Annotated in this window: 87 protein-coding genes and 1 pseudogene (1 of these 88 running past the window's edge); 43 read left to right on the plus strand and 45 right to left on the minus strand. The window is 69.1% G+C overall.

The annotated features are described in order from the left end of the window. Positions 1 to 600: 600 nt before the first annotated feature. Both ACZK39_RS08630 and ACZK39_RS08635 read right to left on the minus strand, forming a co-directional pair. Positions 601 to 1,953 (minus strand): dihydrolipoyl dehydrogenase family protein, encoded by a 1,353-nt coding sequence (locus tag ACZK39_RS08630; protein WP_385899790.1) that lies wholly within the window; start codon positions 1,951 to 1,953, stop codon positions 601 to 603. After that, positions 1,953 to 2,264 (minus strand): thioredoxin family protein, encoded by a 312-nt coding sequence (locus ACZK39_RS08635; RefSeq protein ID WP_385899792.1) that lies wholly within the window; start codon positions 2,262 to 2,264, stop codon positions 1,953 to 1,955. The genes ACZK39_RS08630 and ACZK39_RS08635 overlap by 1 nt, the downstream gene beginning before the upstream one ends. A gap of 55 nt (positions 2,265 to 2,319) precedes the next feature. Here ACZK39_RS08635 and ACZK39_RS08640 point away from each other — a divergent pair, with 55 nt between their 5' ends. The 4 genes from ACZK39_RS08640 to ACZK39_RS08655 all read left to right on the plus strand — a co-directional run bounded on the left by ACZK39_RS08640 (position 2,320) and on the right by ACZK39_RS08655 (position 6,246). Beyond that, positions 2,320 to 2,721, plus strand: a complete 402-nt coding sequence (locus ACZK39_RS08640) for a heavy metal-responsive transcriptional regulator (RefSeq protein ID WP_459055405.1) — start codon at positions 2,320 to 2,322, stop codon at positions 2,719 to 2,721. A gap of 614 nt (positions 2,722 to 3,335) precedes the next feature. Further along, positions 3,336 to 4,187: a dimethylargininase gene (gene ddaH, locus ACZK39_RS08645; RefSeq protein ID WP_459055406.1), complete on the plus strand. Its 852-nt coding sequence runs from the start codon at positions 3,336 to 3,338 to the stop codon at positions 4,185 to 4,187. Next, positions 4,184 to 5,425 (plus strand): ornithine--oxo-acid transaminase, encoded by a 1,242-nt coding sequence (gene rocD / locus ACZK39_RS08650; RefSeq protein ID WP_459055407.1) that lies wholly within the window; start codon positions 4,184 to 4,186, stop codon positions 5,423 to 5,425. Before ddaH ends, rocD begins: the two co-directional genes overlap by 4 nt. 164 nt (positions 5,426 to 5,589) lie before the next feature. After that, on the plus strand, positions 5,590 to 6,246 hold the full coding sequence (locus ACZK39_RS08655; protein WP_459055408.1) for an LON peptidase substrate-binding domain-containing protein: 657 nt from the start codon (positions 5,590 to 5,592) through the stop codon (positions 6,244 to 6,246). A 61-nt stretch (positions 6,247 to 6,307) separates the two neighbouring features. On the opposite strand, the gene ACZK39_RS08660 is transcribed toward ACZK39_RS08655, so the two are convergent. Beyond that, on the minus strand, positions 6,308 to 7,141 hold the full coding sequence (locus ACZK39_RS08660) for an alpha/beta fold hydrolase (RefSeq protein ID WP_459055409.1): 834 nt from the start codon (positions 7,139 to 7,141) through the stop codon (positions 6,308 to 6,310). A 274-nt stretch (positions 7,142 to 7,415) separates the two neighbouring features. On the opposite strand from ACZK39_RS08660, the gene chvE reads away from it, so the two are divergent. Beyond that, on the plus strand, positions 7,416 to 8,567 hold the full coding sequence (gene chvE, locus ACZK39_RS08665; RefSeq protein ID WP_459055410.1) for a multiple monosaccharide ABC transporter substrate-binding protein: 1,152 nt from the start codon (positions 7,416 to 7,418) through the stop codon (positions 8,565 to 8,567). A 95-nt stretch (positions 8,568 to 8,662) separates the two neighbouring features. On the opposite strand, the gene ACZK39_RS08670 is transcribed toward chvE, so the two are convergent. Continuing rightward, positions 8,663 to 9,013, minus strand: a complete 351-nt coding sequence (locus ACZK39_RS08670) for a cupin domain-containing protein (RefSeq protein WP_459055411.1) — start codon at positions 9,011 to 9,013, stop codon at positions 8,663 to 8,665. A gap of 128 nt (positions 9,014 to 9,141) precedes the next feature. On the opposite strand from ACZK39_RS08670, the gene ACZK39_RS08675 reads away from it, so the two are divergent. Continuing rightward, positions 9,142 to 10,437 carry a glycosyltransferase 87 family protein gene (locus ACZK39_RS08675; RefSeq protein ID WP_459055413.1) on the plus strand — a complete coding sequence of 432 codons (1,296 nt, stop codon included), beginning with the start codon at positions 9,142 to 9,144 and terminating at the stop codon, positions 10,435 to 10,437. Here ACZK39_RS08675 and ACZK39_RS08680 read toward each other — a convergent pair. Then, a complete protein-coding gene (locus ACZK39_RS08680; protein WP_459055414.1) occupies positions 10,421 to 11,680 on the minus strand; it encodes a glycosyltransferase in 1,260 nt (419 codons plus the stop codon). The two genes, ACZK39_RS08675 and ACZK39_RS08680, sit on opposite strands and share 17 nt — an antisense overlap. Positions 11,681 to 11,726: 46 nt before the next feature. Between ACZK39_RS08680 and ACZK39_RS08685 the strand changes: the two genes are divergently transcribed. From ACZK39_RS08685 to ACZK39_RS08700, 4 genes are all read left to right on the plus strand, one after another. Then, positions 11,727 to 12,749, plus strand: a complete 1,023-nt coding sequence (locus ACZK39_RS08685; RefSeq protein ID WP_459055415.1) for a GNAT family N-acetyltransferase — start codon at positions 11,727 to 11,729, stop codon at positions 12,747 to 12,749. Positions 12,750 to 13,013: 264 nt separating this feature from the next. Further along, positions 13,014 to 13,367 carry an ArsR/SmtB family transcription factor gene (locus ACZK39_RS08690; RefSeq protein WP_459055416.1) on the plus strand — a complete coding sequence of 118 codons (354 nt, stop codon included), beginning with the start codon at positions 13,014 to 13,016 and terminating at the stop codon, positions 13,365 to 13,367. Positions 13,368 to 13,369: 2 nt separating this feature from the next. Then, the gene (locus ACZK39_RS08695) at positions 13,370 to 13,858 is read left to right on the plus strand and encodes an SRPBCC family protein (RefSeq protein ID WP_459055417.1); all 489 of its coding nucleotides are present in this window, start codon (positions 13,370 to 13,372) and stop codon (positions 13,856 to 13,858) included. 82 nt (positions 13,859 to 13,940) lie between these two features. Continuing rightward, complete coding sequence (locus ACZK39_RS08700) at positions 13,941 to 16,268, plus strand: ATP-binding cassette domain-containing protein (RefSeq protein ID WP_459056604.1); 2,328 nt, start codon at positions 13,941 to 13,943, stop codon at positions 16,266 to 16,268. Between the two features lie 960 nt (positions 16,269 to 17,228). Here the strand turns inward: ACZK39_RS08700 and ACZK39_RS08705 are convergent. The 12 genes from ACZK39_RS08705 to ACZK39_RS08760 form a co-directional block, all read right to left on the minus strand. Further along, positions 17,229 to 18,254, minus strand: a complete 1,026-nt coding sequence (locus ACZK39_RS08705; RefSeq protein WP_459055418.1) for a Gfo/Idh/MocA family protein — start codon at positions 18,252 to 18,254, stop codon at positions 17,229 to 17,231. Between the two features lie 42 nt (positions 18,255 to 18,296). Next, a complete protein-coding gene (locus ACZK39_RS08710) occupies positions 18,297 to 19,190 on the minus strand; it encodes an oxygenase MpaB family protein (protein WP_459055419.1) in 894 nt (297 codons plus the stop codon). A 79-nt stretch (positions 19,191 to 19,269) separates the two neighbouring features. Continuing rightward, positions 19,270 to 19,596: a plasmid stabilization protein gene (locus ACZK39_RS08715; protein WP_459055420.1), complete on the minus strand. Its 327-nt coding sequence runs from the start codon at positions 19,594 to 19,596 to the stop codon at positions 19,270 to 19,272. Between the two features lie 59 nt (positions 19,597 to 19,655). Beyond that, positions 19,656 to 19,856, minus strand: a complete 201-nt coding sequence (locus tag ACZK39_RS08720) for a hypothetical protein (protein WP_459055421.1) — start codon at positions 19,854 to 19,856, stop codon at positions 19,656 to 19,658. An 87-nt stretch (positions 19,857 to 19,943) separates the two neighbouring features. Next, positions 19,944 to 20,390 (minus strand): 50S ribosomal protein L9, encoded by a 447-nt coding sequence (rplI, locus tag ACZK39_RS08725; protein WP_182798916.1) that lies wholly within the window; start codon positions 20,388 to 20,390, stop codon positions 19,944 to 19,946. A 17-nt stretch (positions 20,391 to 20,407) separates the two neighbouring features. Further along, positions 20,408 to 20,647, minus strand: coding sequence for a 30S ribosomal protein S18 (gene rpsR, locus ACZK39_RS08730; protein ID WP_182781363.1), 240 nt, complete (start codon positions 20,645 to 20,647; stop codon positions 20,408 to 20,410). A gap of 98 nt (positions 20,648 to 20,745) precedes the next feature. Further along, positions 20,746 to 21,288: a single-stranded DNA-binding protein gene (locus ACZK39_RS08735; protein WP_463613084.1), complete on the minus strand. Its 543-nt coding sequence runs from the start codon at positions 21,286 to 21,288 to the stop codon at positions 20,746 to 20,748. A 157-nt stretch (positions 21,289 to 21,445) separates the two neighbouring features. Continuing rightward, positions 21,446 to 21,733: a 30S ribosomal protein S6 gene (gene rpsF, locus ACZK39_RS08740; protein ID WP_182781361.1), complete on the minus strand. Its 288-nt coding sequence runs from the start codon at positions 21,731 to 21,733 to the stop codon at positions 21,446 to 21,448. A gap of 266 nt (positions 21,734 to 21,999) precedes the next feature. Continuing rightward, positions 22,000 to 22,749, minus strand: a complete 750-nt coding sequence (locus tag ACZK39_RS08745) for an SGNH/GDSL hydrolase family protein (protein ID WP_182781360.1) — start codon at positions 22,747 to 22,749, stop codon at positions 22,000 to 22,002. 1 nt (position 22,750) lies between these two features. Continuing rightward, positions 22,751 to 23,128: a rhodanese-like domain-containing protein gene (locus tag ACZK39_RS08750; RefSeq protein ID WP_182781359.1), complete on the minus strand. Its 378-nt coding sequence runs from the start codon at positions 23,126 to 23,128 to the stop codon at positions 22,751 to 22,753. A 45-nt stretch (positions 23,129 to 23,173) separates the two neighbouring features. Then, complete coding sequence (locus ACZK39_RS08755) at positions 23,174 to 23,506, minus strand: hypothetical protein (RefSeq protein ID WP_459055423.1); 333 nt, start codon at positions 23,504 to 23,506, stop codon at positions 23,174 to 23,176. Then, entirely contained in the window at positions 23,503 to 25,293 is a 1,791-nt protein-coding gene (locus ACZK39_RS08760) for an AMP-dependent synthetase/ligase (RefSeq protein WP_463613085.1), read from the minus strand. Before ACZK39_RS08760 ends, ACZK39_RS08755 begins: the two co-directional genes overlap by 4 nt. Before the next feature lie 56 nt (positions 25,294 to 25,349). Here ACZK39_RS08760 and ACZK39_RS08765 point away from each other — a divergent pair, with 56 nt between their 5' ends. Then, positions 25,350 to 26,138, plus strand: coding sequence for a deoxyribonuclease IV (locus tag ACZK39_RS08765; protein ID WP_463613086.1), 789 nt, complete (start codon positions 25,350 to 25,352; stop codon positions 26,136 to 26,138). A 43-nt stretch (positions 26,139 to 26,181) separates the two neighbouring features. Here the strand turns inward: ACZK39_RS08765 and ACZK39_RS08770 are convergent, their stop codons facing one another. Next, the gene (locus ACZK39_RS08770; protein ID WP_463613087.1) at positions 26,182 to 27,351 is read right to left on the minus strand and encodes an ATP-binding protein; all 1,170 of its coding nucleotides are present in this window, start codon (positions 27,349 to 27,351) and stop codon (positions 26,182 to 26,184) included. Between the two features lie 167 nt (positions 27,352 to 27,518). Between ACZK39_RS08770 and ACZK39_RS08775 the strand changes: the two genes are divergently transcribed. Genes ACZK39_RS08775 through mnhG form a run of 6 tightly spaced genes read left to right on the plus strand, consistent with a single transcriptional unit; the run spans position 27,519 to position 33,794 of the window. Continuing rightward, positions 27,519 to 30,539, plus strand: a complete 3,021-nt coding sequence (locus ACZK39_RS08775; protein ID WP_459055430.1) for a Na+/H+ antiporter subunit A — start codon at positions 27,519 to 27,521, stop codon at positions 30,537 to 30,539. Further along, positions 30,536 to 30,964, plus strand: a complete 429-nt coding sequence (locus tag ACZK39_RS08780; RefSeq protein WP_182798924.1) for a Na(+)/H(+) antiporter subunit C — start codon at positions 30,536 to 30,538, stop codon at positions 30,962 to 30,964. Before ACZK39_RS08775 ends, ACZK39_RS08780 begins: the two co-directional genes overlap by 4 nt. After that, complete coding sequence (locus tag ACZK39_RS08785; RefSeq protein ID WP_463613088.1) at positions 30,961 to 32,514, plus strand: Na+/H+ antiporter subunit D; 1,554 nt, start codon at positions 30,961 to 30,963, stop codon at positions 32,512 to 32,514. The genes ACZK39_RS08780 and ACZK39_RS08785 overlap by 4 nt, the downstream gene beginning before the upstream one ends. Continuing rightward, the gene (locus ACZK39_RS08790) at positions 32,511 to 33,101 is read left to right on the plus strand and encodes a Na+/H+ antiporter subunit E (RefSeq protein ID WP_463613089.1); all 591 of its coding nucleotides are present in this window, start codon (positions 32,511 to 32,513) and stop codon (positions 33,099 to 33,101) included. Before ACZK39_RS08785 ends, ACZK39_RS08790 begins: the two co-directional genes overlap by 4 nt. 1 nt (position 33,102) lies before the next feature. Further along, positions 33,103 to 33,423, plus strand: a complete 321-nt coding sequence (locus ACZK39_RS08795) for a monovalent cation/H+ antiporter complex subunit F (RefSeq protein ID WP_182798926.1) — start codon at positions 33,103 to 33,105, stop codon at positions 33,421 to 33,423. After that, positions 33,420 to 33,794, plus strand: a complete 375-nt coding sequence (mnhG, locus tag ACZK39_RS08800; RefSeq protein WP_182798927.1) for a monovalent cation/H(+) antiporter subunit G — start codon at positions 33,420 to 33,422, stop codon at positions 33,792 to 33,794. Before ACZK39_RS08795 ends, mnhG begins: the two co-directional genes overlap by 4 nt. Positions 33,795 to 33,804: 10 nt before the next feature. On the opposite strand, the gene ACZK39_RS08805 is transcribed toward mnhG, so the two are convergent. Beyond that, a complete protein-coding gene (locus ACZK39_RS08805) occupies positions 33,805 to 34,872 on the minus strand; it encodes an LLM class flavin-dependent oxidoreductase (RefSeq protein ID WP_463613090.1) in 1,068 nt (355 codons plus the stop codon). Between the two features lie 166 nt (positions 34,873 to 35,038). Between ACZK39_RS08805 and ACZK39_RS08810 the strand changes: the two genes are divergently transcribed. From ACZK39_RS08810 to ACZK39_RS08855, 10 genes are all read left to right on the plus strand, one after another. Then, positions 35,039 to 38,146 (plus strand): S8 family serine peptidase, encoded by a 3,108-nt coding sequence (locus ACZK39_RS08810; protein ID WP_463613091.1) that lies wholly within the window; start codon positions 35,039 to 35,041, stop codon positions 38,144 to 38,146. A gap of 511 nt (positions 38,147 to 38,657) precedes the next feature. Further along, on the plus strand, positions 38,658 to 40,715 hold the full coding sequence (pta, locus tag ACZK39_RS08815) for a phosphate acetyltransferase (protein ID WP_463613092.1): 2,058 nt from the start codon (positions 38,658 to 38,660) through the stop codon (positions 40,713 to 40,715). A gap of 18 nt (positions 40,716 to 40,733) precedes the next feature. After that, positions 40,734 to 41,924 (plus strand): acetate kinase, encoded by a 1,191-nt coding sequence (locus ACZK39_RS08820; RefSeq protein WP_182781346.1) that lies wholly within the window; start codon positions 40,734 to 40,736, stop codon positions 41,922 to 41,924. Between the two features lie 149 nt (positions 41,925 to 42,073). Then, positions 42,074 to 42,850 (plus strand): SDR family NAD(P)-dependent oxidoreductase, encoded by a 777-nt coding sequence (locus ACZK39_RS08825; RefSeq protein ID WP_182798931.1) that lies wholly within the window; start codon positions 42,074 to 42,076, stop codon positions 42,848 to 42,850. A gap of 1 nt (position 42,851) precedes the next feature. Continuing rightward, positions 42,852 to 43,655, plus strand: a complete 804-nt coding sequence (locus ACZK39_RS08830; RefSeq protein ID WP_370585666.1) for a lysophospholipid acyltransferase family protein — start codon at positions 42,852 to 42,854, stop codon at positions 43,653 to 43,655. Beyond that, entirely contained in the window at positions 43,652 to 45,358 is a 1,707-nt protein-coding gene (locus ACZK39_RS08835) for an FAD-binding oxidoreductase (RefSeq protein ID WP_463613093.1), read from the plus strand. Before ACZK39_RS08830 ends, ACZK39_RS08835 begins: the two co-directional genes overlap by 4 nt. Before the next feature lie 316 nt (positions 45,359 to 45,674). After that, positions 45,675 to 49,274 carry an nSTAND1 domain-containing NTPase gene (locus tag ACZK39_RS08840; RefSeq protein WP_463613094.1) on the plus strand — a complete coding sequence of 1,200 codons (3,600 nt, stop codon included), beginning with the start codon at positions 45,675 to 45,677 and terminating at the stop codon, positions 49,272 to 49,274. 21 nt (positions 49,275 to 49,295) lie between these two features. Then, positions 49,296 to 50,066, plus strand: a complete 771-nt coding sequence (yaaA, locus tag ACZK39_RS08845) for a peroxide stress protein YaaA (RefSeq protein ID WP_182781342.1) — start codon at positions 49,296 to 49,298, stop codon at positions 50,064 to 50,066. Between the two features lie 170 nt (positions 50,067 to 50,236). Continuing rightward, complete coding sequence (locus tag ACZK39_RS08850; RefSeq protein WP_459055444.1) at positions 50,237 to 51,856, plus strand: sodium-dependent transporter; 1,620 nt, start codon at positions 50,237 to 50,239, stop codon at positions 51,854 to 51,856. After that, positions 51,853 to 51,975 carry a methionine/alanine import family NSS transporter small subunit gene (locus ACZK39_RS08855; protein ID WP_182781340.1) on the plus strand — a complete coding sequence of 41 codons (123 nt, stop codon included), beginning with the start codon at positions 51,853 to 51,855 and terminating at the stop codon, positions 51,973 to 51,975. Before ACZK39_RS08850 ends, ACZK39_RS08855 begins: the two co-directional genes overlap by 4 nt. Before the next feature lie 105 nt (positions 51,976 to 52,080). Here ACZK39_RS08855 and ACZK39_RS08860 read toward each other — a convergent pair whose 3' ends face one another. The 7 genes from ACZK39_RS08860 to ACZK39_RS08890 form a co-directional block, all read right to left on the minus strand. Further along, the gene (locus tag ACZK39_RS08860; RefSeq protein WP_182798933.1) at positions 52,081 to 52,707 is read right to left on the minus strand and encodes a chromosomal replication initiator protein DnaA; all 627 of its coding nucleotides are present in this window, start codon (positions 52,705 to 52,707) and stop codon (positions 52,081 to 52,083) included. A 1,067-nt stretch (positions 52,708 to 53,774) separates the two neighbouring features. Then, positions 53,775 to 55,262, minus strand: coding sequence for a glycoside hydrolase family 43 protein (locus ACZK39_RS08865; RefSeq protein WP_463613095.1), 1,488 nt, complete (start codon positions 55,260 to 55,262; stop codon positions 53,775 to 53,777). Further along, positions 55,259 to 57,670 carry a beta-glucosidase gene (locus ACZK39_RS08870; protein WP_463613096.1) on the minus strand — a complete coding sequence of 804 codons (2,412 nt, stop codon included), beginning with the start codon at positions 57,668 to 57,670 and terminating at the stop codon, positions 55,259 to 55,261. The genes ACZK39_RS08865 and ACZK39_RS08870 overlap by 4 nt, the downstream gene beginning before the upstream one ends. Before the next feature lie 76 nt (positions 57,671 to 57,746). After that, entirely contained in the window at positions 57,747 to 58,622 is an 876-nt protein-coding gene (locus ACZK39_RS08875; RefSeq protein ID WP_459055449.1) for an ATP-binding cassette domain-containing protein, read from the minus strand. Next, positions 58,619 to 60,415 carry a dipeptide/oligopeptide/nickel ABC transporter permease/ATP-binding protein gene (locus ACZK39_RS08880; RefSeq protein ID WP_459055450.1) on the minus strand — a complete coding sequence of 599 codons (1,797 nt, stop codon included), beginning with the start codon at positions 60,413 to 60,415 and terminating at the stop codon, positions 58,619 to 58,621. The genes ACZK39_RS08875 and ACZK39_RS08880 overlap by 4 nt, the downstream gene beginning before the upstream one ends. Further along, complete coding sequence (locus tag ACZK39_RS08885) at positions 60,412 to 61,353, minus strand: ABC transporter permease (protein WP_459055452.1); 942 nt, start codon at positions 61,351 to 61,353, stop codon at positions 60,412 to 60,414. The genes ACZK39_RS08880 and ACZK39_RS08885 overlap by 4 nt, the downstream gene beginning before the upstream one ends. A gap of 14 nt (positions 61,354 to 61,367) precedes the next feature. Continuing rightward, positions 61,368 to 62,924, minus strand: coding sequence for an ABC transporter substrate-binding protein (locus ACZK39_RS08890; RefSeq protein WP_459055454.1), 1,557 nt, complete (start codon positions 62,922 to 62,924; stop codon positions 61,368 to 61,370). Between the two features lie 139 nt (positions 62,925 to 63,063). Here ACZK39_RS08890 and ACZK39_RS08895 point away from each other — a divergent pair, with 139 nt between their 5' ends. Beyond that, the gene (locus tag ACZK39_RS08895) at positions 63,064 to 63,723 is read left to right on the plus strand and encodes a TetR/AcrR family transcriptional regulator (RefSeq protein WP_459055456.1); all 660 of its coding nucleotides are present in this window, start codon (positions 63,064 to 63,066) and stop codon (positions 63,721 to 63,723) included. Positions 63,724 to 63,902: 179 nt separating this feature from the next. Here ACZK39_RS08895 and ppdK read toward each other — a convergent pair whose 3' ends face one another. From ppdK to ptsP, 4 genes are all read right to left on the minus strand, one after another. After that, entirely contained in the window at positions 63,903 to 66,551 is a 2,649-nt protein-coding gene (ppdK, locus tag ACZK39_RS08900) for a pyruvate, phosphate dikinase (protein WP_182781338.1), read from the minus strand. A gap of 118 nt (positions 66,552 to 66,669) precedes the next feature. Further along, positions 66,670 to 67,557, minus strand: coding sequence for a pyruvate, water dikinase regulatory protein (locus ACZK39_RS08905; RefSeq protein ID WP_182781337.1), 888 nt, complete (start codon positions 67,555 to 67,557; stop codon positions 66,670 to 66,672). Positions 67,558 to 67,753: 196 nt separating this feature from the next. Continuing rightward, positions 67,754 to 69,517, minus strand: a complete 1,764-nt coding sequence (locus ACZK39_RS08910; RefSeq protein ID WP_182798935.1) for a PTS transporter subunit EIIC — start codon at positions 69,515 to 69,517, stop codon at positions 67,754 to 67,756. 13 nt (positions 69,518 to 69,530) lie between these two features. Further along, the gene (gene ptsP, locus ACZK39_RS08915) at positions 69,531 to 72,131 is read right to left on the minus strand and encodes a phosphoenolpyruvate--protein phosphotransferase (protein WP_463613097.1); all 2,601 of its coding nucleotides are present in this window, start codon (positions 72,129 to 72,131) and stop codon (positions 69,531 to 69,533) included. A 230-nt stretch (positions 72,132 to 72,361) separates the two neighbouring features. Here ptsP and ACZK39_RS08920 point away from each other — a divergent pair, with 230 nt between their 5' ends. Next, on the plus strand, positions 72,362 to 72,760 hold the full coding sequence (locus ACZK39_RS08920; protein ID WP_182781334.1) for an SRPBCC family protein: 399 nt from the start codon (positions 72,362 to 72,364) through the stop codon (positions 72,758 to 72,760). Positions 72,761 to 73,031: 271 nt separating this feature from the next. Next, entirely contained in the window at positions 73,032 to 75,551 is a 2,520-nt protein-coding gene (locus ACZK39_RS08925; protein WP_463613222.1) for a sodium-translocating pyrophosphatase, read from the plus strand. A gap of 336 nt (positions 75,552 to 75,887) precedes the next feature. Here the strand turns inward: ACZK39_RS08925 and fumC are convergent. Together fumC and ACZK39_RS08935 are read right to left on the minus strand one after the other, a co-directional pair. Then, a pseudogene (gene fumC / locus ACZK39_RS08930) lies at positions 75,888 to 76,118 on the minus strand (class II fumarate hydratase); the annotation flags it as partial. A gap of 338 nt (positions 76,119 to 76,456) precedes the next feature. Next, entirely contained in the window at positions 76,457 to 76,828 is a 372-nt protein-coding gene (locus ACZK39_RS08935) for an FKBP-type peptidyl-prolyl cis-trans isomerase (protein ID WP_182798987.1), read from the minus strand. 212 nt (positions 76,829 to 77,040) lie between these two features. On the opposite strand from ACZK39_RS08935, the gene ACZK39_RS08940 reads away from it, so the two are divergent. From ACZK39_RS08940 to ACZK39_RS08950, 3 genes are read left to right on the plus strand one after another with little or no spacing between them, the layout of a single operon-like run. After that, a complete protein-coding gene (locus ACZK39_RS08940) occupies positions 77,041 to 77,658 on the plus strand; it encodes a DUF4282 domain-containing protein (protein WP_182781331.1) in 618 nt (205 codons plus the stop codon). A 37-nt stretch (positions 77,659 to 77,695) separates the two neighbouring features. Continuing rightward, positions 77,696 to 78,823: a lipid II:glycine glycyltransferase FemX gene (locus ACZK39_RS08945; protein ID WP_463613098.1), complete on the plus strand. Its 1,128-nt coding sequence runs from the start codon at positions 77,696 to 77,698 to the stop codon at positions 78,821 to 78,823. 2 nt (positions 78,824 to 78,825) lie between these two features. Beyond that, positions 78,826 to 79,851 (plus strand): alanine racemase, encoded by a 1,026-nt coding sequence (locus tag ACZK39_RS08950; protein WP_463613099.1) that lies wholly within the window; start codon positions 78,826 to 78,828, stop codon positions 79,849 to 79,851. Positions 79,852 to 79,858: 7 nt separating this feature from the next. Here ACZK39_RS08950 and ACZK39_RS08955 read toward each other — a convergent pair whose 3' ends face one another. From ACZK39_RS08955 to ACZK39_RS08975, 5 genes are all read right to left on the minus strand, one after another. Continuing rightward, positions 79,859 to 81,202 carry a glycosyltransferase 87 family protein gene (locus ACZK39_RS08955; protein ID WP_459055468.1) on the minus strand — a complete coding sequence of 448 codons (1,344 nt, stop codon included), beginning with the start codon at positions 81,200 to 81,202 and terminating at the stop codon, positions 79,859 to 79,861. A 53-nt stretch (positions 81,203 to 81,255) separates the two neighbouring features. Next, positions 81,256 to 83,520 carry a transglycosylase domain-containing protein gene (locus tag ACZK39_RS08960; RefSeq protein ID WP_459055470.1) on the minus strand — a complete coding sequence of 755 codons (2,265 nt, stop codon included), beginning with the start codon at positions 83,518 to 83,520 and terminating at the stop codon, positions 81,256 to 81,258. Positions 83,521 to 83,612: 92 nt separating this feature from the next. Continuing rightward, positions 83,613 to 84,020, minus strand: coding sequence for a hypothetical protein (locus tag ACZK39_RS08965; protein ID WP_182781326.1), 408 nt, complete (start codon positions 84,018 to 84,020; stop codon positions 83,613 to 83,615). Continuing rightward, a complete protein-coding gene (locus tag ACZK39_RS08970) occupies positions 84,017 to 84,472 on the minus strand; it encodes a hypothetical protein (protein WP_182781325.1) in 456 nt (151 codons plus the stop codon). Before ACZK39_RS08970 ends, ACZK39_RS08965 begins: the two co-directional genes overlap by 4 nt. A 712-nt stretch (positions 84,473 to 85,184) precedes the next feature. Further along, on the minus strand, positions 85,185 to 86,057 hold the full coding sequence (locus ACZK39_RS08975) for a mechanosensitive ion channel family protein (RefSeq protein ID WP_182781324.1): 873 nt from the start codon (positions 86,055 to 86,057) through the stop codon (positions 85,185 to 85,187). 9 nt (positions 86,058 to 86,066) lie between these two features. Here ACZK39_RS08975 and ACZK39_RS08980 point away from each other — a divergent pair, with 9 nt between their 5' ends. The 3 genes from ACZK39_RS08980 to murJ are packed head-to-tail and all read left to right on the plus strand — an operon-like array spanning position 86,067 to position 93,274. Next, the gene (locus ACZK39_RS08980; protein WP_182781323.1) at positions 86,067 to 87,590 is read left to right on the plus strand and encodes a CCA tRNA nucleotidyltransferase; all 1,524 of its coding nucleotides are present in this window, start codon (positions 86,067 to 86,069) and stop codon (positions 87,588 to 87,590) included. A 43-nt stretch (positions 87,591 to 87,633) separates the two neighbouring features. Continuing rightward, positions 87,634 to 89,529 (plus strand): DUF6049 family protein, encoded by a 1,896-nt coding sequence (locus ACZK39_RS08985; RefSeq protein WP_255422003.1) that lies wholly within the window; start codon positions 87,634 to 87,636, stop codon positions 89,527 to 89,529. Then, positions 89,513 to 93,274 (plus strand): murein biosynthesis integral membrane protein MurJ, encoded by a 3,762-nt coding sequence (murJ, locus tag ACZK39_RS08990; protein WP_459055473.1) that lies wholly within the window; start codon positions 89,513 to 89,515, stop codon positions 93,272 to 93,274. Before ACZK39_RS08985 ends, murJ begins: the two co-directional genes overlap by 17 nt. On the opposite strand, the gene ACZK39_RS08995 is transcribed toward murJ, so the two are convergent. From ACZK39_RS08995 to ACZK39_RS09015, 5 genes are all read right to left on the minus strand, one after another. After that, entirely contained in the window at positions 93,261 to 95,498 is a 2,238-nt protein-coding gene (locus ACZK39_RS08995) for an ATP-dependent DNA ligase (protein ID WP_182781320.1), read from the minus strand. The two genes, murJ and ACZK39_RS08995, sit on opposite strands and share 14 nt — an antisense overlap. A gap of 734 nt (positions 95,499 to 96,232) precedes the next feature. After that, positions 96,233 to 97,750 (minus strand): glycerol kinase GlpK, encoded by a 1,518-nt coding sequence (gene glpK / locus ACZK39_RS09000; protein WP_463613100.1) that lies wholly within the window; start codon positions 97,748 to 97,750, stop codon positions 96,233 to 96,235. Positions 97,751 to 97,772: 22 nt separating this feature from the next. Then, positions 97,773 to 98,546 (minus strand): MIP/aquaporin family protein, encoded by a 774-nt coding sequence (locus tag ACZK39_RS09005; RefSeq protein ID WP_459055477.1) that lies wholly within the window; start codon positions 98,544 to 98,546, stop codon positions 97,773 to 97,775. 214 nt (positions 98,547 to 98,760) lie between these two features. Further along, positions 98,761 to 101,124 carry a hypothetical protein gene (locus ACZK39_RS09010; RefSeq protein ID WP_463613101.1) on the minus strand — a complete coding sequence of 788 codons (2,364 nt, stop codon included), beginning with the start codon at positions 101,122 to 101,124 and terminating at the stop codon, positions 98,761 to 98,763. Further along, positions 101,121 to 103,778, minus strand: coding sequence for an MMPL family transporter (locus tag ACZK39_RS09015; RefSeq protein WP_463613102.1), 2,658 nt, complete (start codon positions 103,776 to 103,778; stop codon positions 101,121 to 101,123). Before ACZK39_RS09015 ends, ACZK39_RS09010 begins: the two co-directional genes overlap by 4 nt. A gap of 110 nt (positions 103,779 to 103,888) precedes the next feature. Here ACZK39_RS09015 and ACZK39_RS09020 point away from each other — a divergent pair, with 110 nt between their 5' ends. From ACZK39_RS09020 to ACZK39_RS09035, 4 genes are all read left to right on the plus strand, one after another. Further along, entirely contained in the window at positions 103,889 to 104,479 is a 591-nt protein-coding gene (locus ACZK39_RS09020; protein ID WP_182781315.1) for a TetR/AcrR family transcriptional regulator, read from the plus strand. Beyond that, a complete protein-coding gene (locus ACZK39_RS09025; protein WP_459055483.1) occupies positions 104,476 to 105,099 on the plus strand; it encodes an MBL fold metallo-hydrolase in 624 nt (207 codons plus the stop codon). The genes ACZK39_RS09020 and ACZK39_RS09025 overlap by 4 nt, the downstream gene beginning before the upstream one ends. A gap of 64 nt (positions 105,100 to 105,163) precedes the next feature. Continuing rightward, complete coding sequence (gene galE / locus ACZK39_RS09030; protein WP_182798947.1) at positions 105,164 to 106,153, plus strand: UDP-glucose 4-epimerase GalE; 990 nt, start codon at positions 105,164 to 105,166, stop codon at positions 106,151 to 106,153. A gap of 47 nt (positions 106,154 to 106,200) precedes the next feature. Continuing rightward, entirely contained in the window at positions 106,201 to 106,326 is a 126-nt protein-coding gene (locus tag ACZK39_RS09035; protein WP_255443458.1) for a hypothetical protein, read from the plus strand. Between the two features lie 95 nt (positions 106,327 to 106,421). Here the strand turns inward: ACZK39_RS09035 and ACZK39_RS09040 are convergent, their stop codons facing one another. Further along, entirely contained in the window at positions 106,422 to 108,890 is a 2,469-nt protein-coding gene (locus ACZK39_RS09040; RefSeq protein ID WP_463613103.1) for an FAD-dependent oxidoreductase, read from the minus strand. Between the two features lie 207 nt (positions 108,891 to 109,097). On the opposite strand from ACZK39_RS09040, the gene ACZK39_RS09045 reads away from it, so the two are divergent. Further along, positions 109,098 to 110,303, plus strand: a complete 1,206-nt coding sequence (locus ACZK39_RS09045; RefSeq protein WP_459055486.1) for a sensor histidine kinase — start codon at positions 109,098 to 109,100, stop codon at positions 110,301 to 110,303. 1 nt (position 110,304) lies between these two features. After that, positions 110,305 to 110,958, plus strand: a complete 654-nt coding sequence (locus ACZK39_RS09050) for a response regulator (RefSeq protein ID WP_463613104.1) — start codon at positions 110,305 to 110,307, stop codon at positions 110,956 to 110,958. Positions 110,959 to 110,974: 16 nt separating this feature from the next. On the opposite strand, the gene ACZK39_RS09055 is transcribed toward ACZK39_RS09050, so the two are convergent. Both ACZK39_RS09055 and ACZK39_RS09060 read right to left on the minus strand, forming a co-directional pair. Next, the gene (locus ACZK39_RS09055; RefSeq protein ID WP_459055487.1) at positions 110,975 to 112,303 is read right to left on the minus strand and encodes an MFS transporter; all 1,329 of its coding nucleotides are present in this window, start codon (positions 112,301 to 112,303) and stop codon (positions 110,975 to 110,977) included. Positions 112,304 to 112,312: 9 nt separating this feature from the next. Next, positions 112,313 to 113,503, minus strand: a complete 1,191-nt coding sequence (locus ACZK39_RS09060) for a TerC family protein (protein ID WP_459055488.1) — start codon at positions 113,501 to 113,503, stop codon at positions 112,313 to 112,315. Positions 113,504 to 113,712: 209 nt separating this feature from the next. On the opposite strand from ACZK39_RS09060, the gene ACZK39_RS09065 reads away from it, so the two are divergent. Beyond that, a protein-coding gene (locus ACZK39_RS09065) for a penicillin-binding transpeptidase domain-containing protein (RefSeq protein ID WP_459055489.1) crosses the window boundary here: on the plus strand, positions 113,713 to 115,343 show its 5' portion. Its footprint extends 277 nt past the window's final position; 1,631 of the gene's 1,908 nt are visible here — the first part of the coding sequence; the start codon lies at positions 113,713 to 113,715; its stop codon lies beyond the right edge, outside the window.

Genomic DNA, 115,343 nt, shown 5'->3' on the forward strand with positions numbered 1-115,343 from the left:
CACCGAGCTCTGCGACCACCTCACCAACACCGCAACCCGCTACCCCGGCACCAACCAGACACTGAAATACGAAACGAAAACGCGGTCCTGACACCACAACAACCATGGCGCCATGTCAGGAGTCCTGAGACCCCGGCCGGTACGCCACGACAACGGGGATCCGCGGGCGGGGCAATCATCATCCCGGCCATCGCACCAGCCACGACGCCATCGTCAAACAACGTGACACTGGACCCATCCGCACATCGGCATGAGCGTGAACCGCACGGCCATCGTTGACATCCCTCCAGGACCCAACGTTGACGAACGGGGCGCCGCCACCGCAGCAGGAAGACCCACTCCCTACTTTTGACGACCCTCCCCCGGGCGTCCCGATCTACAAACTACCGAGCGCAGAAGTGCACAGAGTGAAGCGCAGCTCGACACCCCAGTCCGCCACCTCCGGAACTTGTGAACGTCCGAGCGGTCCGCGGCAATACAGGATGTTCAACGGGAGGATCGAGACGCCGGCCGTGTGTCGCTTCCGACCCAACCGGTTCTCTCCTGTGGTTGGGCTGCCTGGGTCCGAACTTCTCCGCGACCACCCAGGCCTCCTCTAGGTCAGAGGATCGAGCCGACATCTGATCCTACGGTGGGGTAGGCGGCGGTCATCGATTTCAGTTGATGGGTTGTCAGTTCGAGCTTCATGGCGAGGCCGAAGAAGTTGACCAGTTCGCCGTACTCCGGGCCGAGCAGGTGTGCGCCGACGATCCGATCCGTGGATCGGTCGATAAGGATCTTGGTGGCCGCGGTGGTCTCACCGATGCGGTAGTTGGAGTACCAGCCGCGGGTGTCGCGGTAGCGGACGTCGACGTCGATGCCCTGGTCTCGGGCTTGTTGTTCGAGCATTCCAACTCGAGTGAGTTCGGGGATCGTGAACACCGCTGTTGGGATACCCGTGTAGTCGGGGACGGTCTTGGTGGCCTTGAGCATGTTGGAGGCCGCGACCTTGGCTTCGATCACTGCGACTGGGGTCAGTGGCATGCCGGGGGTGTTGGCGGCGTCGCCGGCGGCGTAGACCGCGGGGTTGCTGGTGCTTTGCAGGTGAGCGGCTACCCGCACTCCTCGTTCGTCCCACTCGACTCCGGCGGCGTCGAGGTCGAGGCCGGACAGTTCGGGGATCCGGCCCGCACCGTGCACGATGAGGTCGAACTCCACGTCCTCGGGTCGGCCGGATCGTGCCAAGCTGACCTGGTAACCGCCACCGGACTTCTCGATTGAGGTGATCGTGGTGGAGCGCCACAGCTCGATCCCGGCCTCGGCGCCGCGGTTGCTGAGGAGCTCGACGAGGTCGGGGTCGAACGCCTTGAGCGGCCGCGGCCCGCGGTCGAGGATGACCGGGGTGCTGCCCGCCCGCGCCGCGATGTGAGCGAACTCGAACGAGATGAAGCCACCACCGACGAACAAGATCCTCCGTGGCAGCGCTGGAAGGTCCATGAAGGCGGTGCTGTCGACCAGATGCTCGTGACCGGGAAAGTCCAGCGGCCGTGGACGGGCGCCCGCGGCGATCAGGAAGTGAGCTGCGTCGTAGGACCTGCCGTCAATCGCGATGGTGTGCGCGTTCGTGAACCGCGCCTGCCCGTGGAGCGTGTCCACACCGTTGCCCGAAAGGCTGTCCTCCATGTTTCGCGGGACCGGGTCGGTGAAGCCGTGCTTGTGCTTGATCAGATCGGCCCAGTTCATCGACAAGCCGGCGTCGTCGATTCCCTTGCCCCGCATCAGTCGGGCGCTGTCGATGATCTCGGCCCCGCGACGCAGGATCTTCTTCGGGTCGCACCCTCGAAGCGCACAGGTGCCGCCGTAGGGAAGCGCGTCGACGATCGCGACCCTCCAGCCCGCGGAAGCGCACTTGTTCGCCGCCGCGACGCCGGCCATGCCGGCACCGATCACGATCAAGTCATAGCTGCGCGTCATCAGGACAGCACCTCGGCCACGCCGAGCGCAGCCCGGAGTTCCTGCATCGTGGGCGCCCCCGCCAGCCCATCGGGCGTGCGGTAGAGCCGACAGGACAACCCGACCCCGTCGCCGGGTTTGGCGAAGATGTCGACGCCCTCGACCAGGATGCTCGGCGAGCCGTGGAACCCCAGCCGCTCCGCCTCCTCGAGCGTTTCGACGCGGAGTCGCGTCACCACGACATCGGGGCGTTCGTTGGCGATCGCTGCAAGTCGCTGGTCGGCGACCTTCCAGTTGGGGCAGTCATCGAAGTACAACAGAGAGACGTTCATGGTGCGACGCTAGACCTTGTACCGTGGTAGAAGGTCAAGGGTTAAGGGGGGCGAGATGTTGATCGGTGAGCTTGCCGACATTGCCGGGGTGACGAGCCAGACCGTGCGGTTCTATGAGCGCAGGGGCCTGTTGCCGGACGCCGAACGAGGCGCCAACGGGTACCGCGTCTACGACGAGGCCATGCTCGCCCGGTTGCGCTTCATCAACGTGGCCCAGGCCGCCGGGCTGACACTGTCCGAGATTCGCAGCATCATCGCCCTTCGCGACGACGGGCACATGCCCTGCGCGCACGTGGTTACGCTCATCGACACCAAGCTCGCTGACGTCCGTGCACGGATCAAACAACTTGCCGCGCTGCAAACCGAGCTCGAAGCACTCCGCGACCACAGTGAGCTGCTCGATCCCGCCGACTGCGAAGACGACGACATCTGCCACATACTCTCCTCAGCGAAGTAAGCCCTCGACGGGGACAAAGCACAGACGAGGCTCTCCAGCGAAGCCCAACGCTCGCTACGGCCGGTCCAGACATCCGCCATTCGGCATCAAGCACGTGCGTGCGGTCACGACCGTTGACCTCGACGTCCCCACATGGGCATGTCCGTGATGCCACGCACGCCATTCGGCATGAGCGTGAACCGCACGGCCATCGTTGACATCCCTCAAGGACCCAACGCGGACGAACCGGGCGCCGCCACCGCAGCAGGGAGACCCACTCCCTATTTCTTGACGAGCCTCCCCCGGGCGTCCCGATCTACAACTACCGAGCGCAGAAGTGCACAGAGTGAAGCGCAGCTCGACATCAGCCCAGCGGGACAGCACACGTCTCACCGGCCAAGGGACTAGCCTGCAGTTCTGGTGCCGACTACGACACCAGACCTACCCATGAGGCGCCTGCGATTCCGCAAGCCAGCGACTCACCGGATTGATCGGCCCGATCCTGAGGGGCGCCCGTTCGGTGAATAATGGAGCAAGGCGTGCTCGTGTCGCCTCTTCCTCGCGGGTCGGCCGCGGGTCGAAGTGCCGCCGGGCCCAAGGACAGCGTCCGCCGTCCGCACGTGGTGGGGAGCGAGATGCCTGCTGAAGACCGGATCCAACATCGTCGCCGCTATCTGATGTGCCGGCCGGACTACTTCACGGTCAGCTACGAGATCAATCCCTGGATGAACCGCACGCGGGCCACCGACACGGCCAAGGCGGTGCGGCAGTGGCAGGAACTCCACGACACCTACCTCCGGCTGGGGCACGAGGTCGACCTCATCGTCCCCATCCCCGGCCTGGACGATATGGTCTACACGGCCAACGGCGGGCTCGTCATCGACGGCGTGGCCCTGGGGGCCAGGTTCGCCGTCGGCGAGCGTCGAGGTGAGGAGCGCCCCTTCCGGGAGTGGTTCGCGGCCCACGGATTCGACGTCGTCGAACCCGTCGCGACGCAGGAGGGCGAGGGGGATCTCCTGTTGGTGGGCGAGACGATCCTCGCCGGCTACGGCTTCCGCTCCGAATTGGACAGCCACGCCGAGGTCGCCGACCTGTTCGGCCGCGAGGTCGTCTCGCTGCGGCTGGTCAACCCGACCTACTACCACCTCGACACCGCCATCTGCGTCCTCGACCCCGTGCAGGGCCCCGGCGGCGTCGAGCGGGCCAACATCGCCTACCTGCCGTCGGCCTTCGACGAGCGCGGCCAGGGCGAACTCCTCGAGCGGTTCCCCGACGCGATCCGCGTGCCCGCCGCCGATCCGGCGAGCCTCGAGCTGAACGCGGTCAGCGACGGCCTCAACGTCGTCCTCTCGCCCCCCGTCACCAGCCTCGACGCCCAGCTGCGCGAGCGCGGTTACCACCCGATCCACGTCGACGTGTCCGAACTGCACCTCGGCGGGGGCGGGATCAAGTGCTGCACCCTGGAGCTGCGAGGAGGCAGACCATGAGCACCAAGACCAATCCCGACACCGCGACTGCCGGCTTCATCCAGGCAGAGGGCGAGCATCTGGCGCGCAACTACGACCCGCTTCCGGTGGTCGTGGCGACCGCGGAGGACGTGTGGGTGACCGACGTCGAAGGCAGGCGCTACCTCGACCTTCTCTCTGCCTACTCGGCGCTGAACTTCGGGCACCGGCACCCCGAGCTGGTCGAGGCGGCCGTCGATCAGATCGGCAGGCTCACCCTGACCGGCCGGGCGTTCCACAACGACCGGCTCGGGGCCTTCGCCACCGCCCTCGCCGAGCTGTGCGGCAAGGACCTCGTCCTGCCGATGAACACCGGCGCGGAGGCCGTCGAGACCGGCATCAAGACCGCCCGCGCCTGGGCGTACCGGGTCAAGGGGGTGCCCGCCGACGCCGCGCGGATCGTCGTGGCGGCCGGCAACTTCCACGGCCGCACCACCACCATCGTCGGGTTCAGCGACGACCCGGTCGCCAGGGACGGGTTCGGGCCGCCCACCCCCGGTTTCGACATCGTGCCGTACGGGGACGCCGCGGCGATCGAGGCGGCCATCAACGACAACACCGCGGCCGTGCTCATCGAGCCCATCCAGGGCGAGGCCGGCGTCATCATCCCGCCCGAGGGCTACCTGCGGGCCGTCCGCGAGCTGTGCACGCGGCACAACGTGCTGTTCATCGCAGACGAGATCCAGTCCGGCCTGGGCCGGGTGGGGACTACGTTCGCTTCCGACCGCGAGGGTGTCGTCCCAGACCTCTACCTTCTGGGCAAGGCTCTGGGCGGGGGCATCCTGCCCGTGTCGGCGGTGGTCGGCGACCGCGACGTCCTCGGCGTGTTCCGTCCCGGCGAGCACGGCTCGACGTTCGGCGGAAACCCGCTCGCCGCGGCGGTAGGGCTGCGCGTGGTCGAAATGCTCCGCACCGGCGAGTTCCAGGAACGCGCGACGACTCTGGGGCATCACCTCAAGGGTCTGCTCGACGAGCTGCTGGGCCACGGCCTGACCGAGGTCCGCGTGGCCGGTCTCTGGGCAGGCGTCGACGTCGAATCCTCGCGCGGCACCGGCCGCGAGATCGCGCAGAGGCTGCTGGCTCGCGGCGTGCTGGTCAAGGACACCCACGGCCAGACCATCCGCATCGCACCGCCACTGACTATTCAGGCGTCCGACCTGGACTGGGCCGTCGAACAGCTGAGGCTCGTCCTGCAGGAGAATCCCCCTCCGAAGCCGTGACCAGCCCGGGACGGGCTGCAACTTGCTATCCAGAGGGCGGCTTGTGTGGATATGCACACAAACCGCCGCATAGATAGCAAGTTGCAGCACCATCGCCAGCAGGAGTCCGCGGAACAGAGACTCGGGGCTCGCTTGGGAGGCCCGCGTCCGGCAGGATCGGTGTCATGACCGGCGCTACGCGTGAGCTTTCGATGTTTCCGCTGGGCTCTGTGCTGTTCCCGGGCATGCCGTTGCAGCTGCGGGTCTTCGAGCCGCGCTACGTGGCCATGCTGGCAACGGTGCTCCGGGAGACTGAGCATGAGTTCGGGGTGGTGCTGATCGAGCGAGGCTCAGAGGTGGGGGGTGGCGACGCGCGCTTCGGGGTGGGCACGGTGGCGCGCGTCGTCTCGGTGGAGCCCAGCGAGGGCTCGATCCTGCTGTTGGCCACCGGTGCCGCCCGGTTCGAGGTGGTGTGCTGGCTTCAGGACGATCCGTACCCGCGGGCCCTGGTGCGCGAGCTCACCGCTGTGGAGTTCGACGAATCCACCCCCGCTGCGCTCGGTGCAGCCGAGGCCCTGGTGCGCGCCACCCTCTCCAGGGCGAGCGAGTTCGTCGAGCTCCCCTGGCCGGCTGATGTCGAACTGTCGCACAAGCCGTCGGAGCGCATCTGGCAGGTTGCGGGCATCGCACCCCTGAACCAGATGGACCAGTACGCGCTGCTTCGCTCGAGAACCGCCTCCGAGCTGTTGGCCCGACTGGTTGAGGACACGCAGGGGGCCGACGCCCTCTTCAGCGCCGGGTGGGGCTCCGGCCTGCCCGATGCCGGCGGCCTCTCCGAGTGAGCGCTACCCCGCCGCGTCGCTTCCACGATGGCGACCGGACCGACGACGGCACAGCGATTCCTCATCTGATCCGGTCGAGGATCTCCGCTCCCACCACCTCTGGCCTCTTCTCAGGGAGCCAGTGACCTGCGTCCAACTCGACGAACCGGTAGTCACCGGTGCAGTACCTGACCGTGCCCTCGGCGGCCACGCGGCCGAGGTAGGGGTCGCGGTTGCCCCACAGGTACGTGGTCGGCACCGTCACCGGGGTGTCCAGCTTCACACCGTCGGCGCCGGCCGGCGCGAACAGCCCTCGGTACGGGCCGAGCATCCCGCGCACCGCCTCGGTGTCGACCATCTGGGCGGCATAGGAGGCCGACAGGTCCGCAGGGACGCCGAGGCGCCGGAGGCCCTCCTTCCGCGCCAGCCGCGACAACTGCATCTCCGGCAGCACGGGCATCTGCATCGCCAGCATGTACCAGCTCTTCAACCCCTGGGATGAGCGCAACACGGCCTGGCGGATCGCCGCCGGATGAGGCGTGGACAGCACGGTCAGGCTCCTCACGCGCTCCGGCGTCGTCATGGCGGCGGCCCAGGCCACGCCACCACCCCAGTCGTGACCCACCAGGTGCGCCGAGTCGAGGCCCGCCTGGTCCAGCATCGCGAACACGTCTCCGACGAGGCGCTCGATCCGGTAGGCGCTACGCCCGGTGGGCCTGGCTTTCGAGGTGTAGCCGCGCAGTGACGGGGCCAAGGTGTGGATCCCTGCCCCGTGCAGCAGCGGCGCCACCGCGTCCCAAGCCGCGGGCGTCTGTGGGAATCCGTGCAGCAGGACGACGGTGTGGTCGGCGTCGGCCCGTCGCGGCCCGGAGTCGCGGACCTCGAACGTCAGGCGGTCGTTGGTGAAGCTCTCCATGGGCCCAAGTCTCCCTCCGCGCGGACACGCTGGGGTCGTTCAGTGCCTGAAATGCGGATGTGGCGTAGTCACAAAATTGTTATCAAACTGCAACTAAAGGTTGTTGCTCTTACCTTGACAGCCACGAGACCGGGCAGCAGTATTTAGTACTGGAGAGAGACAAAGTTGTCGGTCACGGACTCACGACCATCGGGCTGCTCATGCGCATCTCCCGCTTCACAGAAACACGGGTCTGGCACTACCAGGAATCCGTCGACGTTCTCAGGAGGAACGAATGAAGATGACCACACTCATGACCGCAGCCGCGGGCATGGTGCTAGCCCTCGCCCTCACCGCGTGCGGTGGCGGCGGCGCAGGAACAGCAACCACCCCCGCCCCCTCGGGCGACGCCAGCGCGTCCACCAGCGCACCTGCGGGCGAGGCCGGCGGTTCCGTCGGCGTGTCGATGCCCACCCAGACCACCGAGCGTTGGATCGCCGACGGCGAAGCCGTCAAGTCCCAGCTCGAAGAGGCCGGCTTCGAGGTGGACCTCCAGTTCGCCAACGACGACATCCCCACCCAGTCCCAGCAGATCGACCAGATGATCACCCAGGGCGTCAAGGTCCTCATCATCGCCGCCATCGACGGCACCGCACTCGCGCCGCAGCTCGAGACCGCGGCAGCGGCGGGCATCAAGATCATCTCCTACGACCGCCTGATCCGCGACAGCGAGAACGTGGACTTCTACGTCTCCTTCGACAACTTCAAGGTCGGCGTCGCGCAGGGCCAGTCCCTCATCGACGGCCTCGCAGCCCGCGGCGAGGGCCCCTTCAACATCGAGCTGTTCGCCGGCTCGCTGGACGACAACAACGCCCACTTCTTCTTCAACGGCGCCATGAGCGTCATCCAGCCCAAGATCGACGACGGCACCTTCACCGTCGTGTCCGGCCAGACCGCCATCGAGCAGGCCGCGACCCTCGGTTGGCAGCAGGAGACCGCGCAGAAGCGCATGGAGGACCTCCTCACCGCCAACTACCAGGACAAGAAGGTCGACGGCGTGCTGTCCGCCAACGACGGCCTTGCCCGCGGCATCATCACCGCCCTGCAGAACAACGGCTACTCGGGCACCGTCGCCGACACCTTCCCCATCATCACCGGCCAGGACGCCGAGATCGCCTCCACGAAACTGATCCAGGACGGCATCCAGTACTCGACCATCTTCAAGGACACCCGGCTGCTCGCCGAGCAGGCCGTGACCGCCGCGCAGGACCTCCTGGCCGGCGAAGAGCCTGAGGCGAACAACACGACCGACTACGACAACGGCGTGAAGGTCGTCCCGTCCTACCTCCTCGATGTGGTCACGGTCACGCAAGAGAACCTCACCGAGGCTCTCGTCGACACCGGTTACTGGACCCAAGAGGAGATCGACGCGGGCGTCATCTCCTGATCCATGCCCCCAACGGTGGCCCGGCTCCCCACGGAGCCGGGCCACTTTCACGCTTCGCCTCTGCCTGGAGAAGCAGACCCTCAGGACGGCGACTGTCAGGTTCGCTCACCAGCGACGTCGACCATGACCAGGCTCATCCGACACGGCTCGAGCGCCACCAGGGCGTGCCGCTCGTTGGGCGCCAGGTACACCACGTCCGCAGGCGCGAGGGTGACCTCGTCGTCGCCGACCGTGAAACTCATCCGCCCCTCGAGCAACTGCACCACGACCGCACGCGGGGACGTGTGCTCGGTCAGCATCTCCCCCTCGTCGAAGGTGAACTCCACCACGCGCAGCAGCGGGTTGTTGTGGATCACCCGCGAGGTGGTGGACTCCTTGACGACGGGCACCTCAGCCGCCACCCCTGTGTAGTGGGCGGACTGGGACACCGGCTTGGGCTCCTTCATGGCTCCTCCTTCTCCGGCCGACGGCCGGTGAGCCCAGCTCAGCACACGGGCGAGGCCATGGCGCGCAAACCGCCGAGCGCCCCCGAGTGGATTCTCACGCGGGGTGCGCGGGACCATACGATGGCCGGGTGACCACTCGCCCGACGACGCGCCCAGCCGCCGCATGGCTCGGAGCCCTGATGATCGTCGCGGCGGTGGCGATCTCCGCCTACGCAGTCGTCTACGGCAGGGCGGGCGAGGTGCCCTTCCTCCCGGAGACCTTCAAGCTCACGCCGCCGTACCGGATCGATCTCGACGTCTACCGCCTCGGCGCCGAGACCCTGCTGCGCGGCGGGGACCTGTACGGCACCCTCCCCGACACCGAGATCGGCGCGAACCTGCCGTTCACCTACCCCCCGATCGCCGCCCTGCTGTTCGTCCCGCTCGCGCTGCTCACGGTGCGCGACGCCAACCTGCTCTTCTCGTTCGGCACCCTCGGGTTGCTCGTCCTGGTGCTGACCCTCGTGCTGCGTAAGTTCACCGGGCTGCGCGGTCGTCAGCTGGTCCTGGGGGGTCTGGCCGCGGGAGCCATCGGCTTCTGGCTCGGCCCGGTGCGCGAGTCCGTGGAGTTCGGCCAGGTCAACGTCGCACTCATGGCGCTGATCGTGGTCGACGTGGTCGTCGGGCGCGGTAAGCGGTGGCAGGGCGTGCTGACCGGCCTCGCGATGGCCATCAAGCTGACCCCGGCGGTGTTCCTGGCCTACTTCCTCGTCAAACGGGAGTGGCGCGCGCTCATCACGGCCGCCCTCTCCGCCCTGCTGTTCACCGGGCTGGGGTTCCTCGTGGCGTGGGAGCATTCCATCACCTACTGGACGGGCACCATCACCGATCCCGACCGGATCGGTGGCCTGGCCTACGTCTCGAACCAGTCGATCAACGGCGTACTGCTCCGGCTGGGGCTCACGGGCGGCGCGGCCACACTCACCTGGTTCCTGCTGTCGGCGGTGCTGGGACTGTCACTTCTGGCCTTGATGGCCCAGCTCTTCCGCCGCGGACACGGGTTCGCCGCGGCCCTGACCATGGGCTTCTACGCACTCCTGGCGTCGCCGGTGTCGTGGTCGCACCACTGGGTGTGGGCCGGACCAGCGATCGTGATGCTGCTGCTCTGGGCGCGGCGGTCCGGGAGCCCGGGCGCCCTGGCCCTGGCCGGGAGCGGGCTGCTGATCTTCATCACCCGCCTGATCTGGGACCTTCCCGACGAGGACGCTCTCCAGGGGCTGAACTGGACCTGGCAACAGCATCTCCAGGGCAACGCGCAGGCCCTCTGGGGGCTGGCGCTCCTCGCCTTCCTCGCGTTCGGCGCCCCCGCCCGGGCCGAGGCCCTGAGCGTGGAGACCGAACCCGAGCAACCGTCCACACCCGGGAGCGTCACGGAGAGTCGATGAGGCCCACCCGTTCCATCGCCTCGATCGTCCTGCCCACCCCGTCCTCCTCCCGCACCGTGGCCCCCACCTCGCGGGCGCGGTCGCGGTAGCGCGGCGCCTCTGGACCGTCGACCAGGTCGCTGATCAGCCGCGCGAGCCGCTGCGGACCCAGGCTGCGGAACGGGACGGGCGCGGGACCCACGCCCAGCGAGGCGAGGCGCGCGCCGTGGTAGGGCTGGTCCACGCCGAAGGGGACCGCCACCGACGGGCGGCACGAACGCAGACCCGTGTGAGCGCTGCCCGCGCCGCCGTGGTGGATCACCCCCGCCGTCCGCGGGAACAACTGCTCGAACGACACGTCGGAGACGGTGAACACCTCGCCCGGACCCGCGCCGACGTGGCCGGGGTCGGGCGCGATCGTCACGATCCGGCGCCCCGCACGACGCCCTGCCTCGGCCAGGAACGCCAACCCTCCCTCACCCGTCGACGGCGCCAGGCTGCCGGCGCCCACGTACACCGGCGGCTCGCCTGAGGCCAGGAAGGACATGAGGCCTTCCGGGAGGGAGGCCTCGCCGTCGGGCGGGGCGAGGTAGCCGGTGTGATGCACCGTCGGGGGCCGGTCCGGTGCCGGCGGGACGAGGGTGGGACTGGCCGCCACCAGGATGGGGTGCCGGTCCAGCGCCTCCGACGTGGGCCCCTGCCTCGGCGGCAGACCCACCCTGGAGCGCATCTCAGCCACCAGCGGGTCCCCGAGCGCCGCCGCGACCCTCCAGCTCAACGCGGTCCCCCACCGGTTGTAGGCGTCCCACCGCCGGAACCAGCGGCTGAAGCAGTGGCTCTCCGCATAGGACGTGGGCAACTGTCCGGTGAAGAGCACCGTCGCCGACCGGCCACCCAGCGCCTCCGCCGCGACCACCGCTCCCCCGGCCCCCAACACCCCTCCGAGCAGCGCGTCTCCCGGTCGGGCGGCCTCCAGCGTCGCGTCCACGAACGGCCGCGACACCTCCCGCACCCAGCGCCGCAGCAGCCAGCCCTGTCCCAGCGGTGTAGCGGCCACGCGCCGGTGTCGTACCGCCCCCTCCAACGCGGACCGCAGGGTGGCCCGCACCGGAACCACCTCGGCGCCGTACCGCCCCGCCAGGCCTGCGTACTCCTCCAACGCCACCACGCGCGCCTGGACTCCGCGCCGCACCAGCTCACCGCCCAGCACCGCCATCGGCTGCACGTCCCCGCGCGAGCCGAGACCGATCAACACCACCGCCATCGCAGCCTCCTGCCCCCACCGTATGCGTGCGCGTAGCGTGGGCACCATGCCCGCAGACGAAGCGATCCGCCATCTGGCGCAGACCACGCTGCTCACGCAGCGGCTGCGCCTCGATCCGCTGACGGTCGACGACGCCGCCGCCATGGCACAGGTCCTCTCGGACCCGGCGCTCCACCGCTACACGGGCGACCGACCGCCGTCGGTCCAGGAGTTGGAGGGGCGCTATCGGGCCCAGGAGGCCGGCCCGCCACCACCTTCGACCGACGTGTGGGGCAACTGGGCAGTGCGGCTGCCTGACGGCACCGTCGCCGGGTTCGTGCAGGCCACCATCACCCCACCCGCCGCGACACTCGCCTGGGTGATCGGCATCCCCCACCAGGGCTGCGGATACGCCACTGAGGCGATGCGCGTGCTGGTGCGCGAGTTGCGCACCTCAGGCATCCTTCGCCTCTCGGCGTTCATCCACCCCCGCAACGCCTCCTCTCGGCGTCTCGCACAGAAGCTGGGTCTGGCCATGCCCGGCCCGCACCGCCCGTTCGACGGTGAGGACGAGTGGGTCTGGGACGCGCAGGCCCCCGTCCCCATGGCGGACCGACTGGTCTTCCGGCGGATGGACCACGGCGACCTCGACGACATGGCCGCCCTTCTCGGGGACCCCGAGGTGATGGCCTACTACCCGCGCCCCCGCACCCGGGACGAGGCGGCCGAGTGGATCGGCTGGAACCGGCGCAACTACGCCCGCGACGGCCTCGGACTGTGGATCATCACCACCCCCGACGGCGAATTCGTCGGCGACTGCGGCCTCACCTGGCAGCTCATCGACGGAGCCGAGGAGCTCGAGGTGGGCTACCACGTCGTCCCGCGGTTGCAGGGCCGCGGGCTGGCGACGGAGGCGGCGGCCGCCAGCCGCGACCTCGCCCGCTCGCTGGGACACCGTCGGCTGATCGCGATCATCCACCCGGCCAACGTCGCCTCGCAGAGGGTCGCGGAGAAGGCGGGCCTGGCTCTCGACCGTGAGACGGTCAGCCGGAACGGCCGCCCAGTCCGGGTCTACGCCACGGAGCTGTGACCCTCTCGTTCGCTGCCCACCGGCCCTCTTCGCACAGGGCGCAACGTGTGCGAAGAGCACCTCGCACACCCAAGGTGTCCTCGCACACCGCATTCCCTGTGCAAAGACCCCGACGGTATGCGAAGAGCACTTCGCACACCCAAGGTGTCCTCGCACACCGCATTCCCTGTGCAAAGACCCCGACGGTATGCGAAGAACCCCCGCCCCAACCCGGCCAAGAGCAACCACTTGACAACCTATAACCAATCGGTTGAACATAGAGTCATGCCAGTGATCGACGAGGAACGAGCCGACGCTCTGTTCCATGCGCTGGCGGACCGGACGCGCCGCGACATCCTCCGTCGCGTCCTTGCCGGAGAGCAGTCGATCACCTCTTTGGCGGCGCACTACGACATGAGCTTCGCCGCCGTCCACAAGCACATCACGGTGCTCGAGAGGTCCGCGCTGGTCTCGAGGCGGCGGCAGGGGCGCGAGTCCCTGGCCACCGGCAACGTCGAGGCGGTGCGGTCGGTGGGCAGCATGCTCACCGAACTCGAGGGCATCTGGCGCGGCCGCGTGGCCCGCATCGACGATCTCATCGCCGCCACCCCACCCACCCCCACACACCCCGAGGAGTGACCATGCCCGTCATCGACGTCCAGAAGGACCTGGACAACCGACGCCTCATCATGACCGCGCAGTTCGCGGCCCCCGTGGAACGCATCTGGCAGCTCTACGCCGATCCCCGCCAGCTCGAGAAGGTCTGGGGCCCGCCCACGCACCCGGCCACGTTCGTGGATCACGACCTGACGCCCGGCGGGCGGATGACCTACTTCATGACCGCCCCCGACGGCCAGAAGTACTGCGGGTTCTGGGACGTCAAGGAGGTCGACGAGCCGCGCAGCTTCACCTTCGAGGACGGCTTCGCCAACGAGGACTTCACGCCCGACACCTCTCTCCCGGTGGGGATCAACACCTACTCCTTCAGCAGCCACGACGACGGGACCCGCGCGGTGTACGAGGCCGTCTACCCCTCCGTCGAGGCGCTGCAGCAGGTGCTGGACATGGGCATGGTCGAGGGCGCCACCGGTGCCATCAACCAGATCGACGCCTGGCTGGCCGAAGATTGAGCCACAGGCCCTGGTAAATGTCGCGGCGGGGTGGCACGGTAGCGCGGTGAGCACACCATCGCACCCGGCAGACCGTCACGACATGATCCGCGTCCAGGGCGCCCGCGAAAACAACCTCAAGGACATCGACGTCGAGCTCCCGAAGCGCCGGTTGACGGTGTTCACCGGCGTCTCCGGCTCGGGCAAGAGCTCGCTGGTGTTCAGCACCATCGCGGCCGAGTCCCAGCGGATGATCAACGAGACCTACAGCGCGTTCGTGCAGGGGTTCATGCCCTCGCTGTCGCGCCCGGACGTGGACCACCTCGACGGCCTCACCACGGCGATCATCGTGGACCAGGAGCGGATGGGCGCCAACGTGCGCTCCACCGTCGGCACGGTGACCGACGCCAACGCCCTGCTGCGCATCCTGTTCAGCAAGCTGGGCCAGCCCCACATCGGCTCACCGCAGGCCTACTCGTTCAACGTGCCTTCGGTGACGGGCTCGGGGATGATCAAGACGGAGAAGGCGGGGCGCGTACAGAAGGAGGCGAAGACCTACACCCTTGTCGGCGGCATGTGCCCGCGCTGCGAGGGCAAGGGCAACGTCTCCGACATCGACCTCACCCAGCTCTACGACGAGTCCAGGTCCCTCAACGACGGCGCGCTCACCATCCCCGGGTACACCGGCGACGGGTGGTACGTGCGCATCTTCACCGCCTCTGGCTTCCTGGACCCGGACAAGCCCATCAAGGACTACTCCAAGCGCGAGCTCGACGACCTGCTCTACAAGGCGCCCACCAAGATCAAGGTGGACAACATCAACCTCACCTACGAGGGCCTCGTGCCGAAGATCCAGAAGTCGTTCCTGGCCAAGGACCCGGACGCGATGCAGCCGCACATCCGCGCCTTCGTCGAACGCGCCGTGAAGTTCGACACCTGCCCCGAGTGCAACGGCACCCGCCTCTCCGAGGGCGCCCGTTCCTCGAAGATCGACGGCGTGAGCATCGCCGACGCGTGCGCCATGCAGCTGACGGATCTCGCCGCCTGGATCCGCGGGCTCGACAAACCGTCGGCCGCACCGCTGATGAGGAACCTGCAGCACCTGCTGGACTCGTTCGTCGAGATCGGGCTGGGCTACCTGTCGCTCGAGCGCCCGTCGGGCACCCTGTCCGGGGGCGAGGCGCAGCGGGTGAAGATGATCCGGCACCTCGGCTCGTCGCTCACGGACGTCACCTACGTGTTCGACGAGCCCACCATCGGCCTGCACCCCCACGACATCGAACGCATGAACACGCTGCTGAAGTCCCTGCGGGACAAGGGCAACACGGTGCTCGTGGTGGAGCACAAGCCGGAGACCATCGCCATCGCTGACCACGTCGTCGACCTCGGCCCCGGGGCGGGTACGAAGGGCGGCGAGATCTGCTTCGAGGGCACAGTGGCTGACCTGCGCGCCAGCGACACGCTCACCGGCCGCCACCTCGATGACCGTGCCCGCCTCAAGGACACCACCCGCACCCCCACGGGCGCCCTGGAGATCCGGGGCGCGTCGACGAACAACCTCAAGGAGGTGGACGTCGACATCCCGCTCGGCGTGCTCACCGTGCTGACGGGGGTGGCCGGCTCCGGAAAGAGCTCGCTCATCCACGGCTCGATGCCTGCCGACGCCGGCGCCATCACCATCGACCAGACCGCCATCAAGGGCTCGCGGCGGAGCAACCCTGCCACCTACACCGGCCTGCTCGAGCCCATCCGCAAGGCGTTCGCGAAGGCGACCGGCACCAAGCCCGCGCTGTTCAGCGCCAACTCGGAGGGCGCCTGCCCCGCCTGCAACGGGGCTGGGGTCATCTACACCGAGCTCGGCTTCATGGACACCGTCGCCACCCCCTGCGAGGAGTGCGAGGGCAAGCGTTTCCAGCAGGCCGTGCTCGAGTACCGCTGGGGCGGGAAGAACATTGCCGACGTGCTCGCGATGCCTGTGACCGAGGCGCTGGACTTCTTCGGCTCGGGCGAGACGAGGACCCCGGCGGCGCACGCCATCCTCGTGAGGCTGAACGACGTGGGCCTGGGCTACATCTCCCTCGGTCAGCCGCTCACCACCCTCTCCGGTGGCGAACGGCAGCGGCTCAAGTTGGCAGTCGCGATGGCGGACAAGGGCGAGATCTACGTGCTCGACGAGCCCACCACCGGCCTGCACCTGGCGGACGTGGCGCACCTGCTCGCGCTGCTGGACCGCCTGGTGGACTCCGGCAAGTCAGTGATCGTGATCGAGCACCACCAGGCGGTGATGGAGCACGCTGACTGGATCATCGACCTCGGTCCAGGCGCGGGCCACGACGGAGGGCGGATCGTGTTCGAGGGAACCCCTGGTCAGCTCATCGCCGACGGGTCCACCCTGACCGGGCGGCACCTGTCCGCCTACGTGAGCGCCTAGCGATACCGCGCTCCCTGAGGAGGGCCGCCCGCGAAGCGGCGTGGGCCCCTCCCCATCGCTCCCTGAGGAGGGCCGCCCGCGGAGCGGCGTGGCCCGTCCCCATCGCTCCCTGAGGAGGGCCGCCCGCGGAGCGGCGGCGGCCGTCTCGAAGGGTTGTGACTGTCACCTTCACGCATTCTTAGTGTCGGGTGCGGTGAGCCGTGAGTCGAGGCCCGGGCGGCCGTTGTTCATGTTCTTGAGGTCGTCGCGGCCGGGGCTCGTGGTCGGGTTGTGGAGGCCGCCCGGGCCTCGTCTCCCGTCTCCCCGCACTCGTCCTGCTCGTGGCGTAGTCCTGTCCGGGTGCGTGCCGGCAGGGCGGCGTTGGGGTTGGGCCCGCTTGGGCGGGATGCCGGTTGGGTGATCGTCGGGTTGGGCACCGCTGCGCAGTGCCGCCCTGCCGTCCCCCACCCTTGCTCTCGGATGAGGGTTTTCGACCTTTCGAGGCTTCCTTCGCGACGCGGGACCCCCAGGAACCGAACCTCGCCGCCCTGCCGTCCCCCACCCTCGCTGTCAGCCGTGGGTTCTCGACCTTTCGAGGCTTCCTTCGCGACGCGGGACCCCCAGGGGCCGAGCTTGGCCGCCCCTGTTTCGCTCCCTGAGGAGGGCCGCCCGCGGAGCGGCGGCGGCCGTCTCGAAGGGTCGTAACTCCAGCTGACAAGCAATCTCTGGATCGCTGGGGCCGCTCCGCCCCTGTTTCGCTCCCTGAGGAGGGCTGCCCGCAGAGCGGCGGCGGCCGTCTCGAAGGGTCGTAACTCCAGCTGACAAGCAATCTCTGGATCGCTGGGGCCGCTCCGCCCCTGTTTCGCTCCCTGAGGAGGGCCGCCCGCAGAGCGGCGGCGGCCGTCTCGAAGGGTCGTAACTCCAGCTGACAAGCAATCTCTGGATCGCTGGGGCCGCTCCGCCCCTGCATCCGAGGGCTGGTCAGCCAAGCTCGATCGACCGGCCCTCAAGGGCGCTCTGCCGCGCGGCGTCGAGCACCTCAAGGGCCCGGATCGCGTCGGCCCCGGTCACCGGCATCGGCCCTTCGCCGGCCACGGCACGCGCGAACTGGGAGTAGAAGTCCTGGTAGGCACCGCGCTCCGACGGCACCCGCCTCTCCCCCGCCGCGGTGTGCAGCACGCCCCATCGTTCCTCGGCCTCGTAGCCCCACGCCTGTCCCTCGTCGACGGGGCGGCGGCCGGAGAACACCGCCTGGGCCTGCACGTCGCTCATCTGCGATTCATAGCTTCCCGCGCTGCCGTAAGCGCGCAGCTCGCGGGCGACGAGGTGGTTAGCCTTGCTGGCACGCATCGTCGAGCTCACCCCCAAGGTGTGGCGCAGGACCACGGAGAACCCCGCGTCTGTGAGCCCCTCCGGCATGTTCATCCAGTCCAGCTTGGCGTAGACCTGGTCCACGGGGCCGAACAGCCACAGCAGCTGATCCGCCAGATGCGTGCCGAGGTCGCGCAGGAGTCCGCCCGTCGGGCCGGGGTCGAGCGTGGAGGGCTCGTCGAGGTCGAAGCGGGACTCGACCCGCCACGGCGTGCCCAACTCGCCGGCGTCGAGGACCGCCTTGAGGGTCCGTACGTCGGTGTCCCACCGCCGGTTGTGGAACACGGCCAGCGGGGCTCCGAGGCGTTCGACGTCGGCAACCAGCTCGCGCGCATCCTGGGCGCTGGGGGCGAAGGGCTTGTCCGCGACGATCGCGACGCCCCGCTCGGCCGCCTCGAGGACGAGGTCCCGCCTCGTCTCAGGCGGAGTGGTGATGGTGACGGCGTCGACGCCGGAGTCCAGCAGGGCGCTCATGGAGTCGAACACCGGGACCCCCGGAAGGTCCGCTGCGACCTCGGCCCGCCGGGCCGGGTTGCGTGTCACCACGCCCGCGAGCTCAAGTCCTTCTGCCGCCTGGATGAAGGGGGCATGGAAGATCCTGCCACCCATGCCGTATCCCACCACGCCGATCCTCATGGCGGCAGTATGCCCGGTCAATCCCCGCGACGGTGGGCGGGATCAGGTGGACGCGGCGCCGGTGCGCGCCCAGCGCCCCGACCGGCTCTCGGGCGTCAGCGACCATCGCACGACGGCGGTGGCGAACCGCCCGCAGGGCAAGCCCACCAACCTGTCGAACCAGCGGCTCGTCGGGAGCCCCAATTCCCGGCGCGCCCACACGGGTAGCGTCGAGATGGCGCCTGCCGCCAGCATCCAGTACCCGGGACGGGCGGGCCATGGGATGGGTGGGTGGCGAAGGAGGAACGTGACGGTGTCGACGGCGGCTGCCGAGGCGCGCAACTCGGGTCGGTACCGCTCCAGAGCCGCGAGCAGGTCCGCCTCGGTCCGGGGAAGGTCGACGGCGCCGAGGAGCTCACCGACGGGCGCGGCCTGGGCCACATACTCGTCGGCCTCCGCCCGGCTCAGCCTCCGGTCCCCGAAGTGCTGGAAGCTGGCCAGGAAGCTCTGCGTCTCGGTGAGGTGCACCCACTCGAGGAGGTGCGGGTCCGACGCCCGGTATGGAGTGCCGTCGTCGGCCTTCCCCCGAACGCGCTCGTGGACGGCCTTGACCCGCTCGATGAGCGCACGCGCCGACGGGATGGGGCCGTAGGTGGTCATCGCGATGAACTCCGAGGTGCGCTGCAGGCGTCCCCACGGGTCCGACTTGTAGCCGGAGTGCCCCGCGACACCCGCCATCGCGGCGGGGTGCAGAGTCTGCAGGAGAAGGGAACGGATCCCGCCCGCGTACATGGCCGCGTCCCCGTTGACGTGCCAGATCACGTCCTCTGGTGTGTGCCACCGCTCGCCGTCGACCTGCCAGATGAAGTGGGCCTTCTCGTCGGCGTCCTCACCTGCCACGCGGCTGCGCAGGGTACGGCCGAGCAGGAGGCGGGTGCGCTCAAGCGGGCTGTGCATGGCTCCGAGAATACGTCGGGCGGCCGGTTCTCCGGAGTCCAGTCGCTGGGGGTGGCGACTGGGAGCGCCTGGGTGGGCCTCAGCCGTCGACGGCGCGCTGCAACTCCGCCTTCGTCATGGCTGAGCGGCCCCTGACCCCCATTGCCTTGGCCTCGTTGTAGAGCTGGGCCTTGGTGCGGCCACCCGGACCCTTGTGGGAGCGGAGGCCGCCTCGTCTTCCTGAGGAGATGTCCTCCCGCGAGAGCCGGCTGGACTCCTTGGCCTCACCTGCGCGGGCCCGCTCCTTGTTGACGGTCCGGGCCGCGATTTCCTCGGCCGTGTCCTCAGCCTCGCCTCGCTCGAGGAGGCCGTCCTTGATGTGCTCGTACTGGCGTTCGCGCTTGTCGCTCCATGCCTCCTGGGGCATGACGGGCTCCTTCCTTCGAGCCATCCACGCTACGCGGCGGAGGGCTCAAGCACCACCCCCTAGGCCCTGTTGTTCTGGTGATGCTGCTGCTTCACGCGGGAGGACGTATCGTCGGCGGGCTCGGTGCGCTCATTGAGCTCGATCCAGGAGGTGTCACAGCCGGGGCATCGGTACACGGGCGCGCCCTCGACCCGCTCGTCGGTCTCAACGGTGCCGCAGGCGTCCTGGCACGGCCACGTGGTGAGGAATCGGGCGCTCATCCCCCAACCCTAGAGCCTGCCCCCATGCCCCGAAAAGCGAGAGAGCCCCGGCCGAAACCGGGGCTCTCTGCTGTGGGTTGCCTCAGATCACTGGGCGACGACCTCGAAGGGGACGTACGCGGTGACAGCCTGGTGCAGCTTGACAGCGGCGGTGTGCGTGCCGACGGACTTGACCGGCTTCGCGAACGAAACCGTGCGCTTGTCGATCGTGGGGCCGCCGGCCTTCTTGACGGCGACCGCGAGGTCGCTGGAGGTGACGGAACCGAACAGGTGACCCTGATCGGAGACCCGTGCCCCCACCGAGACGGTGAGGCCCTCGAGCTGGACGCGCAGTTCCTGCGCGTGCTCGACGCCACGCACCTCACGGGCGTCACGCGCCCGCTTGATGCCGTCGATCTGCTTCTCGGTGCCACGGGTCCAGCGGATCGCCTTCGACTGTGGCAGCAGGAAGTTGCGGCCGTAGCCGTCCTTGACTTCAACGACGTCCCCGGCGATGCCGAGCTTGTCGACGGTGCTGGTCAGAATGAGCTTCATTGTTTCTCCTCCTGCGCTCAGCGAGCGGTCGACGCGTAGGGCAGCAGGGCCACCTCACGCGCGTTCTTGACGGCGATGGCAACCTTGCGCTGATCCTGAACCGACAGCCCGGTGACGCGGCGGGCGCGGATCTTCCCACGCTCAGAAATGAACTTCTTGAGCAGGTTGACGTCCTTGTAATCGACGTTTGCGACTCGCGTCTTCTTTACCGGAAGGATCTTCTTCTTGTTCACAGGCTTGCGCTGTGGACCGGCCATTGTGGTGCTCTCCTTTACTCCCGGGCTTGCCGCCCGTGAAAGCCCGTCTTGCGACGGAATGTGCCAGCTAGCCCAGGCGGGCTAGTTAAGCGGATGGATCAGAACGGGGGCTCTTCCGGCTGGGACTGTGCCCAGGGATCGTTCCCGCCGCGGTTGCCGCCGGGTGCACCGGCTGCTCCGGAGCCGGACCACGGATCGGACTGCTGTCCGCCACCGCCGCCAGCCTGGGCGTTACCGCCGCCCTGATTGCCCTGCCAGCTACCGCCACCGCCGCCGCCCTGAGTACGGGTGATCTTGGCCGTGGCATAGCGAAGGGCCGGACCGACCTCGTCGACATCTACCTCAAACACGGTGCGCTTCTCACCCTCGCGGGTTTCGTAGCTGCGCGACTTCAGCCGACCGGAAACGATGACGCGGGTGCCCTTCTGCAGGGACTCGGCCACGTTCTCGGCGTACTGACGCCACACGGAGCAGTTGAGGAACATGGCGTCGCCGTCCTTCCACTCGTTCGTCTGACGATCGAACGTGCGGGGGGTGGACGCGACCGTGAAGTTCGCGACGGCCGCCCCATTGGGCGTGAAACGAAGCTCGGGATCGGCGGTGAGGTTGCCGATGAGCGTGATGGGGGTTTCGCCTGCCATGTCTGTGTGTGCCTTCCGATATCGGACTTGGGTTGCCTCTGCTACCTTACGGCGCCCCTCCGACGCTCAGTGCCGGATCTGCGCCTGGTGCGACTGCCTTCACTCTTGGCTGATCGCCCCGAGTTTTCTCAGTCTGCACAGAGGCTGTGGATAACTTTCAGTCCTCGCGACGCAGCACCTTGGTGCGCACGATCCGCTCGTCGATGGACATGAGTCGATCCATCTCGGACACGATCGCGGGCTCCGCGGTGATCTGCAGCACGGCGTAGATCGCTTCGGACTTCTTGTTGATGTCGTAAGCGAGACGACGACGACCCCAGTGGTCGGTGTTGTCGACGGTGCCACCACCCTTGGTGATGACTTCGAGATGCTTATCGACGAGCGCGGGAACAAGGCGTTCATCAACTTCAGAATCGATGAGAACCATGACTTCATACTTGCGCATGCTCAGCCCCACCTCCTTCGGACTAACGGCCACGGGTCTGTCCCGCGGCAGGAGGGCATGACTGACTTCGGATGTCAGCCGGCCGCCTAGGTTACCCGTCGGCACTGCGCCGGGGAAATCGCCGGTCCCCGCCGGAGGGGTGCGTTGAGCAAATGGCAGGGCTCAACGATGCGCCCACGCTCACGCTCCCCCGGCCCGGCTCCACGACCCGTGCCATTTGCTCAACGCCCGCCCCCCGGAGGACCAGGATCCGAGACCGGACCGGATCAATCAGCGACGCGCAACTGCTCCAAGCGCCCGCTGGCCACGATCGTCCCCCAGAACGCCTCCGCCCACCCCTCGTAACCGCGGTCGTTGGGATGGAAGAAGTCGCCGGCGGTGTGCCGGTGATAGCCGAGCATGCCGGTCTGCCGCGACACCCGATGCAGCGGCACCAGGTGATGCCCGTGCCGCTCCACCAGCGCCGCGGCCAGGACCGACATCCGCTGGGACTGCCCCCCGAGCACCGGCACCATGAACCACGGAACGTCGGCGACGAAGCTCCCCGCGGGCAGCGCCGCGAGGATCTGTTCCAGGCTGCGTTCGAACGTGGCGGCGTTGTGCCCGGGGTAGATGACGTCGTTGCCGCCGATGTCCAGGGTCACCAGGTCCGGCACGAAACCCAGCTGGGCGAACTGCGGAAGCTGGTCGCGCACCACGTCGTCGCTGGTGGCGCCCGAGACCGACAGGTTGGTGACCAGAACGTCGCGGCCGCTGGCGGTGCGCAGCCGCTCGGCGATCCTCGGCACGTACCCGCGGGTCACGGCCGTGGCGCCCACGCCCTGGGCGGCCGAGTCCCCCAGCGCCACGTAGCGCAACCCCTCGGCCCCCTCGGGACGCTGCCCCCAGTGGGCGCGGTAGTCCTCGACATGGCGGTCGATGGTGCGGCGCCCCTCGAGCCAACGGGTGGCCAGCGCGGACGCCGTCGCTCCGGCCAGCACGCCGCCGACGAAGGGCGCCGCCCAGACGGGACGCACCTCAGCGCCGTCGGCGGTAGGGGCCGGGCAGCACCGGGTTGCCGTCCTTCGCCCAGGCGCGGAGCCCGCCCGCGACCGACTCCGCCAGCAGCCCCTTGGACCGCAGCTCGGCCGCCGCGATCGAGGACCGCAGGCCGTTGTCGCAGATGACGATCACCGCACCGTCGCGCTCCGCGAGCGGGTCGTCGCCGTGGATGGCGTCCAGGGGGTTCTCGTGCAGGGCCTTCGGGTCCACCGGACGCGCGCCCGGCGCGTGGCCTGCCTCGTACTCCACCTGGGTGCGCACGTCGATGAGCACCGCGCCCTTACTGAGCGCCATCAGCGTCTCCTCGACGGAGAGGCCGGGCGAACGCTTCCCGAGGAAGTCAAGCAATCCCATGGGCATATGGTGCTCCCTCGGCGTCGGGCAGCCAAGTCAGCCGCCTCACAGGATGCCGAACATCACCAGCCCGACCGCGCCCACGAGGGCGCTGAGCCCCAGCCCGAGCAGCAGGTAGCCGGCCCACCGCTTCCGGGCCCAGCGGCCGGTCAGCACCGGCAGCGCCAGCGCCGCGACACCCACAGTCAGCGCCACCCCACGGGTGAACATCCCCGGCCCCGCGACCTCGAAGTCCACGCCCACGCCCCCGTCGTCAGGGAGCAGCGCCGTGCCGAGCAGCGCGACGATGCCCCAGGCCGCCATCGCCAGCGAAGCGGCCGCCATGGTCAACGCCCCCGGCCAGGTGGCCCACCAGGGGCGACGGTGCGTCCTCGTCACGGCTGCGCGCGCCGGGCCTCCATCCGGGCGTACATCTCGTCGACGAGCGCCTTGAACCGGGCCTCGACCGCGCGGCGGCGCACCTTCAGGGTGGGCGTGAGGAGGCCGTTGTCCATGGTGAACTCCTCGTTGAGTACCTGCGTGTCCTTCGGCCGCTCCTGGCTGGGCAGCTTCGCCGTCATCTCGTCGACCCGCTTCTTGAGCTCCTCGAGCAGTTCGTTGCTGGCGAGCCAGTCGTGCACCTCGCCGGGCCACGCGCGCGTCTTGGCCAGGGCTTCCACGTGCGGCAGCGACGGCTTCACCAACAGCGTGACGAAGGGGCGGTTGTCGCCGAGGAGCACGGCGTGCTCGAAGAGGGGGTCCGACAGGATGAGGCCCTCGATGGGCTGGGGGGCCACATTCTTCCCGCCGAGGGTGACGATGATGTCCTTCAGCCGATCCGTGATGGTGAGGAACCCCTCGGTGTCCACATAGCCGACGTCGCCGGTGTGCAGCCACCCGTCGATGAGCACCTCGGCCGTGGCCTCAGGGGCGTTCCAGTAGCCGAGCATCACGTTGGGGCCCTTGTAGAGGATCTCGCCGAGGTCCCCGATCCGCAGCTCGCCGCCAGGGAGCACCTTGCCGACGGTGCCGGCCTTGAAGTCGTCCGGCGCGTTGAACGAGATCAGCGGCGAGGTCTCCGTCAGCCCGTAGCCCTGCTGGATGGGGAGTCCCACCGAGGAGAAGAACTCCTCGATCTCCGGGCGCAACGGCGCCCCGCCGCAGGCCAGGACGGTCTTGGGCCCGCCGAGAGCCGCGCGGACGTTGCCCAGCACCAGCTTGTCCGCCAGCGCCAGCTGGGTGCGCAGCAGGGCGCTGGGGCGCCTGCCGGAGCGGTAGGCGTACTGGTTGTGGCGGCCCACCTTGAGCGCCCAGGCGAAGATCTGCCGCTTGGCCGCGGACGACTCGACCTTCGCGTGGGCAGTGGCGTACACCGTCTCGAACAGCTTCGGCACGCTGACCATCATCGTGGGCTGCGCCAGCACCATCTGCTCGGCCACGGTGCGCGCGTTCTCCACGTAGGTGTTCATGGACCCGTGCAGCAGCACCACGTAGGTCCACGCCCGCTCCAGCGCGTGCGAGAGCGGGAGGAAGCTCAAGGAGTGGTCCTCGGGCTGGATGTTGAAGAAGCTGTCCAACGCGTCGCTCTGCGTCACGAAGGCGCTGTGCTGCAGCATCACGCCCTTGGGGTTGCCGGTGGTCCCCGAGGTGTAGATGATCGAGGCGAGGTCGTCGCCGCTGGCTTCGGCGAAGCGGGCCTCGACGGCGCCGTGGTCTGGCTCGGCCAGGAAGTCCGCGTAGCTCGTCACGTTCTCCGGCATTCCCGGATAGGGCTTGAGGATGACGATGTGCGCCAGGTCCGGCAGCTCGTCGGCCGCGGACAGGACGCGCTCGCACTCGCTCTGATTGCCGACGAACATGACCGTCAGGCCGGAATCGGCGGCGATGTGGCTGATCTGTTCAGGGGTGGAGGTGGCGTACAGGGGCACCGGGACCGCCCGGGCGGTGGCGGCTCCGAAGTCGATCTCCGACCATTCCGGCCGGTTGGCGAGGAAGATTCCGACCCGTCCGCCGGGCTCGACGCCGAGGTTGATCAGGCCCTGCGCAACGCGGTTGACCTTGTCCTGGAACTGCGTGTACGTCTGGGTGACCCAGCGGTCGCCCTCGCGGATGCGGGTGGCGGTGCGCGACCCGTGCTGCGCGACGACGGCGCGAAGACGCGTGACGACGTGGTTGATCTGCGGCATGGTGACTCCCTCGACGGCCTGTGTGCCCAGGCTACTCAGGCCATTAGCCTGGGCGCATGAAACTTGGCGCACACGTCGACTCCACCGATCCGCTCCCCGAGGCCGCCGCGCTCGGCCTGGACGTGGTCCAGATCTTCCTGGGCGACCCGCAGAGCTGGAAGAAGCCGGCCACCCTGGTCGACGGCGGGGCCGCTGCTCTGAAGTCCGCCGCGGAGGCCGCCGGCGTCGGCATTGTCGTGCACGCCCCCTACGCCCTCAATGTGGCCTCCACCAACAACCGGATCCGCATCCCCTCGCGCAAGCTGCTGCAGCAGACGGTCACGGAGGCCGCCGCCGTCGGCGCCCTCGGCGTGGTGGTCCACGGCGGCCACGTCACCGCCGACGAGGACCCCTCGGTCGGATTCGTTAACTGGCGCAAGTGCGTGGACGCGCTGGAGCTGGAGGTGCCGATCTTCATCGAGAACACCGCCGGCGGCGGCAACGCGATGGCCAGGCACCTGGAGGCCATCGATCGGTTGTGGGACGCTCTCTCGGGCTCGCCGAACGCGGACCGGGTGGGCTTCTGCCTCGACACCTGCCATGCGCACGCCGCGGGTCTGGAGCTCGACGGGCTCCTCGGGAGGATCACCGCGATCACCGGCCGGGTGGACGTGTTGCACTGCAACGACTCGCGCGACGAGGCCGGCAGCGGCGCGGACCGGCACGCCAACCTGGGCCAGGGCCTGATCGACGGCGACGCCTTGGCCGCCCTCGTGCGGGAGGCGGACACCGTCACCCTCCTTGAGACCCCGGGCGGGGTCCCCGAACGAGCTCTGGACCTCGCCTGGCTGCGCGGACGCCTCTGAGATCAGGGCGGCTCCCGCTACGGCGTCCGGCCGCAGGGTTGGGCTACCGGGCCTGCCGTTTCACGAACTCGGCCATGGCGGGGACCGTGTAAGCCACCACCCCGTGATCCGGCGAATAGATCAGACCCTTGTTGATGAGGTTGGCCCGCACGGGGCCGAGGGCGGTGGTCTTCTTCCGCAGGCGAGCGGCAACCTCACCGGAGCTGCTCCCACCATCACCATCCACCGCCATGGCCTTCAGATACTCCTTCTCTGCACTGGTGGCCCGATCCCAGCGGATCCGAAAGAAGCCCGTGTCGAGCGCGAGTTGGCCGATCGCCACCCCTAACTTCGCGTCTGGCAGGGTGATCGGAGGCAGCTCCGTCGCGTTCCACGTGTCCTGACCGAACTGCTGAAGGAAGTACGGGTAGCCGCTCGCCGCCATCACAATGTGGTTCATGGCTGCCTCCTCCCACCCCACACCCTCTGCTTCGGCGGGAGTCACCAGTGCGGCAGCGGCGTCGTCATCGGCGAGCGCATCGACTGTTCGGTAGTTGAAGAGTCGCTCGGCGTAGGATTTCGCCTCCGCGAGCTTGCGTGGGAGACTCGGCAACCCGGCGAGTGCGAGAACGAGGCGGTCCTGCCGCTGGTTGGCTGCGTGGACGATGGAACACAACGCGATCAGTTCCTCGTCGGGTAGGTCCTGGGCCTCATCGACGAGAACCGCCACACCAACCCCCTGTTCCTCCGCAGCGCCACCGAGGTCCCGAAGTAGCTTCCCCAGATCGGACTCGAACGTCCCGGTGTCCGCGCCTCCGCCTGGGCTGTCGTTGAGGTTGACCCCGAAGTTCCACTTGCCCGTGAGGTCGTACGAGGCTTTGAAACTCAGGGCGGTCTTCAATGCCTTCAACACCCTGGCGCCCACACCGGGCTTCGCCAGGTCCACGAGATTGTCATGGAGGGCCTCGCCCACCATGTCACGCACAGACCTCCCGGATTTCGCCTCGATCTGGGCCACGATCCAGCCCCGTTCGGCGGCCATTCGAGCGAACTGGGTGAGCAGCACCGTCTTGCCCACCCCGCGGAGGCCATAGAGGACAACCGACTGGGCGTCCCTCCCGATAGTGATTCTTCTGAGCGCGACGTCCCAGGCCTCCAGCTGCGTCCCGCGTCCGACCAGCGCCGCTGGAAGGCGTCCCGCCCCGGGCGAGTACGGATTCGACACTGGATCCACGACGACCTCCCTGTGTATCGATTGATGTCCCAATGTATCAAGAACTTATACAGGCCCACAGATGGCTATAAACCTCGCCGATGTCGATGTTCCGGCATCACCGGAGGCCTTGTGCGCCCGATAGACTGACCCCGCCACCACGAACCCAAGGAGACGGGAGTTCTGGCGTGCTTCTCGCACTGATCGCCGCCCACGCGGTGCTCGGCGCGCTCGCACCACTCTTCGTCCGCTGGTTCGGGGCCCGCTCCTTCTTCGTGCTGATGCTGGGCCCCCTTGCCGCGGCCGTGTGGCTCACCAGCCTCGCCCCCACCGTCGTCGCCGGCGGGGAATACCTCGAGAGCTATCAGTGGATCCCGCTGCTGGGCGTGGACCTCACGCTCCGGATCGGGCTGCTCCAGTGGGTGCTCGCCATGATCGTGACCTGGATCGGCGCCCTGGTCCTTCTCTACAGCCGGTGGTACTTCGACGGCATGACGGTGGCCCGGTCCGCGGCCATCCTGACGATCTTCGCCGGCACGATGCTGGGGCTGGTCACCGCGGACAACCTGGTGGTGCTCTACATCTTCTGGGAGTTGACCACGATCTTCTCCTACCTGCTCATCGCGCACGACCCCACCCGTCGGGCCAACCGCGGCGCCGCGCAGACCGCGCTGATCGTCACCACCACCGGCGGACTGGCCATGCTCGTGGGCATCGTCGCGCTGTGGCAGACCTCCGGCACGCTGTCCATGCAGGAGATCCTGGCGGAGCCGCCGACGGGCACGCTGGCCACCGTCGGCGCGCTGCTGATGCTGGTGGGCGCGCTCAGCAAGTCCGCCCTCGTCCCGTTCCACTTCTGGCTGCCCGGCGCTATGGCCGCGCCGACGCCCATCTCGGCCTACCTGCACGCCGCCGCCATGGTGAAGGCCGGCGTCTACCTGGTGGCCGCCCTCGCCCCCGCCTTCGCGTCGGTCCCGTGGTGGCGGCCTACCATCATGCTGCTGGGCATCATCACCATGATCCTGGGCGGCTGGCGCGCCCTCCGCCAGACGGACCTCAAGCTCCTCCTCGCCTACGGCACGGTGAGCCAACTCGGATTCCTGGTCCTGCTGGTGGGGCTCGGCACCGAGGCGGCCGCCCTCGCCGGGCTCGGGATGGTCATCGCGCACGCCCTGTTCAAGTCCACCCTCTTCATGTGCGTGGGCATCATCGATCACTCCGCCGGGACCCGCGACCTCCGCGAGCTCAGCGGCGTGGGGTACCGGGTGCCGTGGCTGGCCGCCCTCGGCGGGCTGGCCGTGCTGTCCATGGCGGGGGTGCCACCGCTGGTGGGGTTCGTCGCCAAGGAGGCCGCCTTCGAGTCCATCCAATATCTCGTCTCCGGGGACGTGGAGGCTGTGACCCCGCTGGCCGCGGCCGCCCTGGCCGGCGCGCTGGTCTTCGGCTCAGCGCTCACCGCGGCGTACTCGCTGCGCTGGTGGTGGGGGGCGTTCGCGTCCAAGGACGGCGCCCCGGAGCTGTCCTGGCACCGGCCCGCCGTCGGGATCGCCGCCGTGCCGATGTTCCTGGGCCTGCTGTCCCTGATCGGCGGGTTCCTCGGCCCCCAGCTGACTGATCTGCTTGACCCCTACGCCCGCACCGTCGCCACCGGCAAGGCCAGCCACGGCTTCGCGCTGTGGCACGGCTTCACCCCGCCCCTGATCATGTCGATCGTCGCGTTGGTGGCCGGTGTTGCCCTCTTCGTGTTCCGTGAGCGCATCGCCCGCATCCAGGCCACGTTCCCGCAGGTCACCACGGCCGAGGAGTTCTACCACCGCTCCATGCACAACCTGGACCGGGTGTCGGTCGAGGTCACGGCCCGCTCCCAGCGCGGATCGCTGTCGATCTACCTGGGCACCATCCTCGTCACCCTGGTGACCCTGGCCAGCTACGCGCTGCTCCGGGTCCGCCTCTGGCCCGAGATCCGGGTCTTCGACCACTGGGCACAACTGCTGGTGGCGGCCGTCATGATCACCGCCGCCGTCCTGGCCGCAGGATCGCGGGGCCGGATCCGCGGCGTCCTCCTGGTCGGCGTCACGGGCTACGGGTTGGCGCTGATGTTCGCCATGGCAGGCGCCCCCGATCTGGCCCTCACGCAGGTCCTCGTCGAAACCGTCACGCTGGTGGTGTTCGTGCTGGTGGTGCGCAAACTGCCCCGCTACTTCACCAACCGGCCCCTCAGCTCCACCCGGTGGTGGCGGGTGCTGGTCGCCGCCGCGGTGGGGACCACGGTGACCCTGGTGGCGATCGTGGCAGCCGGCGCCCGGGTGGCCGATCCGGTGTCCGACGCCTGGTACGAGGCCGCCTACCAGATCGGCTACGGCAAGAACATCGTCAACGTCGCCCTGGTCGACACGCGCGCCTGGGACACCCTCGGGGAGATCGCGGTGCTGGTCATCGCGGCCACCGGCGTCGCCTCGCTGATCTTCCTCCGCTCCCGCGTGGGGTCGGTCACGCGCACCGACGAGGTCTTCGAGGACCGCGAGGACGCCCCCATGTCGGACACCGCTCCGGGGGTGTGGCTGCGGGCGGGCCAGACGCTGTCCCCCCTGGTCCGGTCGCTGGTCTTCGAGGTGATCACCCGGCTGTTGTTCGGCGTGATGATCATCCTGTCGGTCTATCTCCTGCTGGCCGGCCACAACTCCCCCGGCGGCGGCTTCGCCGGAGGGATGGTGGCGGGCATGGCCCTGATCATCCGCTACCTGGCGGCGGGGCGTCACGAGCTCGACGAGGCCGCCCCGTTCGACGCCGGCCGCCTACTGGGCGGAGGCCTGTTCCTGCTGCTGGGAACCGCCGTCGTCCCGGTGCTCTTCGGCGGCAAGGTGCTGGAGAGCTACGAGTACTACTGGGACGTGCCGGGCCCGGACGCGCTCTCCACGCCGTGGGGCGCGCTCCCCCTCTTCGGTGAGGTGCACCTCGTGTCGTCGACGATCTTCGACCTGGGCGTCTACCTCGTGGTGGTGGGCATGCTGCTCGACGTGGTCCGCAGCCTCGGCTCGGGAATCGACCAGCACGCCAGCGACCAGCTGGCCCCCATGCCGCTCCCGGACTCCACCATCGCGCTTCCGGCGCGGCACGGCGGAACCGCCGAGGACCGCGGCCGGCCGGACGCGCACGACGACTCCCCCCGCCACACCCGGCACACCCGACGCGGGGAGGAGCTGCGATGACAGCCAACCTCGTCCTGGCCGTCACCGCGGGCATCCTGGTGGCCTCCGGCGTCTACCTGTTGCTCGAGCGCTCCCTGACCAGGATCCTGCTCGGCGTCCTGCTGGCCAGCAACGGCGTGAACCTCCTGTTCATCGTCGCCGCCGGAGAACCGGGCGCCGCGCCCATCGTCGGACTGGCGGATCCTGATCAGACCTCGGACCCGCTGCCGCAGGCGATGGTCCTCACGGCCATCGTCATCACCATGGCGGTCGCGGCGTTCGTGCTCACCGTCGCCTACCGCAGCTTCCAGCTGCACGGGCACGACGAGGTGGCCGACGATGTCGAGGACGCCCGCATCCGGCGGCTCGCCGAGGCGGATGTGGCCTCCGAGTCCTACGAGGACACCACCTTCTCCGACACCGGCGAGGACGTGGTGAGCGAATGATGGAGAACCTGCTCCCCGTGCCGGTGCTGCTGGCCATCTTCGGCGCCGCCGTCGCCCTGGCGCTACCGCGGCGCCCGGCCACCCAGCGCATCGTCTCGGTGCTCAGCCTCTCCGGCATCGTCGTGGTGGCCGGCATCCTGATCTGGCACACGCATCAGGTGGGGCCGATCGCCTTGTGGCTGGCGAACTGGCCGGAGCCGCTCGGCATCGCGTTGGTGGCGGACCGGCTGAGCTCCCTGATGCTGTTCGTGGCATCGGTGGTGGCCCTGTGCGTCCTCCTCTTCGCCACCGGCCAGGACAGCGACGAGGTGCGCCGCGAGACCCCCGTGTCGATCTTCCACCCCACCTTCCTGCTGCTGATGGCCGGCGTGTCGAACGCGTTCCTGGCCGGGGATCTGTTCAACCTGTTCGTGGGATTCGAGATCCTGCTGTTCGCCTCCTACGTGCTGCTCACGCTGGGCGGCACGGGGGACCGCATCCGCGCCGGCACCACCTATGTGATCGTCTCCCTGCTCAGCTCATCGCTGTTCCTCATCTCCATCTCGGCGGTCTACGCCGCCACGGGCACGGTCAACCTCGCACATCTGGCGGTGCGTCTGCGGGACCTCAGCGAGCCGGTCCAGCTACTGCTCGAGGTGCTTCTGATCGTCACCTTCGCCGTCAAGGCGGCGATGTTCCCGCTCGGGTCCTGGCTGCCGGACTCCTACCCCACAGCGCCCGCGCCCGTCACCGCGGTCTTCGCGGGCCTGCTCACCAAGGTGGGCGTGTACGCCATCATCCGCACCGAGACGCTGCTGTTCCCGTCGTCACCGGTCAACGACGTCCTGATGGTGGCCTCGCTGCTGACGATGGTGGTCGGCATCCTGGGCGCCATCGCGCAGGTGGAGATCAAGCGCATGCTCTCCTTCACCCTCGTCAGCCACATCGGATTCATGATCTTCGGCATCTCGCTCGGCAGCGACGCGGGGATGGCGGCCACCATCTTCTACACCGCTCACCACATCACCATTCAGGCAACCTTGTTCCTGGTCACCGGGCTCATCGAGCGTCGCGGCGGCACCTCGTCGCTGGAGGGCCTCGGTGGGCTCCTGAAAGTGGCTCCCCTGCTGGCCGTCCTGTTCTTCCTCCCTGCCATGAACCTGGCCGGGATCCCGCCCTTCTCCGGGTTCATCGGCAAGCTCGGCCTGCTCCAGGCCGGGGCCGCCCACGGCGGCGCACTGGCCTGGGCCGTGGTGGCCGGCGGCGTAGCGACCAGCCTCCTCACCCTCATCGCCATGGCCAAGGTCTGGAACCGGGCGTTCTGGGGCATCACCCCCGCCGAGCATCGCCGCGCGGAGTCGGAGCGGCTCAACGAGCAGCTCGACGAGCTCATCGACGACGACACCCGCCCCATGCCGCCGCTCCAGGTGGGTGCCACGATGGCGTTGGTGGCGTTCGGCCTGGCGCTGACAGTGTTCGCCGGCCCGCTGTACGAGTACACCCACGCCGCTGCCGCCACGCTGCGCGACGGGTCCTACCTCGTCGCCGTCCTCCCCGAGGGGTTGCGATGATGAAGTCCGCCACCCCGTGGCGCCAACGGGTGAGATTCCGGCCTCTGTCGGTGTTCGGCATGGCAGGCGTCTGGGTCCTCGCATGGGGCAGCGCGTCCCCGCTGGTGCTGCTCCTGGGCATCGCGCTGGGCTGGGTCATCGGCGTGATGTTCCCGCTGCCCCCGATCTTCTGGCAAGGCAGATTCCGCCCCGTCGGGTTCGCTCTGCTGACCTGGCACCTCCTGCGCGACCTGGTGGTCTCGTCGGTGCGCCTGCTCCGCCTCGCCTTCCAGCGGGAGGTCAACCTCCACGCCGGGATCGTGCGCGTGGACCTCCACACCGACGACGACCTGTACCAGGTCCAGGTGGCCGAGATCCTGTCCCTGGTGCCGGGCACGGTGGTGATCGAGGTGGTCCGCGAGCCGCGCCGCCTGTACATGCACGCCCTCGAGCTGGTCGACGACGCGGCCCTCGACAGGGTGCAGCACATGGCCATGGCCGTCGAGTCGCGGGTGGTGCGCGCCTTCGGCTCCGACGAGGAGATCGCCGCCTTCGACGCCGCGTGCCTCACCCACCCCGTCAACGCGTCCCCCCGGATGGAGGAGTGACATGGTTCAAGTGCTCACCGACGTGATCCTGAGTGTCGCGGCCGTGGTGCTCACGGTGTCCGCGATCATCGGGGCAAACCGGATCGCGGAGGGCCCCACCCAGCTGGACCGCTCCGTGGCCGCGGACCTGATCGTGGCCGTCGTCGTGGCATCGCTGGGGTTGTGGACGGTGTGGTCCGACAGCTCCACGGAGGTGCTCATCCTGGTGTTGCTGTCCATGCTGGGCTTCACCAGCGCCGTGTCGGTGGCGCGGATGGTGGCCGACCGGATGGCCACCCGGCGCCACTACAGCGCCAACCGAGACCGGAAGGGGGCCCAATGACAGACGAGATCTTCGACCTCATCGCGTCGCTGTTCGTGCTGGCGGGCGCGCTGCTGTGCTTCGGCGCCGCCGTCTCGCTGGTGCGCTTCCCCGACGTGCTGGGAAAGATGCACGCCATCACCAAACCCCAGGTGCTGGGGTTGATCTCGGTCACGGTGGGTATCACGCTCAGCCTGCGCACCTGGTGGGCAGTGGGTCTGTGCCTGCTCGTCATCGTGCTGCAGCTGCTGACCGCGCCTGTGTCCGCGAGCCTGGTGGCGCGCGGCGCCTACCGCGCCGGGCTGATCAAGGACGAACTGCTACTGGTGGACCATCTCACGGAGGACCTCGAGCAGGCGGGATACACCCGCCCCCCGGAGAGCAGCCGCTGAGCGGGTCAGCTCACAGCAGCGCCTCGGCCAGGAGCTCCAGGCCGCGGAGCTTGGCCGGCCAGGCGTCGGCCGGGTCGCCGTCGCGGGCGCCCGCCACTGGATGGACCATGATCTCGTCCACCCCGAACTCGTCGGCGGTGGCAAGCAGCTGGTCGCGGACCTGCGCCACGTCGCCCACCGCCCAGCTGGCGACGGCGGGCGTGACGGCGGCGCGGAGGTCGTCGGTGAACAACGCTCGCACCTCGTCGCCGACGTGCGGCTGCGGGTCCATGCCTCCGCGGGTGGTCAGTGAGGCCATGAGGTACTGATGGGGCTCGGAGAGGTCCCATGCCTCGTCGGCGGTTTCGGCCACGCACACGTTGACGCTGACGAAGGTGCGCGGGCGGGGCTCTTGCCCGCCGGGCTGGAAGCCGCCGCGGTAGAGGTCGAGGGCGCGTTGGGTGCCGCGGCCGGAGAAATGGTGCGCGAACACGTAGGGAAGCCCGAGGGAGGCCGCGAGCTCAGCGGAGTAGTCGCTGGAACCGAGCAGCCACACCTGGGGCGCCGCCTCCAAGGTGGGCGCGGCACGCAGGGTGTAGGTCTGGCCGTGGCGGAGGCGGATCTCGGCGCCCCCGGGGCTGAGCAGGGCGAGGATGTCGGTGACGTTGCGCGGGAACTCCTGCACAGGATCCATCGGGCGGCCCGAGGCGTCGACGAACTGCCCACCGCCGAGGTGGCCGCGGATGGCGGCCGAGGTGACGGGGTCCGTGCCGGGCGCGCGGCCGATGCCGAGATCGATCCGGTCGCCGTAGACGGCAGAAAGCAGCGCGAACTGCTCGGCGATCGCAAGCGGGGCGTGGTTGGGCAGCATCACGCCTCCGGACCCGAGCCGGATCTGGGAGGTGTCCTGACCGAGGTACATGAGCTCGACGGCGGGGGACGTCGACGCCACGGAGGTCGCGTTGTGGTGCTCCGCAACCCAGTAGCGGGTGTAGCCGAGGCGGTCCGCGGCGTCGACCAGGGCCTTGCCCGCGCGGAGGGCCTGACCGGTGCTCTGGCCGCGGCGGACGGGGAGAAGATCGAGGACGGAGAGGCGCATGAGTCCCGAGCCTATGCGCCCCCCCGAGTCCGCGCCCGTCCTGGACTGTCCCGCCCGGGATGCTCCTCCGCTTCACCCACCGCGCGACTTTCGTTCATTGACCGTGCCGACGGCGCTCAATAGTCTGACGGCCAGCACTATCTCCCCTAGTGATTTGGCGGAACGCATGAAGAAGGTCGGCGCCGTAACCCTCACCGCACTGCTCGCCCTGGCAGTCCCCGCGACAGCACAGGCAGCCCCGGAAGACCCACTGGACCGGTTCGAGCGCGTGGACGGCGGCCAGATCTCCTCAGACTTCGTGCCCGTCTCCGCCGACGGCGAGGCCAAGGTGACCGTCATGGTCGAGCTGGCGTCGGACCCCGTCGCCGTCGTGGACGCCGCCTCCACCCGGCCCCTCACCAAGGCGGAGCGGGACTCCCTCAAGGCCCAGCGCAAGGCTGAGCAGGATCAGCTGAAGCCCGCCCTCAGCAAGCTTGGGGCCCAGGTCCGCTCCCAGGTGCAGTCCGCCTACAACGGCATCAAGGTGTCGGTGGCGCGCAAGGACCTCCCTGCATTGGAGGCGCTGCCCGGGGTCAAGGCGGTGCAGCGGGTGCAGACGCACGAGCCCACCACCCTCACCTCCGTCCCCTACCTGGGCGTCGATCAGGTGTGGCAGGACAACGGGTACACCGGCGCGGGCGTCAAGGTGGCGATCATCGACACCGGGATCGACTACACCCACGCCACCTTCGGCGGCCCGGGGACCCCGGAGGCCTTTGCGGCCGCGTCCGCCACCAACACGACGAACCGAGCCTGGATCGGCGACGCCGCTCCGCGGGTCAAGGGCGGCTGGGACTTCGTCGGCGACTCCTACAACGCCAGCGACCCAGCCAACTCGACACCGAAGCCCGACGCCAACCCCATCGACTGCAGCGGCCACGGCACCCACGTGGCCGGTACCACCGGTGGCGGCGGCGTGACCGAAGACGGCATGCCCTACACCGGGCCCTATGACGCCACAACGTTCGGGAACACCTTCCGGGTCGGGCCGGGCGTGGCGCCAGAGGTGGACCTCTACGCGCTGAAAGTGTTCGGCTGCCAGGGCTCAACGGACCTCACGGTCGAGGCCATCGACTGGGCGGTCGAGGCGGGTATGGACGTCATCAACATGTCGCTGGGATCCGATTACGGCACCGTCGACGACCCGGCCTCAGTGGCAGCCAGCAACGCTGCCGCCAAGGGGATCGTCGTGGTGGCCTCCGCGGGCAACGCCGGCCCCAACCCGTATCTGGCCGGTTCCCCGGGCGCAGGCAACGGGGTGATCAGTGTCGCGGCCAACGACTCGACGGCGACGTTCCCTGGGGCGAACCTCACGCTGGGCGGCGAAACCATCAATGCGATCAACGCCAACGACGCCGACCTCGCGGTGGGTCCCTATGACGTGGTGGTCCTGACGGACGATCCAGACACTGAGGCGGCGAACGAGGCCCTCGGCTGCGCAGTGAGCGACTACACGGACGCAGGCATCAGCGCGGCGGCGTCCACGCCCCAGATCGCGGTGACCACCCGCGGAGACTGCGCCCGCGTGGCGCGCGCCGCGTACGGCCAACAGGCAGGCGCCGACGCCGTCGTCATGATCAACGACAGCGACACCCTTCCCCCGTTCGAGGGGACGATCACCGAGGTCCCCGACGTCAACGGTGGCCCCTCGGAGGAGTTCCTCGTCACCATCCCGTTCCTCGGCGTGACGAGCAGCGACGGCCCTCTGCTGGTTGGAGCCGACGGCCAGTCCCTGTCCATGACCGCGAAGGACCTCGCCAATCCGGGATTCGAGCGCTACGCCTCATTCAGCTCAGGTGGGCCGCGGATGGGCGACTCCGCGCTCCGGCCGAGCGTCACCGCCCCTGGCGTGTCCATCTCCTCGGCCGCCGTGGGCACCGGGTCCGGCGCGCTCATCCTCTCGGGGACCTCGATGGCGGCCCCGCACGTCGCGGGGGTCGCGGCGCTGGGTGTGCAGGCCCACCCGGACTGGTCCGGTCAGGATGTCTCGGCCGCACTCGTCTCGACGGCGGATCCCGCCGAGGTGGCGGGCTACCGCCTGACCCTCGGCGGAGGCCTCGTCGACCCGGCCGGCCTGGTGAACGCCGAGATCTTCGCCTACGGCGACTCGGCGAAGGGCAGGGGCGCCTTCCGGGAGTCCACGCTCAGCTTCGGCTTCGCCGAGGTGGCGAGGGACTTCACCGCGACCAGGACGGTCACGCTCGTCAACCGGAGTGCCTCCGCCCGCACGTACACCGTCGGCTACGAGAAGACGGCCGAGTCGTTGCCCGCCAAGGTCACGTTCAACCGGACGAGTGTCGCGGTGCCGGCAGGCGGCACCGCAACGGTGAGGGTGACCCTCGCGGTGAAGGCCACAGATGTACCCGCCTCAGTCGGCGCCACCCAGGCCAACCTCGCCGAGGTCTCCGGCACCGTGGTGCTCACCAGCAGCGCCGACACCCTGCGGGTGGGCGCCCTCCTGGTGCCGCGGCCCTCGACCAAGGTTTCGGCGACTGTGAGCGGCTCGCTCAACGGCCCCCAGACGCAGGCCACCTTGGCGGTGTCCAACATGGGTGCCGTCACCGGCGGCGTCGCCGACGTGTACACGTGGGGGCTCGAGGACCGCAAGGACCAGCGTCTCAGCGGCGGTTTCGACCTCCAGGCGGCAGGAGTCCAGTCGTTCCGGGTCCCACGGGTCGACCTGGATGGTGCCCCTGAGGACGACCTCCTGGTGTTCGCCGTCTCGACCCACGACCGCTACAGCAACGCCGCCAGCATCGAGTTCGACATCCCGATCGACACCGACGGGGACGGCGCCGACGACGTGGTGCTGTTCAGCTACGACGCCGGGGCGATTCTCACCGGCGACCACAACGGGGACAACTGGGTGTTCATCTACAACCTCGAAACTGAGGCGATCTCCTTTTCGGGCTTCGCTGCGGGATCGCCCACCAACTCCAGCACGGTGCTCCTGCCAGTTTTCGCCGGCGACCTGGGGATCGAGGGCGCCTTCAGCTACACCGTCGTGTCCTTCAACGGCGACGCGTTCGACCAGTTTCCGGGCAGGGCGACGTACAACGCGACCGCGAAACCCTTCAACGACGGCGGATACGTCGAGGTCGCGGCGGGGGGCAAGGCGAGCGTCCCTGTGACGAAGGATCCGGCGGCATTCTCGGCACTCAAGCCGTTGGGCCTGATGGCGGTGTCGTACGACAACCCGGCCGGCAAGGAGGCCTCGCTTATCCGGGTCAAGTAGGTCCTTCGCCCAGGGCATCGCTGGTCGAGCGGGCCTCGCGCGGGTCCTCGAACCGGGTGCGGGGGGCTTCGACGCGGGAGCGGCGCCCCCCACCACCACCGTTGGCTGAGGTGCCGCGCAGCGGCCTCGAAGCCTCACAAAGGGGAGCTGACAAGGAACGTTGCACAGGCTTCGAGGCTCGTCGCTGCGCTCCTCACTCCTCAGCCAGCGGATGAATTGACCCTCAGAGGATCGTGCCGTTCGACGCGCGCGGCGCTCACTCAAGACCTTCTCGCAAGGGTGGGGAACGGCAGGGCGGCACTGCGCAGCGGTGCCAACCCGACGATCACCCGTCGGGACACGCCCGCAGGGACCCACCCCGACGCCGCCCTGCCGGTCGGCACCCGGGTCCGGAAGGGCAACAGCGGGACGTATGCGGGGAGACGGGAGACGAGGCACGGGCGGATGCTCAACTCCTTCCCCGATGGAATCACGGGCCGGGGTCTCCCGGAAAGGACGATAAGGTGTCCCCGTGACGAAAAGCGTTTACATTGCCTCATCGGAGCGGCAGGTCAGCAAGTCGTCGATCGCCCTCGGCCTCATCGACCTGTTCGCCCGCCAAGTGCGTTCCATCGGCGTCTTCCGCCCGCTCGTGCACTCCACCGAGTCGGACCCGGTCACCGAAGCGCTCCTCTCACAGAAGGGCGTCAAGGAGAAGTTCGACGACGCCGTCGGCGTCACCTACGAGGACTACGCGGCCAACACCGGCGACGCAATCGACACCATCGTCGCCAAGTACAGCACCCTCGCCGCGGCGCACGACGCGGTGGTGGTGCTCGGCTCCGACTACGAGGACATCGAGACCCCGTCCGAGTTGGGGCACAACGCCGTGATCGCCGCCAACCTCAACGCCCCGGTGCTGTACGTGTGCAAGGCCCTGGGCCGCACCGTCGAGCAGGTGGCGCGCCTGGCCGAGTCGGCCATCGAGGCGTACGAGGCCAAGCACAACACCGTGATCGGCATCATCGTCACCCACGTCGACGAGGCGGACGCGGAGTCGCTGCGAGCGGCCCTCCGCGCCGTGCGGGACGTGGCGATCTCCGTGCTGCCCGAGGATCCGGTCCTCACCGCGCCGCTGGTGGGCGCCCAGTTCGACGCCGTGGACGCCGTCCAATGGTTGGGCAAGCCGGAGTTCCGCTCCCACGAGTCGCTGCACAACATCGTGGCCGGCATGACGCTGCCCAACCTGCTCCCCCGCCTCAAGCGCGAGGCCACCGTCATCATGCCCGCGGACCGCCTGGATCTGCTTCCTGGGCTGGTGATGGCGCACCGCTCCCCGGACTACGGTCCGCTGGCGGCGCTGATCCTGACCGGCGGCTTCGAGGTGCCGGAGTCGGTCTCCAAGCTCTTCGCAGACTCTGAGATCGATCTGCCCATCGCGGTGACCCAGCGCGACACGTTCTCCACCGCCGTGCGGCTGCAGAGCGTCCAGGGCACCTCGACGAGTTCCCCGCGCAAGATCGAGGTGTCGCGCGCGCTGTTCTCCCAGCATGTCGACGAGGCCGCGCTCCTGGCTGCCATCGACCTGCCGCGAACCGAGATCCGCACGCCCACCATGTTCGAGCACCAGATCATGCAGATGGCGCGCACCCGCAAGCAGCGCATCGTGCTGCCCGAGTCCGCCGACGACCGGGTGCTGACGGCCGCGGCCGTCGTGCTGCAGCGGGCTGTGGCGGACATCATCCTCCTGGGAGATTCGGCGAAGATCAGCCGTCGCGCCTCCGAGCTGGGCCTGAACCTCGCCGACGCCACCGTGGTCAACCCCGAGGATCCCGAGCTGGCGGAGAAGTTCTCCGACGAGTACGCCAGACTCCGCTCCCACAAGGGCGTGAGCATCGAGAAGGCCCGTCAGACGTTGAAGGATCTGTCCTACTTCGCCACCATGATGGTGCACTTCGGCATGGCCGACGGCATGGTCTCCGGAGCCATCAACACCACGGCCAACACGATCCGCCCGTCGCTGGAGTTCATCAAGACCACCCCTGGGGTCTCGGTGGTCTCCGGGTCGTTCCTCATGTGCATGAGTGATCGCGTCCTGGTCTACGCGGACTGCGCCGTCAACCCGGACCCCACCGCTGAGCAGCTGGCGGACATCGCCATCTCGTCGGCCAAGACGGCGGAGAGCTTCGGCATCGAGCCCCGGGTGGCCATGCTGTCGTACTCGACGGGCGACTCGGGCTCCGGCGCGGAGGTCGACAAGGTCCGCGAGGCCACCCGCCTGGTGCGGGAGCGGGCACCCGAGCTGAAGGTGGAGGGCCCCATCCAGTTCGACGCCGCCGTCGACGAGGTGGTGGCGAAGAAGAAGATGCCCGGCTCCGAGGTCGCGGGCCGCGCCACCGTGTTCATCTTCCCGGACCTCAACACCGGCAACAACACCTACAAGGCCGTCCAGCGCACCTCCGGTGCCGTGGCCATCGGCCCCATGCTCCAGGGTCTGCGCAAGCCCGTCAACGACCTGTCGCGCGGCGCCCTCGTCGACGACATCGTGTCCACCATCACCATCACAGCCATCCAGGCCCAGGCGGTCTGAACCCGAAGAAAGGGCGTCATGTCCCAGCCGATCCTCCTGCTCAACTGCGGGTCGTCGTCGATCAAGTACCAGTACCTCGACCCCGCGATCGGTGTGCCTCAGGCCGTCGGCATCGTGCAGCGGATCGGGCAGGACGTCTCCACCATCACCCACGAGGTGGGTGAGGCGGAATATCACGACGAGCGCCCGTTCGCCAACCACACGGAGGCAGTGGCAGCCGTGGTGGCGATGTTCCGGGACCACGGACCCAGCCTGGACCACGTGACGGCCGTCGGTCATCGCGTGGTGCACGGCGGGGCGAAGCTGGTGCACTCCACCCTCATCGACGACGACGTGGTGGCCCAGCTGGAGGAGCTCTCCGGCCTCGCCCCCCTGCACAACCCGCCTGCTGTGGCCGGCATCCGCGGCGCGCAGGAGGTCCTGCCTGGTGTGCCGCACGTGGCGATCTTCGACACCGCCTTCTTCTCCACCATCCCGCCGGCGGCCTACACCTACGCCGTCGACTACGACACCGCCCAGCGCCTGGGGGTGCGGAAGTACGGCTTCCACGGCACCTCGCACAGCTTCGTGTCCAAGGAGGCGGCGAAGTTCCTCGGACGCCCGCTGGAGGAGACGAAGATCATCGTGTGCCATCTCGGCAACGGGGCGTCGATCTCGGCGGTCGACGGCGGTGTCGCGGTGGACACGTCCATGGGTCTCACCCCTCTGCAAGGCCTGGTGATGGGCACCCGCTCCGGAGATGTTGATCCTGGCCTCCACGCCTACCTCGTGCGCAACGGGATGACCATCGACGAGGTCGACGACCTGCTCAACAAGCAGTCCGGCATGGGCGGCATGTGCGGCTACACCGACATGCGCGATGTCGCGGCCCAGATCGAGGCCGGCGACGAGCGCGCCAGGCTCGCTCTGGACGTCTACGTCCACCGGCTGGTCAGCTACATCGGCTCCTACATCGCCATCCTCGGCGGATGTGACGCGCTGGTGTTCACCGCCGGCGTGGGCGAGAACGCCGCGCACGTGCGGCGGCCCGTCATCGACCGGCTGAAGGGTCTGGGCTTCGAGTTGGACGTGCACGCCAACCTGGTGCGCTCCAGGGAGCCCCGCGAGATCTCCACCCCGGCGTCCAAGGTGCGCGTCCTCGTGGTACCCACCAATGAGGAGCTGGCCATGGCCCGCGAGACGGTCGCGGTCACCGCGGCCGCCGAGTAGTCAGGGACGTCGTCGACAGACTGCGCGGGCCGGCTGGTTGTGGCACCCCCACAACCAGCCGGCTCTTTGATTGTCGGACTACAACGAACGGGCGCGTCAGGGCGCCGTACGCATCGCGGCGACCCTCCCGGGTGGCGTACCTTAATCCCATGGCTTCAGCACTGATCACGGGCGGGACTTCAGGCATCGGACACGCGTTCGCGCGCGAACTTGCCGGCCGCGGGACGCACCTGATTCTCGTTGCCCGCGACACCGACAGGCTTGAGTCCGTGGCCGCGGAGTTGCAGGCGGAGCACGGGGTCGACGTGGAGGTGATCAGCGCGGACCTGGCCGTCCGGGCCGATGTGTTGCGCGTGGCTGAGCGTCTCGAGGATCCCGCCCGCCCCGTCGACCTGCTCGTCAACAACGCGGGGTTCGGCCTGCACACCACGCTGCTGGACAAGAACGACATCGACATGCACGCCAAGGCCCTCGACGTGATGTGCCTGGCCGTCCTGATCCTCGGCGGCGCCGCCGCGAGGTCGATGCGCGCGCGCGGCCACGGCCGGATCATCAACGTCTCATCGACGGCGGGCACCATCTTCACCGGCAACTACTCGGCGGTGAAGGCCTGGTGCACCACCTACTCGCAGGCCCTGGCGCTGGAGCTCAGCGGCACCGGCGTCACGTCCACCGCGCTCTGCCCGGGGTGGGTGCGCACCGAGTTCCATCAGCGCGCCGGCATCCGGGCCACGTCCCTGCCCAGCATCGTGTGGATCGACGCCGAGACCCTGGTGCGAGGGGCGCTCGCGGACGCCGAGAAGGGGCGCTTCGTCTCCGTTCCCACCCTGAAGTGGAAGGTGGCCAACTTCATCGCCGTCCACGGCCCGCGGTCGTTCACCCGCTGGTTCTCCCACAAGCTGAGCGCGTCGCGGAAGAAGCACTGACGTGGCCAAGGACGTCGATCCGGCCAATACCAGGTACACCTCGAAGGTTCAGGCCACCACGCGCCAGACGGCCCAGATGCTGCTCCTCAAACCGGCGCTGCTGCGGATCCTGAAGATCCACGTGCACGGGTTGTCCAACCTGGACGGGTTGGAGGGCGCGTTCGTGGTGTTCGGCAACCACTCCTCGCACCTGGACGCCCCGCTCATCCTGTGCTCGCTGCCCACCCGGCTGTCGAAGTTCGTCGCCACTGGCGCGGCCGGCGACTTCTTCTTCGACAACTGGATGAAGTCGATGTCGATGTCGCTGTTCATGAACGCCTTCGCGATCGACCGCGGCAAGGGCGGCAAGGGCAAGCGCGGCATGTCGGCGCAGCTTCTCGACGACGGGGTGCCGATCCTGCTGTTCCCGGAGGGCACCCGCTCCCGCACCGGGGCGATGGCGCCCTTCGTCCCGGGCGTTGCGTCGCTGTGCATCTCCAGGGGGGTGCCCGCACTGCCCGTGGCCCTCGTCGGAGCGTTCGACGCGTGGCCTTCGCGGCAGAAACACCTCCCGAAGGGCCGGCCTGAGGTGCACGTGGTGTTCGGCCGCCCCATGACCCCGTACCCGGGCGAGATCGCCCACGAGTTCAACGAACGGATGCGCCGCCAGGTGCTCCAGCTCCACGACACCACGGCCCGCGCCTACGGCAAGAAGACCCTCGCCGAGTATGCCCGCACCGAGGCCATCGAGCTGGCCCAGAAGTCCCACATCGCCGCCTTGGTTGAGGATGCCAAGGAACAGGCACATAAGCAGGAGGATCGATGATCGACGGCGTCAAGCAGCAGAAGTGGTGGGGTTGGGGTGAGGAAGGCAAGGCCTACCGCTACGAGGACAAGCCGAAGTTCCCGCCCTTCGTGATGAAGATGGTGGGCGTGGACATCACGGCCCCCGTCGAGCCCATCCCTCCGTTCTCCTCCCTGGAGGTGCCCGCCAGCCGTCTCTCGGACACGCTGAAGGCCGAGCTCGCCGGGATCATCGGCGAGGGCTTTGTGCAGACCGACGACGAGACCCGCGTCGTGCACGCCTTCGGCAAGGGCGTCCGTGACCTCCTGCGCGTCCGCAGCGGCCTGCTGGGACGCATCCCGGACGCGGTGCTCTACCCCGGAACGCAGCGCGAGGTGGAGCTGCTCGTCGACGCGGCTGTCGCGGCCGACGCGGTGCTCATCCCGTTCGGCGGTGGGTCCAACATCGTCGCCGCCCTGGAGGCGCAACCCGGTGAGACGCGTCAGGTGCTGTCGGTGAACCTCGGCCGGATGAGCAGGGTGCTGGAGATCGACGAGGTCTCCGGGCTCGCTCACATCGAGGCGGGCGTCTTCGGGCCGGACATGGAGGATCAGCTGAAGGCACGGGGCTGGACGATGGGGCACCACCCGGACTCGTTCGTGTGGTCCACGCTGGGCGGCTGGATCGCCACCCGGTCCTCGGGCATGCAGTCGGACAAGTACGGTGACATCGCTGACATCTGCCGCGGTCTCACCATGGTCATGCCCGGCCAGGTGCTGACGCTCCGGCCGCTTCCGTCGTCGTCGTCGGGTCCGAGCGTGCGGGAGATGGTGCTGGGGTCTGAGGGCCGCCTGGGGATCATCACGTCGGCGTGGGTCAACGTGCACCGCATCCCGGAGGTGCGGGAGCTGCAGGCCTACTTCTTCGCCACGTACGAGGACGGCCTGCGGGCCTGCCAGGAGATCGTCGAGTCTGACGCCTCGGTGATGATGGCCCGCGTCTCTGACGCCGTTGAGACGCAATACATCATGGCCAACGGGAAGAAGTCCAACCGGCTGGGCTCGCTCAGCAGCAAGGCCATCCAGCGGATCATGCTCCAGAAGGGCTGGGATCTGGAGAAGATCGCCATGAGCTTCGTGGGCTACGAGGGATCCCCCACGCACGTGCGCTACGAGAAGGGCCTCGTGGCCAAGATCGTGCGCAATCACGGCGGGATCGGCGTCGGCAAGGGCCCCGGCTCGCTGTACGACCAGAAGAAGTACGACACCCCCTACATCCGGGATTTCATGCTGGACCGCGGCCTGGTGGCCGACGTGTCCGAGACCACCACGCCGTGGGCCTATGTGGAGCAGATCCACACCAACACTGTCGCGGCGTTCCACAAGGCGATGGCGGAGATCGGGGTGCGCGGCGTGGTGTTCTGCCACCTCAGCCACTCCTACCATTCGGGGGCGTGCCAGTACTTCACGTTCGCCATCGCCGACAAGTCGGACAACGCCATGGTCACCTACGACGTGGCCAAGCGCGTGCTGCAGCAGTCGTTCATGGACAATCACGGCACGGTGTCGCACCACCACGGCGTGGGCGAGGAGCACAGTCCCTGGATGGATCAGGACATCTCTCCGGCCGGCGTATCCATCCAGCGTGCACTGTTCGACGGCGTGGACCCGGGGCACAACCTGAACCCTGGCAAGATCATCCACGAGGGCCGGCCGGGCATCTCGACCAACTCGCTGGACGCCTGACCCCCACGACTGACGAGACCCTCGGATCCGGCACCTGTGTGCTGGATCCGAGGGTCTCGGTTCGTCTGCGGCCTCGTTGGTGCCCTCCCCCCGGGGGACACCCTCCCCGATGCGAGGCCACAGCCTCGCATCCCCCCGGGGCGGGGATCGCCGACATCTCCGAGACTAGGCACCAACCCCCCGCGTGGACGAACCACCAGCTGTACGAGAGTGCACCGGTTACACAAACCCGTTGTCAGGCCCACGTGTCGCGGGGCCCGTCCATGCGGGACGACCCGCCGAATCCGCGGGGGGACGGGGCAAGTATCGTGCCGCCATGCAGCCACCACTGAGCCGCGAGGCCCTCGCCGAGCACATCGGCGCGGCGCGACACGCCACCAACCTCTCGATCCGCCGAGCGGCGTCGCTGGCGAAGGTGCCGCCGTCGACTGCCCAGGGCTGGTTCGAGGGAAGGCTGCCAACACCGGCGCTCACCTCCAACTTCCTCGACCTGCTCGAGGCACTGGGGCTGGTGACCTCGCCGGAGGAGCGCGAGGCCTGGCAGCGGGCGGTGGCATCCGCCAGGTCCGCCCCCGTCGTCGAGGCGTCCCCCTTCGTGGGCCTGCGCAGCTACACGGCGCAGGAGAGCGCCGTCTATGTGGGCAGGGAGCGCGCCTACCAGGCTCTGGTCGAGGCCTGCCTGCGTGACGACGCGCCCCGCCCCGTCGTCGTGCTGGGAGACTCCGGCGCCGGAAAATCATCGCTGCTCGCCGCGGGCCTCATCGGCACCGCCTGCGCCCCGGATGGGCCGCTGGCTGCGTTCACGCCCGTTGCCGTGCGGGTGGCCGACCTTCACACGCTGACGCTCCCGCCGGGCCGGGTGCTGCTCGTGGTGGATCAGGTGGAGGAGGCCGCTGCACTCCCCGCCGCCGAGCGCGCCGCGTTCTTCGACGCCCTGACCGGGCTGCCGCCTCGCGTGACGTCGGTGGTGGCGATCACCGCCGACGCGTTCGGGTTCGCCATGCGCGACGAGCGGCTCGCGGCCTCGCTCGCGGCGCCGATCCTCGTCGGGCCGCTCAGCACGGCCGAGTACACCCGCATCATCGAGGAGCCCGCCCGCCGGCACGGCCGGACCGTCGCGCCTGACCTGGTCCGGCTCATCCTGCGTGACCTGCGGCTCTACGGGGAACCCGCACCCGGCACCGCGCTGCCGCTCCTGTCCAGCGCAATGCGGCGCTGCTGGGCCGCGGCGCACGGCGCCACCCTCACCCCCACGCACTACCTCGCCATGGGCGGGCTGTGGTCGGCGCTCGACGAGGAGGCCGAGGCGGTCCACGCCGGCCTCACCGAGCAGCAGAAGCCGCTGGCCCGGAGGCTCCTGCTCGCCCTGATCCAGCTCGACGGTGACCGTGTGCTCCGCGGCAGGCTGCCGCTGGAGGACCTCTCCGAGGAGATGTCGCCGATCGTCGACGCCTTCCTCGGGTCGCGCCTGTTCACCCTGTACGGCGGCAGTGTCGCGGTGTCCCACGACGCCCTGCTGACCCGCTGGCAGCGTCTGCGCGGCTGGATCGACGAGGAGCGGGCGTCCCTGCTCATCGCGCGCCGCATCCAGATGGCGGCCCAGGTGTGGGAGGAGGGCGGCAGGCAGGACGACGCCCTGATGCCGGTGGAGGCCGAGCTGTGGAGCACGTGGGCCAGGCAGGCCAGCGCCCCGCTCCTGTCGGCCCGGGAGAACAGCTTCATCGCCTCCAGCCTCGACCTGGCAGACGCCCAGCAGCGCGCGCAGGCCGACATGATCCGTACACTGCGCCGACGGCAGCAACTGGCCGTCGCCGCCGCCGCGATCGCCATCGCGATGCTCGTCGTGGCGGTGGGGGCCGGTCTGCAGTCCTCCAGCCTGCGCCAGGCGGCGCAAGCCTCCGAGCGATCCGCGCAGGCGCGGCAGCTGGCGCTCATCGCCGACGAGATCCGCCCCTCCGCCCCCAATCGGGCGGGGCAACTGAGCGTGGCGTCCCTGGCGCTCGACGAGAGCGTGGAGAGTCGCTCGGCGGTGCTCAAGTCAGCGGGCACCCCACTGTCGACGCGGTCCGTCGGGCCGAGCGGCACCACCATGGTCTCCCACGTCGACGGGGCGGATGTGACGCTACGCGCTGACAGCTCCGGGAGCGTGACGCTGTGGCGCGGCGGCTCGATCACGGGCGAGGCCGAGACGTTCGACAGCGGCGGCGGCCAGCTGTTCGTCCTCGAGGGCGCGACCGTGGCGGGGCGCGCCCTGGTCCTGGTCGGGGGCCAGCAGACCGCTGCAGTGTGGGACGTCACCGGTGAACCCACCAGGCTCCTGGAGTTGGGAGACGACACCGTCGCGTACAGCGCTGCGTGGTCCGGTCCAACGGTCGCCGTCGGCACCCTCGAGGGTGACGTGCGCCGTGTGGACCTCACGGACCCGGATGCCCCGGTGCCGTTGCCCGATCTCAGCCTCGACGAGCCGATGGCGGTGACGGGGTTGGCGATGACGCCCGAGACCGTCTTCGTCGGTGGCGTGAGCGACACCGTGACGGTGTTCGGCGTCGACGGCACGCGGCAGGCCGATCTGGCCGTCGCCGGCACCGTGATCTCCATGAACACCTCTCCGGACGGCAGCGAGGTGCTTGCTGGGACCACGCAGGGGTTCGGCTACCGCTTCGCCACGCCGCCCGCCGGCCCCTCCCTGATCGACTCGGTCGAGTTCGAGGCCTCAGCCAACGCAGTCCGGCACCTCGGGGACCGGCTCCTGGTCGGAGGGGCCTTCGGGGAGCTGCGTGAGTACCTCCCCGGGTGGGAGTTGGTGCGCAGTTTCCCCGAGCCGACGGTCGTGACCAGCCTGGGTGCGCGCGGCGATGTCCTGCTCGCGGGCGCGACGGGCGGCGCGGTGACCGCCTGGCCCACGGCTGAGGACCCGAGGGTCCTGCAGCTGGCGGAGGGCCGCTTCTTCGGTGTGTATGGCGGCGCCGACGCCGTGATGCTGGGCTCCTCCTCCGGCGGGCTGGTGCTGGGACGCGACGACGACGCCTGGGTGGAGCTCCCCGTCGAGGCTCCGGCCGACGGCGACACCTACAACGGCTTCGCCATCCTGAGCGAGGATGCCTCCGTGCTGGTCAATCTCACCGAGGGCGGCACGCTGGTCACCCTCGAACGGACCGAGGACGGGTTCGAGGCGGTGGACCGTATGCCCGGTCAGGGCGGTCTGGCGGATGTCGAGGTGTCCGCGTCGGGGCGTTATCTGTCGCTCGGCTACCGCGGCGAGCCCGGCTACCGCCTCTTCGAACGCGACGGGGACGGCTGGGCGCTCGTCAGCGTGCTGGAAGACACCTGGCCCGGCGGGTCGGGGTTCACCCCCGACGAGAGCACGTTCGTGGCCATGCACGTCGACGGCAAGTCGGCCGTCCTGTGGCGGCTCACCGACAACGGCCCGGAGGAGGCCGCCACCCTGACGTTGGCGGACGACGCCATTCCCATCGACTACGCATTCTCGGCTCGAGGCACCCTCGCCGTCGGCGACACCGCGGGGCGGATCACCGTCTTCGATGTCTCCACGCCTGAGGCTCCGCAGGTCCTGCACGAGCTGAACCAGGCGCAGTCCGAGTTGACGCAGGTGGGCTTCGGACGCGGCGGCGACCTGCTGTACGCCGCCACCCGGGCGGGGCGGCTCTGGGTGTGGCGCATCGATGACGGCTCGGCGCGCCTCGAGCTGTCGCTGAGGCCGGAGGCCACCAACCTCACCGGGGCGGCGTGGGTCGACGGCCACTTCGTGATGGCGCTCAACGGGGGCCGCGCCGTCGCCTGGCCCGACGACCCGAAGGCCGCCGTCGAGGACCTGTGCGGCCGGTTCGGGTCCCGCGTGTCACAGGAGGAGTGGGATGCGCTGGTGCCCGGGGTCGAGCTGACCGACGGCTGCTGAGGGGGCGTTAGACTCGCTGCCATGCTCACCGTGCTGTCGCCGGCCAAGTCGCTGGACTTCGAGTCTCCGCTGCCCACGAGGAAGCGGTCCGAGCCCAGGCTGCTCGGCGAAGCCAGCGAGCTCATCGAGATCATGCGCGAGAAGTCCCCGTCGGACATTGCGGCGCTCATGCACATCTCCGACGACCTGGCCCACCTCAACGCCACCCGATACGCGGAGTTCACAGCCGACCACACACCCCGTAGCGCCCGGCCGGCGGTGCTGGCCTTCAACGGTGACGTGTACCAGGGCCTGGCTGCGCGGACCCTGGACGAGCGGGACTTCACCGAGGCCCAGAAGACGCTGCGCGTCCTGTCCGGCCTATACGGTCTCCTGCGCCCGCTGGACCTGATCCAGCCGCACCGGCTCGAGATGGGGACCCGCCTGGAAACGGGGCGGGGCCTTTCTCTGTATGACTGGTGGGGCGATCAGGTCACCGACCTGCTGCGTCGCGACCTCGACGAGTCGCCCGGCGCCGACGTCCTGATCAACCTGGCCTCGCAGGAGTACTTCGCATCGGTGCGGCCCGAGCGCCTCGGTGCCCGCATCATCAGCCCGCGCTTCGAGGACCGGGACCCGCACGGGAAGCCTCGGGTGGTCAGCTTCCACGCCAAGCGGGCCCGCGGCACCATGGCCGGCTGGATGATCCGTGGCCGGGTGCGCACGCCCGGGAAGCTCGCGGACTTCGACGGCGACGGCTACGCCTACGATGAGGCCCGCTCCACGAAGGACCAGCCGGTCTTCGTCCGATGAGCCCCTCCGAGTGGGGTGGAGCCGGCCCCGATGGGCGAGGTGCAGCCTGGCCCCGACGACTGAGAGGCGGATCTGGTGGCGTAGTCGACACCAGATCCGCCGCCTGAGACTCCTGCTCCAGCAGACGGGGGGCTCGCGCGACACGACGGACCAAATCCCCACCCGCCCGCATGCGGCGGGTTGCGTGGAATACGCTACGCGGGTCAGCACACCCCCACTCCCTGAAGGGAGGGCACATGTCCGAACCCAAGACCGCGAACCGTGAGGTCTTCCACTCACGAAACGTGTTCATCCTCGCCGCCATCGGCTCCGCCGTCGGCCTGGGCAACATCTGGCGTTTCCCGTATGTCGCCTACACCAACGGCGGCGGCGCGTTCGTCATCCCCTACCTGGTCGCTCTGTTGACCGCAGGCATTCCGCTGCTCTTCTTCGACTACGCGCTGGGGCATCGCTACCGCTCCGCTCCCCCGCTTGCTCTCCGTCGCGCCGGGAAGAAGTGGACCGAGGTGTTCGGCTGGTGGCAGGTGCTGGTGTGCTTCGTCATCGCCGTCTACTACGCCGCCATCCTGGCCTGGGCCGCGATGTACTTCTTCTTCAGCTTCACCGAGGCCTGGGGCGACGATCCGGGCGGCTTCCTGATGGGCGAGTTCCTGCAGGTGGCGGAGACGCCGAGCGTCGGCTTCGACTTCGTGCCTCAGGTCGCTATCCCGATGGCTGCGGTGTGGATCCTGGTCATCGCGGTCATCGCGCTCGGGGTCAAGCGGGGCATCGCCCGCGCCAACGTGATCATGATTCCGCTGCTTGTGGTCATGTTCCTCGTCCTGGTCATCCAGGCTGTCACCCTGCCGGGCGCGATGGATGGCCTCAACGCCTTCTTCACCCCGAACTGGGCCGCCTTGGGAGACCCAGGGGTGTGGGCCGCCGCCTACGGCCAGATCTTCTTCTCGCTGTCTGTCGGCTTCGGCATCATGATCACCTACTCGTCCTACCTGAGGCGCCGCACCAACCTCAGCGGGTCCGGGCTCGTGGTGGCGTTCGCCAACTCGGGCTTCGAGCTGCTCGCCGGCATCGGCGTGTTCGCGGCGCTCGGCTTCCTCATGCAGGCCACGGGCCAGCCGATGGAAGAGGTCGCGGCCGGCGGCATCGGGCTCGCGTTCATCGCCTTCCCCAGCATCGTGTCTTCGACGTCCTTCGGACCTCTACTCGGCGTACTGTTCTTCGCCTCGCTGGTGTTCGCCGGGTTCACCTCGATGATCTCCATCGTGGAGGTCGTGGTCGCGGCTATCCAGGACAAGCTCGGCCTGGGCCGACTCAAGGCCACGCTGGCCGTCAGCGTGCCGATGGCACTGGTCTCGATGCTGCTCCTCCCCACGACGACGGGGCTCTACTTCCTGGACATCACGGACGAGTTCATCAACAAGTTCGGCATCCTCGCCGGAGCCTTCTCGATGGTGGTCGTGGTGGCCTGGGTGCTACGCAAGCTGCCGCTGCTGCAGCGCCACGTGGACCGCGTCTCGAGCATCCGCTTCGGCCGGCTCTGGCTGGTCCTGGTGGGCGTTGTGGTGCCCATTGTCCTGGGATACATCCTGGTCAATGAGGTAATCACCAAGGTCACCGCGCCCTACGGTGACTACCCGCTGGGCATGCTGGGCTTCTTCGGCTGGGGCATGTCTGCGTTGCTGATCGTCGTGGCCGCGGCGCTGGCGTTCACGCCGTGGAAGCGTTCCACCATCACTCACGTCGACGAGGATGCTCTCGACGCCAGGTACGAGGAGATCATGGCAAAATGACCACCACCGCACTGATCATGATGATCATCGCAATGCTCACCCTGTGGGGCGGGCTCGCCGCCTCGATCGTGCACCTCGTGCGCACGCCGGAGGTCGTCGTCGACGAGGGCGACGACTGACCTTCAGAAACCGACGAAGGGGGCGGGTCGACCATCAGGTCGGCCCGCCCCCTTCGTCTCCCGACCCCGTGGGGGTCTCAGGCGTGTAGGGGCGCCTGGGCGATGCTAGAAGCCGGTGGTGGCGAAGAGCCCGAACATGAAGACCAACCAGACGATGGTGAGGACCACCGAGGCGATCTGGATGATGCCCAGGATCTTGCCGATCAGATAGCCGATCTTCAGGGTTCCGTCCCACTGATACGGCGCGCCGGACTCGATCTGCCTCTTGATCTGGCCGCCCATGTACCAGGCGACGAACGGCACGATGGGCACGAAGAAGCCCAGGATGCCGAGCACCAGGATGGTGGTGGCCTGAGGGTGTTCCGGGTAGCCGTAGCCGTAGCCGGGCTGCTGGCCGTAGGCCTGCTGGCCGTAGGGCGCCACGCCGTAAGACGGCGGGATTCCCTGGCCGTACGGCGCCTGGCCGTAGGGGGTCTGGCCGTAGTCGGCGCCGTAGGAGGGCTGGGCCGGATCGCCGTAGGCCGGCTGCGCGTAGCCCGTCGCGGACCCGCCGTCGCGCGGCAGCTCGCCATAGGTGGGCTGCGCGTAGGGATCCGGGGAGCTCGGCGGGTAGATGGGCATCCGCTCGGTCTGGCCGCTCTGCTCCAGGGGCTGCGCGTACGGGTCTGCCGACCCGGGGTAGGTGGGCGACTCCTGCGGATCGGGCTGGCGGAATCCGGGCTGGTCGGACATGGCGCTCCTTCAAAGGCGTTGCTACCTCATGATTGTCCTGGATCGGAGGTCCACACGCCACCCGGTGACACCCCTGGCCTCGCCCTGGTTCAGCGCGAGCGTGGATCAGGGCAGGGCCCACTCCGCTGGCTGACTTGAAGGCAAGTCCGGATGGGCGTGTCATGGACCGCAGGGCGTTACTGGCCCAGACCGCGGCGCTGCGGCGGATGAGGTCGTCGTTGTCAGGCGGGTCGGGGTCGATCACCTCGACCAGGATCCCAAGTCCGCGGAGGCGGGGCGCCAGTGCGGGGCTCCACGCTCGGGGGGCCCACCAGAGGGTGCCATTACGGGCACGATTCCGCGCCCCACTCTCCTGAGGTCCGAGGCAGCCGCGAGTTCGCCGAGGCGAGCTGTAGGCCATGGCTCCCTGATCCGCTGATGGTGGGGTGCTCCTCTGCGCGGAAACGTGCCCGTAGTGCCGGTCACCCTGCCCTCGGTTGAGCGTGAAGGGCGGCACTGGCGTCCCGCCTCCGCGGCGGAACGTCGGTCGAGACACCGGACCAGGTGCCAGAGGCTTCGACGCGGCTGCGCCGCTGCGCGGCTCGGCCCGGCTCACCCAGCTGTCGGCGGGCAGCCACGTTCGATCACAGAGGGTCCCGCACCTGAGAGCAAGGGTGGGGGACGGCAGGGCGGCACTGCGCAGCGGTGCCCAACCCGACGATCACCCAGCTGGCATCCCGCTCAAGCAGACCCGACCCCAACGCCGCCCTGCCGGCCCACACCCGGAACAAGGCAACGCCACAGGCATGACCAGTGCGGGGAGACGCGAGACGATGCCCGGGCGGCCACAACAACCCAGCCACGGACCCGGCCGCGACAACCTCAAGAACATGGACAACGGCCGCCCGGGCATCGACTCACGCCTCACCGCACCCGACCACAAGAACTGCGTGAAGGTGGTAGTCACGACCCTTCGAGACGGCACCCGCGCCTTCGGCGGCGCGCCTCCTCAGGGAGCGATGGGGACGGGCCCCGCCGCTCCGCGGGCGACCCTCCTCATGGAGCGCTGGGGAGGTGCCACGCCGCCGTCAGGAGTTGTCGCCCCAGTAGTCGATGCGATCGACCGCGACCTTGCCCTCCGTCGCGTAGACGCCGAACACGCGGCCCGTGAAGGAGGCGGCGACCTCATTGGACAGGTAGCGGGCGTCGACCTCCTCGAGCACGCGGACGCTGCCGGACCCGTCGACGACACCCAGGGAGACGATGTCGGAGGACGGGTGCCCGAGCCCCTTCGCGGCGGGAACCGCGGAGGTCACGACGAGCGTCACGGGGCCGTCGCCCACCTCCAAGGAGGACTCGCGGACGAAGCCGGGGATGACGGCGCGAGCCGTGACCCTGCCGCCGGCCGCCTCGACCTCGTAGTGGAACTCCTCGTCGTAGCGGACCGCGAGTCCGCCGATGCCCTGGGAGGCATCCACGACGGCGCGGATCTCGCACGTCTGGTGCTCCTGGCGGTGGCCGACGAACACGGGCCGGAAGGCGCCCATGCCCTCGCCCTCACCGGTGAGCGTCAGCCAACCGGGGCGGATCTGGAGGTCGGCGACCCGTGCCGGCAGACGACGCACACCCATCCACTCCGGCCCGAGCGGGCCGTCGAAGTCCTCGGACCAGCCGAAACCGTCGCGCGGGTTGAGCTCGACAGGGTCGATCTCCAGCCACTCGTCGCGCGTCCAGCGCGCCGGCGAGATGAAGGTCTCGCGACCCAACGCGGAGAATGAGCGCACCATGCCGCGGGGACGGGTGCCGAGCATCACGACGTACCACTGGCCGTCGGGGCCCTCGACGAGGTCGCCGTGGCCCGTGCACTGGACGGGCCGCGCGGTGCCGCGTGCGGTGACCAGCGGGTTGTCGGGGCACGAGACGAACGGGCCTCGCGGCGAGTGCGAGCGTGCGATCGAGATGGAGTGGCCGCGCTCGGTGCCGCCCTCCGCGACCATCAGGTACCAGTGGTTGCCGATCGCGTAGAGGTGCGGCGCCTCCGGGAACATGCCGCCGTCGCCGGACCACAGCGACCGCTTCGGCTCCAGCACCTCCCCGGTGGCAACGTCGACGACGATCTGCTCGATGCCGCGATGCGCGCCGATGTCGGGGCCCGAGAGCACCAGGCCGGAGTACGTGATGTAGGCGGTGCCGTCCTCGTCCCAGGCCAGATCGGGGTCGATGCCCTCAAGGTCCACCACCACGCCGTCGCTCCACTCTCCGGCCGGGTCGGTGGCGGTGAAGATGCACGTGCCGCGGCCGGCGGTGTCGGTGACGATGAGGTAGAAGAGCCCGTCGTGGAACCGGATGGTCGGTGCCCAGACGCCCAGGTTGGTGGGCGCGTTGACCACGCCCAACTGCTCGTCACGCACCGCCACGTTGGAGACGTGGGTCCACGTGACCAGGTCCGTGGAGTGGTAGATCGGCAGGCCAGGGAGGTACTCGAAGGTGGAGGTGGCGAGGTAGTAGTCCTTCCCCACCCGCACGATGCTGGGGTCGGGGTTGAAGCCGGGGATGAGGGGGTTGGGGAGGTTCACGACAGCTCAACATCCAGGGTCAGGGGGGTGTCAGTCACGCTGGAGCCGACGTGGAGCGAGAACGTGCCGGGCTCCAGTTGCCACCCGCCGTCGAAGTGCTGGAATCGACGACGCGCGATGGTGATCTCGACGGTGGACGTCTGGCCGGCCTCGAGCCGGACGGGGGCGAACCCGGCGAGCCACCTGACCGGGCGGTCCACCGCGCTGACCTCGCGAGAGACGTACACCTGCACCACGTGCTTGCCCGCGCGGTCTCCAGTGTTGGTCACGCGGACCCCGACGGCCACGCCGTCGGCACCCGTCTCGACGGTGGCGTCGGCGAGCTCCCACGACGAGTACCCGAGGCCGTGTCCGAACTCGAAGGCCGGGCTGATGCCCGCCTTCAGCCAGGCGCGGTGGCCGATGTGGATGCCCTCGTCGTAGCGCAGGGTGCCGTCCTCGGGGGTGCAGTTGAGGACGGGCACGTCCTCGAGGGCGGCGGGCCACGTGGTGGGCAGGCGGCCACCCGGCTCCGCCTCCCCCATCAGCACGTCGGCGATGGCGTTGCCGAACTCCTGGCCTCCGAAGTAGCCCACCAGGACGGCGGCCACGTCGCCCCGCCACGGCATGAGGACCGGGGACCCGGAGTTGACGATGACGATGGTCTTCGGGTTGGCCGCGGCGACGGCGCGGACGAGGTCGTCCTGGCGGCCGGGGAGGTCCAGGTTCTCGCGGTCGTAGCCCTCGGACTCGACCTTGGAGTTGGTGCCCACCACGACGACGGCCACGTCCGCGGCGGCGGCGGCGTTCGCCGCGGCGCTGATCAGGTCGTCGGGATCGTGGTTGGCGGGCGCGGTGCCGAAGGTGACCCCGATGGCGCCGATGAGGGCGAACTGGGTGGAACCGAGGTCGAACTCGACGCGCAGGTCCAGCGGCTGCCCGGCGGTGAACTGCACGGGGCGGGTCTCCGACGGGGGCGCAAGCAGGGCGGCCCCGAGGTCGGTGCCGGTCACGATGGGCTGATCCTCGAACAGGAGCTCGCCGTCGACGAACACGCGGCCGCGCATGGAGGTGGCGAAGCCGAGCTCGCGCTCTTCCGTGACCGCGGGCGTGAAGCGGGTGTCCAGCGCGAGCACGGCGGCCTTCAGGATGACGTCCTCTCCACCCCCGAACCAGGTCAGGGAGGTGGCGAAGCGGTCCTCGGTCATCAACTCGTTGCCGTCGGCGTCGAGGAAGGTGGCCACCAGTCCGCGACCGCCGGTGCGGGGGTTGGCCAGCTGCTCCGGGTTGATGGCCGCGACACCCTCCTGCACCACCGCCCCGAGGCTGTAGGTCACGTCGACGCCGGGCAGCGCGGCCCGGAGCCCGTCGAGGGGGTTCACCACTCTCTCCGGCACGACGGTGGCGCTGCCGCCGCCCTGGGTGCGGGCCTCGTCGGCGTTGTGGCCGATCAGTGCCACGCTCGTCAGCCCCGACGCGTCGAGCGGGAGGCTGCCGTCATTGGAGAGCAACACCATCCCCTCGGCTGCGGCGCGACGGACGAACGCGATGCCGTCCACAGCGGCAGGCGTGGCGGGGGTGGCGTCGCCGAGCGCTCCAACGCGCTCCGCGAGCAGCAGAATCCGCGCGACATGCCTGTCTATGGCCTCCTCAGACACTTCGCCGGACTCGATCGCCTTCAGCAGCGCGTCGCCCCAGACGCCGGGGGCGGGCATCTCGAGGTCCTGCTCGGCGTTGGCCGCGGCGGTGCTGCGGACTGCGGTCCAGTCGCTGACTACCACGCCGTCCCAGCCCCACTCGCTGCGCAAGGGGTCGCGCAGCAGGTCGTTCTCGGTCATGGTGGCCCCGTTGACCGAGTTGTAGGCGCTCATGATGGACCAGGTGCCCGCCTCGACGGCCCGCTCGAACGGCGCGAGGTAGAGCTCGCGCAGCGTGCGCTCGCCGGCGACGACGTCGACGGTGAAGCGGTCGGTCTCGAAGTCGTTGGCCACGTAGTGCTTGGGTGTCGCGGCCACGCCGTTGTCCTGCAGCCCCGCGACGTAGGAGGCGGCCAGCTCGCCGGTGAGCACCGGGTCCTCGCTGAAGCACTCGAAGTGGCGGCCGCCGAGCGGCGAGCGGTGGAGGTTGATGGTGGGGCCGAGCACCCAGTCCACACCCTTGCGGCGGGCCTCGGACGCCGCTGCGGCACCGTACTCGCCGGCCAGCTCGACGTCCCAGGACGAGGCCAGGGCGGTGGCCGACGGCATGTTCAGCGACGGAGACCGCTCGTCCCAGACCGGGCCGCGCACCCCGGAAGGGCCGTCGGAGAGGGTCATCTTGCGCAGCCCGATCTCGGGGATCTCGATGGTGGTCCAGAAGTCCTCGCCGGTGAGGAGTCGGACCTTGGTGGGTAGGTCGAGCTGCGCCACGAGGGCGTCGATGTGGGTCATTGTTGGTCTCTCCCGTGCTTCAGTCAGGGGTGGTGTGGGTCGGGGAGGCGGGTCGGCCGCCTCCCCGAGGGGGTGCTCAGAGAGCGTCGAGCTCAAGGCCCGCGCCGGCCTGTTCCTTCATCTCCGCCTGCTGTGCGAGCATCCGCAGCCGCTGCGCGCGGCGCGCCTCCTGGCGGTCCGGGTCAGGAACCGGGGCCGCCATGAACAGACGTTGGGTGTAGGGGTGTTCGGGGTGCTTGGTGACCGCGTCGACCAGCCCGGACTCCACGATCTCGCCGCGGTACAGCACAGCCACCCGGTGGCTGACGTGCCGCACGACGGCGAGGTCGTGGGTGACGAAGAGCAGGGCCACGCCGGTGGCCTCCTGGATTTCGACGAACAGGTCCAGCACGCGGGCCTGCGTCGACAGGTCCAGCGCCGAGACCGCCTCGTCGGCGACAATCAGCTTCGGGTCGAGGGCCAGCGCCCTGGCGATGGCGATCCGCTGACGCTGGCCGCCGGAGAACTCCTTGGGGAGCCGGCTGCCTGAGTCGGTGGGCATGTGGACCTTGTCCAGCAGGTCCTTCACCCGCGCCCGCGCCGCCTTACCCTCGACGCCGTTGGCGGTGAGCGGCTCGGCGAGGATCTGCTCGATCGTCATCGACGGGTTCAGCGAGGAATACGGGTCCTGGAACACCACCTGGATGTCCTTGGCCAGCTTTCGGCGCTCCCTGCGGTGCAGCTGCGAGATGTCCTGACCGTTGAACGTGATGGACCCGCCGCTGACCGGGGCCAGCCCGAGGACCGCGCGGCCCAGGGTGGTCTTGCCGGAGCCCGATTCCCCCACCAGGCCCACCGTCTCGCCCGGAAGGATGTCGAGGGAGACGGACTTCAGGGCATGGAAGGGCTTGCGGCCACCGCCACCCGGGTAGATGACGTCGAGGTCCTTGACCTCAAGGAGCGTGGTGGTCATGCGACGCCTCCAACGGTGAGCGGCGGGCGGACGGGACCGTCCTCGTCGAGCATGGCGTCGAGGAGCGAGCGGGTGTAGTCGTGCTGGGGAGCTTTGAAGATGGACCTGACAGGCCCAGTTTCGACGATGAGGCCCTCCTTCATCACCGAGACGCGGTCGCAGAGGTCCGCGACAACGCCGAAGTTGTGCGTGACCAGCAGCACAGCCATGTGGAACTCGCTCTGCAGGTCCCGGATCAGGTCCAGAACCTCAGCCTGGATGGTGACATCCAGCGCCGTGGTGGGCTCGTCGGCGATGAGCAGGTCCGGGTCCGAGGACACCGCACCGGCGATCAGCACGCGTTGGGCCATGCCGCCGGAGACCTGATGGGGATAGGAGTTGAAGGTGCGCTCCGGCTCGGGAATGCCGACCCGCGCCAACAGCGCGAGCGCCCGCTCCTTGGCAGCCACCTTGTCCAGCCCCATGGTTGCTCGGAGTGGCTCGACGAGCTGGCTGCCGATGGTGAACATTGGATCCAGATTGCTCATCGGCTCCTGCGGGATGTAGGCGATCTTCTTGCCCCGCACCGCGGCATGCCCGCGGGCGCTCCCGGAGACCAGATCGGTTCCCTCGAACACGATCGAGCCGCCGAGCACCCGCCCACCAGTCGGGAGGAGGCCCAGGACCGCGAAGGAGGTCTGGGTCTTGCCCGAGCCGGACTCGCCGATCAGCCCGTGCACCTCGCCGCGCCTGATCGTCAGGTCCACGCCGTGGACCACCTCGATCACGGCACCGTCGGGCTGGTCGTAGCCGACCCGCAGGTCTGTGACCTCGAGCAGCACCTCGCCGGTGCGCTCCGCGATGCGGGCGTCGTCCTCGTGCTTGAGGGACGCGGGGGCCGCCTTCTTCTCGGGATCGGACCGCTTCTTCTTCCGGCCCGCGGTCGCGGTCCGTTCGAGGGCGTCGCGCATGGCGTTGGCCAGGAGAGTGAGCGAGATGGTGGTCAGGCCGATGGCCAGTGACGGCCACAGCATGTTGATCGGCATGCGGTACATGACGTCGAACCCATCCGCGAGCATCGAGCCCCAGGTGGGGGTCTGCGGGTCGCCGATGCCCAGGAATTCGAGGCCGGACTGGATCGCGATCGCGATCGCCATGATCATCGAGGCCTGAATGATGATCGGCGCCCGGACGACGCCGAGGATGTGCCGGCTCATGATGCGTGCGTCGGACAGGCCGGCCACGCGCGCCGCATCGACGTAGAGCTCCTCACGCACCGCACTGACCGAGGCGTAGACGAGCCGGTAGAACGACGGGCTCATCAGGAAACCGAAGATCACCATCGACCAGTACACCGACGGCCCGACGACAGCGCGGGCGGCCAGCAGGACGATGATGCCCGGCAGGGCCATGGTCAGCGACGTGACCCACGTGAACGTGGTGTCGAGCCACCCCTTGTAGTACCCGGCGAGGAGGCCGGCCGTGACGCCGATGAGGAGAGCCACCACGAGGGCGACGAGCGCTGCCGAGATGGAGATCTGGGTGGCGGACAGGAGACGGGAGAAGATGTCGCGGCCAGCGCCGTCGTACCCGAGGAGGGACCCGTCGCCGGCGGGGGCGAGGATCTTGTAGGCGTCGGCCTTGTTGCCGTCGAGCGGCGCCAACATGGGACCGAAGAGCGCGGCGAGGCCGACCAACCCAAGGAATGTCATGGCGAAGACGGCCACCGGGTTGCGGAACACGCGGCGCAGCACCCCGGACCGCTTGGCCGCCTGGGGGGCCACCGGAATCTGGAGAGTGACTTGTTGGCTCATCCGAGTCTCACCTTCGGGTTCAGCAGACCTTGCGCGATGTCGATCAGGAGGTTGACGATGATGACGATGACCGCTGTGGCCACCACCAGACCCATCACCATTGGAATGTCACCCTGTGTGGTGGCACCCACGGAGAGCTGGCCGAGGCCGGGCATCTGGAAGACCTGTTCCACGATGACGGCGCCGCCCAGCATGCCGATGAACTGGACGTTCAGCACCGCCAGGGCTGGGCTCAGGGAGTTTCGGAGGACGTGCTTGAAGACGACGCTCCGGGTGCCCAGGCCGCGGGAGCGCAGCGTACGGACGTAGTCCTTCTGAAGCGCGTCGACGACGGATCCTCGGATCTGCTGGGCCACCGCGGACGATCCGCCGATGGCCAGCGCCGTGATGGGGAGGGCCACAGACCGCGCCCACCCGCCGAAGCCGTCTCTCAGCGGGGTGAACCCGGTGGCGTTGAACCACCCGAGCTCGATGGCGAAGACGAAGACCAGGCCCACGGCGATGAGGAAGCCGGGGATGGCCATGCCGAGCACGGTCAGGAACTGGATGCCGCGATCAACCCAGCCTCCGGAGAGAGCCGCCAGGACCCCGAGAATCACGGCAAACACTGCGGTGATCAGAGTGGCGCCGATGACCAGCGAGAGTGTGACCATCAGCCGGCTGGTGACGCCGTCGATGACGAGCTGCCCGGAGAACCAGGACCGGCCGAAATCACCGGTGAGCGCGTTGCCCAGCCAGCTCATGTACTGCTCCCAGAGGGGGCGGTCCAGGCCCAGCTCGGCCGCCTTGGCCGCCACCTGTTCCTGCGTGGCGGTCTGTCCGACAAGTCGACGGGCGATGTCGCCGCCGCCGAGATACAGCAGGACGAAGGCCAGGGTGGTGATGGCGAAGACCAGCACCACCCCGGCGATCAGCCTGCGTCCGATGAAACGCAGCATCTACTCAGTTCCGATCAGGCGGGCTTGGTGTCGTAGAGGTTAGGGATGGTGTTGGTCGGAAGCATCGTCACCGTGGTCTGAGCATCGGTGGCGATCACGCCGTTGACGCGGTAGAACGGCGCGAACCACGCCTCTTCGACGATGTGGGCGTTGAGCTCCTTGATCAGTTCGTCGCGGCGGGCGTCGTCGGCCGTGCGGTACTCGTCCAGGATCTCCGCGACCTTGGGGTCGGCGTACTTGAACGGGTTGAACACGGCGCTCTCGGCGATCATGAACTGCGTGAGCTGCCAGTCCGGGTTCTGCTCGAGCGCCATGAAGGCGGCGGAGAACTTCGGCGCCAGGAGGTCGGCGATGAAGTTCTGGCCGGGCTGGACGTCGTTGACGGTGATGTTGATCTCGGACAGGGCCTGCGCGACGAGGGCGTAGACGGTGCTGCCGAGGACGGGCGAGCTGGGCATGTCCATCGAGAACCCGGCCTCGTAGCCGGCCTCCGCCATCAGAGACTTGGCCTTCTCGATGTCGTAGGGGTAGCGCTCATCGAGTGCCTCGTCGTAGGCGGCCGACGTGGGTGGGAACACCTGGCCGGTGACGGTGCCGTAGCCCAGTGCGACTGCCTGCAGCATGGCTGGGCGGTCGAAGACGTGGTTGATGGCCTGGCGAACGCGGACGTCGCCCAGCTCAGGGGTCTGCACACCCGCGCGGTCCAGCAGCAGCAGGCCCTGGAAGTCCAATTCGTTCTTGTTGAGCGTCCAACCTGCGCCCTCGGCTTCCGCGAAGGTCTCGGCCGAGGAGAGCTTGGCGTAGTTGATCTCGCCGGCGCGCAGCGCGTTGAGCATGGCGGTGGTGTCCTCGAAGACGCGCATGACGATGGCGTCGTAGTGCTGCACGTCGGGGTTCCAGTAGCCCTCGCGCTTGAGGAAGGTGTAGCTGGTGTTGGTGACAGTGTTGGCCACATCGAGCGTGTAGGGGCCGGAGCCGACGGGCTCGGTGGCCAGGTTGGGGTCCTCGACCGCAGCCGGGCTGGCGACGAGGCCGGCAGTGCGGGTCAGGTAGTTGAGGAACGCCGGATCCGGTGCGGTGAACGTCACGATGACCGTGCTCTCACCCTGGGCGGTGATGGCGTCGACGTTGGCCATGTAGCCGGCGTCAGGGCCGGTGCCGGACTTGAAGCGGTTCATGCTGAGAGCGGCGGCCTCGGCGGTGAGCTTCTCGCCGTCGGAGAAGGTGACGTCGTCGCGCAGGGTCAGGGTGAGGGTCGTCTGCGCCTCGTCGTACTCGAAGGCGGTGGCGAGCCAGGGCTCGATGGTGGCGTCCGGTGTGGCTACCAACATAGTGTCGTAGGCAGCCTGGTAATACGGGAGGCGGTTGCCCCACTCGGCTACGGACGGGTCGAACGACATGGGTGCCGAGATCAGGCCCATCACGAGCTCGCCGCCGCTTGCGCCGCCGCTCGGCGAGGCGCCACCGGTCTCGGTACCGGTCCCGCCGTCATCGGAACAGGCGGTTGAGAGTCCCAATGCGGCCACTGCGACAGATGCGGCGCCGATCTTGAGGAAGTCCCTACGGATCATCTTTGGTCCCTTCACACTGTGGCCGCGCATCCTTGCTTCGGCCTTCTGACGGAAACCATAGCAACAAAACCGAGCAGGCGGTAGGTTTTGAGACACACTCGTGATGCCCGATACTTGACAGCAACCAAAGGAGGTTGTCGTGACGATTTCGCCCATCGTTCCCGATGAGACGACGGCGGGCCCGCGGGGCACCTACCGCAAGACCGCAGGCACCCGGGCGAGGATCCTCGACGCAGCGCTCCAGGTCTTCGGCGTGCAGGGCTACGAGGCAGGGTCCTTACGGGAGGTGGCTGCTCTGGCGGGCATCAGCCAGGCGGGCTTGCTGCACCACTTCCCCAACAAGGTGGCCCTCCTGTCAGCTGTCCTGGAGCGGCGCGACGAGGGCGCCAGCGCGCTGACCATGGGGAAGCCGCCAGGCATCGAGGTGCTGGGCTGGCTCGTCGAGTATGCCCGGGAGAGCGCCTTCAAGCCCGGCGAGATCGAGCTCTTCGCGGTCCTGTCGGCCGAGGCGACCCGACCCGAACACCCGGCCAACGCCTACATGAGGCGCAGATACGAGTGGGTGACTGACATCGCGGGGGAATCGCTGGCCGCCGCACGCGACCAGGGCCACCTGAAGCCCGGCCTGGACCCGCTGAGAGTGGCGTCGCAGATGTTCGCCCTCTGGGATGGGCTCCAGATCCAGTGGCTGCTGAAGGTCAACGACGTCAACGTCGCGGAGGGCATCGAGCACTTCCTCGACCTGCACCTCGTCAGGCCCCTCCGCGAACTGCTGCGCGAGGTCCAAGCCCAACGCTGATGTTGGGCAGGCCGCTGGTCGCCGCTGACCCAACCGCTGACTGAAACGGAGGCTGACAAGGTCACGTTCTTCAGGCTTCGAGGCCGCTCCGCGGCACCTCAGCCAGCGGAATGGGACGAGACGCGAGGAGGGGCGGTCGGCAGCACACTGCTGCCGACCGCCCCATCATCCAGTTGCGCTCAGCGCTGCTTCAGCACCGCCTTCGCCGCCGCGAACCGCGCGATCGGCACCCGGAACGGCGAGCAGCTCACGTAGTCCAGGCCGACGGAGTTGAAGAACTCGATCGAGTCCGGATCCCCCCCGTGCTCACCGCAGACGCCGGTCTTCAGCTTCGGCTTCACCGAGCGGCCCTTCTCCACGCCCATCTGCACCAGCTGTCCGACGCCCTCGACGTCGATCGTCTCGAACGGGTTGCGCTCCAGCACGCGCTCCATCACGTAGGTGGTGAGGAACCCGTTCTCGGCGTCGTCGCGGGAGATGCCGATGGCGGTCTGGGTGAGGTCGTTGGTGCCGAAGGAGAAGAAGTCCGCGAACTCGGCGATCTTGTCCGCCACCAGCGCGGCGCGCGGAAGCTCGATCATGGTGCCCACCGTGTAGTCGAGCTCACGACCTGCCTTGGCCAGCTCGTCCTCCACAGCCGCGACGACGATGGCCCGCTGGGTCTCCAGCTCCTGGGTCAACGCCACGAGCGGGATCATGATCTCCACGCCCACCGTCTCCCCCTCACGGTCCAGCACCGCGAGCGCGGCGCGGACGATGGCGCGGGCCTGCATGTCCGGAATCTCCGGGTACAGCATGGCGAGGCGGCAGCCGCGGGTGCCGAGCATCGGGTTGATCTCGTGCAGCCTCTTGACCTGGGCGAGCGTCGCCTTGGCGTCTGCCAACTCCTGCGCGTCCCCACCCTGCAGCTCCAGCCGCTGCACCAGCAGCGACTGCTCCACGAGGTTGGGCAGGAACTCGTGCAGCGGCGGGTCCAGCAGGCGAACCGTGACCGGCAGCCCCTTCATGGCGGTGAAGATGCCCTCGAAGTCCACCTGCTGCATGGGCAGGATCTCGGCGAGCGCGGCGGAGCGCTGCTCCGGGCTCTCCGCGAGGATCATCTTGCGCACCGCGGGAAGGCGGTCCTGCGCCATGAACATGTGCTCGGTGCGGCAGAGCCCAATCCCCTCGGCCCCCAGCTCGCGGGCCTTCGTCGCGTCCTCGAAGTTGTCCGCGTTGGCGCGCACACCGAGGCGGCGCACCTCGTCGGCCCACTCGACCACACGGGAGAAGTCCTCATTGATCTGCGGAGGAATGAGCTCGAGCTCCTCGCCGTAGACGAGGCCCTCGGTGCCGTCGAGGGTGATGATCTCGCCCTCGGCGATGACCCGATCACCGATGGTGAGGGTCTTGCCCACAGTGTCGATCCGGATGCCCTGAGCGCCGGCCACGCACGGCTTGCCCATGCCGCGTGCCACGACGGCCGCGTGCGAGGTCATGCCACCGTGGGCTGTGAGGATGCCCTGGCAGACGATGACGCCGTGAATGTCGTCAGGGGTGGTCTCGAAGCGGACGAGGACCACGGGCTCGCCGCGACCCCCGCGCTCCGCGGCGGTGTCCGCGTCGAAGACCACCTCGCCGACGGCGGCGCCGGGTGAGGCCGGCAGGCCCTGGGCGATGGGCGTCTTGCCGTGATGCGGGTCGATGGCCGGGTGCAGCAGCTGATCCAGCTGTCCGGGCTCGATGCGCATCAGGGCCTCCTCCTGCGTGAGCAGGCCCTCGTCGACGAGGTCCGAGGCCACCTTGAGGGCGGCCGCGGCGGTGCGCTTGCCGTTGCGGGTCTGCAGCAGGTAGAGCTTGCCGTTCTCGACGGTGAACTCCATGTCCTGCATGTCGCGGTAGTGCTGCTCCATCTTGTGCATGGTGGCGATCAGCTCGTCGTAGGCCTCGGGCAGCACCTCCCTCATCTCACCGAGCGGGCGGGGGGTGCGGATGCCGGCGACGACGTCCTCGCCCTGGGCGTTGACCAGGAACTCGCCGTAGAGGGCCTTCTCGCCGGTGGAGGGGTCGCGGGTGAAGCAGACGCCGGTGGCCGAGGTGTCGCCGCGGTTGCCGAAGACCATCTGCATGATGTTGACCGCGGTGCCCAGGTCCGCAGGGATGTTGTGGGCGCGGCGGTAGACGTCCGCGCGGGGGTTGAGCCAGGACTTGAACACGGCGTCGATGGCCCGGTTGAGCTGCTCAACGGGGTCCGAGGTCCACTCGCCGCCCAGGTGGTCGTTGGAGATGTCCTTGAAGGACTGGACGAGGCCCTTGAGGTCCTCGGCGGACAGGTCAGTGTCCAGCTCGACGCCGCGCTGGTGCTTGAGTGCGGTCAGGGCATCCTCGTAGGCATGCCCGGGCACGCCCTCCACCACTTCGCCGTACATCTGGATGAAGCGGCGGTAGCAGTCCCACGCGAAGCGCTCATTGCCGGACTCCGCGGCCACCGCGGCCACCGACTCGTCGGAGATGCCCAGGTTGAGGATGGTGTCCATCATTCCTGGCATCGAGTGGACGGCGCCGGAGCGGACGGAGACGAGCAGCGGCTTCTCGCTGCCGCCGAGCGTGCGCCCGGTGCGCTCCTCCAGGCGGGCCAGACCGGCCGCGATCTGATCCGAGAGGCCCTCCGGCCATTCGCCCTTGCGCTTCATGGTCTGGACGCAGGCCGTGGTGGTGACGGTGAACGCGTCGGGCACGGGAACGCCCACGCGCTTCATCTCCGCGACGCCGGCGCCCTTACCTCCGAGGAGGTTACGCATCGTGGCGTCACCCTCGGACAGGTCATAGATGTAACGATCCTCGCTCATGCTGGGGAAATCTCCTTTGACAACCCTGGGGACCTCGATGTCCCCATCCGTCGCCCAGCCTAGACCCGACGCCTCGGCACCGCGCCCCAGGGGCGAACTTCTCCCACCCCTTGCGGGATCACGGAGACCAGGGCGTGCCCGGCCGGACGATGCCCGGTGGGCGACGGAGTCGTGCGCCCACCTGCTTGGCCCGATCGTCGACCATTTCGATGATCCGCGACGCCGCCTCCTCGATGGCCACCCCAGTGGTGTCGACGATGGGGCACCCCAGGCGCTTCTGGACCTTGCCGATCTCGTCGAGTTCGTCATAGATCTTGACCAGGTCCGCGTAGCCGTCCTTGGTGCCGAAGCCGCCCATGCCCCGCACGCGCTGCCCGCGGATCTTCAGCAGCCGCTCGGCGTCCATCGTCAATCCGACGATGCGCCACCGGTCCAGCTCGAAGAGTTCCTTGGGTGGCGTGATGCCGGGCACCAGCGGCACGTTGACGGCCTTGTAGCCCATGTAGCCCAGGTAGATCGACAGGGGCGTCTTCCCGGATCGCGACGGCCCCACCAGGCAGATGTCGGCCTCCCGCAGCGCTGCAGGGAGGGAGCCGTCGTCCATCCGGACGGCGAAGTCGATGGCCGCCATCCGCACGAAGTACTCGGCCTCCACCCCGGGGGGACGCATCGCCACCTGGTCCGCCTCGATGCCCGAGATGCGCTCCAGGGCGTGCATCGCGTCGGTCATCAGGTCCGCGTACGGGAGGTCGGCGTCGCGGCAGAAGTTGCGCACCAGGTCCGCCAGCTCCTCGTTGACGAGGGTGAAGAACACGGCTGCGGCAGGCGCGCTGTCGCGGACGGCCTCCAACGCGCGCAGCAGGGCCGCGGTGGTGTTGATCTTGCGATGGCGGACGATGGTGAAGTCGCGGCTCGGGAACTGGGTGATCGCCGCCCGCGCGATCCGGGCGGCCGTCTCCCCCGTCGAGTCGGCGATGATGTGGATTTCCAGCGGCTCTGCTGACATGGTCCACACTCTATGACCCCGGGCTCGGAGCGAGAGGCCGCCCCAGCGCTCGGGCCAGGATCGGGTTTGAGCAAATGGCATGGGTCAACGCGGACTCGGGCCTATTTGATCGATCCAGAGAACCGTGAGCCCTGCCATTTGCTCAAACCCCTCCCAACCCGCCAGCCCGGGAGGCGGCGGGTGATGGGGCTAGGAGTCAGACGGAGGCGAGGCGCCGTCGCATCCCCTCGGCGTACTGTTCCGCCTCCAGACCGGCGACGAGGTGCCACGTGTTGGGCGCCACCTTGACCGCGCCTGCCAGGCCGGCCCGCTGCAGCGCCTCGACATCCACGAGGGAGTCGTCCTTGACACCGACGCGCACGCGGGTCTCAGCGATCCACTCCACGCCGTCGACGTTCTCCTCGCCGCCGAGGGCCGTCACCCACTGGCGGGCCTGGTTGACCTGGACATCGTCGACGACGATGATGCGGGGCTCCGCCGTTGCGGCGACGTCGGCGTCCACGTTGCCGCGGCGTGCGGCCGCCTTCTGCTCCGGCGTGCGGTAGTCGGTGAAGACGACCAGCAGCATCGAGGTGAAGAACGCAGCCGCGATGGCCAGGGCGTAGAGGGCGATGTTGTCGAACGCCGGGATGGTCAGCAGGGAGGTGAACACGAACGCGCTCGTCTTCAGGCCACCGCCGAAGCCGATGATGACGCCGCCGACGAGGCAGCCGGCCAGCAGGCGCGGATAGATCTTCTTGAATCGCAGATGGATGCCGTAAAGGCTGGGCTCGGAGATGCCGCCGAGCAGGCCCGCGGCCAACGCACCGGAGGCCGTCTGCCGCATCTGGACATCGCGTTCCTTCCACGCGAGGTACAGCACTCCGGCGGTGGCCCCGAAGCAGGCGAAGTTCCAGGCGCCCATGGGCCCCTGGATGTAGTCGAACCCGTTCTGCGAGATGTTGAGCAGCATGATGGCGTTGATCGGCCAGTGCAGACCCAGCGGCACCATGAAGGGGTATGCCAGGGGGACCACGATCGCGAAGATGAACGGCGAGAAGGCGTTGATGGACTCCAGCACCGAGGCCAGGCCGGCGCCGGCGTAGACGCCGATCGGGCCGATGAGGAAGGCCGTCAGCGGCAGCATGACCAGCATGGCGAGGAACGGCACGAAAATGAGGTGCAGGTTCTCAGGGATGACCTTCTTCAACAGCTTGTAGAGCGGGCCCAGCACCCCTGCCATGAGCAGCGGCGGGAACACCTGCGAGGAGTAGTTGAAGATGGTCAGCGGGACGCCGAAGATGTCGACCAGCGTCACCTCGCTCCCCGCGATCATCGCCGTGTAGGCCTCGTCGATGCCGCCCAGAGCGCTGAAGCCCGGCAACATGACCAGGCCCATGATCGCGAACCCCACCCATGGGTCAGCGCCGAGCTTCTTCGAGGCGTTGTAGGCCACCATGAGCGGCAGGAACACGAACACCGACTGCCACAGCAGGTTCATGAACTGCCACGACGGCGGGAGCGTCACGCGCGGATCCGCCCAGTTCCCGATCACGCCGAGGGTGCTCATCAGCGACATGAAGGTGATGAACAGGGAGGCGCCGAGCAGGGCGCCGAGGATGGGACGGAAGCTGTCCGAGAGGAACTCGAAGAACGAGTCGATCCAGGCGAACCTGCCCCGTACTCCGCCGGCCCGGGCTGCGGCCTTGAGCTCCTCGTCGCTCAATGGCGTCTGGTTCTTGAGCTCCGGCAGCTCGTTGATCTCGTTGTAGACGTTCTGCACGGCGCCGCCGATGATCACCTGGAAGCGTTCGCCCGACTGGGGCACCGCGCCCATCACACCCTTGATGGATTCGACGGCGGCCACGTCGATGCCCGAGGCGTCGCGCAGCTGGAACCGGAGGCGGGTGGCGCAGTGGCTCAGCCCGACGATGTTTCCGCCCCCACCGACGGCGGTGACGATGTCCTGTGCGGTGCTCATCTTGGATCGCCTCTCAGTTCTCAGCCATGGGCACGAGCGCCCGGACTTCTTGCGGGGTGGAGCAGGCCACCGCACGGGCGGCCAACTCCTGACAGGTGACCAGGTCGTAGGCGCGGACCATGGCCTTGACCGCCGGGATGGCGGGGATCGAGCAGCTGAGCTCGTCCACCCCGAGCCCGACGAGGAGTGGCACGGCCTGCGGATCCGAGGCCACACCTCCGCACACGCCCAGCCACTTCCCGTGCGCGTGCAGCGCCTCCGCGGCGCCACCGATCAGGGTGAGGACCGCCGGGTTGCACGGATCCACCTGGGCTGCGAGCTTCGGGTGGCCACGGTCCATGGCGAGGGTGTAGCTAGTCAGGTCGTTGGTGCCCACGCTGAAGAAGTCGCAACCCTCCTCAGCAGCGAACTGCTTGGCCATGACGGCCACCGACGGGACCTCCATCATGATCCCCACCACCACGTCCGCGTCCGGCGCGTGGGCGGCGCGTTCCTCGTCGAAGATGGCCTTGGTCCGCCGCCAGTCCTCGATGGTGGCGATCATCGGGAACATCACGTGCAGCTTCGCGCCGGCGCCCGCCGCGTCGAGGATGGCCCGGATCTGGGTCCTGAGCACCTCCGGCTGCTCCAGCCCGACGCGCACGCCGCGGATGCCGAGGAACGGGTTCTCCTCGGCCGGGATCGGAAGGTAGGCCAGCGGCTTGTCGCCGCCCACGTCCAGCGTCCGGATGACCAGGGGCTGGCCCGGGCTGAGCGCCCGCGAGCACTGGGCGTAGATCTCGGCCTGCTCGTCCTCCGTGGGCGCGGTGGCGCGTCCCATGAACACGAACTCGCTGCGCAGCAGGCCGACGCCCTCGGCGCCCTTGGTCATGGCGCGCTCGGCGTCCTCCACGCCGCCGATGTTGGCCACCACCGCGACGCGATGACCGTCGGTGGTCACGGCAGGCTCATCCTTGGCCGCCTCCTCCTCAGCCTTGCGGACGGCGAGCCGCTCCTGCCTCCCACGGATCTCCTCCACCTGGTCCTCGGTGACGTTCATCCGCAGCGAGCCCGCGGTGCCGTCGAGGACCACCAGGGTGCCGTCGGCGATCTCGAGAGCTCTGCCCTCGATTCCGGCGACGGCCGGGATGTCGAGGGAGCGGGCGATGATGGCCACATGGCTGGAGGCGCCGCCGGCTGAGGTGGCGAAGCCTACGACGCGGCTGCGGTCCAGCTGGGCGGTGTCCGACGGGGTGAGGTCCTCGGCGATGAGGATGGTGTTCTCCGGCAACTCGGCGCGCTCGGAGCGCTGGCCGGTGAGCTCCTCCAGGACCCGCTGGCCCACGTCGCGCACGTCGTTGGCGCGCCCGGCGAGCACCTCGTTACTCAGGCCGGCCAGCTGATCGGCGAACGTGGCAAACGCGGCCCGCCACGCGAACGGTGCAGACTTGCCCTTGTCGATTGCGCTTGCCGCCAGGTCCAGCAGGTCGGGATCCGCCAGGATCTCCTGGTGCGCGGCGAAGATGGCCGCCTTGTCCTCCGACGCCTCGTCGGCGAGCCGCTTCTCGAGGGCGGACAGGTCCAGCAGGGCCCGGTCGATGGCTGAGTTGAGCTTGCGCCGCTCCAGGTGGTGATCCTCGGCCACCTCGTCGACGTCGATGTCCTTGCGCCGCATCTGCAGCACGCGGCCGATCCCGAGGCCCGGCGAGGCCGCGACACCCAGCATCAGGTCCCAGTCCCCGGACTTCGGGCCGACGGCCTGCGGCTCCGGCTCTGGCTCGACCTCGGGCTCCGGCTCCGCGACGGCCCGCCTCGCGGGAACCTCTTCCTCGGCGGTGGTCAGCGGTGGGCAGTCCTCCCCCAGGCCATCACGAACGGCCTGCGCCAACGCCGCGACGGCGTCCTCGGCGTCCGGCCCGTGGGCGGTGAACGTCACCTTCTCGGCGCGCGCCACGGCCAGGCCCATCACGGAGACGATGGACTTGGCGTTGGCCGATTCGTCGCCACGGCGTAGCCGGATATCGGAGCGGTACTGCTTCGCAAGGGCGGACAGGGTCGCGGCCGGGCGGGCGTGGATGCCGGTCGGGTTGGGCACGAGGATGCCGTCGGAGGCCGCGGTCCGCGCCGGGCCGGCGGCGGCAGGGTCATCGTCGGAGGCAACCGCCAGGACGACGGTGGCGGCCACGTCGACGCCAGCCGTGACCAGCCCGGTGGCAGCTTCGATGCTCGCCACGGCGTCCGAGTTGGTGATCACCATCTGGGTGAGGAGGCTCTTGGCCTTGCGGCCCACCTCGTCGAGGTCGAACTCGATCAGCGGATCCCCGACCGCGACGCGCTGGCCGGCCTTGACCTTGGGTGTAAACCCCTCGCCCACGAGGCGCACCGTGTCCAGCCCGATGTGCATGAGGATCTCGAGCCCCTCGTCGCTACGCACGGTCACGGCGTGCGCGGAGGGCTGGACGTCCATCACCTCACCCGCCACCGGGGAGATCAGGATGTGACCGAACGGGTCGATGGAGATCCCGTCGCCCACCATCTTGCGCGCGAACACCGGGTCCGGCACCTGGTCCAGCGGCACAAGCACTCCGGTCAGCGGCGCCAGCAGCGTCACGACTGTCGGGTTCTGAATGCTCACGGGGACCCCCTTCAGCGGCGCCGCCGACCCGGGGATCGGGCCTCGTCAGCGGGACCGTTCGATTGCTTGGGAGCGTATCCGTTTCAGGGCTCAGATGGAGGGAGAATTCTCTGACCTGCGGGGTCCGGGCGGGTTTCTGCCCATCCCCCTGCCCGACGTCAGACCGGCGGTACTACGCTGGATGGACAAGGGCACCACAGTCGTTGCCCGGCTTACCAGGAGGTGCAGTCATGGAGACCATGGAGGAGACCACCGAACCGAGAAGCGTGCGGGTGACACGCGTGGTCGCCCACCCGTTGGACAGCGTGTGGAATGTCCTCATGAAACCCCACGGAGCCGAAGCACTGCTCGGCGAAGGGGGACAGCTGGGTAGTAAGGGCGAGGATTGGCGCGCCTCAGACGGCACGTACGGCGTGACGCGCAGCTTCCATCCCAGAGAACAGATCAGATTCTCCTGGCACGCGAGCGACGGCGCCCCGCGCACGCTCGTGGACCTGCACATGCGTCAAGCCGGAGACCGGACCGAGCTCGAACTCGTCCATGAGCACCTGCCCAAGGACGTCGACGCGGATGAGTTGGAGCGGCGCTGGCAAGCGGCCCTCGAGAGGATCGACAGCGCGGCCTCGTGAGACGGCAGCTGGCCCGGGAGCGATCCCGGGCCAGCGTCATTTCTGCCTGGAGGAGGGTGCGCGCCCCCGCATCAGGGAACTCGGAAATGTACTAACTAACCCCGCCCGAGTGTCATTACTACCGGGCGTAGGATGTTCGCGACGGCATGGGCGCCGTGACCTGTTTCAAGGACATGAGCACCCACATGGAAGCTCAAACAACCTCAAGGAAGACATCGTGACGAATCCCTCGCTCGTTACCCAACCCGCCACAGGGAGGCCGCGCGGTTTCATGCGCGCGGCCCTCTACGGCGCGCTCGGGCTCCTTACTCTGACCCTGGCCGCGTGCTCGGGCGGCCCGGCTGAGCCCGCCGAAACCGGCTCCCACACCTCCGAGTTCGACCTGCCACTGCCCGACCTGCACGCGGTCACGTTCTTCGGCGGGACCATCAGCGGCTGGTGGCTCCTCATGGTCGGCATGCTGATCTGTGTGGCCGGATTCGTGTTCGGGATCCTCAGCTACATCAAGCTGAAGAACCTCCCCGTCCACTCGTCCATGCGGGACGTGTCCGAGCTGATCTACGCCACCTGCAAGGCCTACCTCCTGCAGCAGGGCAAGTTCCTGATGTTGCTGTTCGCGTTCATCGGTGCCGTGATCTTCGTCTACTTCGGGTTCCTCAACACCACCGGCGGCTGGGCCCGGGTGTTCATCGTGCTGGGGTTCGCGATCATCGGCATGCTGGGCTCCTACGCCATCGCCTGGTACGGCATCCGGCTGAACACGTTCGCCAACTCGCGGACCTCGTTCGCCGCCTTGGAGGGCAAGCCGTTCAAGGTCTACGACATCCCGATGCGTTCCGGTATGAGCGTGGGCATGGTGCTGATCTCCACCGAACTCATCATGATGCTGGCCATCCTGATGTTCGTGCCGGCCGACATCGCCACCGCCTGCTTCCTCGGCTTCGCGATCGGTGAGTCGCTGGGCGCCTCGGCGCTGCGTATCGCCGGCGGCATCTTCACCAAGATCGCCGACATCGGTTCAGACCTGATGAAGATCGTGTTCAAGATCGGCGAGGACGACCCGCGCAACCCCGGCACCATCGCCGACTGCGTGGGCGACAACGCCGGAGACTCCGTCGGCCCCTCCGCGGACGGCTTCGAGACCTACGGCGTCACCGGCGTCGCGCTGATCACCTTCATCCTTCTCGGCGTCCAGGCGGACCTGCAGGCCCACTTCCTGATCTGGATCTTCTTCATCCGCGCGATCATGCTGGTGGCCTCGGCGCTGTCCTACTTCGGCAACGCGATGTGGGCCAAGTCGAAGTTCGGCGACGCCGACGAGATGGAATTCGAGACCCCGCTGACATCGCTGGTGTGGCTCACCTCGATCGTGTCCATCGTCCTGACCTTCATCATGTCCGCCATCCTCATCCCCGACGTCGGCGGCGACACCACCCTGTGGTGGAAGCTGTCCCTCATCATCTCCTTCGGCACACTCGCCGGCGCGGTCATCCCCGAGCTGGTCAAGGTCTTCACCGGCGTCCGCGCCAAGCACGTCCAGGAGGTCGTGAAGTCGGCCAAGGAAGGCGGCGCCTCCCTCGACATCCTCTCCGGCCTGGTCGCCGGCAACTTCTCCGCCTACTGGCTGGGAATCGCGATCGTGTCCCTGATGGCAGGCGCCTACGGCGTCTCCACGTTGATCGAACCCGGCGCGATGGTCGACGGCGTGGTCACCGGCGGCGTCATGCTCGTCCCGGGCGTGTTCGCGCTGGGCCTGGTGGCCTTCGGTTTCCTGGGCATGGGCCCGGTCACCATCGCTGTGGACTCCTACGGCCCGGTCACCGACAACGCGCAGAGCGTCTACGAGCTGTCTCAGATCGAATCGCTCCCCGGCATCCGCGAGGAGCTCGAGCGCGACTACGGCATCACCCCCAACTTCGAACGGGCCAAGTACCTGCTCGAAGCCAACGACGGCGCCGGCAACACGTTCAAGGCCACGGCCAAGCCTGTGCTGATCGGCACCGCAGCGGTGGGCGCCACCACGATGATCTTCTCCATCATCATGGGGCTGACCTCTGGCCTGACCACCAACGTCGAGAACCTGTCGCTGCTGCACGTCCCGTTCCTGCTGGGCCTGATCACCGGCGGCGCGATCATCTACTGGTTCACCGGCGCCTCCATGCAGGCCGTCACCACCGGGGCGTTCCGCGCAGTGGAGTTCATCAAGGCCAACATCGACCTTGAGGGCACCACCAAGGCCTCCGTCGAGACCTCCCGCAAGGTGGTGGAGATCTGCACCCAGTACGCCCAGAAGGGCATGTTCAACATCTTCCTGGGGATCTTCTTCGCCACCCTCGCGTTCGCGTTCGTCGAGCCGTACTTCTTCATCGGCTACCTGATCTCGATCGCCATCTTCGGGCTCTACCAGGCCATCTTCATGGCCAACGCCGGTGGCGCCTGGGACAACGCGAAGAAGATCGTCGAGGTGGACCTGCAGGCCAAGGGCACCGAACTCCACGACGCCAGCATCGTCGGCGACACCGTCGGCGACCCGTTCAAGGACACCTCCTCGGTGGCCCTCAACCCGGTCATCAAGTTCACCACCCTGTTCGGCATGCTGGCGATCGAGCTCTCGATCATCATCGGCAACCCCGCCATCAACGCCGTCCTCGCCGTCACCTTCGGCGTGGCGAGCATCTACATGGTGTACCGCTCCTTCTACAACATGCGGATCGACGCACCCATGCTCACCTCCGCGGACTTCGCCTACCTCAAGGAAGACGCGAAGACGGATCAGATCACCGTCGCCTGAACACAGCACTGACCGCGCGAGGGCCGGAGGCATTCTGCCTCTGGCCCTCGTGCTGTGCCGGTGGAAGACTGAAGCTGGAGTCAAGCGAAAGGGCAGTTGATGAACAGCCCACGTTTCATAGGCTTCGAGGCCGCTGCGCGGCACCTCAGCCAGGGGAAGCGGACCTGCGCGGCACCTCAGCCAGCGAGATGGACACTCCGCGGCACCTCAGATGGCGGGTGGGACCCCACCCTCTGCAACTTGCTATCCAGAGCGCGGTATCTGTGTATATACGCAGATACCGCGCTCTGGATAGCAAGTTGCAGACCCGTCCTCCCTCGGCGGTGCAGGTGAGGGCTACTTCCCCGTCATGTCCGCCGGAATCACCCACGCGTCGAAGTCCTGACCGCTCACCCCGTTGGCCAGCGCCGACTCCCGCAGCGACGTCCCCTCCTTGTGCGCCTGCTTGGCGATCTTCGCCGCCTTGTCGTAGCCGATGTGCCGGTTCAGGGCGGTCACCAGCATGAGGTTGGTCGACAGGTTGTGCTCGATGCGCGGCAGGTTCGGCTCGATGCCGACGGCGCAATGCATCGTCCACTTCGAGATCCACGCGGGGGACGTCCCGCAGGCGTCGACTTCTATGTGGCCGGCCTTCGCTGGAAGGCGGAGGACTGGACCGCCTTCACCACTTCGCCCTACATCGGGTCACGACGCACGAGGAGGGTGAGCCCGGCATCCGCTCCCCGCGGTCAGTTGACTGGTGCGGGAACCGGGTTCCGCTGCCCCGATCACCGTCCCTTGCGAACCCTAGGACCCCGCGTCCCGACGACCAGCCCTAGGGCAGCGATCCGCTGAGGAGGCGATCCCGTGTAGGAGTGATCGACGGGGCTGGCCGCGGTCGGGCCTCGGAATCCGGAACGTCAGGGTCAGTTGAGCGCGACCAGGTCGCACACAAAGACCAGCGTCTCCCCGGGCGCGATGACGCCGCCGGCGCCGCGCTCACCGTAGGCCAGGTGCGACGGGATGACGAGCTGGCGACGACCGCCCACCTTCATGCCCTGGATGCCCTGATCCCAGCCCTGGATGACACGGCCGGCACCGAGCGGGAACGACAGCGGCGCGCCGCGGCCCCAGGAGGAGTCGAACTCCTCGCCGGAGCTGAACGCCACGCCGACGTAGTGCACGTGGGCTGTATCTCCGGCCTTCGCCTCGACGCCGTCGCCCTCCACGATCTCCGTGATCTGCAGGTCCGCGGGGGCCTCGCCACCGGGGAAGTCGACTTCTGGCTTCTCATTCATGTTCGTCATGCTGCGAGCCTAACGCCCGACCCGGACAAGCCCAACCCTCCCGCCCGGGCCACCCTCGGGCACGACACGCCGCCCCAGACCGCACCCAAGCCCACCAGCGGACCCGGAGGGCAACTCCGACGGCGTTTCGTGCCCGCCGGACCCGTGACGGCGACCCGACGATGTGCGACAGTGACCGCGTACCACCCACGAAAGGACTGACGATGAGCGATCAGTACCCGCAATACCAACCCCCTTCCGACGGAGGCCCCGGTCAGCCCCAGGGCCAGCCGGACGACGCCAGACGGTTCGACGCACCCTACGGTCAGCCCGGCCCCTCCGGTTACGGCGCCCAGCCAAGCGATCCGTCGCACTACGGCGCCCAGCCTCCCGGCCCCTCCGGTTACGGACCGCAGGCACCCGCGCCCGGGTCATGGACACCCGACCCGGGCTACCAGTACCAGACCCCTCAGCCCGGGCCGCCCCACGCCGGGCCGCCACCGGGACCGCAGCCCTGGCTGGCCCCAGGCACCGCGACAAACGTCGGCAACTCTGCAAAGGGCTTCCTGGCTGCCCTCTTCGACTTCAACTTCGACACCTTCATCACGCCGAAGATCATCAAGGCCGTCTACATCGTCGTGACCGTGATCATCGGGTTGACCGCGGTGGGCTTCCTCCTCTCCGCAGTCGTCAGCGGTGAACCCGGCTTCATCGTGCTCGCACTCATCGGCGTGCCCCTGGCCGCCATCGTGTACCTCGCCATGGCCCGGATGACGCTCGAGCTGTACTTCGCCGTCGTCCGGCTCTCCGAGGACGTCCACGAGCGTCTGCCGCGACAGTGAAGCCTTGAAGCAGCCGCCGTCGCGGTAAGTTGGCGGGGTGAGTATCACCTGTGGACCCATCACCGCCGAGCAGCATCTCGCGTTCATCGAGCAGCGCGGTGCCGCGTCGTTCCTGCAGACGCCCGCCTGGGCGAAGGTGAAGCCGGAGTGGCGCGGGGAGTCGGTGGGGTTCTTCGCTGACGGCGAACTCACGGGGGTGGCGCTGGTGCTCTACCGGCAGCTCCCCAAGCTCCCCCGCTACCTGGCCTACCTGCCCGAGGGACCGGTCCTTGATTGGGGCCGCCGCGACATTGCCGCCCACCTGGAGGCGCTCGTCGCCCACGCGAAGCGCAGCAAGGCGTTCGCGGTACGGATCGGCCCGGCGCTGGTGCACCGCCGCTGGAGGGCGGACACCATCAAGGCCGCCATCGCCGACGAGGCCGTCACCCGCCTCTCGGACGTGGCGCCGGACGAAACCACCCTCGTCGGCACCCGCGTGATCAACCAGCTCATCCACGGCGGCTGGCACACCGACGAGAGCGGCCACGGCTTCGCCGCCGGGCAACCCATGTTTAATTTCCAGCTGCCGCTGCGCCACGACGACGGCACCCAGAAGTCCGAGGACGAGCTCCTCAAGGGCATGAATCAGCTGTGGCGGCGCAACATCAAGAAGGCGGCCAAGGAGGGCGTCGAGGTGCGCCGCGGCACCCGCGAGGACCTGGCCTCCTTCCACCAGGCCTACCTGGAGACCGCCGCCCGCGACGGTTTCACGGGACGCTCGCTGGCCTACTTCCAGACCATGTGGGACGCGCTCAACGCCGAGGATGAAGACCGGATGCGCGTCTACCTCGCCGAGCACGACGGCGACCTGGTGGCCGCCACCACCTTCGTCCGCGTCGGCGAGCACTCGTGGTACTCCTACGGCGCCTCCACCAACGCCAAGCGGGAGGTCCGGGGCTCCAACGCGGTGCAGTGGCAGATGATCCGCGACGCCAACGCTGCCGGGTGCGCCGTCTACGACCTGCGGGGCATCGTCGAGGGGGTCGGCGCCGATGACCCGGAGATCGGGCTGATCCAGTTCAAGGTGGGCACCGGCGGCGAGGCAGTGGCCTACCTCGGCGAATGGGACTACCCGATCAACAAGGCGCTGTACCGGGCGTTCGACCTCTACCTGAAGAAGCGCTGACGATGACGCTCACCCTCACCATCGACCGCTCCCGATGGCATGCGCACCAGCGCGCCGTCCTGGAGGACGCGCCGGGCCTGGTTCCCGTCGCGAAGGGCAACGGCTACGGCTTCGGGCTGAGGCTGCTGGCGTCCGAGTCGGCGCGTCTGGGCGTGAAGACCATCGCGCTGGGCATCGCCCAGGAGGTGCCGGCCGTGCGCGCGGGCGGGTTCGACGGCGACATCGTCGTCCTCAACCCCTGGCGCCCGTTCGACGACGCGGCCACCGCACTGCTGCACGACCCGAAGGTGATCACGACGGTGTCGCGGGCCGAGGATCTCCGCGCGCTGGCCTCGGCGCACCCGGGCGTGCGGGTCATCGTCGAGATCGAGACCTCGATGCACCGGCACGGATTGGATCCCCGCACCCTGACGGAGCAGGACTTCGGCCCGCTGACCTTCGAGGGCTGGACCATTCACCTTCCGGCCAATGGCTCGCTCGACGAGGCGAAGAGGCTGGCGGGCGCGGGCCTCGGGGTGCGCCGCGGCCCGGTGTGGGTCTCGCATCTGAGCGTCACCGACTATCGCGTGCTGCGCACCGCGCTGGGCGTCCGGACGCATCTGCGGGTGGGGACGCGGCTGTGGCTGGGGGACAAGCGCGCCTACGCCACCACCGCCACTGTGCTTGACGTGCACCGGATCACCTCGGGCTCTCCTTTGGGCTATCACGGAGTCAAGGCGCCGGGCAACGGATGGCTCGTCATCGTGTCGGGCGGCACCGCCCATGGGGTGGCGATGAGCGCACCCACACCGCAGCGGTCGCTGCGCCAGCGTGGCGTGACCGTCGCTCAGGGCGTGCTCGACGCGTTGGGGCGCTCACTCTCGCCGTTCACGATCGGCGGCCGGAAGCGCGCCTTCGCCGAGCCGCCGCACATGCACTCCTCCATGGTGTTCGTCCCGGGATCCGATGCCCCCGCCCAGGTGGGCGACGAGGTGCCGGTGACCACCCGGATGACGACGGTCACCGTCGACGAGATCCGCCAGGTCTGAGCCGGCCTCAGTCTGGGATGGGAGCCAGTTCGCCGGTGTTGAGCTCGCCCCCCAAGGGGTCCGGCCGGTCAGGCCTGCGCAACGGATCCCGCCCGGGGTCCACGATGTCGGTCAGCGACGACGCCAACACCCACGCCTCCACTGCGGCCCGGGCGATGATGGCGCCCCAGTACACGCCGTAGGGGCCCAGCTGACTGAGGGTGAGGCTGCCCGCCAGCCAGCCCCAGACGGCCAGGTAGTGGGCCACATGGGCCACCGTCACCGCCGCCCATTCCTGCCGAAGCGGCCGCGACACCAGTACCGCGAACATCACCCACAGCGAGGTCTGCGGTGGGAAGGACGGCCCGAGGAGGGTGGCGGCGAGGATCATCACGGCCACCAGCGATCCGACGCGTGGCCGCCGCCGCGACACGTACAGGTACGCCACCAGGACCGCGAGGAACAGGGCCAGGAACAGGAATCCGAGTGAACCGGCGTGCCTGAGCGGACGGCCCAGCAGCGACATCAGGTACCACAGTGAGCCGTAGCCGGCCTCCTTGTGGATCTCCTGGTGGTAGAAGCCGAACACCTTCCCGGCGTCGGCGAGCAGCAGGGGCAGGTGCACCGCGGCGACGGTGATCGCCGCTGGGCCAGCGAAGGTGAGGGCCTGCCGCAGCCCGCCGCGCAGCCCCGCCGCGACCGTCACTGCCAGGATGACGGCGAACGGCATGGTGCCGGCGCACGCGGCCAACCCCAGCACGATGCCCGACTCCAGAGCACGCCCGCGGGCGTACTGGGCCAGCCCGAGCGCCGTGATGGCCAGCGGAAGCAGGTCCCAGCTGATCAGGCCCACCGCGAACACGATCGGCGATCCGGCCACGAGGATGGCGTCCCACGACGGTGCCTGTCCTCGGCGGCCGAGCCGGGAGGTCGCGGCGATCAGGAGGAGGAAGCAGAAGAAGAGGCCGACGACGGTGATGCCGAAGAACGCGACGCTGGAGTCGACCTGGTCCTGCAGGGGCGCCCCGGGTCCGACGGGCGCGCCCAGGAGCGCCGCCGCCCGGACGGCCAGCAGGATGGCGACGCCGACCAGCGGAGAGAAGGCGAGCTTCTCCCCGCTGAACGGGGTGGCGCCGAGGCCGAACCCCTGGCCGAGGAACGTGCCCTGAATGTCGGAGTAACACAGCAGTGCGTAGCTGTTGATCTGGACCTCGGCGTCGGTCTGGACGCACTGGGTGTGCCGCAGGAACAGGACGAGGAACAGCACGGTGCCGACGGCGATCGCCCAGGGGAGCGCCGCGAACCAGAGCCCGCGCCCGGCGGCGTGGCGACCCATCGGTCCGCCTAGGCCGGGCAGCAGCGCGTTGTCCACGCCGGACACTCTAGTCCGGGGTCACCAGGCCGGAGGCCGGCCGCTGCGGGGCGTCAGGTGGTGGGGTTGGGCGTGGGACGTACCCCGGCCCCCACCCCTGCACCGGCCCCGGGTGCGTCCTCGGTGACGGTCTCCTCTACGGTCTCGCTGGGAGTGGGCGTCGGCTCCGGGCTCTGACCGGGTGGCGTCGGTTTTCCGCTCTGGCCAGGGGGCGTGGGCTCCTCCGTGGGTTCCTCGGTCGGCTCCTGCTCGGTCGGCTCCGGGGTGGGAGTCTCCGTGGTGGGCTCCTCAGACGGGGTGGGCGAGGGCGTTTCGGAGGGGGTCTCCGACGGCGACGGCGTGGGCGTGGGTGATGGCGACGCGCTCTCTGAGCCCTTCGTCGCCCGGATTTCGCGCGGCACGTCGAACTGCTCGACGGGCATGCCGTCGGTGGCCCGGGTCATGAACTCCACCCAGGTCATGAGGGGATAGCTGGAGCCGAAGAAGGTGGGATCCTGGGGGCGCTTGTAGTCGTCGAGATCCTCGTTGCCGGAGTCGCCTGCCACATACATGACGGCGGTGGAGATCTGCCTGGTGTATCCGACGAACCATGCCGAGGTGATGTCGTCCTCGACGCCGTTGGTGCCGGTCTTGCCCGCGACGGGGCGTCCCAGCTCGGAGGCGCGCCTGCCGGTGCCCTCCTGCACCACGGAGGTGAGGGAGTCTGTCACGTTGGCGGCCACATTCTGGTCGATGCTCTGCACGCCCTCGGGGTTGGCCTCGAGGAGCACCTCGCCGTTGCGTCCCTCAACCTTCGCCACGACGTGCGCGGGGTTGCGCCGGCCGCTGTTGGCCAGCGTGGCGTAGGCGGTTGCCATGTTGACCGGGCTCACCTCGGCGGCGCCGAGCGCGATGCGATTGTTGGCGTCCCAGCCGCGGCTGGTGGGCGCGCCGGCGTCGTTGGCGGCCGTGATCACCTGGTTGGCGCCGTCGGGGATCTGCTGAGTCATGTCGACGAAGGCGGTGTTGATGGACTCCGCCGTCGCCTCTCGGAGCGTGACCGGGCCGTACTGGTTGCTGAACTCGTTGCGGATGGTCTGGGTGTCGCCGTCGGGGGTGAACGTGTTGCCGTTGAAGATCGACTTGAGCGAGAATCCGTTGCGGAGTCCGGCGATGGTGGCGAACGTCTTGAACGTCGACGCGGCGGGGCGGTCGGTCATGGCCCAGTTCCGGGAGCTCGCCACGTAGTCCGGCCCGCCGTACATCGCGAGCACACCACCGGTGGCGGTGTCGACGGAGGCGATGGCGGCGTGCAGCTGCGCCGGGTCCTGGTCGCCTTCCGCGTCCTCCGCGGCCTGCGCTGTGTACTTCTGGGCGGTCTCCACGGCCGCGGCCTGCATGGACTCGTCGAAGGTGGTGGTGACCTTCAGCCCGCCGCCCTGAATCTCGCCCTCGGTGAAGCCGCTGGCGAGAAGCTCATCCTCCACCGCCTTGATGAGGAAGCCCTTCGGGCCGCCGTAGCGGTCGTTGACGGGTACGTCCGGGAAGGCGGGCAGCTGCGGGCGGGCGGCGACGTGCTCCGCGTCGGTGATGGCGCCCATCTCGAGCATGCCGTCGAGCACGTACTGGTAGCGACCGAGCAGTCGCTCCACCTTCTCAGGGCCACCGGACGGGTTGAAGCCGGCCGGGTTGTTGAGGATCGCGGCCAGCGCCGCCGTCTCCTCGATGGTGAGGGCGCTGGCGTCCTTGAGGAAGTAGGACTTGGCTGCCGCCTGGATGCCGTAGGCGCCGCGGCCGAAGTAGATGGTGTTCAGGTATCCCTCGAGGATCTCCTCTTTGGAGAGTTCCCGCCCCATCTTGATCGCCAGGAACAACTCCTTAACTTTGCGAGACAGGCGCTGACCGGAGTCCAGGTAGAGGATCTTGATGTACTGCTGGGTGATGGTGGAGCCACCCTGCAACTCGCCGCCGGTGGCGATGGACACCATGCTGCGCGCGATGCCTGAAGCCGAGAAGCCCGGATCCTCCCAGAAGCTGCGGTTCTCAGCCGCGACGACGGCGTCCTTCATCAGCTGCGGCATCTCCGCGTATTCCAGCGTGACCCGGTTCTGGACCGCGAGGGAGCCCAGCTGGGTGGTCCCGTCGTTGTAGTAGAGGAAGGTGGTGTTGGTCTGGAAGTCCGCGTTGGGATCCGGGAGATCCGTGGTGGCGTAGAGGTACGCGAAGGCGCCCAGTCCGGTCAGCCCCGTGATGATGAACAGCACAAGCGCCGTGAGTCCGATCCGCTTCCAGATCGTCCCCGCCGTCGTCTTCTTGGCAGCCCGCTTCGCTTTAGCCATAGAGGTTCTCTACTCGTCTCTTCTTGACACCACTTCCGTTCAAGGGTAGGTGTCGCGGCGCGGAGCGCCAAAGACGGGCGGTTGGTGAGTTGTCAGTACGGGTTGAACATGACGTAGATGATGACGTACACCCACGCACCGATGACTGCCGCCCCGATCAGGAGACCTGTCCACGTCGGCCAGCCCCGATCGCCCCGTTTGAGGGCGAGACCGGCGGTGGCCGCAGCAGCGATCCCGGTGACCGTGCCCACCATGTAGAGGCTCTGCGAGTCGAACTCTCCTGAGGCCGCCGCAGCCTCGGCCTCCGACGCGAAGTCAGGCGCGAAGGCGTAGCCGACGGCGGCGAGGATGAGGGTCAGGACGCCGAGGCCCAGCGCGGCCCACCCGAATCCGGTGGAACCGCCTTGGGAGTCGCCACCTTTGGCTGCTCGGACGATGAGGACGACGACGAGCGCCGCCACTGCCAGTCCGCCAAGAACGGCCAGCACCATCTGAGTCATGATGAATCCCTTCCATCCTCAACGGGCGCCGGGCGCCTCGTGCCGATCAGTCCGGCGAGCGCCGGTCCGAGAAGGATGCAAAGCAGGTAGACCCACGCGCCGAGCAGCACAAACACCTGTACAACCCCGGGCTGGAGTCCCAGGAGGAACTGGCTCAGCCCCACGACGGCGACCCAGACGGCGCCGCGCTTGAGGCCGTCGGCCACCCCGTCGGTCTTCAGCAGCCAGCCGAGCAGGAAGCTGAGGATCAGCATCCCGACGGAGGCGAGAAGGTACATCGCGTTGATCTGGTCGAGCAGCGCGGGCGGGGTGCTGCCGTCCTCCGGAGCCATCTCGTAGGGCATCGGGATGCCGAGCATCGGGCCGGTGAAACTCGCCGCCAACAAGACGAACTGGCCGGCAATCGCCAGGCCGAGGCCGGCCGCGACGTCGACGAAAACTCGCTTGATCATGAGGTCCTCCGACCACGAGTAGTACCTCCAACGCTACTCCTGAACACACCTCGGGCGCGGAAAGCGCAGCCAGCGGCTGGGCCCGACCGCCTAAATGTCAGAGCTGGTGTCGACTACGGCACCAGCTCTGACATTTAGCGAACCGGAAGGCAACGCGAGGGCGGGAGACGGCAGGGCGGCACTGCGACGCGAGGCGGGAACGCGAGGGCGGGAAACGGCAGGGCGGCACTGCGACGCGAGGCGGGAACGCGAGGGCGGGAACGCGAGGGCGGCACTGCGACGCGAGGTGGGAACGCGAGGTGGGAACGCGAGGCGGGAACGCGAGGGCGGGAAACGGCAGGGCGGCACTGCGCAGCGGTGCCCAACCCGACGATCACCCAACTGGCATCCCGCCCAGACAGGCTCGACCCAGGGCCGCCCTGCCGGGTCGCGCCCGAACGCGACGACGCCACGGGCAATCCAGTGCGGGGAGACGGGACACGAGGCACGGGCGGCCTCGACACCCGACCCGAGTCCAGCTGGCGTGTGCGTGCTGAGGTGGGAAGTGCGGCCGCCCGGGCCTCGTGTCCCGGCTCCGTGCACCGGTCCGGGGGGTTTCGACGCAGCAGCGGGGGGTTCGACGCAGCAGCGGGGGGTTCGACGCAGCAGCGGGGGGTTCGACGCAGCAGCGGGCGCTTCGCGCCGCGGCTGGCTCAACCAGCGACATACGGGATCAGGGGGCGGCGGGGCGGGCGCCAGGGAGGATCGGCCCGCGGATCCCCTCGGCGGCCAGCGCACGCTGCGCGCGGGCCCGCGCCTCCCGCATCGGCCCCCACTGCTTGTCGGGCCCCGTCTTGAGCAGGATCCGCAGCACCATCGTGCCCTCGCTCATCGACTCGACCCCCAGCACCGTCGGGTTCTCAAGCAGCACCTCGGACCACTCGGGCTCCTCCCCCATGGTCCCGACGGCGCCGCGCAACACGTCCTGCACCCGGTCCGGGTCCTCGTCGATCGCCACCGGGACCTCGACCAACGCCGTCGAGAACCCCTGCGACACGTTGCCCAGCGTCAGCACTTCACCGTTGCGCACGTACCAGACCGTGCCCGACGGGTCGCGCAGCTTCGTCACCCGCAAGGTCACCTCCTGGACGGTGCCGCGGAGCTCCCCCACCTGGATCAGGTCTCCCACCCCGAACTGGTCCTCGGCGAGCATGAAGATGCCGGACAGGTAGTCCTTCACCAGGGACTGCGCGCCGAAGCCGAGCGCCACGCCACCGACGCCTGCCGAGGCCAGCAGCGGCGCCATCGGCACCCCGAACGTGGCCAGGACGGTCAGCACCACCACCACGATCAGCACCACGTCTACGACGCTGCGCAGCAACGACCCAAGCGTGGTCACCCGCTGCCTCTGGCGCTCGTCGCCCAGACCGCCCGCCCTCGCGAGGATGGAGCGGGCCTTCGCCCCCAGGTCGTCGTTGCGGTCCTTCGGCTTGCTCGCCAGGGCCTTCACGGATCGTCTGATCACGTGGACCAGGACGGCCCGCAGTATCAGCGCGACCACGAGCACGACCGCGCTCAGCAGTACCTTCTCCCACACATCAGCCATGCCCCCATCATGACGCACCGCGATACCCCGCCCGCGGCGGAGACCTCCCCGCACCGCCGTCGGAGCGCGCACGACGTAGACTCAACCCTCGTGCCGGACCTGACTCAAGCGCAGACCAACGCGATGCATGAACTGCTGCGCATCGCGCCCGTGATCGACGACCTGGGCCGCCTGTACCGCGAGGAGGGGCACCAGCTGTACCTCGTCGGCGGCTCCGTCCGCGACGCGCTCCTCGGCTCCCTCGGCCACGACCTGGACTTCACCACCTCCGCCACGCCGGAGCAGACGCACGAGATTCTCAAGCGCTTCACGCCCACCACCTGGGACATCGGCAAGGAGTGGGGCACCATCGGCGCCTTGAAGCGGGCCGCGGATCAGGACTGGCAGATCGAGGTGACCACCTTCCGCGCTGATGTGTACCGCAGCGAGTCCCGCAAGCCCGAGGTGACCTTCGGGGACACCATCGACGGCGACCTCCACCGCCGCGACTTCACCGTCAACGCCATGGCCGTGGACGTGTCCACCCGCGCCTTCGTCGACCCGTACGGCGGGCTCGCGGACCTGGCGGACCAGGTGCTGCGCACGCCGTCGACGCCCGAGTCGTCGTTCTCGGACGACCCGCTGCGCATGATGCGTGCGGCCAGGTTCGCGTCCCGGCTCGGGTTCCAGGTGGCGCCCGAGGTGGTCGCTGCCATGACGGACATGGCAGAGCGCATCACGATCGTCTCGTCGGAACGCATCCAGGGCGAGCTGACCGGCCTCCTGCTGACGGACAATCCGCGGGTGGGCCTGGATCTCCTGGTGAGCACCGGCATCGCGGACCACATCCTTCCTGAGCTGCCGGCGCTGCGGCTGGAAGTCGACGAACACGCCCGCCACAAGGACGTCTACCAGCACACCCTGACCGTGCTGGACCAGGCGATCGAGCTGGAGAAGGCCCGCGGCCACGAGCCTGACATCGTCAATCGGCTCGCCGCCCTCCTCCACGACATCGGCAAGCCCGCGACCCGCCGGTTCGAGGGATCGAAGGTGACGTTCTACCACCACGACATCGTGGGGGCGAAGCAGGCGACGAAGCGGCTCAGGACGCTCAACTACCCCACGCAGGTGGTGAAGTCGGTGGCCAAGCTGATCGAGCTTCATCTCCGGTTCCACGGCTACTCCGACGGCGAGTGGACCGACGCGGCGGTGCGCCGCTACGTCCGCGACGCCGGCGACGAACTCGAGCACCTGCACATGCTGACCCGCGCGGACTGCACCACCCGCAACCGTCAGCGCGCCACGAAGCTGCGCCGCGCCTACGAGGAACTGGAGTGGCGGATCGACGAGCTGGCAGGGCAGGAGGAGCTGGCCGCGCTGCGCCCGCACCTCGACGGGACCCAGATCATGGAGATCCTGGGCATCTCACCCGGGCGCGCCGTCGGGGAGGCCTACTCGTTCCTGCTGGAGCACCGCACCGAGCACGGCCCCATCCCCCACGACGACGCCGTGGCGCTGCTCCAGCAGTGGTGGGCCGATCGCGGCGGCCAGTGACGCGAGCTTCCGCGGGGGCCCCGGCAACTACCATGGGACGGTGATGGTCGGTCGGTTCGCGCGCGCGCTGCTGGTGGCGGCGCTGCTCGCCCTGGCGGTGGTGATCGTCGACCCCCGGCCCGCCGCGGCCGCCACGGACTACCTCGAGGTGGAGCTGACCAGCGTCTCCACGCCCACCCTGGATCTGGCAGACCCGGCGCAGGTGGTGGAGCTGAGCGGGACTCTCACCAACGTCTCCACGGTGCCCATCCGCTACGTCAACGTCCACTTCTGGCGGCTGAGCACGCCGCAGACCACCACCACCCAGCTGGCCCAGACCCTGGCTGACGTGCCGATCGGCGCCAGGCTGTTCGACGAGCAGGCCGGCAACCTCGACATTCTCACCCGGGACGAGGACTTCGCGCCCGGGCAGCGCGCCGACTTCACCGTACGGGCCACCGTCGCTCAACTGACCGCCGGGCAATACGCCTTGACCAGGACCGATGCCGGGTATCTGCTCGGCGTACAGGTGCGCGGCATCCCGGCCGATGGCCCCAACCAGGTGGTGGGCGAGGACCAGGTGGTGGTGGCGGCCACCACGGAACCCGTGGAGTCCAGCGCCCTCGTGCTGCTCACCGCCCCACCCACCTGGCTGCCCGACGGGGACTTCATCGACGACTCCCTCGCCCGCGACCTCGCCGGCCGACTCGACACCCTCCTGGCCAGCGCCGAGCGCGACGGGGTGGTCGCGGCCGTGGATCCGGCTCTGCTGGAGGCCGTCGAGCTGATGACCGGGGACCACGTCGTGGGCGGGGTGAGCACCCCCGGAAGCGGGGTGGCGCTCGCCTGGCTGCGGCGCGTCCAGGCCCTCGCCGAGCAGGACCGGCTCTGGCGGCTCCCCTACGCCAACCCCCATCTGACCAGGGCCGACGCCGCCGGCGAGCTGGACCGGGTGCTGGAATGGAGCGCCACCGCCACCCCGCCGTCGATGCTGGCGCTGCCGGGTGTCGCGGTGATGGAGGACGGCGCCGGCGAGCAACTGGCCGAGCAGCTGACCGACGTCGACACCGTCGTGGTGCGCAACGCCAGCGGCAGCCGCGGCGGCGCGCCCGCGCTGCTGGGGGCCTCCCCCCTGGCCAGCTTCGCGGCGCTACCGCCCGGGGTTCGGCTGGGCAGGCTGATCACCGAGGAGTTGCTCGCTGACGCGACGCCGCTCTACGTCATCTCGACGGTGGAGGCGGCGGAGGCGGACGCCACCCCCGGCGCTCAGCGGCGCCACATCGCCCCCGGCTCCAGCCCCGCCGGCCGGCTTGTCTGGCCGGATGCCACCGAGCCTGCCCAGTGGCCCGCCCTGGCAGACCGCCTGCACGCCATTGAGGCCGACGCGGAGTTCCTGCGCCAACTCATGGGCTCCGACGAGCCGACGGACCTGTCCAGGATCGGGTCCACGGCCTTCTCGAAGGACTTCGCCGACGAGGCCGCCGCGCTGGCCTATCTCGACGCCGTCGCCCCCTCCCGCATCGACGCCTCGCTGGTGACACTGCGGGCGGCCGAATCGTTCGTCATGGGGTCGCGCACCAACACGTTCCCGGTCACCGTCACCAACGGCCTGGGGGTTCCCATCCAGGTGAGGCTGGAGTTCGCGTCGGACTCCCCGCAGCGCATCCGGGTCCCCGCGGTGGGTCCCGTGACGGTGGGGCCGGGCCAGGCGGCCACCGTCGACATCACGCCGGAGGCCACCGCCAACGGGGTCGCGATCGTGCGCGCCCAACTGACCACGGTGGCGGGCGACCCCTTGGGGAGGCCGCTGCCCATCGAAATCAGCGCTACCGACTTCGGGCGCGTCGGCTGGATCATCATCGTCGTCTCGGGTGCTGTAGTGGTGGGGGGCACCGCCCTCCGGATCCGCGCCGTGCAACGCGAACGTTCGGGCAAGGAGAACAGTGAGCCAAGTCAGTAGCACCAGGAAACTCATCGGCGCCGGCGCCATCATGGCGTCCGGGACGATGATCTCGCGCATCCTCGGAGTCATCCGGGTCATGCTCGTGGCCTTCATCCTCGGCAACGGCACCCGGCAGGCGGACATGCTCGCCCTGGCCACCATGGTGCCCAACTCGCTCTACATCCTGTTCGCCGGCGGTGCGCTCAACACCGTGCTGGTGCCGCAGATCGTGCGCGCCATCAAGAACGATGACGACGGCGGCGAGGCCTACACCAGCCGCATCATGACCGCGTTCATGCTGATCATCACGGTGGTGGCGGTGGTGGTCACCATCGGCGCGCCACTCGTGACGGCCATCTACACCTCCCCCGCCTGGCGCGGGACGGACCTGGAGGCCCAGTACGCGTCGCTGGTGGCGCTGACCTACCTGACGCTGCCGCAGATCTTCTTCTACGGAGCCTTCTTCCTCCTCGGACAGGTGCTCAACGCGCGGGACAAGTTCGGCCCCATGATGTGGGCACCCATCGCCAACAACATCATCTCCATCGCCGTGATGGCCCTCTACTTCGTCGTGTGGGGCAACGACGACGACCACTCGAGTGCCTTCACCACGCCGCAGATCCTCCTGCTGGGTATCGGCACCACGCTCGGCATCGTCGCGCAGACCGCCGTCATGATCCCCTACATCCGGAAGCTCGGCTTCAAGCTGCGTCCCCGGTTCGACCTCAAGGGCACCGGGCTGGGCCACACCTTCTCCCTGACCAAGTGGACGATGGGTTTCGTGGCCGTCAACCAGGTGGGGCTCATGGTGGTCAACAGGCTTGCCACCTCCGCGACCGCGGGCGGTAGCGGCGCGGGCGTCACGGTCTACGCCAACGCGCACCTGCTGTGGATCCTGCCGCACTCCCTGATCACCGTTTCCCTGGCCACCGCCATGCTGCCCAATGCGTCGCGGCTGGCCGCGGGTGGCGACTTCAGTGGTGTCGCGGGCGAGTTCACCAAGACCGTGCGGCTGGCCATGGTGGCCATCGTGCCCGCCACCGTCGCGTTCCTGGCACTGTCGGGCCCAATGGCCGGGCTTCTCTTCGGGCAGGGCACGGGCGCCACGGACGCCGTCTGGATCGCGTGGGCGCTGATGGCGTTCGCGCTGGGGCTGATCCCGTTCACCGTCCAGTTCGTCTGCCTGCGCACCTTCTACGCGCTGGAGAACACGCGCACCCCGTTCTTCCTGCAGACCCTGATCGCGGGCCTGAACATCGCGGGCGCCATCGCGCTCGTGTGGTGGGTGAATTCCGACGCCTGGGTGGCGGGGGCGCTGGCCCTGGCGTACTCGCTGGCCTACTCCATCGGCGTGCTCGTCACCTGGCAGGCGTTGCGGCGCAGGGTGCCGGACCTCGACGGCCGGGCCCTGGTCATGCACCTGGTTCGGCTGCTGCTGGGCGCCGGAATCGGCGGCGTGGCCGCCTACTACCTGTCGGGATGGCTGATCGGGGTTGTGCCGGGCCGCACCGTCGGCCAGATCGTCGCGCTGGCCGCGGGCGGACTGGTGATCCTCGTCTCCTTCCTGCTGATGGGCAAGGCGCTCAAGGTGAAGGAGCTCGGCAGCCTGTCGGAGCTGGTGGGGAGCCGGTTCGGGCGCCGCGGAGGGTCGCGGGCCGGCGCCGTCGAGTCCTCCCGGGATGACCGGTCGCAGGGCGACGACCAGATGCCGACCGCCGTCGTGCCGGCGCTTCGCGACGACATGATCGACTCCTTCGACACGGGTCCCGCGACGGTGGTGCGCAACAAGCCGGCCACCACCCAGCACACGTTCCCCCCCGTCGCGGGCACGCCGTCGGCCCCCTCCTCCGTCGACGAGGAAACCGGCCGGATGGCGCCGTTGGCACCGGCCGGGCCGCGATCCGCCGCGGTGGACTGGTCCGACGGTGGGGAGCTGGCCGCGGGTGGCGAAGCCTCCGACCAGGACGAGACCACCGGGGCGCTCGACATTCCGGGCCTGTTCCGCGACGCCACTCCCGCCCGGATCGCCGCCGCCGGGGCCCTGCTCAGCACCCGCTACGAGCTGGTTGAGCGACTGGCCTCCCTGTTCGGCACCGAGACGTGGCGGGCCCACGACCAGGTGCTCTCTCGCGACGTCGTGGTGCACGTCATCGCACCGGGAGACCCGCGCATCTCCGACGTCATGCTGGCGGCCCGCAAGGGCGCCGTGGCCACCGACTCGAGGTTCCTGCGCGTGCTCGACGCCGACGAGGTGCTGGACCCCACGCAGGGCATCGGGGCGTTCGTCGTGCGCGAGTACGCGCCCGGCCGCTCCCTGACCGACATCCTGGCTGCTGGACCGCTGAGCGCGATCGAATCCGCCCACATCGTGCGTGACCTCGCCGACGCGCTCGTCGCCGTCCACGCCCAGGGGCTGTTCCACGAGCAGCTGAGCCCGGACAACGTCATCATCACCACCTCGGGGGCGGTCCGGCTCGGCGGGTTCGGCGTCGAGGCGGCGCTGGCTGACCGCGCCGACCACCAGCACGCCTGGTCCGCGCGCGAGAGCTCTGACGTCGTCGGCCTGGGAAAGATCCTGTACGCCACCCTGGTGCGGCACTGGCCAGGGGAGGCCGCCTTCGGGATGCCCGCCGCGCCCATCGTCGCTGGGGAGACCGCGCCGGCACACACGGTCAAGGCGGGGGTCTCGCCTGCCCTGGACCGGATCTGCACCGTCACGCTCACCCAGCGAGGCGCGATGAGCGAGCCCCGGATCTCATCCGCGGGGCAGCTGGTGGAAGCACTGTCCATGGTGCTGGGCACCGCGAACGCCGCGGCTGACCTCGAGGAGCGCGTCCGCGGCCTGGATCGCGCGGTGCCGTCCCCCTCGGGCGCCCCGCACGACCCGTTCCGGCGCCCGGGCGAGACCCGCGTCGGGATCTGGGCCCCGGTCTCCGGGACCGCACCGGAGGAGGGCACGGACGTCGAGGCGGCCACCCTGGCGCGCTCGGCCGGATTGTCGCGGGAGGGTGACGGCGCGGGCAGGCCAGTGCTCAGCGACGACCTGTTCACGGGCCCGCGCCGCACTCCCGGGGATGTGGTTCCCCCGCCGGTGGCGTCCACGAGGGTCGCGGGCGAGGACCCCGACCGTCCCCGAACGCGCCGCGGGGTGGTGGCGCTGCTGGCGCTGCTGGTCCTCATCGCGGTGGCGTCGATCATCGCGCTGTGGACGGCGGACCCGGATCAGGCGACCACCTCGCCGTCCGGCCCCGGCGCGTCGAGCCCGGCAGCGCAGTCGCAGTCGCCGTCGGTGTCGCAGGGCGCTGCGGGGTCTCCGGCGATCGTCGGCGTGCGGGACTTCGACCCCGAGGAGGACGGCGGAAACGGCGAGGAGAACGGGGACCGGGCCGCGACCGTGATCGACGGGGACGCGGGCACCACGTGGGTGACGATGCGCTACCTCCGCAGGCCGGACATGGGCGGGCAGAAGCCCGGCGTCGGGCTGATCCTGGACCTCGGTGCACCCACCACGGTGACGAGCGCGACGGTGACGTTGGTGGGCGGGGAGACCGCCGTCGAGCTGAGAGTGCCGTCGGGGTCTGAGCCGTCGATGCGCACCGAGGCTGACTGGACGATCGTCGGCTCGAACCCTGCCGCGACGGGCACGGCCACCATCGCGCTGGATGAGCCGACGGAGACGCAGTACCTGATGGTCTACGTCACGAGCCTGCCGCCGGTGGAGGGCGGGTTCCGCGCCGAGATCGCGGAGGTCACCCTGCAGTAGGGGTGTGGTTCCCGAGGACCCGGGCCAGGTCGTAGCTGACCGGCTCGTCGAGCTGGTCATAGGTGCACGACGCGGGGTCCCGATCGTCCCTCCACCGCACGAACTGGGCTGTGTGACGGAATCGCTTGTCTTGTCCTGAGCCCTGCGAGGAACGAGCAGGTGTCGAAGGGCCCTCCATGTGGTCGTAGCGCACCTCCACCACCCGCTCCGGGCGCAGCGGAGTGAAGGACAGGTCCTTGGTGGCGTTCCAGCGCGAGTGCGCGGCCGCCGTCGGGGTGCGGGGGAAGGACTGGTCGCGGTTGTCGGCCTCCGTGTCCTCCGGCTCCGCCCACGCCCAGGGATGGCCCTCGAACGACGTGACCAGGGGCTGGAGCTCCTCGAACAGCTCGCGGCGCCGCGCCATCGGGAGGGCCCCGATCACCCCGACGGAGTTGAGCGTGCCGTCGTCGGTGTACAGCCCCAGCAGCAGCGAGCCGATGGCGTCGCGCTCGCCCTTGTACAGCCGGTACCCTGCGACAACGCAGTCCGCGGTGCGCTCGTGCTTGTACTTGAACATCACGCGCTTGTCCTCGGCATACGGCTCGCCGAGTGGCTTGGCGATCACCCCGTCGAGCCCTGCCCCCTCGAACTGCTCGAACCACTGCCCCGCGACGCTCACCTCCCGCGTGGCCTGCGTCAGGAAGATGGGGGGCCGCGCCCCGGCCAGTGCCGTCTCCAGCGCGGCTCGCCGATCCCGGAACGGCTTCTCGGCGAAGTTCTCCATGCCGAGCGCAAGCAGGTCGAACGCCACGAAACTGGCGGGCGTGACCTCGCTCAGCTTCCTGATCCGCGACGCGGCGGGGTGGATCCGTTGCTGCAACGCGTCAAAGTTGAGCCGGTCGCCTGTCTCGGGGTCGATCATGACGATCTCGCCGTCGATGACCGAGTGGTCCGGGAAGTTCTCGACGACGGCGCGCACCAGCTCAGGGAAGTAGCGGGTCATGGGGCGCGAGTTGCGCGAGCCGATCTCAACCTGGTCGCCGGAGCGCCAGATGAGGGAGCGGAAGCCGTCCCACTTGGGCTCGTAGAGGAAGTCGCCCTCGGGCAGCTTCTTCACCGGCTTGGCGAGCATCGGCCCGTACGGCGGGGCGATGGCGGTGCCCCATTCGGCGTCGCGTTCGGCCTTCGGCGCCATGTACTCGTCGTCGGCCCGGTCCGCCTTCCGCTTGCTCGGCGGCACTCTGGGCGGTTCGCCCGGCATCTTGGGATAGTCGGGCGGAAAGTTCAGCTCGCCCAGACCGCGCTCGAGGTCCGCTGCCCACAGCGACAGCGCCCCGGACACCTCGCCCGGCTCATCGTCGATGTCCGCCCAGGCGCAGCCGCGACGCTCCAGCAGCGCCGGGACCGTGCGGAGGGTGAGCTCGCGCGGGTCGGCATCGGGGAGCTCGTCCCAGGTGAGCGGGGTGGAGACCGGTGCACCGGGGAGGGGTCGCGGGGAGTAGGCGGCGGCGATGGTGCGGTCGCGGTTGGCCTGGTTGAAGTCCACGAAGATGCGCTCCCCGCGCTCCTCCTTCCACCACGACGTGGTGACGAGGTCCGGAAGGCGACGTTCCAGCTCGCGCGCGATCCCGATCACCCCGTGCCGCACGTCCTGGAACTCGTGGGTGGGGAGGATCCGGGCGTAGACGTGGATGCCGCGGTTTCCGGAGGTCTTGGCGTACGCCTTCAGCCCCGCCTCGGCCATCACCTCGCGCAGGGCGAGGGCGGCCTCGACGGCGTCGCGGAAGTCGCGGCCGGGCTGGGGGTCGAGGTCGATGCGGAACTCGTCGGGGTTGTCGAGGTTCGCGGTGCGCACCGGCCAGGGGTGGAAGGTGATGGTGCCCATCTGTGCGGCCCAGGCGAGTGCCGCGGGCTCGTCGAAGGTGAGTTGGTCGTGCTTCCGGCGCGACGGGTAGGTGCAGGTCACGCGCCGCAGGAACGACGGCGCGCCCTGCGGTGGCCGCTTGGAGAAGAACTCCTCGCCGTCGATCCCCTCCGGGAAGCGCTGCAGGGTCATGGGCCTGTCGCCGTTGAGGTGGAGGAACGGACCGGCGACGGCGATGAGGTAATCGGCAAGGTCGCGCTTGGTGACCGCCACGCCGTCGGACATGCCGTCGCCTGGCCACAGCACCTTGTCTGGACTCGTCAGCTTGACCTCGCGTGCACCCTCGGGACCGTCCACCTGCAGGATCACTGAGTCAGCCATGTCGGCAAGGCTAGTCGGCGGAGGCCCCCTCATCGCCCAGTGGCGCATACCGGTCGCGGTTACCGCTCGCCGTGCCTCCAGGGCGCTGGAGGGTCCTGCCTGCGAGGCGCGTCGCTTTCGCGGTCGCGGTGGGTCCCATCGCGCCTGCGATAAATCTCCCCGCCCGCGCCAGAGCGCAGGCGTCGACAACGAGGGCAGGCGGCCCGGACGCGCCTGCGTTCTAGTGCAGGCGTCGACAACGAGGGCAGGCGTCGGGACGCAAGGCAGGCGGCTCGGACGCGCCTGCGATAAGTCTCGCCGCCCGCGCTAGAGCGCGGGCCCACCAACATAGGGCAGGCGGCTCTGACGCGCCCGCGCTGTAGCGCAGGCGCTCATAACGAAGGCAGGCGCCGAGACCCAAGGCAGGCGCGGGGTGGCGGAGGCGGGAGGGGAGGCACCGCAGAGCGGTGGATGAGGGGACCGGTCGCGGTGGGTCGGGTGTTGGGCAAGGCACGCCGCGTTTGGGCGTGCCGAGGGCGCCCATGGGCGAGGCCGGTCCCCCTCAGCCACCGCGCAACCAGACCTACCCCTCAGAATCATTCCTTGTCAGCTTGCGTTTCATAGGCTTCGAGGCCGCTTCGCGGCACCTCAGCCAGCGGTGGGGCGAGGCCGGTCCCCCTCAGCCACCGCGGAACCGGGGACGCGAAAGGGGCGCCGGTTGCCCGGCGCCCCTCGCGTGATTCAGCCTTGGAGGATCACTCCTTGACGTCCTCGTCGACCCAGTCGAAGGTCCGCGTGACGGCCTTCTTCCACAGGCGGAACTTGCGCTCCCGCTCGGCCTCGTCGACCACTGGCTTCCAGCGCTTGGCCTCTGCCCAGTTGTCGATGACGTCCTGCTCACCCTCCCAGTAGCCCACGGCGATGCCGGCTGCGTAGGCGGCGCCCAGGGCCGTGGTCTCCGCGACGACGGGGCGAACCACGTCGACGCCGAGCTGATCAGCCTGGAACTGCATGAGCGTCTCGTTCATCGTCATGCCGCCGTCAACCTTGAGCTCGGCGAGCTTGACGCCCGAGTCCGCCTCCATGGCTTCCAGCACCTCGCGCGTCTGGTAGGCGGTGGCCTCCAGGGCTGCGCGGGCGATGTGACCACGATTGACGTAACGGGTGAGGCCGACCAACGCGCCGCGCGCACTGGACTTCCAGTAGGGCGCGAAGAGGCCCGAGAACGCCGGCACGAAGTACGCGCCGCCGTTGTCCTCGACCGTGCTGGCCAGCTCTTCGACCTCGGGGGCCGAGCTGAACATCTTCAGGTTGTCGCGCAGCCACTGCACCAGCGAGCCGGTGACCGCGATCGAGCCCTCGAGGGCGTAGATGGCGGGCTTGTCGCCGATCTTGTAGCACACGGTGGTCAGCAGGCCGTTCGTCGACGGGACGATCGCTTCGCCCGTGTTGAGCAGCATGAAGTTGCCGGTGCCGTAGGTGTTCTTCGCCATGCCGGGCTCGAAGCAGGCCTGGCCGAAGGTGGCCGCCTGCTGGTCGCCCAGGATGCCTGCGATGGGGACTTCGGGCAGGAGACCTGCCGCGCGACCCACGCCGTACACCTCGGCCGAGCTCTTGATCTCGGGCAGCATCGACATGGGGATGGTCATGTCTGCCGCGATCTCCGCGTCCCAGCTGAGGGTGTTGAGGTCCATCAGCATGGTGCGCGAGGCGTTGGTCACGTCGGTGACGTGCACTCCACCGTCGACGCCGCCGGTCATGTTCCACAGCACCCAGGTGTCCATGGTGCCCATGACGAGGTCGCCGGCTTCGGCGCGCTCGCGTGCGCCCTCGACGTTGTCGAGGATCCACTTGACCTTGGGGCCACAGAAGTAGGTGGCCAGGGGGAGGCCCACGCGGGCCTTGTACTTGTCCTGGTCCCCGCCGCCGAGCTCTTCGACGATCTTCGCGGTGCGCGTGTCCTGCCAGACGATGGCGTTGTAGACGGGCTCACCGGTGTTCTTGTCCCACACGACGGTGGTCTCGCGCTGGTTGGTGATGCCAACAGCCGCGATCTCCTGGTGGTTCACGGAGGCGGTGCTCAGTGCCTCGGCGACGACGGCGCGGACGTTGTTCCACACCTCGACGGGGTTGTGCTCAACCCAGCCGGCGCGCGGGAAGATCTGCTCGTGTTCCTTCTGGCCGGTGGCGACGATCTGGCCGCTGTGGTCGAAGACGATTGCCCGGGAGCTCGTGGTTCCCTGGTCGATTGCGAGTACGTACTTGTCAGCCATTACTTAACCCATTTCCTTTCGATCAGACGGCCGGCAGGAGAACGCCGGAGAGGAGGCCGGCCAGGACGCCACCGATGATGGGGCCGACGATCGGCACCCAGGAGTAGCCCCAGTCGGAGCCACCCTTGCCCTTGATGGGGAGGATGGCGTGGATGATGCGCGGGCCGAGGTCACGCGTCGGGTTGATGGCGTAGCCGGTGGGGCCACCGAGGCTGGCGCCGATGCCGACGATCAGGATGGCCACGCCGAATGCGCCGAGCCAACCGAGGTTGGCAGGTGCTGTGCCGCCGGCTGCGGTGAAGCTGCCTGCACCGAGGATGACGAACACGAGGACGAAGGTGGCGATGGCCTCAGTGACCACGTTCATGGCGTAGTTGCGGATGCCAGGGCCGGTGGAGAACACGGCGAGCTTGAGGGCCGGATCCGGCTCCTCGTCGAAGTGGTCCTTGTAGGCCAGCCAGCAGAGGACCGCGCCGATCATGGCGCCGACGAGTTCAGCGGCGAGGTAGACGACGGTGGACGCTGCAGTGATCGGTACGTTGGCAGCGTAGTTCTCCGAACCCGAGGCCAGGATGCCCAGGGTGACGGCGGGGTTCAGGTGACCGCCCGACTTGTATGAGACGAGGACGCCGGAAAAAACCGCGATACCCCAGCCCCAGTTGATGAAAAGGAAGCCCTGCCCGTTGCCCTTGGTCTTGGTGAGGATCGCGTTAGCGACGACACCACCACCAAGCAGCAGCAGCATGGCTGATCCCACGACTTCCGAGAGGAAGACAACACCCAAAGAGGTTTCCATCCCTCACTCCGTTCCTGACAGCTCTGTCAGTCCGGCGTCACCAGTGACGCATGCTTCATGACGACCCCAACGGCCGCCAACGACAAGCCAACTCTGGTCTGCACGTCCTTGCAAGGCGGGTGCACGTTCGTGCACCAAGAGGTTCTGACAATGCACCTTTCGGGACGACCTGCGCGTCGCCTTGCAGAATCCGGCAGACTACCGGGCCGGGCACTCAGGCCGCGCGCAGGTACTGCTCCACGGTGATCCGACGGCGGCTCGAAACTGCCAACACCGACAGCAGCAGCCCGACCGCCGCCATCAGCACCGCCATCGTCGCGAGGCCGATCTCGCCGCTGCCTCCAGACAGCCAGGCGCGGACCAGCAGCAGGCCGTTGTGCAGCGGGGAGACTGCCGCGATCGGGTTCAGCCAGGACGCGGCCGACGACAGGCCCAGGGCCACCGTCATGACGAGCAGGAGCAGCGACACCGCCCGCCCAGCGTTGCCCAGCCATCCGGCCAGCGCATGGTTGGCGAACACGAACGACGCGCCCATCACGATCAGCAGCGCCGCGAGCGCCACCGTCGACCCGAACCCGACGTCGAGGACCACCCCGCCGACGAGGCCGAGCAGCAGGCCCTGGGCCGCCACGACCGCCAGCGGCAACCACATGGTCTGCGCCCACAGGGCCAGGCTGGACGCACGCGAGGTCACCACATCGCGCGGGATGGGACGGGCGACGACGAAGCTTGCCAGCGCGCCCAGCCACAGCCCGGCGACGAGCAGCAGCGAGACAAGAGGCACGCGTCCGCTCTCCAGTAGGTCGTCGGGGGTGTCCACCGGCGCCGCGACGACGGTGGCGAGCCGCTCACGATCGCGCGGGGAGTAGGTGGGCACCTGGTCAGCGCCCTTGGCCAGCTCGGTGGCGAACGTGGTCACGCCGTCGTCCAGCTGCCGGGCACCGTCGGAGAGCTGCGCGAGCCCATCGGCGAGGAGTGCGGTGCCGTCGGCCGCCGACGTCACGCCCTCGGTGTACTGGGTGAGGCCGTCGACGAAGGTGGCGGCGCCCGTCTCGAGCTGGCCGACGCCGTCGTCGAGCTGGGCGACACCGCCGGCGAACTGTCCGGCGCCGTCTGCGAGTTCGCCGGCGCCGTCGTTGAGCTGGGTGGCTCCGGCGGAGATGGCGGGGGCGTTGTCGACGATGGGCTGGGCCTCGGTGGCCAGGGTGTCGGCGCCGTCGCGGATCTGGGTCAGGCCCGCCTTGAGTTCGCCCAGTTGGGCCTCGGTCTGGGCGGGCAGTTCGGCGACGAGCTGGTCCACGCCGTCGGCCAGCTGGTCCGCTCCCCCGGCCAGTGCCTCCGCGCCGGCCACGAGCGAGAGGCCGGTGGCGGCATCGGGGGTGGTGAGGGCGGCGGACGCGGTGCCGGTGCCGGCCTGGAAACCTGCGCTGACTCCGGCGGACGCTCCCGCGGCGAAGGTCTGCTGAAGCATCTCGCACGTGGCCGGGTCGGCCACCGGGCACTCGAAGCCCGCGGCGATCTGGCCGCCGATGGCGGTCACCTCATCAGGCGCCGGGATCGCGCCGGAGCTGAAGCCCTGCATGGCCTGGTTGACCTGCGCGATGCCGCCGGACAGCCCCGCGGCGCCGTCGGCGGTCTGCCTGGCCCCTGCGGCGAGTTGTTCGAGCTGAGAGAAGTCCTGCGGCTGGTCCAGCCCGGCGATGACCTGGTCCAGCCCGTCGCGCAGCTGCCCCACCCCGCCGATCGCCTGCGCGGCACCGTCGGCGAATGCGGGGATGCCCGTGAGGAGCTGATCCGCCCCGTCGGCGAACTGCTGCGTGCCGTCGGCCAGCTCGGCGGCGCCGGCGGCGAGCTGGGAGCTCCCGGAGCTGAGCTCGCGGATGCCGATGACCAGCTGGTCGCCGCCGTCGGCGAGCTTCGGCCCGTTCTCGCCGAGCAGCGCCATGCCGTCGCTCAGCTGGTTGGCACCCTGGGACGACTGGAGCGTCCCGTCGGCCAGCTGGGCGGACCCGTCGCTCAGCTGCTGCGCGCCGTCGACGATCGTGGAGAACTGCTCACCCACGGTGTTGAAGCCCACGTAGATGCCGTCGAGGTAGCCCTCGGTGAGGGTGGCGTTGATGGTGTCGGTGGCAAGGCGGGCGATCTGCTGGGCGAGCTGCGCGTCGGTGACGGGCGCGTTCTCGCTGACCTGCACCTCGATGGTGGCCTGCTGGGCGGTGTCGGCGTCGTTCTCCGAGAACGAGGTTGCCGCTGCGGAGAAACCCTGCGGGATGGTCACCACGGCGGCGAACTCCCCCGAGGCGAGCCCGTCCGCCGCGCTCGGCTCGTCCGCCAGCGTCCAGCTGACGTTCTCGCCGTCACGCTCGATCATGGCGGCGGCCAGCTGGCGGCCCATGGGGACGAGCTGCCCGTTGACCGTGACGGCCTCGTCGAGGTTGACGACGGCGGCGGAGATCTGTTCGTCACCGCCCGGCCTGGTCAGGGCGAGCAGGGCCGCCACCGCCAGCAGCGGGACAAGGACCAGCGCGACGATGGCCGGCCAGGTGACGCGGCGTCCGGACTGGGTCTCGGGTGTCATGCCCGGCTCCCCTCGTGAGCGATCGACGGGGCGGCGTAGACGCCGTCCAGGGTGTGGTCTGCGAGGTGGTCCTCGACCGCCGCGCACAGCACGACGGCGCCGTCCGCGCGGACGCGGTCCACGAGTGCGTTGAGGGCGGCCCGGGCCTCAGGGGTGGTGACGAGGTCCACCGAATCGATGAACGCCACCCTCCCCGGTTTGGTCTGGGCGAGCGCCAGCGCGGGATCGTCGACGTGGGCGAGGTCCAGGTAGGTGACCCGACGCCTCGCGTTGCCGGCGGCCTGCGGCAGGAGCGCCCCGGCCACGCGGGCGCGGCCGCCGGTGGTCTCCAGGCGCCCGCTCAGTGCGAGCGCCGCGCCGGTGCGCGCGCCGACGGGGCCGACGAGCCCGATCACGTTGCCGGGCACGAGCTTGAGGTCAATGGGCCCCACCACGCCGTCGACCGTGAGGCCCTCGGCGTAGAGCAGGGAACCATCGCCGGGCCAGCCCTTCAGTGCCATCTCGGTGGAGAGCACCTCGCCCTCCACGTCGAAGGTGGGCAGGAGCCGGTCCAGCCACTTCGGGAGCCACCAGGCGCGCTCACCGAGCAGCGCGAGGACGGCGGGCACCAGGGTCATCCTGACGAGGAACGCGTCCACCGCGACACCCACCGCCAACGCGAAGGCGATCGGCTTGATGGCGCTCATGCCCTGCGGCACGAAGAACGCGAACACGGCCACCATGATGACGGCCGCCGCCATGACCACCGGCCCGGAGGCGACGAAGCCGCCGCGGATGGCCTCCAGGGGCGACTTGCCGTGGACGTACTCCTCCCGCATGCGGCTGACGAGGAACACCTCGTAGTCCATGGCCAGGCCGAACAGGATGCCCATCAGCAGGATGGGCAGGAAGGAGATGATCGGCATGCCGCGCTCGAGGTTGACGACCTCCTTGAGGAAGCCGTAGTTGAACACCAGCGCGGTGGCACCGAAGGCGGCGCTGACGCTGAGGAGGTACCCCACCGTCGCCTTGATGGGCACCCAGACCGAGCGGAAGACCGCAGCCAACAGGACCAGGGAGAGCCCCACCACGAGGAGCCCGAACGGCAGCAGGGCTGCCGTGAGCTTCTCGCTGATGTCGATCTGGACTGCCGTGAGGCCGGTCACGTTGGTGGAGACGCCGTAGCTCTCCTCCCAGTCGTCGGCCCGGCCCTGGAGGGCGCGGACGAGATCCGCGGTGGCGGGGTCGTCGGGGCCGGTCTCGGGCACGATCTGGATGAGGCCGGTGTCGGCGTTGGGGTTGGGGGTGGCGAGCGGGACGCTGGCCACCCCGTCCATCTGCTCGATATCCGCCTTGAGACTGGCCATGAGGCCGAGGGGGTCGGTGGAGCCGATGATGTCCGCGGTGACGATGAGGGGCCCGTTGACACCGGGGCCGAAGTGCTCGGCGATCAGGTCGAAGGCGATCCGTGCGGGTTGGTCCGGGCGCTGCTGGCCCGCGTTCGGCAGCGACACCTGCAGCCCCAGCGCCGGAAGCGCCAGAGCCACCAGGCTGCTCACCACCAGCACGATGGTGAGGACGGGGCGGGAGGTGGTGAGGTTGACCCACCACGCGAACGCGCCGCCGTGCTTCCTGGGCTTGGCGGCCGCCTTGCGCGGCTTGGGGCGCATCCGCTCCCCCATCACGCCCATCAGCGCGGGGAGGAAGGTGAGCGCGATGGCCACCGCGACGGCGACGGTGATGGCCGCGAAGATGCCCATGACGGTGAGGAAGGGGATGTTGGCCACCCCAAGTCCGAGCAGCGCGATGAACACGGTGAGGCCGGCGAAGACGACGGCCGAGCCTGAGGTGCCGACGGCGCGGCCCGCGGATTCCTCGGGGTCCAGCCCTTCGCGGAGCTGGTCGCGGTGCCGGGAGAGGATGAAGAGGGCGTAGTCGATGCCGACCGCCAGCCCCAACATCACCGAGAGCAGCGGAGTGGTGGAGTTGATGTCGAAGATGCTGGTCAGCAGGAACATCAGCGCCATCGCGATGCCCACGCCGGTGATGGCGGTGAGCAGCGGAAGGCCGGCCGCCACGATGGAGCCGAGCACCACCGTCAGCACCACCAGCGCCACCACCAGCCCGATGGCCTCGATGACGGAGAGGTGAGGCAGTTCGATGTTGTAGGCCTCGCCGCCCATGCTGACCTGGGTGCCCTCCGGCATGGCCTCCTGGAGGGCATCGGCCACCTCGCTGATGGGTTCGAGCTGCTCCTCGGTGGGCGACTGGCCGTCGAAGTCCAGGCTGAGCTGGATGATGGCGGCGCGCCCGGAGTCCGAGACCAGCCCGTCGACGTACTCGTTCCACGGGGACGTGACGGCCTCCACCATGGACAACTCGCCGAACTCCTCGAGGGAGGCCTCGATCTCGGTCCGGGAATCAGTCACCTGCTCACCCTCGGGGGCCACGACGATGGCCAGGGCGGAGAGCGCCGCCCCTTGCGGGAACGTCATGCGCAGCTTGTCCAACGCCTCCTGGGACTTCGAGGACGGGATCTCGAACGCGTTGTTGAACGACCCCCCGAAGGTCACCGCGGCGAGGCCCAGCACAAGGAGGGCCGAGAGCCAGAGACCGATGACGGTGAGGCGGCGCCGGTAGCACCAACGACCAACGGCATAGAGCCAAGCAGACATACTTCGGGGCCTCTTCTTCAGATCGATCCCAAGCCGGATAGGCTCACAGGATACAACTATGCACCGAAATGCCTACATTTCTGCATCCATCCTTCTGGAGGTCCGCGACCATGACTATCGAACTCACGCGACGCCGGTCTGAGACGCGGCGCAGGCTCGTCCTGGCGGCGATCGAGGAGTTCAGCCGGCGCGGCATCGACGCCACCAGCGTCGAGCACCTGTGCGCCGCCGCCGGCTTCACCCGTGGCGCGTTCTACTCCAACTTCGCCACCAAGGACGACGTGTGCGTCGAGGTGATGCGGCACGTGGCCGAGGATCAGGTGGCCCTGTATCGCTCATCGCTGGCGGCGCTGCCCGACGAGATGACCACCGAGCAGATCATCGCCGGCATCCTCGACGTCAACCAGGCGGGGCCCGAGGTGATGCGGACGTTGATGGAGATCGACCTGCGCGCCTACCGGGACCCGGAATTCGGCGAGCGGGTCGACGAGATGCGCAAGGACGTCTGGCCCCTGTACGTGGACCTGGTGACCTCGGCGGCCGAGCGGGCCGGGCTCGAGTTCGAGGTGGACGTGGAGGATCTGCTGCTGATCTTCGAGGCCATCTGGCATCACCCGCGCACCGCGGCCAGCGATCAGCCCGGGCTCCGCAACCGGCTGATCACCGCCGTCGCCCGCCACCTCACCCGGGAGAAGGCGTGACCGCGCGGGTGCAGCGACTCCTCACCGCGGGAAACCACGACCCCGCCGGTCCGCCGGTGCACGAGAACAACGTGTGGATCGTCGGAGAGGGCGCAGACGTAGTCGTGATCGATCCGGCCCACGATGCTGACGCGGTGGCCCGGGCTGTCGCGGGGCGGAGGGTCACCGCGATCCTGCTCACCCACGGGCACTGGGATCACGTGCGGGCGGCGGTGGAGTTCGCCGCGCTGGTGGGGGCGCCGGTGCACCTGAACGAGGCGGACCGGTTCCTGTGGGCGGCCGAGCACGGCGAGGCGACGTTCGAGCCGCTGCGGGACGGCGACGTCTTCCACGCGGGCGGGGTAAAGCTCGTCGCGCGGCATACCCCTGGCCACACCCCCGGCTCGACGTCGCTCGTCGCGGCGAGCCTCGGCTGCGTGTTCAGCGGCGACACCCTCTTCGAGGGCGGCCCGGGCGCCACGCGATGGGACTACTCGAGCTTCGAGCAGATCATCGAGTCCATCGAATCGCAGTTGTTCACACTCCCCGACGAGACGGCGGTGCATACCGGCCACGGCCCGTCGACGACCATCGGCGCCGAACGCCCTGCGCTCGAGGACTGGATTCGCCGCGGCTGGTGACCGCTGCCCGTCCGCGTGGCCCCCTCGGCAATAGGATGAGGGAAGGCACCAGGGAAGGGTACGAATGAAGGTCTTGATCACCGGCGGCGCCGGCTACATCGGCAGCACCGTCGCATCGGCGTGCGAGGACTCCGGACACGAGGTGGTGATCCTCGACGACTTCTCGACCGGCCGTCGCGAGTTCATCGGAGACCGCGACGTCTATGAGGGCGACTTCGCTGACGAGGCCCTCCTGGAGCGGGTCTTCTCCGAGCACTCGATCGACGCCGTGGTGCACTGTGCCGCCAAGATCGTGGTGCCGGAGTCAGTCGAGCAGCCGCTGGACTACTACGAGAACAACGTCTCCAAGACCATCACGCTGCTGCGGGCGATGGAGCGGGCCGGGGTCCTGCGGTTCCTGTTCTCCTCGTCCGCCTCCATCTACGCGCCGGACGAGAACTTCATCGTCACGGAGGACTCGCCGCTCTCCCCCGGCTCGCCGTATGCGCGCACCAAGTACATCGTCGAGATGATCCTCGAGGACTTCACCAGGGCCTCGGCCATGAAGGTGCTCTCGCTGCGCTACTTCAATCCCATCGGCACGGACCCGAAGCTGCGCTCCGGCCAGCAGCTCGAGAAGCCCAGCCACGTGCTGGCCAAGCTGCTCGAGGCGTGGAGCAAGGGCGAGACGTTCACCGTCACCGGCGTCGAGTGGCCCACCCGCGACGGCTCCGGCATCCGGGACTTCATCCATGTCTGGGACCTCGCCCAGGCCCACGTCGCGGCTCTGGAGGGCTTCGACAAGGCCACGGCCACCTCGTCCTACGAGGTGTTCAACATCGGCACCGGCAGCGGCGTCACCGTCAAGGAACTGGCCGCCTCGTTCGAGGCGATCTCCGGCGACGCGCTCAAGGTCCAGGAGGGCCCGTCCCGGCCTGGCGACGTGGCCGGCGTGTACACGGTGTCGTCGAAGGCCAAGGACGTGCTGGGCTGGGAGGCGAAGCTCACCGAGCAGGAGGCGGTGCGTGACGCCATCGCGTGGCTGCCCGTGCGCAAGGAGATGCTCGGCTACTGATCGGGCCGGACTGGCTCGTGGCCCGGGCCCCGCTTACAGTGGGGACCATGATGCGCAAGGTGCTGTGGATGGTGGCCATCCTGGTGATCGTCTCCGCGGTGTCGACCTTCGTCGACCAACGCGAGGCAGCCCGCCGTCGCGCGCTCTGGGCCGAGGCCACGGACCCCGTCTGAGCGTCGGGTGTCAGTTCTGGTGTCGTAGTCGCCACCAGAACTGACACTCGCCTGAGCCGCACCCGACTGGTACGGCCGGGGCGCACGCCCGCGGCTCAGATGAACAGCGTGGTGCCCGACTTCTGGGCCTCCCCCAGGAAGGTGGCCACTCCACCCAGCTCAATGCCCTCGATCAGGTCGGATTCGGCCATGCCAAGCAGGTCCATCGTCATGGTGCAGGCGATCAGACGCGCCCCGTCCCTCTGCGCGGCCTCGATGAGCTCGGGCAGCGTCGGCACGGAGTGATCCTGCATCACCTTCTTGATCATCGCCGCCCCCATGCCCGCCATGTTCATGGTGGACAGCGGCAGCTTCCCAGGCCCGGACGGCATCATTGTGCCGAACATCTTGTCCAGCATTCCCCGGTCCCGCTTGGGCGGGTCCTGCCGACGAAGCGCGTTGAGCCCCCAGAAGGTGAAGAAGATCGACACCTTCTGCCCCATCGCGATGGCGCCGTTGGCGATGATGAACGCGGCCAGCACCTTGTCCATGTCACCGGCGAACACGACGAACGACACCTGATCCAACCGCTGGGACATGGCACCCATCGGCTGCTGGCCACCCTTGCGGAAGGTCGCGGCGTAGCCGGGGCCCTCGGGCACCATGGTGAGCAGCTCGTGCCCCTTCGTCGCGGCCCACGCCGGGCCGTCGGCAGCGAAGCCGGGGTCTGAGACGTGGACCACGATGTCGTCGCCGGGGGCCAGCTCGTCCATCTTCTTCGAGAGCTTCATGATGGGCCCCGGGCAGGCCAGGCCGGTGCAGTCGAGATCGACGACCTCGCCCGTGCCGCGCTTGGCAGTCACGAGGTCGATCGCCTCGGCGTAGGAGATCTCCGGGTTCCTGGCCGCATCGCCGACGGGCTCGAGGTCGTGCCAGAACCGGAAGGTGTGCGAGCCGCCCGACAGCGTCTTGACGTCGGCGAACCCGCGCTGGACGAGCAGGCGGCATGCCAGATAGCTGCGGAAGCCGACGGCGCAGTACAGGCGGATCGGGACGGACGTGTCCCACGCTCCGCAGACCTGCCGCATGGTGCCCAGCGGCACGTTCTCGGCGCCGGGGAGGTGCCAGATGTCGTACTCCTCGGGCGTGCGGACGTCGATGATCCGCGCCCCCTCTACTGCGGCGGGGAAGTCCTTGGCGTACCAGAGCTTCAGGTCCCCTCGGAGGACGTTGGTGGCGACGAAACCGGCCATGTTGACCGGGTCCTTCGCGGAGCCGAACGGCGGCGCGTACGCCAGCTCGAGGGTCTCAAGGTCCTGGACTGTCGCGCCGAGCCGGATGGCGGTGGCGAGCACGTCGAGGCGCTTGTCGACGCCGTCGAACCCGGCGATCTGAGCCCCGAGCACCTTGCCGTCGACAGGCGAGAACAGCACCTTCATGTGCATCATCGCGGTGCCCGGGTAGTACCCGGCGTGGCCGGAGGGGTGCACGTGCACCGCCACACCCTCGCGTTCGAGCTGCCGCTCGGTGGCGCCCGTGCCGCCGGCTGTCATCTCGAAGACCTTGACGATCGAGGTGCCCTGGGTGGAGAGGTATTCGGTGCTGCGGCCGCAGATGTTCTCGGCGGCCACGCGCGCCTCACGGTTGGCCGGGCCGGCCAGAGGCGTGATCCACGAGCCGGGGAGCACGGTGTGCGGGGTCTCGACGGCGTCGCCGGCGGCCCAGATGTGCGGGTCCGAGGTGCGCATGTGGGTGTCGACGGCGAGGCCGCCGCGGGGACCCAGCGCCAGCCCGGCCTGCTCGGCGAGGCCCACGTTGGGGCGGACGCCTGCGGAAAGGATGACCAGGTCCGCCTCCAGGGTGCGGCCGTTGTTGAGCTCCACCTTGAGACTGTCGCCTGGCCCCTTCGCGAACGCCGCCGCCGCGGTGCTGAGGATCAACTCCACCCCGCGACCACGGATGTGCTGCTCGACCGGGATCGACACCTCCTTGTCCAGTGGCGGCAGGATCTGGTCACTCAACTCCACGACGGTGACTTCGGCGCCGCGGTGGCGCAGGTTCTCGGCCATCTCGATGCCGATGTAGCCGGCCCCGATGACGACGGTGCGGACCGGGCGGCGGGCGGCCTCGGCCGCCTTGAGGGCGGCGTCGAGGCGGGCCTTGATGTCGTCCATGTCGTGAATGTTGCGCAGGACGTGGACGCCGGGCAGGTCGATGCCGGGAAGCTTCAGCTTCAGCGGGTCCGCCCCTTGGCACAGCGCCAGAGCGTCGTAGGACTCGGTGTACTCCCTGCCGGTCTTCACCTCGCGCACCGTCACCGTCCTGGCCTCGGCGTCGAGCGCCACCACCTCGGTGGCCACGCGCACGTCGATGGCCAGCGATTCGTTCAGGCTCTCGGGCGTCTGGAGGAGCAGTCGGCTGCGATCGGTGATCACCTCGCCGATGTGGTAGGGCAGCCCGCAGTTTGCGAAGGACACGTACTCGCCCCGCTCGAAGACGATGATCTCTGCGGACTCATCCAGGCGGCGGGCGCGCGCCGCGACCGACGCACCTCCCGCGACACCGCCGACGACGACGATCTTCATGACAGGGCTCCTCTGCTCACGGGTGGGACTCACCTCTGTCAGGACAATACCCGTGGGGGTACCCGCGTCCGCGGGCGGGGTGGGCGTTGGCATCTCCTGCCTCGGCCGCCTGGGACCGGACGGTCAGACCCGGGTACACCCCCGACGACGGATCGACGCCGACGGTCTGACCCCCCATCGGCCACCTCCCCCTAGGCTGACCACATCATGATGGACAACCGGTGGTCACGCGACGGGCGCACCGTCCTCCGCGACGCCGCCCTGGCTGCGGTGTTCGCCGTCGGCACCGGGGTCCCCGTCCTGGCTGTGCCGGATGTGGACTTCTCGCGGCGGGCCATCGCCTGGTCGCTGCTCATGTGCGCCTCGTTGGTGGTGCGACGCGTGGCGCCGTTGGCCGCGCTGGGCGTCCTGAGCGCCGCGGGCGTCGGCATGGCCGCGACACTCACCACCCCGGTCCCCGCCCTCCTCGCCGTCCCCGTCGTCATCTACAGCGTCGGCAGGTATCAGCGGATGTCGGCGGTGCTGCTGGTGGTGGCCTTCGGCGTGGCCGGCTCGCTGGCCGGGCCGCTCAGCTGGACGGGCGGCATGCCGCAGCCGTACCGCCTCGTCGGCACCACGCTGCTGGTGCTGCTGTGCCTGGCCATCGTCGCGCTGAGCTTCCTCTGGGGGCGGTTCCTGCGCGAGCGCGCCTTGACGGAGGCGCTGGACCGCGAGATCGTCACCGAGCGGTTCACGGCCGCCCAACGCTCCGAGCGGCAGCGCACGGAGCTCGCCGCGAGGCGGGCGCGCACCGAGGTGGCGCAGGAGCTCCACGACGTCCTCGCCCACTCGTTGTCGATCATCGTCGTGCAGGCCGAGGGGGCCCGCGCAATGGCGGCGAAGCGTCCCGAGGCCGCCGTCGAGGCCCTTGACGTGATCGCTGACACGGGGCGCAAGTCGATCGGGGAAGTGCGCCGGATCGTGGCCCTGATGCGCGGCGACGCCGGCTCCCCCGCCTTCGGGCCGTCGCCGTCGCTCACCCAGATCCCCGAACTGATCGCCGGCGCGGGCGACCGGATCACGTTGGAGGTCGACGGCGAGGTCCCGCTGGTGCCCGAATCGTTGGGCGTGACCGCGTTCCGGGTCCTGCAGGAGGCGGTCACCAACTTCCTCAAGCACGCCGGCCCCACCGCGACCGCGGAGGTACGCGTGGGGTTCACCCCGGAGGCCATCGAGATCCAGGTCCGCGACGACGGGCTGGGCGCGCTCTCGACCTCCGACGGACACGGCTCCGGGATCCCCGGGATGCGGGAGCGGGTGCTGGCGATGGGCGGCGAGTTCACGGCCGGGCCGTGGGCCGGTGGCGGATACGAGGTCCGGGCGCGGCTTCCGATGCCGAGCCAGCTGGGCAAGAGTTGGCTGAGAGGGGCCTGACGTGATCACAGTGCTGTTGGCGGACGATCAGTCGTTGGTGCGCAGTGGCTTCCGGATGCTGATCGACTCGGCCGACGACATGGAAACCGTGGGCGAGGTGGACAACGGCCGCGACGCTGTGGCCGCGGTCCGGACCAGGCAGGTCGACGTGGTGCTCATGGACATCCGGATGCCCGTCATGGACGGCATCGAGGCCACCCGGCAGATCAGCGCCCTGGGCCTGGACACCAAGGTGCTGGTGCTGACCACCTTCGACCTGGACGAGTACGTGTTCGCGGCCATCCGGGGCGGCGCGAGCGGGTTTCTGCTCAAGGACGCCCTCCCCGAGGAGCTGCTGGGCGCCATCCGCGCGGTGGCCAGCGGCGACGCCGTCGTGGCGCCGTCGGCGACCCGCCGGCTGCTCACCCAGTTCGCGCCGCTCCTCCCCAAGGCGGGCCTGGCCCCGGACAGTCGCCTCGACGCGCTCACGGACCGCGAGCGGGAGGTCCTCGAGCAGGTGGCGCACGGGGCGAACAACACGGAGATCTCGCAGCGCCTGTACATGGCCGAAGGCACGGTCAAGACCCACGTCGGGCGGCTGCTGAGCAAGCTGGGCGCCCGCGACCGGGTTGGCCTGGTCCTCATCGCCCACGAGTGCGGCCTGCTCGACACCTGACCCGGATGGAGGGGGCTCAGGAGCGCAGGAGATCCTCGGTGCCGCGCTCCAACGCCTCACGGCCCAGCCGTCGGCTCACGTCCACCAGCACCACGACGCAGGCCGCATAGACGACCGCGATTCCCAGGAAGGCGGGGGTCGAGAGCCCGCCCGGGGGGAGCACCGCCATGGCCACCAGCCCGGCCAGCACGAAGGCGCCGTTGAAGCCCACGTCGTAGAACGTGAACGCCCGGCCCTTGTACTCCTCGTCGACGTGCGCCTGCACGATGGTGTCGACGCAGATCTTGAACGACTGCACGGTCAGGCCGATGAAGAAGCTCGCCACCAGCAGCGGCAGCATGGACGTGGTGAGGGCGGCGCCCACCGACGCGACGGCGGCCGTGGCGAGCAGCGCCGTGGCGGCCCGTCGAAGCCCGAGGAGACGAACCAGGGTGGGGACCACGGGCGCGGCGAGGATGAACCCGGCGCCCGTGACCAGCCCCCACACGGTGAGGTCCGCGAGCGCATCCCCGGGCCTGTCGACCGGGTTCCACAGGTGCCTCGCGGCGAGGATCACCGCGACACTCCACACCCCGAACAACAGGCGCGTCACCGCCATCAGCGCCAGCGCCAGCACCGCGGCGGGACGGGTCCGGAGGTGTCGCCCCGCCTCGGCGAGGCCCGCGAGGACCCGCCGCAGGCTCGTCCGCTCCCCCGCGACATCCGGCCCCAGCGCCCCGCGCGCGAACCCGCGACACACCAGGACCGAGCCCACGAACATGGCCGAGGCAAGCCCGAACACGACGGCGTCCGCCTGGTGCGCCGGCATCACCCCGCCGAGCGCGGCGCGCGTCACGAACCCCAGCACGGCGCCGATGACCACGCCGAGCGGCCCCACCGTCGGCAGGATCGACGACGCGGTCAGGTACTCATCGGCGTCGACGGTGTGCTGCAGCCCCGCCGACAGCCCCGCCAGCATGAACCTGTTGATGCTCATCGCCAGCAATAGGGCGACGTAGAGGACCACCGCCCAGCCCCCCGTCGTGGCGCCCGAGGCGATGACCAGGCCGATGAGGGCCGCGAGACCGGCTCGGGCGACGTCGGAGTAGAGGGCCACGTTGCGGCGCGGCCAGCGGTCCAGCAGCGGGGAGACGAACGGCCCGATCACGGTGAACGGCAGCAGCGTGATGGCCAGCACCCCGGCGATCGCGGCCGCATTCGGCTGCGACTGTGGCGAGAACAGGATGTAGGAGGCCATCCCCACCTGCAGGGTGCCATCTGCCGCCTGGCTGAGCGTGCGCAGCGCCAGGAGACGGCGGAACGAGGCGTGGCGCCAGAGCCGCCGGAGGGCGGCGATCACCTGCATCCGTGACGGCTAGCGCCTGGTGGCGTCCGCGTGCATCCGGTGAGCCTTCTCCACCGCGCGCAGGGCCCCGGTCTCCTCCATCTGCTCCATGAGCTTGTCCTGGTCGAACTGCGTGAGCGCCGACTCGGCGTCCAGCATGCGCTGGTAGTTGGCCTCGCGCTCCACCTCGTCGCCGTGGTACTCGGTGTGGACGTAGCCGTAGGCGAGGCGATCGATCTGACGGACGGCGGTCTGCATCTTGCCGGTGGGGCTGAAGATCGACGCCAGCACCGTGACGACCAGGATGCCGAGGATGACGGTCAGCGACAGCCCGATCTCGATCTCGTAGACCGGCACCGGCTCGCCGTCGTTGATGAACGGCAGGTTGTTCTCGTGCAGCGCGTGCAGGATCAGCTTGACGCCGATGAAACCGAGGATCAGGGACAGCCCGTACTTGAGGTAGATGAGGCGGTCCAGGAGGCCGTCGATGAGGAAGTACAGCTGGCGAAGCCCCATCAGGGAGAACGCGGTGGCCGTGAACACGATGAACACGTTCTGGGTGAGGCCGTAGATGGCGGGGATGGAGTCCAGCGCGAACAGGATGTCCGTGCCGCCGATGGCGATCATCACCAGAAGCATCGGGGTGAGCACGCGGCGCCCATTCTCGATGGTGAAGAGCTTGTCGCCGTCGTAGTGGTCCGTGGTGCGCAGGTACTTCTTGGCCAGGCGGATGATGAAGTTGTTGGCACCCTCCTCCTCGCCGTCCTTCTCCGGCGCCAGCAACTTGCCCGCCGTGAAGATGAGGATGAGCCCGAACAGGTAGAACGTCCAGGAGAACGCCTCGATCATGGCCTTGCCCGCGAAGATGAACCCGGTGCGGGCGATCAGCGCGAACACGATGCCGAACAGCAGCACCTTCTGCTGGTCCTGCCTCGGGACGGCGAAGCTGGACATGATGATGAGGAACACGAAGAGGTTGTCGACGCTGAGCGCCTTCTCCGTGATGTAGCCGCCGAAGTACTCCGCGCCCATCTGGGCGCCGCCGAAGACCCAGACCAGCACGCCGAAGAGCAGCGCCAGCCCCACGTAGATGGCGGACCAGACGGCCGCCTCCCGGAGCGTGGGGATGTGCGCCTTGCGGACGTGGAAGAAGAAGTCGAAGGCCAGCAGGCCGAGAATGACGAGGATGGTGATGGCCCACACCCAGAGGGGTACGTTCAACGGATTCTTCTCCTGTGTTGAGGCGACTGGCTCGGGAAGACCCGGGTAGAAGGTCTGCGAGACGCCATTTCCAGGGTACCGGGGCACGGGCCGACCACCAATCCGCGACGAGGCACGCCTGGATGGCGAGCCTCCGCCGTTTCCCGACGGCGGGGTCACCGAAGGTGTCGGAAGGCCCCGGTAGCCTTGTCACGAACAGGAGGTCCCCCATGAGACGACGTCTGCTGGCCGCCGCGATGACGCTGGCACTGCTCCTGGCAGGGTGCGCCCCCGGGCCGGACCCTGATCCCAACCCCAGTGGTTCGCAGGCGGGGCGCCCGGATCTGCCCCCCATCGACGAGGCCCTCACCGCCGTCGTGGATGCGCTCAACGCGCAGGACGTCTCCGGCCTCCCGATGGTGGGCGTGGCCGCGGAGGCGCAGACAGACTTCGAGGCCATCTTCGCCGGAATGGACGAGATCTACCCCACCGTCAGCGCCGGGCCCGTGGCCTACGAGGCCAACGACGACGTGGCCGTCGCCACCCTCACCATGAGCTACCAGCTGGGTAAGGAGGGGTGGACCTACCCGTCGGAGGCGAGGCTGCGCTATTCCGGGGACAAGTGGCGGTTGAGTTGGGCGCCCTCGATCATCCACCCGGAGCTCACCGAGGCCACCCGGCTGCGGCACACGCTCACGGAGGGCCGCCGGGCACCCATCAACGACAACGCCGGCGTGGCGATCGTCGAGGAGGGGGCCATGTTCGAGGTGGGCCTGGACAAGTCCTCCGTGGAGGCAGCCGAGTGGCCGACGGCCTCGTCGGACCTGGCCGCCATCCTGGAGGTGGACGCCGCGGCGTTCACGAAGAAGGTCCTGGCCAACGGCCCCAGGGCGTTCGTGGTCGCGGCCACCATGGTCCAGGCTGAGATTCCGCCCACCATCAGCCAGGTGCCGGGCGCCTACGTCCGCGAGATCTCGGCCATCGTCGGCCCCGGCGGCTCCTTCGCGGCACCCATCCTGGGCTCGGTCGGCACCCCCACCAAGGAGATGATCGACGAGTCCGGCGGCACGCTGACCATCCAGGACCGGGTCGGGCTGAGCGGCCTGCAGGCCCGCTACGACGAGCAGCTGCGCGGCGTGCCCTCCGTGCGGGTGGACCTGGTGCCGCGTCAGGACGCCACCGCGTCGGAGTCGGCGTCGCCCGCCCCGGAAAAGGCGCTGTTCCAGCAGGATCAGAGCGTGGGCTCCGGCATCGACCTCAGCCTGGACCGGGATCTGCAGACGAAGGCCGAGGAGGTGTTGAGCACGCAGACCGGCATGGCGGCGCTGGTGGTGCTGGACGTGGCCGACGGCGGCGTCCTCGCCGCGGCGCAGTCCCCGGCTGGCGGCACCTACCCGCACGTGACCTACGGCAACTACGCGCCCGGCTCCACCTTCAAGGCGGTCTCCGCCCTGGCCATGCTGCGGTCCGGGCTGACGCCGTCGTCGACGGTGAATTGCCCTGCCTCGCTCACGGTGGGCACCTACACCTTCGGCAACTATTCGGGTTACCCGTCCGGTTCGCTGGGCCGGATCCCGCTCAGCACAGCCTTCGCGCAGTCGTGCAACACGGCCTTCGCGGGCGCGTCGGAGTCCATCACGGGTGAGCAGCTGCACGCGGCAGCGGGGTCGCTCGGGGTGGGCACCGATTACGACGTGGGCTTCACGTCCAACTTCGGCACGGTCCAGCCGGCCAACTCCATCGACCTCGCGGCCTCGATGATCGGGCAGGGTCAGGTCACCATGTCACCGCTGGGGATGGCCACTGTCGCGGCGTCTGTCGCGGCCGGGCGGACGGTGCTGCCCTGGTTGGTCAAGGGCGA

This window comes from Tessaracoccus luoxuelianae, assembly GCF_055326245.1.

What these genes read in the sequence shown, in the direction of transcription:
- ACZK39_RS08630 (WP_385899790.1), bottom strand. Translation starts at nt 1,953, where the DNA reads ATGACGCGCAGCTATGACTTGATCGTGATCGGTGCCGGCATGGCCGGC.
- ACZK39_RS08635 (WP_385899792.1), bottom strand. Translation starts at nt 2,264, where the DNA reads ATGAACGTCTCTCTGTTGTACTTCGATGACTGCCCCAACTGGAAGGTC.
- ACZK39_RS08640 (WP_459055405.1), top strand. Translation starts at nt 2,320, where the DNA reads ATGTTGATCGGTGAGCTTGCCGACATTGCCGGGGTGACGAGCCAGACC.
- ddaH (WP_459055406.1), top strand. Translation starts at nt 3,336, where the DNA reads ATGCCTGCTGAAGACCGGATCCAACATCGTCGCCGCTATCTGATGTGC.
- rocD (WP_459055407.1), top strand. Translation starts at nt 4,184, where the DNA reads ATGAGCACCAAGACCAATCCCGACACCGCGACTGCCGGCTTCATCCAG.
- ACZK39_RS08655 (WP_459055408.1), top strand. Translation starts at nt 5,590, where the DNA reads ATGACCGGCGCTACGCGTGAGCTTTCGATGTTTCCGCTGGGCTCTGTG.
- ACZK39_RS08660 (WP_459055409.1), bottom strand. Translation starts at nt 7,141, where the DNA reads ATGGAGAGCTTCACCAACGACCGCCTGACGTTCGAGGTCCGCGACTCC.
- chvE (WP_459055410.1), top strand. Translation starts at nt 7,416, where the DNA reads ATGAAGATGACCACACTCATGACCGCAGCCGCGGGCATGGTGCTAGCC.
- ACZK39_RS08670 (WP_459055411.1), bottom strand. Translation starts at nt 9,013, where the DNA reads ATGAAGGAGCCCAAGCCGGTGTCCCAGTCCGCCCACTACACAGGGGTG.
- ACZK39_RS08680 (WP_459055414.1), bottom strand. Translation starts at nt 11,680, where the DNA reads ATGGCGGTGGTGTTGATCGGTCTCGGCTCGCGCGGGGACGTGCAGCCG.
- ACZK39_RS08685 (WP_459055415.1), top strand. Translation starts at nt 11,727, where the DNA reads ATGCCCGCAGACGAAGCGATCCGCCATCTGGCGCAGACCACGCTGCTC.
- ACZK39_RS08690 (WP_459055416.1), top strand. Translation starts at nt 13,014, where the DNA reads ATGCCAGTGATCGACGAGGAACGAGCCGACGCTCTGTTCCATGCGCTG.
- ACZK39_RS08695 (WP_459055417.1), top strand. Translation starts at nt 13,370, where the DNA reads ATGCCCGTCATCGACGTCCAGAAGGACCTGGACAACCGACGCCTCATC.
- ACZK39_RS08700 (WP_459056604.1), top strand. Translation starts at nt 13,941, where the DNA reads ATGATCCGCGTCCAGGGCGCCCGCGAAAACAACCTCAAGGACATCGAC.
- ACZK39_RS08705 (WP_459055418.1), bottom strand. Translation starts at nt 18,254, where the DNA reads ATGAGGATCGGCGTGGTGGGATACGGCATGGGTGGCAGGATCTTCCAT.
- ACZK39_RS08710 (WP_459055419.1), bottom strand. Translation starts at nt 19,190, where the DNA reads ATGCACAGCCCGCTTGAGCGCACCCGCCTCCTGCTCGGCCGTACCCTG.
- ACZK39_RS08715 (WP_459055420.1), bottom strand. Translation starts at nt 19,596, where the DNA reads ATGCCCCAGGAGGCATGGAGCGACAAGCGCGAACGCCAGTACGAGCAC.
- ACZK39_RS08720 (WP_459055421.1), bottom strand. Translation starts at nt 19,856, where the DNA reads ATGAGCGCCCGATTCCTCACCACGTGGCCGTGCCAGGACGCCTGCGGC.
- rplI (WP_182798916.1), bottom strand. Translation starts at nt 20,390, where the DNA reads ATGAAGCTCATTCTGACCAGCACCGTCGACAAGCTCGGCATCGCCGGG.
- rpsR (WP_182781363.1), bottom strand. Translation starts at nt 20,647, where the DNA reads ATGGCCGGTCCACAGCGCAAGCCTGTGAACAAGAAGAAGATCCTTCCG.
- ACZK39_RS08735 (WP_463613084.1), bottom strand. Translation starts at nt 21,288, where the DNA reads ATGGCAGGCGAAACCCCCATCACGCTCATCGGCAACCTCACCGCCGAT.
- rpsF (WP_182781361.1), bottom strand. Translation starts at nt 21,733, where the DNA reads ATGCGCAAGTATGAAGTCATGGTTCTCATCGATTCTGAAGTTGATGAA.
- ACZK39_RS08750 (WP_182781359.1), bottom strand. Translation starts at nt 23,128, where the DNA reads ATGGGATTGCTTGACTTCCTCGGGAAGCGTTCGCCCGGCCTCTCCGTC.
- ACZK39_RS08760 (WP_463613085.1), bottom strand. Translation starts at nt 25,293, where the DNA reads ATGCCGCAGATCAACCACGTCGTCACGCGTCTTCGCGCCGTCGTCGCG.
- ACZK39_RS08765 (WP_463613086.1), top strand. Translation starts at nt 25,350, where the DNA reads ATGAAACTTGGCGCACACGTCGACTCCACCGATCCGCTCCCCGAGGCC.
- ACZK39_RS08780 (WP_182798924.1), top strand. Translation starts at nt 30,536, where the DNA reads ATGACAGCCAACCTCGTCCTGGCCGTCACCGCGGGCATCCTGGTGGCC.
- ACZK39_RS08785 (WP_463613088.1), top strand. Translation starts at nt 30,961, where the DNA reads ATGATGGAGAACCTGCTCCCCGTGCCGGTGCTGCTGGCCATCTTCGGC.
- ACZK39_RS08790 (WP_463613089.1), top strand. Translation starts at nt 32,511, where the DNA reads ATGATGAAGTCCGCCACCCCGTGGCGCCAACGGGTGAGATTCCGGCCT.
- ACZK39_RS08795 (WP_182798926.1), top strand. Translation starts at nt 33,103, where the DNA reads ATGGTTCAAGTGCTCACCGACGTGATCCTGAGTGTCGCGGCCGTGGTG.
- mnhG (WP_182798927.1), top strand. Translation starts at nt 33,420, where the DNA reads ATGACAGACGAGATCTTCGACCTCATCGCGTCGCTGTTCGTGCTGGCG.
- ACZK39_RS08805 (WP_463613090.1), bottom strand. Translation starts at nt 34,872, where the DNA reads ATGCGCCTCTCCGTCCTCGATCTTCTCCCCGTCCGCCGCGGCCAGAGC.
- ACZK39_RS08810 (WP_463613091.1), top strand. Translation starts at nt 35,039, where the DNA reads ATGAAGAAGGTCGGCGCCGTAACCCTCACCGCACTGCTCGCCCTGGCA.
- ACZK39_RS08820 (WP_182781346.1), top strand. Translation starts at nt 40,734, where the DNA reads ATGTCCCAGCCGATCCTCCTGCTCAACTGCGGGTCGTCGTCGATCAAG.
- ACZK39_RS08825 (WP_182798931.1), top strand. Translation starts at nt 42,074, where the DNA reads ATGGCTTCAGCACTGATCACGGGCGGGACTTCAGGCATCGGACACGCG.
- ACZK39_RS08835 (WP_463613093.1), top strand. Translation starts at nt 43,652, where the DNA reads ATGATCGACGGCGTCAAGCAGCAGAAGTGGTGGGGTTGGGGTGAGGAA.
- ACZK39_RS08840 (WP_463613094.1), top strand. Translation starts at nt 45,675, where the DNA reads ATGCAGCCACCACTGAGCCGCGAGGCCCTCGCCGAGCACATCGGCGCG.
- yaaA (WP_182781342.1), top strand. Translation starts at nt 49,296, where the DNA reads ATGCTCACCGTGCTGTCGCCGGCCAAGTCGCTGGACTTCGAGTCTCCG.
- ACZK39_RS08850 (WP_459055444.1), top strand. Translation starts at nt 50,237, where the DNA reads ATGCGGCGGGTTGCGTGGAATACGCTACGCGGGTCAGCACACCCCCAC.
- ACZK39_RS08855 (WP_182781340.1), top strand. Translation starts at nt 51,853, where the DNA reads ATGACCACCACCGCACTGATCATGATGATCATCGCAATGCTCACCCTG.
- ACZK39_RS08860 (WP_182798933.1), bottom strand. Translation starts at nt 52,707, where the DNA reads ATGTCCGACCAGCCCGGATTCCGCCAGCCCGATCCGCAGGAGTCGCCC.
- ACZK39_RS08870 (WP_463613096.1), bottom strand. Translation starts at nt 57,670, where the DNA reads ATGACCCACATCGACGCCCTCGTGGCGCAGCTCGACCTACCCACCAAG.
- ACZK39_RS08875 (WP_459055449.1), bottom strand. Translation starts at nt 58,622, where the DNA reads ATGACCACCACGCTCCTTGAGGTCAAGGACCTCGACGTCATCTACCCG.
- ACZK39_RS08880 (WP_459055450.1), bottom strand. Translation starts at nt 60,415, where the DNA reads ATGAGCCAACAAGTCACTCTCCAGATTCCGGTGGCCCCCCAGGCGGCC.
- ACZK39_RS08885 (WP_459055452.1), bottom strand. Translation starts at nt 61,353, where the DNA reads ATGCTGCGTTTCATCGGACGCAGGCTGATCGCCGGGGTGGTGCTGGTC.
- ACZK39_RS08890 (WP_459055454.1), bottom strand. Translation starts at nt 62,924, where the DNA reads ATGATCCGTAGGGACTTCCTCAAGATCGGCGCCGCATCTGTCGCAGTG.
- ppdK (WP_182781338.1), bottom strand. Translation starts at nt 66,551, where the DNA reads ATGAGCGAGGATCGTTACATCTATGACCTGTCCGAGGGTGACGCCACG.
- ACZK39_RS08905 (WP_182781337.1), bottom strand. Translation starts at nt 67,557, where the DNA reads ATGTCAGCAGAGCCGCTGGAAATCCACATCATCGCCGACTCGACGGGG.
- ACZK39_RS08910 (WP_182798935.1), bottom strand. Translation starts at nt 69,517, where the DNA reads ATGAGCACCGCACAGGACATCGTCACCGCCGTCGGTGGGGGCGGAAAC.
- ACZK39_RS08920 (WP_182781334.1), top strand. Translation starts at nt 72,362, where the DNA reads ATGGAGACCATGGAGGAGACCACCGAACCGAGAAGCGTGCGGGTGACA.
- ACZK39_RS08925 (WP_463613222.1), top strand. Translation starts at nt 73,032, where the DNA reads ATGCGCGCGGCCCTCTACGGCGCGCTCGGGCTCCTTACTCTGACCCTG.
- ACZK39_RS08935 (WP_182798987.1), bottom strand. Translation starts at nt 76,828, where the DNA reads ATGAATGAGAAGCCAGAAGTCGACTTCCCCGGTGGCGAGGCCCCCGCG.
- ACZK39_RS08940 (WP_182781331.1), top strand. Translation starts at nt 77,041, where the DNA reads ATGAGCGATCAGTACCCGCAATACCAACCCCCTTCCGACGGAGGCCCC.
- ACZK39_RS08950 (WP_463613099.1), top strand. Translation starts at nt 78,826, where the DNA reads ATGACGCTCACCCTCACCATCGACCGCTCCCGATGGCATGCGCACCAG.
- ACZK39_RS08960 (WP_459055470.1), bottom strand. Translation starts at nt 83,520, where the DNA reads ATGGCTAAAGCGAAGCGGGCTGCCAAGAAGACGACGGCGGGGACGATC.
- ACZK39_RS08965 (WP_182781326.1), bottom strand. Translation starts at nt 84,020, where the DNA reads ATGACTCAGATGGTGCTGGCCGTTCTTGGCGGACTGGCAGTGGCGGCG.
- ACZK39_RS08970 (WP_182781325.1), bottom strand. Translation starts at nt 84,472, where the DNA reads ATGATCAAGCGAGTTTTCGTCGACGTCGCGGCCGGCCTCGGCCTGGCG.
- ACZK39_RS08975 (WP_182781324.1), bottom strand. Translation starts at nt 86,057, where the DNA reads ATGGCTGATGTGTGGGAGAAGGTACTGCTGAGCGCGGTCGTGCTCGTG.
- ACZK39_RS08980 (WP_182781323.1), top strand. Translation starts at nt 86,067, where the DNA reads ATGACGCACCGCGATACCCCGCCCGCGGCGGAGACCTCCCCGCACCGC.
- ACZK39_RS08985 (WP_255422003.1), top strand. Translation starts at nt 87,634, where the DNA reads ATGGTCGGTCGGTTCGCGCGCGCGCTGCTGGTGGCGGCGCTGCTCGCC.
- ACZK39_RS08995 (WP_182781320.1), bottom strand. Translation starts at nt 95,498, where the DNA reads ATGGCTGACTCAGTGATCCTGCAGGTGGACGGTCCCGAGGGTGCACGC.
- glpK (WP_463613100.1), bottom strand. Translation starts at nt 97,750, where the DNA reads ATGGCTGACAAGTACGTACTCGCAATCGACCAGGGAACCACGAGCTCC.
- ACZK39_RS09005 (WP_459055477.1), bottom strand. Translation starts at nt 98,546, where the DNA reads ATGGAAACCTCTTTGGGTGTTGTCTTCCTCTCGGAAGTCGTGGGATCA.
- ACZK39_RS09010 (WP_463613101.1), bottom strand. Translation starts at nt 101,124, where the DNA reads ATGACACCCGAGACCCAGTCCGGACGCCGCGTCACCTGGCCGGCCATC.
- ACZK39_RS09015 (WP_463613102.1), bottom strand. Translation starts at nt 103,778, where the DNA reads ATGTCTGCTTGGCTCTATGCCGTTGGTCGTTGGTGCTACCGGCGCCGC.
- ACZK39_RS09020 (WP_182781315.1), top strand. Translation starts at nt 103,889, where the DNA reads ATGACTATCGAACTCACGCGACGCCGGTCTGAGACGCGGCGCAGGCTC.
- galE (WP_182798947.1), top strand. Translation starts at nt 105,164, where the DNA reads ATGAAGGTCTTGATCACCGGCGGCGCCGGCTACATCGGCAGCACCGTC.
- ACZK39_RS09035 (WP_255443458.1), top strand. Translation starts at nt 106,201, where the DNA reads ATGATGCGCAAGGTGCTGTGGATGGTGGCCATCCTGGTGATCGTCTCC.
- ACZK39_RS09040 (WP_463613103.1), bottom strand. Translation starts at nt 108,890, where the DNA reads ATGAAGATCGTCGTCGTCGGCGGTGTCGCGGGAGGTGCGTCGGTCGCG.
- ACZK39_RS09045 (WP_459055486.1), top strand. Translation starts at nt 109,098, where the DNA reads ATGATGGACAACCGGTGGTCACGCGACGGGCGCACCGTCCTCCGCGAC.
- ACZK39_RS09055 (WP_459055487.1), bottom strand. Translation starts at nt 112,303, where the DNA reads ATGCAGGTGATCGCCGCCCTCCGGCGGCTCTGGCGCCACGCCTCGTTC.